The following is a 115,343-nucleotide window of genomic DNA, read 5'->3' as shown; positions in this document are numbered from 1 at the left end:
TGAGGAACGAAGCACCGATGATTACATCGGGACTGACGATCAGTACGTTATTCAGTGATAACAAGGTACTCTTTGTTCGTTTGCGGCGTACATGGTAGATGGCGAGCGCACCCGCCACACCCAGCATTGTAGAAATGGCCGAGGATAACAGCGCAATAACAAAGGTATTCAAAACGATAATAAGCAAGCGAGTATCCGCAAATACTTCCCTATACCACTCCAATGTAAATCCTTCAAAGCTTCGCATATGACCGCCACTATTAAAGGAATAGAAGATCAGGTAAGCGATCGGTGCGTATAGGATGGCAAATACAACAGCCAGATAGACATTAGACAGTTTTCCGTTTCTTCCCATGACGCACCTCCTTATTCCCTGATCCAGTTATAAACATAATGAGAGCCATCGCGATAATCAAAAAGACCGCAATGGTCGAGCCCATTCCCCAGTCTTGGGTAACGAGAAAATGTTGCTCAATCGCTGTCCCCAGCGTAATCACCCGGTTCCCCGCTATCAGACGGGTAATCATAAACAGGGACAATGCCGGGATAAATACAGCCTGGCAGCCCGATTTCACACCGCTAAGTGTCAACGGAAAGATGACCCTACGGAAGGTCAGCCATGAAGAAGCACCTAGATCCCGCGCTGCATAGATCAGCGACGGATTCATCTCTTCCAGTGCGTTGAAGATGGGCAAGATCATGAACGGAATGAAAATGTACACCGACACAAAGATAAAACTAAAATCGGTAAACAAGATCTGCTGTGACCCAATGCCGATAACCTCCAGCAAGGAATTGGTTAGACCATACGTACCAAACAAACCGATGAACGCATAGGCTTTTAACAGCAGGTTTATCCAGCTTGGCAAAATAATGAGCAGCAGCCAGAGCTGCTTATGCTTCGTCCGAGTTAGCAGATATGCCGTCGGATATGAGATCAATAGAGAGAATACGGTAATGAGCAGTGCGTACCAGAATGAACTGAGCGTCATCTGCATATATACCGGCGTGAAGAAGCGGGCATAATTGCCCAGCGTAAAGTTCCCCTCCACATCGAAGAAAGAGTAATAGACAACGAGCAATACCGGGGCTACAACGAACAACACCATCCATAGAACATATGGAATCAGATACGCATTGCGTGCACTCGCCTTAGTCTGCATGAACAGCCTCTTGATATGCTTCTAGTCGTTTATCGAACTCTTCTTCCGTCTCGTTGAAACGCATAACGTGGATCGCTTCTGGGTCAAAGTATAGACCGATTCGTGCACCTACGTCAGCTTTCTTCGTAGAATGCACTAACCATTCATTGCCCGCATCATCGTAGGTGGAGATCTCGTAATGTACCCCGCGGAATAGCTGGGAGTCTACGTTGACCTTCATTTTCCCTTGCGCCTCGGTCGTGATCTCCAGATCCTCTGGACGGATTACAATCTCAACAGGCTCATCTGGTTGTAACCCCTGATCCACACATTCATACTCTGCACCAGCAAACTCCACCACAAAATCCTGCTTCATTTTACCGGATACAATGTTAGATTCCCCGATGAAATCTGCGACAAAACGGTTGATCGGCTCATCATAGATGTCATTCGGTGTTCCGCTCTGCTGGATCACACCACCGTTCAGGACAAAGATCTCATCCGACATCGCGAGTGCTTCCTCCTGATCATGCGTGACAAAAATAAACGTAATCCCCAGCCGTTGCTGCAACTCACGCAGCTCATACTGCATTTCCGTACGAAGCTTCAGATCGAGTGCTGATAACGGCTCGTCCAGCAGCAAGATTTCGGGTTCGTTGACGATTGCACGAGCAATAGCAACACGTTGTCTCTGTCCACCAGACATCTCGCCTATTTCACGATTTTCATAACCGGATAGGTTAACGAACTTGAGTGCTTCCAATACTTTGCTGCGAATTTCAGCCGTTTTCATCTTTTTGATGCGCAAACCAAAAGCGACGTTCTCAAACACATTCAAATGTGGGAATAATGCGTAATCTTGAAATACCGTGTTCACTTGCCGCTGATGGGCAGGCACGCTGTTAATTACGGTACCGTTAAAATAAATACTGCCTTGTGTTGGCGTTGCAAAGCCAGCAATCAGTCGCAAAATGGTTGTTTTACCACAGCCTGATGGCCCTAATAATGTATAAAATTTACCTCGCTCGATCTCAAAGCTAACTTGCTTCAGTACAGCCTCATCTTGATCGTATTGCTGAGTTACCCGGTCGAACCGGATAATTGGTTGTTGATCTGACATGCCATTTCGCCCCCTTAAACTTGAGGTTTATCCTAAAGAACCTTATCCATTATACACAACTTTGATTCAGCCATGTTTCGAATAAGGTTAATGTAACTTATTTTTTTTCGTTTTAAAAGACATTCCGTTAAATACTATATAAATTGAACTAAAGAATATTTACACTTGCCACTCCAATGACAGAACAACCTTACGATCGCTGTTATCCCCAGATTTTTTTGATTCCCTCTATAAGGAGAAAATCCGGGGATAGCTTATGCTTCCGATGTAGCTTTCTTGCAGAAAGCTTTCAGGCGACCGCTCCGCTTCTTCAGGTTATTTCTGTCCTCTCCGTTTCCGTGTAAATGTTTAGTTCAATTTATATAGATCCAAGACGTTCCTCTTCATCTATAAGTGTCGACATTTCAGATATTTGGCAAACGTATGAAGGGCAAGAATGTAGAGAATTAAGTTCCTATTACAAATAAATATTGACCGCTGTAAAATTATAGTATTATATTTGATATAAATGGTTTTTAATACTAAATTATGGATTTATATATAAAGGCGGTGTCTTGCATGCAAACTAACACCATACGAACAGAAGTGTTGCAATACATACAAGATCATAATCTAACGCAAAGTGAGTTCTCGACACGGGCCAATATTAATTCAGGTTCGTTCAGTAGACTCATTAATCAAAATAAACCATTCTCCATGAGCCAACTTGACGGTATTACGAAAGCTATGGGGCTAGAAGAGGACTACTTCTATTCTCGATTTGTAGAGGAATGTTTTACACTAACCGCTCCGGACTGGAGAAGATTACGTCCCTTCCTAATCCGCTGTGCAGAAGTGGGACGTCCGGATTGTATTGAACTTATCCTGAGTAATCTATTAGATAACACGAATTATGGAAGTTTACTTTTTGAAGTTGCAGAGGAGTTATTCCATAGTCAGTACAAAGAAGCAGCTAAATTATTATATGAAAGTGTAAGTGTCATTGAGAAATATCAGCATTCTGAACGCCTAGCTCTATGCCAATATCGTTTGTTCTCTCTCTCACTAAGCGATAACCTGGCATTAAATCTGCGTGCCGCTACAAGATTTGAACCCTACACGAATCGCTTGGAGGAAACCGATCAATTAGAAGCAGTCAAACACTTGGCTCACGTCTACGTTTCACTGCATGAATGGCATAAGGTCGACACACTCTCCGAAGAAATGTATCGTCTTGCTTCTATTCAATATGAACTATCACTCCATCCCAAACGCAAAACTTCGGAGTATAAGAAGCCTGTTCGTCCTTTTTATTTCTATATGCTGTATGCGCGTTTACTACAGACCGCAGTATACGAGAACTATGAGGATTACGAGAAAGCAATGGAATATGCATGCCAGTATGCGCATGCCGATGAATGGATTCAAGATTCTTCTGATGAAGCCCATGTCATCATTAATCAATTCAAAGAATTTTCAACGGCTAACCAGTTTTTGCTTCAATTATTTATGGGGAACCTAGAATATCTACCTAAATACGTCGAATATATTTCTGCTCACCCTGATGAGGTTTTTCATGCCTTAACCAATATCGTTAAAGTTGCCAATAAATTCGATGTGAACATTGATGATATTCTTGAACGTTTTCAAGAGCATATTCCATACAAAACCTATAACAGTGCATTTGGTGAGTATAATAAACCAATCAAAGCGGAGGAATACGCCTCATTTTTGACCGAATTAGGGAAGTATTATTTACATCATAGACGTTCTCAAGGTATTGATACCTTGCTGGAAGGATTAGAGTTTGCGGAGAATATAAGTAGTGACTCCAATACAATCAAGTGTCTGAAGGTATTTAGTCAACACAGAGATTGGGAAGATGAGGACAAACGAAAGAGGTTTAATCGTATAAATTATTCTTAACTCAGATGCAATCATTACTGAACTCAAGAACAGTACATAAGGCGTCCCACCAGGACGTCTTTTTATTTTTTGATTTTTCTTCTCTCCTGAGCAGTTGGCACATACAATGTCGTGGATATGTCTATCTATACGTATACATGTCCCTCAGCTTTCTGCTGCATGATCCCTTGATCGAGAGAGGAGTCTTATTGGTGGATATCCGACGTAACCTCGTTTTGCTTATGCTCATTTGTTTTCTCAGTCAGATGGGCGGCTTCATGATCATCCCTCTGTTTCCTTTATTCATTGAAGAATTCGGGATGAGCGGATGGATGATGGGCATTATTTTTGCACTCTTTTATGTCGGGAAAGTACTGGGTGGTATCCCTGCCGCCGCTCTATATCGCAAACTGGGGGGCAAGAAGGCTCTGATTCTCATGCTTCTGATGCTCGCCGTCTGCATGGCAGGTTTTGCTGTCTCGTCCACTGCTCTACTCTTCGGTTCATTGCGGCTGCTTCAAGGAGTCGCCTCTACGGGTCTTACAGTAATAGTACGATCCATCGTTGGGGATGAAGGCGATGTAAGCAACCGTGGGTTATATAACGGCTACATCAGCAGCAGTGAAGGCGGCGGTATGGTTCTTGGCCCCGTCATTAGTGGCTGGTTAGCATTACACTGGCCTTTATCCGTCCCCTTTTGGCTGGTTACACTCTGCTGTCTTATGGCTATGGGTGCAGCGTGGGGCATGAAAGACAGGATCAGGATGAACCTTGATATACAAGCGATGCAAGATCTGAATACACTGAACTCTTCTCCTCCCACTACGAATGCCCCCCCTCTCCCCACCAATGCCGCTGCATTCGTAAACCCTGATCCTGATCAAAGTAACCTTCCTGACACAGATAACCCTGCGCTATCGCAGAGACAACAATTTATCGGTTATGCCACCGTTCACTTTCTTGAGATGAGTGCCTATGCTGTATTCTTGACCTACTTCGCTCTGTACGCGGCTCATATTATGCAGTGGAATCCACTCCAGACCAGTCTAGCCTTCACCGTTGCGGGTCTCTCCACACTGGCAGCAGCACCCGTTGCAGGTTATTTGTCCGACCGCATGGGCGATCGCTTGTTGTTATGTATGCTCGGTATGCTGATGATCGGTATTGAAGTGATTGTATTTCTAAGCACGGCATCTTATCTATGGGTGTATGTGGGCATGTTGATTGGAGGCGTGGGCGGCGCATGTTATATGGATTCGTTCTTCGCACACGTCGGTGACCATATCCCGGAAAAGAATCGAAGTAACGTCATTGGGAAGATTGTGTCTGCTGCGGAGATCGGCTCCATCGTATCTCCAATCATTGCTGCATTACTCGTTGAGTATAGCTCCCTATATGCCGTATTTGTATTCAATCTGCTGTTGATTGCCGCCGCTATTGGGGTTCAAGCTGTCATGCGCAGCCGTTACCGAGTGCATCAAAGGTAGTCCTTTCCTCTTGCTTTATTCATCGCTGAAAAAGACGATTGGAGCAGCATTACTGTGCTCCGATTATTTATTTGCATTTTGCAAATAAATGCAGTAGATTGAATTCAATCCAATGCATCGTAATAACTTAACGACTATGAAGCCAAGGTGGCGATCTCCATGACTCAGACAGTTCCTCAGCAACAAGTGAATGACGCTTTATTTTCATTTTTACAGAGTATTTATCTATTCGAACAGCGAGAGGTTGAACGATTCCACGTCGATTGGAATGAGGTGTACCTACTCCAGCTTCTGATCCGATACCCAGGTATGCGAATATCCGAGATTTCGAATCGCATGAGAGTGAAGGACTTTGTAACAAGCCGGATGGTGACCAAACTCGAAAAGGCAGGGCTCGCGAATCGAATCACCTCGAAGACCGATAAACGAGTCGTTGAAGTGTTTATCACCTCCGAAGGCAGAGCCAAGATTCAATCTATTGAGGATTTCAACTATTCAACGGTATCCTCCAGCCTTCACCACTACACTCCCGAGCAGATCCATATGCTGCTACACACCATTGGGCAGCTTGACACACTTCTGAACCTTAACCCCGAAGGAGAGGATCAGCATGACCACAACCACACTAAATCATAAGAAGGTCATTGTTACCGGAGCCTCCTCGGGAATAGGGCTAGAAGTTGTGAAGCTGCTCCTCCAGCAAAATTGCACCATCGTGGCCGCAGCCAAAGAGATCGGCGGTCTAACGCCGGATGATATTCAGTTATTCGCCTATGTCGGTGACCTGTCCACACAGGAAGGGATTGATCAGTTATTCGATTTTGCCCTTGACGTCATGGGCGGCATTGATATTTTTGTCGCTAATGCAGGCTTTGCTTATTATGAGCTGCTCGGCTCGCCAGACTGGCAACATATCTCCAACATCTTTAACATCAATACCTTCGGAGCGATCTACAGTGCACAGAAGATGAAGCAGCTCCAAGGGGATCTTCCGTATACCGTCATGTGCACAGCCAGTGGAATGGGGATTCTGCCACTACCCGGATATGCACTCTACAGTGCAACGAAGGCGGCGATTCGCGGGTTTGCCGAGGCATACCGATATGAGCTGAACTCAGGTCAACACTTCAAAGTCATATATCCCATCTCCACCCGTACCGATTTCTTCAAAAATGCAGGCAATAGCCCCATGCCGTGGCCTTCACAAACGGCAACAGCCGTCGCTTCTGCTCTGGTCAAAGGGTTAGGCTCAGGAAAAAGAGACATCTACCCTTCGTTCACTTTTCGTTTAATGAATACACTTAATCGCATTTTTCCATTTGCTTTACGTTTATACGCGAATCACGAGCATGCCAAATTACAACAGTGGGTTCAGCAGAAGCACAGAGAGGAGACATTCAAATGAATCATTATCCAGCTCCCTGGCAGCTCCAGGGCTCCGGTTATATATTGATCTATCGTTTCACCAAAGAATTTGTTGCGCAGCATGGGCGGGTGCCTGCTTTTCTAGAAGGTCAGTTCAGTGGGGGACTCGGAAGTGTTATGCTCGTGAATTATGAATCTTCTGACGCTGGACCATATGGAGAGCTGCTCTTCATCCCAGGAAAGTTCCAGCACCAAGGTCGCAAACTTAATACGATTAGCAAAATATATGTATCCACCTCGGATAGTGTAGATAACGGTTGGGAGAACTGGGGCATTCCGAAGGAGCTTGCTGCGTTCTCATTCCAGAAGCTGGCTTCAGGCAAAGAACACGTACAAGTTAGCCAATCCGGGGTATCCATTGCTGATCTGACTTTATCTGCGTTTGGCCCAAGCTTTCCCGTTAACACACGCCTACTACCGTTTCCACTCGTTCAGCAGCATCAACAGCAATTGTATTACACACAATTTTCCGGCAAAGGAAAAGGCAGACTCGCCAAGATTGACGAGATGTCCATCAACGCTGCATTGTTCCCTGATATCTCGCTCTGCAAGCCATGGGCGGTGCTTAAGGTTGATCCGTTTGCAATCACATTCCCTGTTGCTACTAAAAAAAAGAACCCGCTCGCACCATATTAATGGGCAAACGGGCACTTCGGGGATCGATCTGAATCTGACGGTAGCTGCTCTTCCTCAGTCGATGCAGCAGCTCTATCCTGATCATCTAACATAGTCTCAGAGTTCGCTCCAGCTAGATTTAGCACTGGATCTTGACGGAAAAAGTTCGGTTTCACAATCTCATTGCGGTATGAGCTGTGGAAAATGTGCGTTGTCGCGGGAGATACCAGCGGTATGAGCCATACCCAATCCCCCGTCAGCTTTCGTCCAGCTTTTTCTTCCCGTTGCTCAAATAAAGCAAACTGTGAGGCCGCTGTGTGGTGATCCACAATGCTTACGCCAGCTTTCTTAAACGAATGCAACACTGCAACATTCAGTTCAACGAGTGCCCGATCTTTCCACAGTGTCGTTTCACTGTTCGTGCTCAGGCCTAGCGCCTTCGCCACCACAGGTAGTTTGTTGTATCGGAACGTATCTGCTAAGTTACGCGCACCGATCTCCGTTCCCATATACCAACCGTTAAATGGTGCGGCCGGATAGGATATTCCCCCGATCTCCAGCCGCATGTCAGCAATCATCGGTACACCGTACCAACGCATTCCAAGCTCAGCGATTTCAGGACGTTCTGGATGCTCAATAGTGACTTCTACGATATCCTCTTCAGGTACCGGATACCACTCTGGTTGTCCACCCTGGGCTTGCATTATGATGGGGAGCACATCATACGCCGTCCCAGCTCCCTGCCACCCAAGCTCCATTGCGGCACGAGTCAGCTCCAGTGAAGCTGGGTCACCCACAATCCCTTCGGCAGTTTCATACCCTGCATAACGAATCAGCTGATGATTCCAGATACGTACAGGTGCTCCCTGTGGGCCAGCTGGAGGAAGAATCGTGATCGTAGGTATAATCTTACCGCCATTGGAAGCCACCCGGATATGATGTAACACGGCATCGGCAGCTGTTGCGACTGTATCTGCATGACGAGCGTCAATGACACGCAAGCTATCCCAAAATAATCGTCCAATACATCGATTGCTATTACGCCACGCCATTTTGCACCCTTGCTCCAGTTCTTTTAAAGTGTGCGCGTATGTGCCCGTTTCCTCGATTTCATGTTGGACAGCAATAAGCCGGGCCTCCGCATCTTCACGCGAATAGCCCAGCTCATCGTAACATCTATATATAAAGTGTTCTGCTTCTTCCTTCAGTTCTCCTAGGTCTGTCCGCATCGTTCATTCCACCATTCCATCCATCTTGAATGCCCTCATTATACGGTAAGCAAATTCAATTTGTAAGCGAACAGACACTTTGTTCACGGACTCTACACATCGCTGTCAGGCTATAGGATAACCTTGCACCGTTTAGCAGTTTATTGGAGGCAAGTTAGGATTTCGCTGTAGGGATTTGGTTGTAGGGATCACGACTTCAAAGAACCGTTATTTACCCAGAAAAGCATTCAGCATCCATACCTCTTTGTCCAGTCCGGCTGTGAAACCAATCAGCATGTCCTCAGTTGCTTTATCATCTGCTGCACTCGCTGCTTGGATACCTTCGTTAATCACGTTCAACATCAGGCGCAGATCCGCAACAACAGTTTCAACCATGCGTTCTGCAGTGAACTGCCCTTGAGCCTCTTCAATTGGAGACAAACGTAACTGTTCCGACATCGTTGCTACTGGGCGTCCACCAATCGTCAACAAACGCTCTGCTGCTTCATCCATATGAGCGGTTGCCAAGTTGTACAGTTCTTCGAATTTAGCGTGTAATGTGAAGAAGTGTGGTCCTTGAACATACCAGTGGAAATGATGCAATTTCGTATACAGTAGAGACCAGCCGGCGATCTGACGGTTAAGTACCTCGTGAAGTTCAGTCGTTTCAGTTACAAATGGGTTGGTTTTAGTTTGCATTGTGCTCATGGAATTAATCCCCTCTCGAATTCATTATTTTAAGTTCATGTGTAGTAAATATTGAGTTGCTTGCAGTTGTCATTATACTTATTTAATTTAGACTTAATCTAAATCTTGTTTTAATTATAACACCAGCTTGCTCACTTGGCTAGGCTTTCGACTATGTTAGGAAATGAAGATTCTATGAAGGGAACTTCATCTTCTGAGCATTAAAAAAGCAGCCCCTCGTATGCTAACGATTGGACTGCTGTATATTATTCAATTCATTTTTCAACTTCAGTAGATGGTATCTATAGATAAGGTACAGTGATATCTATCAGGAAATCTCAGACAAAAGGACTCGTTTGATGTCCTCATACGTTTGCGCAACATGATGTGGTTGGTGATGTGATTCAGGCATGGCTTCACGATGATTGAACCAGATAACGCTCCATCCGGCATCCACTGCACCTACGACATCGTTACGCCAAGAATCTCCTATGTAGTAGCTGTTAGAGGGCGTTGTGCCTGTTAGCTCGTTGACATGTTCGAATAGTCGCCGATCTGGTTTGGCGTAACCAATGGTGCCCGAGATGAAGATTCGCTCCTCTGGAATCAATCCGAATACGTCTAATGCTTCCAACTTGGTACGTTGGTGTGCTCCAGGGCCGTTCGTGATTAAGCCAACAACATGTCCCTCGGCTGACAGTCTTCGAATCAGATCGTACGCTCCTTCAAAAGGTAATATCCGAAACTGACAGCTTAGATATTGCTGTTGCAATGCTTCTGCTTGTCCTGCCTGTAGTGACACGCCGAACTCTTCCAACGTCAGCTCGAACCGGCGACGACGCATTCGTTCCATAGCTGCCGGTTCCGGTACAGCAGACAATCCCTCCTGCTCCGATAACCAATCGCTATAGTAGCGGAAGCGATGATATACCTCGCTGTAGGGAAAATCGTCTGGCAGGCCAGGAATATCCTGAAGCGCCCCGCGCAGTGGTTGGAGATGATCATATAACGTATCGTCTACGTCGAAAAATATAGCCTTCTTAGCATTAGGATTAGGATTAGGATTAGGTGGCATCATGTTTAAGACTCCCTCTCTCGTCTCTATATAATTGAGATAAACGTATGAAACAATATTCCTTCTATAATAAAGGCTAAAGAACAGCGAGCGGATGAATGAATTTATCCATATATTTAGAATAATGTGGGAATGCACTCCGTTGAATGTTATAATTAAGTTTCTATGAATACCTTATTTAACGACTCCAAGGAACCCTACAAGGAGGTATATTCATGAAATTTTTCTCATACCCGACTGAATATAAACGTATTGTGTACCATCTCATTCTAAACTGTAGCCTTCTGCTCTTTGCCGCAGTAGTGATGGTCTATGCTTTTTATCAATTTCCTTCTGCTTCAACATTCAACTATGTACTCATTGCAATACCTATGACAGGTAGCGCCGTAAGATCAGTATACTATGCAATAAAGCTCAGGAAAATGAGAACCGCTCAGAGTTCTACATCCGAATTATAGATATCATCTTATCATACATGGACGTCAAAAAAGGTAAGTACACGGTATGCTCTCTACCATGCACTTACCTTTTTGTATTCCTCAGAACCCAATTACTGAGCTTCAAGTGAGTTCCATATTCGTTGCTGATCATTTCATTCGGCTTTCTTTCTAATCAAAAGCGATCTTCGAACAATCGCTATTGCACGACCAGTGGGACAACCTTACCTGCATTTACATCAATCAGCCCGTGATCGGTAATTTTGAGTGCTGGGCTCACGGCAAGGGAATGGGTGCTAATCGACATAATCGGATTATAATGCACGTAACCGAGCGACAACATCGCAGCCCGCAATTCCTTCACTTGATGGGATACAACAGCCAGCGGTTCCTCGGTCAGAATGCCACCCACCGGAAGCTCCAGATGACTGAGCACTTTGCCATCCTCAACGACGCAGAATCCCCCTTGGCTCGAAATAACCTTGTTAGCTGCTATAATCATATCTTTACGGTTACGTCCAACGACGAGAAGGTTGTGATTGTCGTGGGAGTACGTTGTCGCGATGGCACCGCGTTTAATCGTATCTCCACCAATCAGACCATGTGCATGATTACCGTTCACCCCATAACGCTCAAAGGTAGCAATCTGTCCATACTCACTCTCTTCCCACAAGAGCTCATCTCCCGCTACCTGTATCTGAGCAATATGTTCTTCCACAAAGGTCGAGCCGTCCTTCACCATCATCACCCGGCAAGGGTACGAGGCTTCACCAGCAAGATCTGCACTCACCTTCGGCTTGTCTTCTGCCTGAACAGCGTCTACAACACTGCCCGTACCTTCTCCTGAACCACTAACTTTAGGGTCTGATAAACGAATCTCAAAATCCTCTTCACCAAGCTGCTGCAATTGCACACTATGGTAGAAATGAGCTGGGAACTGCCCAATTATCCGTTCTTGTGTATACGGTTCGTAGTCGTCGTAAGCCTTACGACCTTTTTTGTAGACCTGATCAATACGCAGCATTTCAAGGTCGGACAATAGGACGTAGTCTGCTACCTTACCTGGTGCGATACTGCCACGATCCGTCATTTTCATCCGAGCTGCAGGAGTAGATGTCGCCGCATAGATCGCATCTTCTGGGCGCATTCCCATACCAATCGCTTTACGTACAAGATGATCCAGATGTCCTCGCTCCACTAGACTGTCAGGCATAACATCATCTGTCACGAAACAGAAATGCTCCTTCACATCATGCTGAATCAGATATTCCATCACTTCTGGTGTCATGGATTTCTCTTGGATTTCAATAAACATCCCCGCAGCAATACGAGCCTGTAATCCCTCAATACTCTGGTGTGTATGATCCGAATCAACCCCAGCATAGATCAGTCGGTGTAGATCCAGACCTAGTAGCTTCGGTGTATGCCCCTCAATAACAAGCTCGGGATAGTTCTTCCGAATGTGGCGAAGAATCTGATTAGTTTTGCAGTCCGGGTCGCGAATAACGTCCACATAGTTCATAATCTCACCCAGACAGATGATCTCTCCCGTTGCCAATAATGTATCCATATCTTCGATCTCGATGGAACCACCTGTTGTTTCCATTGGAGTCGCCGGCACAGAGCTTGGGATCGCATAGAACATGTCGACCAACGTCTCCCGACTTGCTGCCATCATCTCCTGCACACCTTCCAGACCGAACACATTAGCCATCTCATGTGGCTCAGGCACAATGGAAGTCACCCCAGAGCGAATCAGTCCGTGTGAAAATGTAGCTGGCGTTACCATTGTACTCTCAATGTGCAGATGAATATCAATCAACCCTGGAATCATATAACGACCACGTGCGTCGATGACTTCATCCGCATGAATGAGCTCTGACCCACCTGAACCGATATATAGGAATCGACCGTCCAATACAGCGACGTTATTTTGTTCGAATCTTTTATAATAACTGTTATACACATTTACATTCACAATTAGTTGATCTGCACGCATCGGCATAATCTCCTTCTTCAAAGCATTTCAGCGTGATCCGGATGAGTAGTCCACCTGCAACGTGCTGCACTGCAATTTTATCTACAGTTCCGCACTACGATGCACCTTGCCCAACCGGATTCACTGCATAACATGCCTTCTTTGCTGCTTTACTTCCTGTTACTGTCAATTACATTCAATGACTACTCAACCAATACAAGTTTATCCTGTGGGAAAATAAGACTCACTCGCTGTCCGCTAAGATAAGGCGTCTCCATCTCTTGGTTGGCTGTGAAGTCGCCAAGTTCCGTCTCAATAACATACTGGTAACTACGACCGAGGTACGTACTCACCTTCACGATGCCTGGCAATGCATTTGCAAGACCCGCGGATGTGTCTCCACTCACGATCAGATCATCCGGGCGAATCGCCCCTTTGCGAGCACCGATACGAGCTGTACCCGGATGTGCGGTAGCATTAAACGTACGGCCTCCCGCATGTAGTGTAATTATGTCCCCTGCATCCGTGCGATCCGCAAATTCAATAAAGTTATGGAATCCGATAAATCGTGCTACAAACTCCGTTGCCGGATATTTAAAAATCGTCTCTGGGCGGTCGAGCTGCTCGACCACGCCTTTGTTCATGATCGCTACCTGATCCGAAATCGAGAAACACTCTTCCTGATCATGAGATACATAGAGTGTAGTGATGCCCAGCTCCTGCTGTATCCGGCGAATCTCGACCCGCATGTTGAGTCGCAGGTTAGCATCCAGATTACTGAGGGGTTCATCAAATAGAAGCAGATCCGGTTCAATCACCAGTGCGCGGGCAATCGCCACACGTTGACGCTGTCCACCGGACAGTTCCGTCGGGAAGCGTTTCTCGAATCCAATCAGGTTAACTACTTCAAGGATGCGCATCACACGTGAGGAGATATCCTTGTCCTTCACCTTGCGCATCCGCAAACCGAAGGCCACATTGTCGTAGACGGACAGATGCGGGAACAGCGCATAACTCTGAAATACAAATCCGAAGTTCCGCTTGTTCACCGGAACCTTCGTGTAATCCTTGCCGCCGAACATAAACTTGCCCTGTGATGCTTCCAGGAATCCGGCGATGAGGCGCAGCGTAGTTGTTTTGCCGCAACCGCTCGGTCCGAGCAGGGAGAGCAGCTTACCTTTTTCCAGCTCCAACTGAAAATCCTTCAGGATTGTCTGCTTATCGTATGCCACGGATACGTGGTCTAGTGTCAGCAATGCCATAGCGTTCTGCGCCTCCAATTAACGTTTAGTAAAGTATGAAAATCCGCCCATGATCCGTTCGATCACGAACATTAAGAGTCCTGTCAGTACCATCAGCAGCACGGAAATGGCTGCAATCGTTGGGTCAAAATAATTCTCCACGTACGTCAGCATCTGAATCGGCAATGTACTCACACCCGGGCCAGTCATGAACACGGAAATATCCACGTTGTTGAACGACTCCAGGAAGGCAATCAGCACCGCCGCGAGAATACCGGAGCGAATGTTAGGCAGCACCACCTGAAAGAACGTTCTTAAACGTCCCGCACCCAGACTCAATGCCGCTTCCTCCACTGCAAAATCAAAGCTCGACAGACTTGAAGCAATAACGCGAATGATAAACGGAAGCATAATAATCGTATGTCCAATCAACAATCCCAGATACATTGGAAGGTGATAGATAACGATCAGATACTTCATTAACGTGAAACCAAGCACGATTCCCGGAATCAATACCGGCGATAGGAATACGGCATTCAGCAATGATTTGCCTTTGAAATCGTAACGACTGAGTGCATACGCAGCCGGAATCCCTAGCACCAGTGCCAGCAAGTTCCCCAGCAGGGAGATAATGATGGATGTCTGGAAAGTGCGGAGGAAACCGCCTGTGTTAAAAATATTTTCGTACCATCGGAAGGAGAATCCCTCCGGTGGGAATTTGAGTACCGTTCCCGGTTCAAACGAAGTGACCGATATGATCAGAAGCGGGCCCAGCAGAAAGATAAAGACCAGCAGACTGAACAGGCCCAGCCCGATATGTTTCTCCCGCATATGTCTACCCCTTCGGATTTAAAGTTTTGGCCATTTTGTTCATGACACCGACCACGACAAATGTAATCACAATCATAATCGCGGCAACAACTGAGGCCAGATACCAGTCGTTAAGAGTCATGGCGTTCTGATACAGGAACGTGGCAATTACCCGCTGTTTGCCTCCAAGGAGGGCAGGCGTTGTATATGCTGTCAGACTGCCGACAAATACAAGCACGGCTCCGATGACAAGCCCTGGCACAGCCAGTGGGAAGACAACTCGGCGGAACGCAGTAAAGCGGGATGCACCTAAGCTTTGAGCTGCTTTGAGTAGGTCACCATCAATGTTCTCCAGCACGCCGACCAAGGAAATAATCATGAGCGGCAAGAACAGATGTGTCAGACCGATCATCATCGCTGCCGGCGTGTACAAAATATCCAGCGGCTTGTCCACGATCCCCAGGCCAACGAGTGCGTTGTTGATCAGCCCTTTACGTCCAAGGATAATCATCCAGCTGAACGAGCGCACAACTGGGCTCGTCAAGAGTGGGAAGATCGCTAGTGCCAGCAAAATGCCTTTGCGGCGCGGCGCTTTCCGTGAAATATAATAAGCTGTCGGGAATCCGAGCACCACGCAGACAATCGTGGTGACCACACTGACCTGCAGGGTGGTAAGCAATATTTTCAAAAAGTAAGGGTCTCTGAAAAAATGCATATATCCTTCAAACGTGAAGGAGTTTTCCTGAAAAAAGGTCGACCCGATCGTCAGGACAATCGGAATGATCATGAATGCCGCCAAAAATATGAATCCCGGCAGCAATAGCCAGTAGATTACTGATTTTTTCATCGTTCTACTCCTGACTTTTAAAATGGTTATATTCCCACGTTTCATTGGTGTACATTTCGTAAATAACGTTCTACGTTTGTCGCACCAGTCGTTCCGGATACGAATCGTTCTTCCGATCGCTGTTATCCCCAGATTTATTTTGATGTTTTGTTAAAGGGTATAATCCGGGGATAGCGTATGCTTCCGAAGCAGCTTTCTTACAGAAAGCTTTTAGGCGAGCGCTTCGCTTCTTCAGAATCGATTTCGTCTCCTCCACTACCAGCGACTACGTAAGGAAATATTTTCGAATGAACAGCAATGCCGTGAAGATCATACTTACGAATTTAATGCGTTGATAAACAGTTCAAGGAAGCTTTCCGCATCAACCGTTTCGCAGACGAGGGCGTTGGGTTGTTTTCCCAACCGGTTCTGGAAATCACACACCATCTGACCGTCGCACAGACGGCTCGCGGTTTCGACATCCACGTAATACGACTTGCGTCCAACCAGTTCCGGGGCAAGGGCTACGCCAACAGCCAGTGGATCATGCAGCGCACATGCTCGTACACCGTTCATTTCTTCGTATCGTTTAATATAAATCGCTGTGCTCTGTGCCACATAATCGCGTAGCTCTGGATCGGTTAACCGTGCAATCGCTTCTTCATTCAGCAACGTCTGGCGTGTAACATCCAGTCCTACCTGTGTTAGCTTCTTAATTCCTGCCTGCACGACGATACGTGCAGCCTCTGGATCGGCGTACGTATTGTACTCAGCTACTGGTGTCACATTTCCGTGACCTCGTACAACGCCACCCATGAAGATGACTTCCTTCAATAAAGAAGGCAGTTCCGGACATTTGATTAGCGCTAGCGCCAAATTCGTGAGTGGTGCCGTCATAATCAGGGTGAGTTCACCAGGGTATAATTTAGCCTGCTCCACGATAAAGTCTGGACCGAATCCTGGATCTGCCTGCTTGGACACTACCGGATCAGGCAGCGCACCGCCCAATCCATCCTGTCCATGCACGCGATGCTCATAATGAGACTTCCGAGTCAGCGGACCCGCTGCTCCAGCAATTACCGGAATGGCAGGCGCATCTGCCAGCTCCAGTATTTTGCACGTATTCTCCGTTGCCTGCGCTAGAGATACATTGCCACAGACGGTTGTAATGCCGAGAATATCTAGCTTCCGGCTTTTGACAGCCAGTAGAATCGCCAGCGCATCATCAATACCAGTATCTACATCCAAGATGATGGGATTAGACGTTTTACTCATCTATGCTCCACTCCTTGTCATTACGTTTGTTTTTATTGAGCAATCTCACGGTTCCAACGATCTGTCCAGCCTTTAGCTTGTTGGTTTACATACTCCATATCCAGCTTGTTCAGCTTCTCAACCACGTCTGCTCCGTATGTCACACCTTCAGCTTCTTCAGCATTCAGTTCTACTTTTGTGTTTACTGGAGAATCCACTTTAGCTTTAGCTGATTTCGCTTGAACATCCTGACTCAGTTGCCAGTTGATGAATTCTTCAGCAAGTTCTTTGTTTTTGCTGCCTTTAACTACGTTGATTGTATTCATAACGGCATAAGCACCCTCGCTAGGCGTTACAAACTTCGCATTAGGTACAGCTGCTTTCAAATCTTTGAAGTACATCTCCATAATCGGACCGCCTGCAATCTCTTCTTGGGAGAACATGTTCACATACTCCGAAGTTTGCGTATAGAATTTCACGACATTCCCACTAAGCTCTTTCAGCTTCGTAAATGCAGCATCTTCATTAAACGTATCATTACCTGCAACACGGGATGCTGCATCCAATACCATTGGGCCAGCGGTTGCTGTAATGTTCGGAATCGTTAGGTTATTTTCAAAAGCGGGATCCCACAGATCGCTCCAAGAAGTAACTTCTTTCGCAACCATGTCTGGGTTGTACGCAATCCCCAATTGTCCAACGGTGTAAGCAGGGCCGTATTCTTCACCAAGTGGAGCTTGGGCAATCTCATAGATATCATTGATGTTCGGGATTTTGGAGCGGTCAATTTTCTCAAACAGGCCTTCGTCAATGCCTTGCTGTGCATAGTAGTCAGACAGATAGATCACATCTACGCTCGATGTGCCCTGACGGATTTTGTTCAAGCGCTCAGCATTGTTGCCCACTTCCAGCACGATATCTACATTATGTTCTTTTTCAAATGGACCAAATACTTCTTGATTGAAGAAATCTTCCGAGAAACCCCATGTGGAGATAACCAGTTTCGTTGGAGCTGTTCCCCCATTGCTTGACCCGCCTGCTGCATCATCCGTGCTGCTGCCACAACCTGCAAGTAATACTGAAGTCATCGCTACTGTCGCCAAACCACTAATCCATTTTTTCATCATGATCCTAATCCCCCTGATATGTGTGTTTTTACAGCGCAATTTATGAAGTTGAACTAGCTTGATAACACAAGTAACGAAGAAATCAGAAAGAACCTGGAGAAACGAAGTGTTCGCCTAAAAGCTTTCTGTAAGAAAGCTGCTTCGGAAGCATAAGCTATCACAAGATTTCTCCCTTATATAAGGGAATAAAAGAAATCAGGGGATAACGACGATCGAAAGGTTTTCTGTTTTCGGAGCATTTGTGTTATGAATGGCTAATTCAACTTAAAAAACAAAAAGAAAAGCATTCTTGTGTGAACAAGAACACTTTTCTTCGTAAACAAAGGAAAGCGACACCCGTAGCCGGTACATCATCGGTTTCTGCTTCAGAATCAATCCAAAGACAGACGCCATCGTATGAAATTGTCAGAATCCATATGATTCTCAGGCGCAATGATCGTATGCATCAACAGGAATATCCCGGTAATCCATCTATGCTTGCTCCAAAATCACATTGGTAATGGCCCACTGCGTGGACGCATCATAATCCCTTAAAACAGCTTCAATTGGCAAACCCATGTGTTGCTCTAACTTCTCCCTGAATTTCTTCTTATATAAGACAGACATGCGGAAGTCCACTTCCAGCTTCAAGCCGGGGGCCTCCCCTTCCAGGGCGTCAGAGCGCGGCGAACGTCGGTGCTTCGCAAAGAAGGTAACAATATTCTGATCTACGGTCACTCTCAGGAGAGTTGTCCCGAAGCCGAACAGTTCCTTCGAAATTTCATTATAGTATTGGCACATCTTCTTCTTGCTCTCATTACTGTCCAGCAGTTCCATGAACTCACCTACATCATTTACTACCGTACATTAAACGTATTAACACGTCTGATTATACATAAATGTTCTGTATTGAGCAACCCAAAAGATGAACTTCACCTACAAATATCTCATAAAAGCGAACATTACATGGATTGAAACGTATTTATATCTGTACTTAACGCGGCTTAACAAAGGATTGAAGTGGTAAAAGTATACCCGCAGACTACGTTTTCTATCCATTACATTCGCTACAGAAAGAACCATCATACTTACGACGGACATAAACTGTGTAAGAGTTAAATATGATCATAAATACAAACTTCATTCTCATAAATTCCTTGTAGAATTCAATGGAAGTCATGGACAAACTTCTGCATTAACCCTTAAAATAAGACAAAATGTCTAAATAAATGAAATGGAGGCTTATATCATGAAATGCCCAGTATGTAATCATGAAAATGAAAATGCTAGCTTTTGCGAGAGGTGCGGATCGAACCTGACCGAGGTTGCTTCGACTTCTTCCCCTGCTAGCTCTGCTCCGAGTCAAGAATCGGCTGCTGCATCGGAGTCTGAATATACGCATTGGTCGAGTAAACAAGACTCTCCTAATCATGCACCTAAAGATTCGAACTCGAACCTGTCGGCACCCATTCCGATTCGACAACCGCAAGAACAGGCGCAGGCTACCGAAAATCAGGCGTCTGGTGATCCTCAGAACAATCAATGGAACAATATGATGCAAAATGAGAAAGTTCAGCAAGCCAAAGAAGTAAGTAAACAATATGCATCTTATTTCCTTAGCGTTCTTGTCCGTCCTTACCAAGCTATGAAAACCGTTGGTGAACAGCATTCATTAAATGGATGGTTAACCATGGCTTTAATTGCAGTTTTATCTTCTACATACTTCTTGATTTCTTTTAGCTCTATGGACATTCCTGGCATATTCGTAAGTGGATTCGTAAGACCACTATTGCTTACAGCCATCATGCTAATTATTGCGGTAGCTTTAATGTATATCATTTTGAAAGTAGAGAAACTTACGTTCCACCCCAAAATTCTAGTAGCCCAGTACGGAGCATTATTGGTTCCTGCGGTGGCTGCGCTCGTTCTGGCGAACGTATTTACGATTATCTCTCTCTCCTTCTCGATGTATTTTGTCGCGATTGCTTATATTATTGTGCTCGTAGGCATGAATGCAGTCGTGTTCCAATATCCATTGAACCGTTCCAAAGCCGTGATCGACAGCATTTATACGGTGCTCATCGCTAACATCGTGCTAGTCTATGTCGTATATCGTTTGCTCATTGAGACATTGCTTAGCATCTTGAGCTTGTTCTACTCTTCATTCTGGCGGTTGTAGTCGTCTACTAGAGGTAATCGATCATCAATACGATATTCCGAAAGGTTCTCTTGCTTAGGCAACGGGAGCCTTTTTGTTATAACTATAGAACAACTATAATGTGGAACAGAGCATATGTTAAACTTGAAACTTGAATTCAATTTGAAAAAATGTCGTGTATCTCGCACAAAGATTGCACGATCCACATGCTTACACTATAATGTGTAGTGTAAATTAGATATGGTTTTATTTACGTATTGGATATCTAAGGAGAATACCCATTTGTCTATCGTTTTCGCATCTAATCTGCGGTACATCCTAGTGTACTGATCGGAAATAGAGTGTGTAACGCCATTAACACTACATAATGTAGTGTAATGAATGATGATTTTATTTTAAACGAAGAAAGAAGAGGATAGTTATGGATCCACATATGGATCACATGCAGATGAATCACGAGGCGGGCACATCCTACCTGTGGCTCATCATCGGCGCAGTTATTCTGTTGTTATCTATCGTTGCCTACGTCTGGGCTTCACGCACGCAAGGCTCTATTGTCGCCCATATGAAAAAGGATGAGCGAGCCATCGTGAAAAAGAAAAGTCGAATTATCCGAACCACAGCACACGCTATGCTCGGAGTATCCATCGTTGTGATCGCTCTCTTCTTCATGCAGGGCGCATTCACCAAATACAATATTGCTGATCTGAACGCCAATGCCACCATTGATGTGACGGACGACCCGTATTATGGAGCTAGCCATACAGAAGACCCGATCAACTATGAGATGACCATTCCCACCTCAGGGCCTCATAATCCACATGATATCAAGTTTGGGTTCTATACCGACTTCCCTGGCTATCCCTATCTGGTACACAATCTGGAGCATGGGGATATCATTATTTATTATCGTGAAGATGCGACTGATCAGCTCAAAGATCACCTGAAATACCTAACTAAGTTCCGTGAAGCTGGCGCAGGGATCCTTGCCGTTCCTAACAAGGACATTCCCGAAGGTAGCGAGGTCGTTGTGACTGCCTGGACGAAGACGATGAAACTCGCCACGTTTGATGATGCGAAGGTAGGTGCTTTTATTCAAAAGTACATCAATCAAGGGCCAGAAAAGATCCCAGCTTCAATTCGCCAAGGCGGGGGAACGATGTAACATAATATAGCTTCAATCTAATCAGAGTAAACAAGCTCCTGGATGAACTGCATTCGGGGGCTAATTCTTTATCCCTGAAATGCCGATATTTGAAGGTGAACAGCTACTTCATGGCACCTACCTTTTTGACACGCATATGAAGCCAGCACGTTGAATACAGCAATACACATACATATTCGTTTTATCCATGTTCAACCCAGCACACTGCACGTCTGACCCATATCTAGAAAGTCGTATCAATATCGATCAATAGCTACAACCGTTTACTGCTAAAAAGGGGGAGTAATACAACTAATGAACAGTTTGTTTATGCGTATCTTTTTGTTTTTTTCATGCCTCATGCTAGCGGCTGGAGCCGTGCTTGGTGTGACGATGTACCGTTCATCTGCTGAACTTGTTGAACAATCCATGGGAATGCAGGCTCAGGCGGTTGCCGAACGAGCGGCACAATCCATAGACGTGACTCAATATGCACCACTCAGTACGGGACAGAATGAAACTGCCTATTACGGAACCTTGCGCGAACAGCTTAGCCAGCTGCGTGAAGCCAATGGATTGAAATATCTGTACACTCTTGGTAAACGAGAAGAGAACGGAACAGCCACATATTATTATGTAGTCGACGGTGCGGCTGCCGACGTGTCGGAGGATGATTTTTCGCCCTACGGATCAGCAGAGGATACTCATTATGAAGGTATGCTTCAGGCTTTTGCTAATAACGAGTCTGTACATGGAGAACTCACCCAAGACGAGTATGGGGCAACCATTACTGCCTATGTACCGATTCACGGTACCAACGGGGAAGTACTCGGCATTGTAAGTGCAGACCTAGACTCCACGGCTGTCTATGAGCTGATGGCACGTAATCGCATGACGATGATCTGGACGGCACTGGTCATTGTTTTGCTCAGCGTACTACTTGTATATGGATTCGCTCATTACCTGACACGCCCTCTCGTCAGACTTAAGAAGATCATCGCCCAAGTAGGAAAAGGCGATCTAACGGTCGATGTGGAGCTAGGACGTAAGGATGAGGTCGGTCAACTTGCTACCGAGTTCAAACATCTCGTCACCGATACCCGCAATGTGATGGCTGGTATTCGCAAAAGCTCCGATTCCTTGCTCAAAGCCGCCGAAGGTGTGTCTGTTCACTCTAGAGCAACGGTCGAAGCCAGCCAGCGGATCGCAAAGCACACAGACCATACGGCTCAGGGAGCCGCTGAACAGGTTGCCCGAGCAGGTGAAGTTACCACTGCCATGGAGGAAATCACACGTAGCATGCAGCATATCGCTCACTCCGCATCGCTCGTTGCGGGTGTATCTCAGGAAACAACCCATAATGCGGTACAAGGGCAAGCAAACATTAACACTGCGATTGATCGAATGGACAAAATTCATCAGGCCAATACGCAAATGTCCGTATCCACCTTACAGTTGGAGCAATACTCCAGCAAGATTGAATCTGTCGCTCATCTGATGAAGGGAATTGCGTCCCAGACCAGTTTGCTTGCACTCAATGCCAGCATTGAAGCTGCTCGTGCCGGGGAACATGGCAATGGATTCGCCGTGGTGGCTTCCGAAGTGCGTAAGCTCGCCACCGAATCCGAACAGTCTTCCCTGCATGTGTCAGAGCTAATTGCCGAAATCACGCGCCAAACTCAAGTCTTATCTGACCATATGAGCGCAAGTACAACCGAAGTCCAGTCAGGACTCGTCGTTGTACAGGAAGCGGGACGTTCGTTCACCTCCATTCACTCGGGAATCGATACGATCAACGAGCGTTTACATGAGGTGTCTGCCGCTTCAGAACAGCTCTCTGCCAGTGCAGAAGAAATCTCAGCCTCTGTCGAAAATATGGAGCACATCTCGCGTGAATCCTCATCCAGCATTCAAGAGGTGTCTGCCGCAACTGGCGGCCAATTGCAGTCGATGGGTGAGATCAGCGCGTCTGCCGAGAGTCTGCGTGTGTTGTCCAGTGAACTGAACGGACTGATTGCCCGCTTTAAAATATAGAGCGAGACAAACAACATTGCATGGGAGGCTGCGCCTCCATGCAAAATAAGCCGCTCAGCAGAGAAAGGAATTCCTTCCTCTCTGCTGAGCGGCTTATTAAATTTATTAGCTGGAGACTAGCCTATCGGCTGCCTGAATTAATAACGCTGCGGAGCAGCTTTTTTGCCGAGATCCGTCATATACGTAAAGAATGCTTCTGGATCCGTATCGTACACCAATTGTACCGGACGTCCATCTGCCTGTTCTACGGTACGACCTTGGCTTGGCCCATCCGGGATCACGATGCAATTCACCGTTTTCTTCTTCACGATATCCTCGCGACCTACGGAAGCTGTTGTCAGTACATCCCACAGATAATAAGTGGAGTTCGTTTCACTGTACACGAGTGGCGGACAACCTGCATAACAATTACCCAAGAAGTCCACACCCTCGAAGCGACGCTCTGCCGCCCAGCGGTTACGAACTGCTGGAGTGAGAGGCACTTTGTTCGTGCTTTCGAGTGCAACCAGATCAATCTGAATGCCGCTTTCCCATACACGATATGCCGCCTCTGGGTCCCAGAATACGTTCCATTCTGCTGTACCGTCATGTTCTGGTTCCTCGACGTTACCCTTTTCAAACGTACCGCCCATCCACACTAGTTTGTCGATTTTCTCTTCGATATCTGGTGCTTCATCCAGCGCACGTGCAAGATCAGTCAACGGTCCAGTGAACAGAAGCAATGTTTTGCCTTCTGTATTGCGAACCTTCTCAATCAAGTGCTTATGTGCAGGAAGAGTGGATAATGGAGCTTCCATTTTGCCAGACTCGTTCAATACTGGAAGTGCATCTACATAGAAGGAGTGCAATCTCCATGCTGCCGGAAATGGGTTTTTCCCTCTTGAATTCGACTTGGACACGTCTACGGAATATGTTCCGAAACGATCGATGATTTTGCGGCTGGCATCCGTTGCCGGCTCCAGATATCCATCTGCCGGAATAACAGATACCCCGGTTACATTTACATTGTCCATCTGCAGAAGCATGAACAGCGATACGAGGTCATCCACACCGCCGTCATGGTTAAAATACACATTAAGTTGATTCGTCATGCTAGCTTTCATCCTTCCCCTGGTTGTCTCATTGTTGTTCATTGCATTCGGCCCATTCTAGACCAACGTTCACTCTATTATGTCCCAAAACTTGTGTGTACGTAAACCTTCCTGACCAAAGAGAGCACTACTCGCCCTTAGATCTACCGCATATTTTACAGTTCCACCATTCCATCACAGATTCAGCGAAAGAGACTGGACAACGTACCTATATCATCATTCAAAAAAACATGGACAGCGGTTAGATCGTAACCGCCACCCATGCTATATAACCGAATCATAGGATAGAAATTAAACCTGCTTCTCTTCCTGTTTCTCCGGAATCGGAACATATTTACCTGGCCAGAATGCCCATTTACCTAGCAATGTCGTAATCGCCGGTACCATGAATGGACGCACCAGGAACGTATCCAGCATAACGCCTACAGCCGTAATAATCCCGAACTGCACTAACACCTGGATCGGCAATGTTGCTAATACCGCAAACGTTCCTGCCAAGATCAGACCCGCAGAGGTGATGACCGATCCGGTCTCGCCTACACCTTCCTTAATGGCTTGGCGAAGTGGCATTGTTTTGCGTTTCTGCCAGATGCTTGAGATCATGAAGATGTTGTAGTCTTCACCTAGTGCCACAAGGAACACGAAGGAATACAGCGGAATCGCTCCTTGAATCGCATCGGCTCCAAGTCCGTAATGGATAATGAGCCACCCCAGTCCCAGTGCTGAGAAAAAGGATAGAACGACAGTTGCAATCAGATATGCCGTTGCGACTACAGAACGCAGGTAGAGCAGCAATAACAATGTAATCATGCCGATGACCACTGGAATAATGATCTTAGCATCGCGCTCTCCAGTTACTTCAATGTCATATTGCTCAGCCGTCTGGCCATCAATCCATACGTGAGTATCGGCATTCGATATTCCCGCATCCGTCAATGCCTGCTCAGCAGTGGCACGCAAATCTGGAATGTGCTGCATTGCTTCCATTGAGTACGGATTCAGATTGAACTCTACATCATAGCCTGTAATGTTCGCATTCTCCGCACCCTGCTGTGCATCGCCAACTTTGCTTACATAATCGAGTGCTTCAAGTTTGGATTGGAGATCCGTCTCCTGACCCTCAGCATCAATGATAACTTTCACTGGAGCCAATTCCCCTTGGGAGAACTGTTCTCCAATAACGGTAAAGCCTTCACGAGAAGGGACATCTTCCGGGAAGGAAGATAACAGGTCATATGTGAATTTAATCTGTGTTGAGAACACCGCTAGTCCACCTAGGAGTACCAGAGTTACTGCCAGCACTGTCCATGGCTTCGTAACAACCGTGCGCCCGATCCAGCTTTCTTTCACTTTGCGTGGAGCTGGAGCTGGTTTGCCTTTTTTCTTAGCACGTTCTACTTCCATCTCATGTGTACGCGGTACGAACGGGTAGAACGACCCACGACCGAAGATAGCGAGTAAGGCTGGAACCAGCGTTAGACTTGCAATGAACATGATGAAGATGGACAAACTGAATGGTACGGCAAAACGGTGATATGCCCCATATTCAGCAAGTAACAATACAAGCAAGGCCGCAACGACAGTGAAACCACTCATGGCAATGGCACCGGATGAACCGGTGATCGCCTGGAAGAGAGCTTTCTTTTTGTCCGGCTCATGGTAGAGAATTTGGCGGAATCTAGAGATCATGAACAGGCAGTAATCCGTTCCCGCTCCGAATAGGAGTACCGTCATAATTGAAATAGACTGAGCATCAACGGTGATCCATCCCTGATCTGCCATGAATCCCAGAATCGGACTGGTCACCATATATGCGAACCCTACTGCGATAATTGGAATAATCGCAAGTACCGGGGAACGATATATCAGTAACAACAACACAAGCACGAGTATGACTGTTGCAATGAGCAGCGATACGTCAGCAGAAGAGAATAATCCGCTGGCATCAATCGATATACCGACTGGCCCTGTAACACGTGCGCTGAGTGAACTTGTATCATCAACGGCTACTTCAAACGGGTTCACTCCGAAGATCTCTGTCGTTTTCTCCTTCAGTGCATCGATGCCTTTCTCCAGCTGCTCCGCATCGGCTCCTTCGTTGAAGAAGAGCGGCATAACAAGCGTGCTACCATCTTCGGATAGTTGCCCTTGAATGGCCTGTGGTGGCAATTGATACAGCGGTACTACCGCTTGCTGCTCTTCCACAGGGTCTTGATCCAGTCGCTCCGTCAGCGCTTGAATCTGCTTAATATGTTCATCTGTGAGTCCACCAGCCTGATGCCATACAATCAATGCTGGCAAGCCTTCCCCACCAGGGAATTCTCTCTGAGCTACTACAGCAGCTTGAACAGATGGTTTGGAATCGCTCAGATCCTGAGCATTATTCGTTTCCCGATCATTCACAGCCGGCCAAACTAGACCGAGTACTACCGCTATGATGATCCATACCAGAAGTGTTACCCACTTACTTCGTTTGCCAGCAACCCAGCGGCCGTATCCCGAACCTTCTTGCATTGTCTTCTCATCTCCCTATCCTGATATATATATAGATTGATCTAAACTATTTACACTAGCCACTTCGACGACAGAATAATGTTCCGATCGCTGTTATCCCCAGATTTTTTTGATTCCCTTCTCAAAAGGGAAAAATCCCGTGATAAAGGCGAACGCTTCGCTTCTTCAATTATTTCTGTCCTCTCCGTTCTGGTGTAAATATTAGCTCAATCTATATAGAACTTATTATAGAAATGAACCGTGGGTCATTGTATAATCGAATTAATTATATATACCGGAAGGTTAATTATGCAATACTAAATTTATGAACAATTTTGAACAGTAACAATTTACGTAAAGAGGTATACAAAATGAACCCTAAACAACGTACTTCCCGTTCACCAGGCAGACCCAAAGCTGGCTCTGATCAAGCATCAACTCAGTCGAAAATTCTTATGACCGCATCCAAGCTATTTATGGAACATGGATATGAACCTGTATCTCTGCAACAGATCGCGTCCCAATGTCAGGTAACCAAAGCATCTATCTATTACCACTTCTCCAGTAAACCTGAGCTGTTCACGACGGCTATCACACGTATGATGGCTATGGCGATGCAGCAGACCGCACGTCGGCTAGATGAGCCCGGATCACTGCGGCAACGGCTTGAGAATGTAGCCGAGGTGAAGATGGAGCAATCTCATATTGATACAGAAACGATGATGCGCGAAGCCGAAACCTATCTGAACGAAGAGCAGCTCACCCAGATCCGTGCAGCGGAGATACAGATCTATGAGGTGCTGGCTGTACATTTTCAGCTAGAAATGGATCATGGATACCTCCGCCCTGCGAACCCCATGCTGCTCGCTCATGCATTTACGTCCCTTCTTATGCTTGCGAACCGGGAAGATGTGCGCAACATGCATGCAAGCATTGCGGAACTTGCACAACAACTTGTTGGCTTATTTCTGGATGGCGCTGTTCAAGAGAACTAAGATGAAGGAGAACAGCTCCATGCCTCCGCAAGTGCTTCGATCCCATAATCAATATGGGCTGCTTCTATACCCGCGAAACCAATGATAAATTCCTTTTTGCCATCCTTCGGACTGTCGGCATCTCCCCATAGATACGCTGTAGAACTCACTTGTACACCCTTTTCAGCCGCTGCACGTACCAACGCAGTGGCTGTCTGAGATGACGTTATACGCAATACCAGATGAAAGCCTGCATTCTGTCCGCTAATCTCAGCATGCTCGCCAAAATGTCTGCGGATGGAATGAACGAGAAGATCATGTTTCCGTTTGTAGAGGTTTCGCATTTTGCGGATATGCTTGCCAAGCTCCCCTTCACGCATGAATACTTCTAACGTTCGCTGGATGAACCGGGAAGCCGACTGTTCAAACAGGACGTCTCGGTACATCTCTCGGAAGCCATGCATTAATTCCATTGGAAGGACCATGTAGTGTACACACAAGGTCGGGGCAAGCACCTGGGAGAAACCGCCCATATAGATGACACGACTATCCTCGCGCAGTCCTTGCATCGATGGAATTGGACGTCCATGATATCGAAACTCGCCGTCATAATCATCCTCAATGATGTAGGCTTGTTCCCGCTCCGCCCAATCTAGCAACGCTAATCTTCGTGCAATAGGCATCGTCATGCCCATCGGGAATTGATGGGAGGGCGACACACCTACTAGCTTCACTTCCGCACGTTCCAATGCTGTGATATCCAGACCTTCGTCATCAAGTGCAATTGGCACAACCTGATAACCATAATGGCGGAATGTACCCGGCAACAAGCGATAACCAGGACGTTCAACTCCAATCGAATGTACACCCCCTAGCTTAAGTAGCGTCTGTACAAGCAACGTCATTAACAAATGCTGCTCCGCACCCACCACGACCTGTTCTGGCGAACATCTCACACCCCTGAACTGTCCAAGATAAGTGGCAATCTCACATCGTAACCCCCATTCTCCTTGGGGGTCACCATAAAACAACAACTCATCCGCCTCTTCGCGCCAGATTCGATTCGTATATTGCTGCCACTTGGCATACGGAAACAGACTAAAGTCATTGCGTGACATATGAAAGTCATACTCCATATTCTTGACTGGACGAATTGCAGCCTGATCCAAGTCTGGATACTGGCGTTGATCCGGCATGATCCCATGATGCAACTTATTATCCATCGGAAGCTGAATCGCCCCGTAACCATCCATCAAAGTACGTACACGAAAGCCTCTACGTGGCTGGCTGTACACATATCCTTCTGCAATCAATTGCTGATATGCCCATTCGACTGGAGTCGAACTGATCCCCAGCATTTCGGCCAGTTTACGAATGGAAGGCAGCTTGGTATTCTCGGCCAATTCACCACGCATAATCTCCCGTTTGATATGATCCGAGAGTTGCACGTAGACGGGTCTGCTCGTGTTCTCCTCCAATACCGGCATCTGCTTCATGATTCCATCCCCCTCATCTGTCCTGCTTGAATTTTAATAACTGCACATTTTGCAGTATACAGTACTGGGATATACTCAGGGGAGTCAGTTCACAAATAGGAGGAATAACCATGTCTCAAGCTACCCTATCATCAACACATATCCCACGTCTTCTAGAGGGTGAGCGTGTCTATCTACGTCCATTCGAGCAGAGCGATGTAGATACCTATTTTCCAGGGTTATTCAACAGCGAGACTCGCCGGCTTACGGGTACACAAAATAGTTTTACACGTGCACAAGTCGAACGTTATGTAGAGAATGCAGCCCAGGATGATTCCAGGCTCATGTTGTTGATCGCTTTACAAGAAACGGATCAAGTCATCGGTGACATCGTCCTGATGGACATGCATAGCAAAAATCGTAGCGCACATCTTCGCATTGCCATCGACAACGCGGAGCATCAAGGTAAAGGTTATGGTAGCGAAGCCATGCTGCTTCTGCTTGATTATGGTTATGGCATATGTAATCTGCATCGGATTGAGCTTGAGGTGTACGCCTTCAACGAACGTGCCATCCGGACGTATGAAAAGCTCGGGTTCCAGCGTGAAGGAATCAGCCGAGACGTGCTGTTCTATAACCATCAGTATCATGATGCAATACGCATGAGCATGCTGGAAGATGAATACCGAGAGAGATACTGCGTAGATCAAACTTAGATTAGCCCCCATGATGTGCAAAAAAAGAAACCGGGATATTAATACTCATCTCCGGTCAGAAAAGTCAGATGCCCCGCCGACACCGACAGTTCGGCGGGTGTCTTCATATATAATTCGCCATCGGTATCTGCCAGCATAGGCGTTGCAGTCTCCAGCTTCAAGCTGGCTGCTTTGAAATAACTGATGCTCTCATGCTGCGGCTGCCATTCTCCTTCTGGCTTATGGGTTAAAATCTCTCGTAGCAAAGGGATACCTGTATCATGGATAATGAGCACATCCAGTTTACGGTCTTGGAGAGAGTTGGCTGCAAAGGGCAACGCGTTGGTGCCCAGAAAACGCCCGTTCGCAATATAGATCATAACCGCTTCACCCTGCATTTTCTCCCCGTCCGCCTCCAATTGATAGTGGAATGGCTCTGCATGACTTATCGTTTGTAAGGTGCTGATGAAGTAACTAATCTTGCCGAGTGCACCTTTTAATTGATCATTTATATTTTGTGATGTATCACTGATTAATCCGATTCCATAAAAGTTCGTAAATACTCGGTCATTGGCTCGTCCAAGATCAATAGACACCTGCTGCCCGTTCAACATTTCCTGCGCAGCTGTTTCCACATCTGGAGAAATGCCTAGCGAACGCGCAAAATCATTACAGGTACCTCCTGGCAATATGCCAACAAGTGGAGGCTGTTTCAGGTCCGCCAATCCATTCACACATTCGTGAACCGTACCATCTCCGCCAAGAATAAACACAACGTCGAATTGCTCCCCACGCTCCCGGCATAGACGCTCACCCTCCCCAGGCTCGTCCGTTCGAACAATAACAAGTTCGCGAACTGCTGGCGCTAGTATGCCTGATACAATGCCTACTGGATCAACCCGATTAGCTTTTCCCGCGTGCTGATGATGAATTAACAAGGCTTTGTTAAACTCCATCGCTGTTTCCCCCATTCTAGGATATGTATCGACCTATTAACCCTTTACCCGTTGAGGTAAAAAATGTAACTTCAGCTATACACTGATTATCGTGTGCGTGCAAAATGGAGAACTCTTATATGCAATGGATAAGCACTTCTTTTTTTGCTATGCTCATGTATGAGAACAACACTTGTTCCGCAACTTATTGGAAATAAGCTCTATAATTGTAGTCCTATAATTTACAGTGATAGAAGTACCATTCAAACTCGTTCAAAACGGTTATATGTATACCATAAACGAATGGAGGGATTGCTATGATTCCAGCAACATTGGAACAATTGGAGCAAGTTCGCAAAGAATGCCGCACCATGGTTCGAAAAAGAGCCACTGCTTCCTTCGGCACCACACTCGTTCCGTTGCCTGGTACAGATGTGCTCGCCGATGTAGGAATGCTCATGCAGCTCTTGCCTGCCATTAACAATAAATTCGGATTATCACAAAAACAGCTCGAAGGCATGGATCCAGAGACCAAGTCCATGATCTACGGATTCGTGATGTCCATCGGCTCCAAAGTGATTGGACGAATGGTTACCAAAGAACTGGTAGTCCAAATCCTGAAGCGCATTGGCATACGTGTAGCTACCAAATCGGTCGCCAAATTTGTGCCGCTCGCCGGTCAAGGACTAGCTGCAACGCTTAGCTATACAGGAATGCGCTATGTTGGGAACAAACACGTCGATGACTGCTATGAGGTCGTTAAACGTATGATTGAACAACGCGAAGCCATTCCGGGAGAAATGCCTCCTTCTGCGCTGAGTACATCGGATAAGGATGAAGTCACGCTTCAATTGCATGACTCTCCAGAAGACACGGAAGAGAACAATGCTAAGAATAGCGCAGTTACGGGTAAAGCCAAGCAAGACTAGTATATCAATAGTCTAACCAACGAATTCATGCATGTATGTTGTATGTTTCAGGTTGAATGGAGCTTTAATGGAAACATTATAAGCTGAAGCTAAACAAGACTGAGCTCCCACTAGGGTTGCTCAGTCTTGTTTAGTTAGTATGTTTCTTTTGATATCAACGATCTAACTTAGCTATCTTAAATTGCCTGCGGCTGTTGCTCTGTGAACTGGCTATTATACAGATCCGCATAGAAGCCCTGTCGATCCATTAACTCCTCATGGTTACCCTGCTCGATGACGTTACCGTGATCCATCACGAGTATGAGATCAGCACCACGAATGGTGGACAATCGATGGGCAATAACGAAGCTGGTGCGATCCTGCATCAGATCATTCATCGCTTTCTGGATGAACACTTCTGTCCGTGTATCGACACTACTTGTTGCCTCATCCAGAATGAGAATAGCTGGGTTAGCCAGAATCGCTCTCGCAATTGTGAGCAATTGCTTCTGTCCTTGAGAGATGTTCGACGCTTCCTCGTTCAGCACCGTATCGTACCCGTCTGGCAGGGTGCGGATGAAATGATCAGCATGCGCGGCTCTTGCAGCCTCATATACTTCTTCTTTCGTTGCCCCTTCACGTCCATAAGCAATGTTGTCACGGATGGTTCCGTTGAACAACCATGTGTCTTGAAGCACCATTCCAAACATGCTGCGCAGCTTGCTGCGCTCCATATCTTGAATGTTCACACCATCAATCTTAATCTGCCCGTCCTGTATTTCATAGAAACGCATGAGCAGGTTGATCAATGTCGTTTTACCAGCACCCGTTGGCCCAACAATAGCGACCGTCTGACCTGGCTTCACATCAATGTTCATATTACGGATGAGTAGCTCATCGTCTTTGTACCCAAAATTCACACCTTGGAAAGCTACAGCACCTTGCGGTTGCTGTAATGCCACAGGTTTATTTGACTCAGGCACCTCTTCTTCTTCATCCAACAATTCGAATACCCGCTCTGCCGAAGCAATGGTGGATTGAATAATGTTCGAGATGTTCGCAATCTGGTTAATCGGTTGTGTGAATTGACGTGAATATTGAGTAAAGGCAAGAATATCCCCGATGGTAATTGCGCCTCGTGTAACAAAGATCCCGCCGACCACACAGATCAGAACATAACCTAAGTTACCGACAAACGACATCAGCGGCATAATAATCCCTGAGATAAACTGGGCTTTCCAGCCTGATTCATACAGCTCTTCATTGACCTTTTCGAACTGTTCGACGGATTGATTTTCACGACCAAATGCTTTGACGACCTTATGTCCTGTATACATTTCCTCTACATGCCCATTCAGCTCACCGAGTGATTTCTGCTGTCCAGCAAAATGCTTTTGTGAACGGGAAGCTACAGCAACCACCACAACTACACTCAGCGGCAGAGTTAAAAGTGTAATTAATGTCATCCATGGACTAATGGTGAGCATCATAATGATGACCCCAACAATCGTAACGACCGAGGTAATAAACTGCGCCAAGCTCTGTTGCAACGTATTACTTATGTTATCTACATCGTTCGTTGCCCGGCTTAATGTCTCCCCGTGAGTACGGGAATCAAAATATTTGAGAGGCAAGCGTCCGACCTTCGCACTGATCTGCTCACGCATGTCGTACACAACACGTTGTGCCACGCCAGCCATTAAGTACTGTTGGACATACATAAATGCAGCACTGAACAGATATAACCCAACAAGCAGATACAACACTTTGATTAATGCAGGAAAATCAACACCTGCGCCTTGTACGCCCTGATAAATGGCAATAGCGCCTTTACTTAATATATTCGTACCTTCTGCCATTATTTTTGGACTGATAATACTGAAGACGGTACTTAAAATGGCTGCGATAAGAACCCCTAGGAGCCGGAAACGGTGTGGATGCAGATAGCGAACCAACCGACGAAGTGTACCTTTGAAATCCTTCGCTTTCTCCACTGGGGGACGCATCCCCATGCCGCCACCAGGAGGACCGGGCACACCGGATTTGGGTGCCTTGCGTTCTGTACGTTCACTCATGCGATCTCCTCCTCTGTAAGCTGAGACGATACAATTTCACGATACACTTCGTTGTTCGCGAGCAGCTCTTGATGTGTTCCTGAACCAACAATTCTACCTTCATCCATGACAAGAATCCGATCAGCATCCATAACAGTGCTCACCCGTTGAGCAACGATCAGCACTGCCGCTTCCGTCGTCTCTGATTTCAGTGCGGCTCTAAGCTTAGCATCTGTCTTGAAATCGAGGGCAGAGAAGCTATCGTCGAAGATATATACTTCAGGGCGACGCACTAGTGCGCGTGCAATGGACAAACGTTGCTTTTGTCCACCCGAAACATTATTACCACCTTGTGCAATCAGGCTGTCATAGCCATCTTTCATCTCGGAAATGAAGTTCTCTGCCTGCGCCGTTTGAGCCGCATGCACAACTTCCTCCATTGTGGCATCGTCCTTACCATGGCGGATATTCTCTGCGATGGTTCCGGTAAACAGCACTGCCTTTTGCGGTACAAATCCAATAATCGCTCTTAAATTCTCCTGTTTCAGTTGACGGACATCCGTCCCATTCACTCGCACAGTACCTTCGGTAACATCATAGAATCGAGGAATAAGGCTCAATAATGTTGATTTACCTGAACCCGTACCTCCGATAATTGCCGTGGTCTCCCCAGGACGAGCCGTAAAAGAAATATTGGATAACGCAGCATTCTCCGCACCCGGATAACGGAATGTAACATTATCGAATTCAATCGTTCCTTGAAGTGCATTCATCTTACGCGGCTGCGTTGGATCACTAAGATCTGGCTGCATGTCGAGCACTTCATTAATCCGCTCTGCTGAAGCCGATGCTCTTGGAATCATGACAAAGATCATGGAGACCATAATGAGGGAGAACATAATCTGCATCGCATACTGGATAAATGCAATCAGTGAACCAATATTCATATTCCCGCTATCAATTCGCATACCACCAAAGTATAGAATGGCGATCATCGAGAAATTCATAACAAGCATCATGATAGGCATAAGTGTTGCCATAAGCACATTGACCTTAATGGAGACATCTCTTAGATCGGTATTGGCTCCATTAAAGCGAGCACGCTCATGTGCTCCACGATTGAAAGATCGAACAACCCGAATACCCGTTAATTGCTCACGTAACACCAGATTGAGTCGATCAAGCTTCTTCTGAATTTTTTTGAATAGTGGCAGCCCCTTCGAACCAATCAGTGCGATTGCACCACCCAACACAGGAAGCACAACGAGGAAAATGGTAGATAATTTAGCATCCTGGGATATCGCCATGACAATACCACCGATACACATCAATGGAGCCATAATCATCATACGCAGCATCATCGTTAACACATTCTGAACCTGTGTAATATCATTCGTAGTTCTGGTGATGAGCGAAGCCGTACCCATCTTATCGAACTCCTGCAGGGAGAAGTTCTCTACATGGCGGAACACTCTGCTACGAAGCTGTTTGGCAAACCCACCTGCCGTGCGTGAAGATAGGTAACTGGCAATAATGGAACAGGCGGTTCCGGCAATGGCGATGAGTAGCATAAAGCCACCGATTTTCCAGATATAAGGAATGTCTCCTCTAATGATCCCTTTATTCACGATGTCTCCCATCAGGGTAGGCAGGTATAGTTCAGCCAGAGACTGCAACAGTACCAGACCTAGAATGAAATAGACGGAGATTTGGTATGGCTTCAGCATACGAAACAATTTCATCATGGCGTATCGTCTCCTTGTTCATTTGCTTCTGATTCTTGGGGAACCTTGCTATCAAAGAAGGTGTACACCTTCGTAAGCAACGCAGCTAACTGAAGGCTCTCTTCCTCGCCTAGATGCTCGACAAGCTTGTTGAAAATTTCCATGCGCTCTTCGTGAGCAGCCCGAATGATTGCCCGGCCTGCCTCAGTAATCGTAATGCGTACTGCACGTCGATCCTCTGGATCCATCGTTCGTTCAACTAATCCTTCATCCTCAAGTCCCCGTATGACGGGTGTAATGGTTGGTGACTTCACACGTAGCAAAGCACTGATCTCCGAAACCTTCAGTCCCGGATGATTGGATTCGAAGGAGTGATTAAAATCAGGCGGATTGTCCTGCCAATTCAGGCGTTCTCCCGGATGCATACCGTGAAGTAAACAACCCAGCACCATAATTTCATTGTGATTGCGCCCATGCGGTTTATGCTGTCTCCATTTGCCCTTATTAAACTGCATGATGGAATATAAAAGCTTCTGAGCGACCGGATCTATGCCAGCCATATTGTCTTCCTCCTTATCAGGCGATCACGCCTGTTGAATTCAATTACCGTAGTATACCTATTATATAGGATTACAATTAAATAGATGACCAATTAATTAGGTAACCTAATTATATTTCCGGTATATATGAAAGTCAACTCTGTTCTATTTTGTTCCAAAACACCAAAAAACCACGGCATAAGATCGCCGTGGTTGGGAAATGTAATTTTGATTTGTGTACGTTAATCGTATGTGTTCTAATTAGCTCTGGGATGCCGAAGCCGTCTGCAGCGCAGGGGAGAACGGGAAGTACTCCTTGGCATTGTTGTAGGCAATCCCTTGTACGATCTCACCTAATAGTTCCATATCTTGTGGAGCCTCACCCTGCTCAGCCCACTCACCGACTAGATTACATACTAAGCGGCGGAAATATTCATGCCGAGTGTAGGATAAGAAGCTGCGTGAATCGGTCAGCATGCCGACAAAACGACTGATTAAGCCCACGTTCGCAAGTGCTCTCATCTGAGCTAACATGCCGTCCTTGGTATCATTGAACCACCAAGCTGCGCCAAGCTGGATTTTACCTGGAATGCCTCCACCTTGGAAGCTGCCCATAATTGCAGCGAGCACTTCATTATCACGTGGATTCAGAGAATACAGTATCGTTTTGGGCAGTGCCTGCTCTTGCTCAAGCGCATCCAGTAGACCGATCACCGCCGAAGAAAGTGGTGTATCGTTCACGGAATCATATCCGGTATCTGGCCCCAGCTTCGCAAACATCCGACTGTTATTGTTACGAGCGGCATTGATATGGAACTGCATTACCCAGCCCCGATCGGCATACAGCTTCCCTAGGAAGGTTAGCGTGACCGTCTTGTACTTATTCTCTTCTTCACGAGTGACTTTCTGACCCGCAAGGGCTTTGGCAAATATAGCGCCTGCTTCTTCACGTGTTGCTTCACCGAATGGAACATAATCGAGCGCATGGTCAGACACACGGCCGCCAACAGAATGGAAGAATTCCACCCGGGATTCTAGTGCGGCAAGGAAGGAATCATAGTCTTCAATTGTGGTGTCTGAAGCCTGAGATAGCTTGCCCACCCATTCGGTAAAGGTATCGCGATTTAACTCTAGCCCTTTGTCAGGACGGAAGGAAGGTAACACAGCCGTTTCGAACCCTTCGATCTCCTTAATCTTGAGATGGTATTCCAAGGAGTCACATGGATCATCCGTTGTGCACACCACTGTCACATTGGACTTCGTGATTAAGTCTCGTGCACCGAACCCTTCACTGTTTAGCTTCGCATTTACTTTCTCCCAGACGGATGGAGCGCTCTTCTCGTTCAACACCTCATAGACGCCGAAATAGCGCTGCAGCTCCAGATGAGACCAGGCGTACAGCGGGTTACCAATCATCATCGGTACAGTTTTGGCATAGGCCAGAAAACGATCGTAATCCGTAACACCTTCTCCGCCGGTAATGTATTGCTCTTCAATTCCGTTTGCGCGCATTAGACGCCATTTGTAATGATCTCCATATAACCAGGCTTCTGTGATGTTGCCAAAGGTCTTATTCTCATAAATCTCCTGAGGACTGAGGTGGCAGTGATAGTCAATAATCGGCATATCTTTGACGTAGTCCTCATATAACCTTACCGCCGTTTCGTTGTGCAGCAGAAATTGTTCATCAAGAAAAGATTTCATGTATCATGCACGCTCCCTTTAGGTGAGTTTACGTTCATATGGGTTCACTTCCCACCTTGTACGCTACACTGTTTGACACCAAAGTTCAATATAAAATGATAGCGTTATCAAAAAAGGTTGATTTAGGCATATCCAGTTGAACAAGGTATACTAATTTAAATCACAATTATGCTGATCTGAAGATCGCATGTAAGGAGATGAAGACATGAAAATTACATTTCTCGGTACAGGAGACATGTTCAGTGTAGACCAACACCATAACAGTGTATTGGCTGAATTCGGTGACACCCATCTGGTGATCGATTTTCCAGAATCGAACGCGAAGGCATTGAAGCAATATGGCTTCCCGATGACAGATATACATAACGTCTTCATTACGCATTTGCACGAAGACCATATTAACGGGGTACAGATGCTTGGATACTATGCTCAGATTGTGGGTGACCGGAAGCCACGTCTGTTTATCCATGAAGAGCTGGTCGATCCGCTGTGGAGCATTCTCTCTCCGGGTATGCGTTATACGACAGATGGGGAACGTACGATGAGTGATTATTACGATGTGGTTCCACTGCCCGATGGAGGAACGTTCGAGCTGGGCGGTGTTACGTTTGAAACTTTCCGTACGAAGCATGTACCGGGGATGGTCAGCAATGGGCTGATGGCTAAATCTTACTTCTATTACAGTGCAGATAGCACACTTGATCAGAAACGTGTAGAAGAGGTTGCCGAGGATGTGCAGCTTATATTCCATGAATGCCATATGCATGACCTCGTTATCAAGTCGCATACCTCATTGAAGAATCTGGAGCAATTGCCCGCTCACGTTAGAGCAAAGACTGTACTCATGCATTATCACGATGAATATGCAAATGCCGACAAACGAGCTGAATTCAATCAACAGCATGACCTACGAATGGCGGGTACACTGGAATCTTTCGAGCTTGATACGTAGATAAGTATAGACGATTGCATTGTTCCTCAAGCTTACCTTTCCTATCATCAACACGCCAGCCTGCTTATTAAAATACATGCTACATCGACACTTGTCCTGCTTCCAATGTTGTACTGGAGCGAGACAAGTGTCTCTTCTTATTCATTAGAGAGTGACTCCATGTATGCCTGAGCCTCGGTAGATGGTTCTGCTTGGATATAAAAATAATCTTCCGTTCGTTCGTCATCTGAGCCATACGAAATTTTAATGTACATATCCTGATAGTCAGTAAGGGCGCTCCGATTGATATCTGTCCTGAGCTTCAAAACATAACTCCGACCTAAGCTTAATCCGAGCGGTTCCTTATTCGGTTCTAAGTTGGTCTCATAATCATTCGATGTATTGGTGTTCAGCAGATCCGGTGCGTCGATCACCTTCATCATAGCGGATGCAAGCGTAAAGGATTGAATGACGTTGGCAAGTGGGATCTGCGCATCATTCACAAGAACATCATAGGTGATCCGATCTCCATCTGCCTCATGACTCACATTAACGGTCGCTGTCAGCGTGTATTTCTCAGGCATAGTCTGCTGAAAGGAATCTCGATTGTTCTTGATGCGCTCTTCGAGATCTCTCCTTTCACTATTTAGTGTATAAGAATCGGTGCGTTTCACCTGACCCATCGCCGAATCAGAGGTACATGCAGTTAAGCACAGTACGAGCAAGATCATGCATAATGCTGTCCATATTTGTCTACTCAATACCATTCCTCCCCGCGTCTTCATTGGTGTTCATTTATATTTAATCCGTTTATAGAATTTGGTTTATACTACCAATTAAGGATATCATAATTAGATGAGGACGGGTTACTTTTTATGCGTATGACTATGCGTATGACCCCTAACTACATCTGATCCTTTCCTGATCACCCATCACCTACTTCTCTTCTCTTCTCTTCTCTTTCCTCTCAAGGCTCACACTAACCAGCACAAAAAGGGCTTCACGCCAGCCATCCAGGCTAACGCGCAACCCCTTCTACACTTGAGCTATTGTCCTTGATGTAAGGCCATTACAGTACTAGCAATTAGGATGACGTTGAGGTGTGTTCCTCGTCTGGCAGAGCCCATACCGCTACACTTCCACCGTTAACGTGGAACGTCGCCCATCCATCTTCCTCAATCGTTACACGTTCCTCGCGGCTATGCGTAAGATCCGTCCAGACCTCGCCAGCCCGATGTTCACCAATGAACATGCGCTTCTCACCATCGTCTCCGTTGGAGATCACTACAGCACAGCCGGAGCCTTCGAATTCCTCTGCGCCACGCCGTACCCATCCAATCGTATTCGCATGGTCGAAGTAGTCTTCCTGCTCACCATACGCCTTATGACAGCGTGCATAGAGCAGAATGTCCAAGATCTCTTTTTTCCCCTCAACAGGTTCAGGGCCACCAATGCCGTAATAATCTCCGTAAAAGACTACGGGGTACCCATCACGACGCAGCAGCGTCAGTGCATATGCGCTTGGTTTGAACCAATCTCCAACCCAGGATTCAAGTGCCTCATGCGGCTGGGAATCATGGTTATCTACAAATGTCACAGCATGCGTAGGATGTGTGTGTACTAATGTATCTTCGAAAATTTTGGAGAGATCGAAATCTCTTCCCGCCAGAGACGCCTCATGCAATTTATAGTGTAGGGACACATCGAATAGATCGATCTGATAATCCACCGTATCCAAGAATTCCCGACAAGCATCCAGATTGGAGTTCCAGAACTCACCTACAATGTAGAAATCCTGACCCCGTTTCCGAATCATCTCGGCAGCGAACGCTTTGATGAACTCATGATTGATGTGTTTGATCGCATCCAGGCGAAACCCGCCACATTGCAACGTATCAATCAGCCATTTGCCCCACTCAATCATTTCCTCTTTTACTTCCGGATGATTATAGTCGATGTTGGCGAACATGAGGTAATCGTAGTTGCCAAACTCATCGTCGACATTTTCATTCCAATTCTTGCCCTCTTCGGCAATACGGAATACACCTGTGCGTTCTTGTCTTGCATCAAAGTCCGTTCCATTGAAATGCTTATAGTTCCATTTAAAGGAGGAGTACTGGTCTCCCCGCCCCGGAAAATCAAACTTGGTCCAACCCTCGATCTCAAAAGGCTTAGATATCTCCTTCAACCGGTCATTCGGATCGACCTCAACAACTGGGAATACTTCCGTCTCGTCCGCACCTGCTTTATGATTCATCACTAGATCGATGTAGACGGCAATGCCATTCTTCTGGCACTCGGCAATCGCCTCAACCAGTTCTTGTTTGGTGCCATACTTCGTGCGTACACTGCCCTTTTGATCAAATTCGCCCAGATCGTATAGATCGTAAACACCGTATCCGGTATCCTCGGCCGACACTGCTTTGGTTACAGGGGGTACCCACACCGAGTCAATTCCTATGGCCTTTAGCTCAGGAGCCATCTCGGCCAATCTCTTCCAGTGGTTTCCGTCTGCGCTAAGATGCCATTCAAAAAACTGCATCATCGTATGGTTTCTTTTCATTACAAACAGACCTCCTTTAGTGCTTACGAAGCGGACCTCGGAGTGTATACGTATCCCGTAGTTCGTTCGGTTGCTAACCAAGTAATAACCCGCTAGACCACCTATTCAATCATGCAAGCAGAAAAATATATACTTAAGCCATGCTATGACAGAGCGCATGTAAAGGTCCGTGTTGCCTCTTGATTTTGTTTCATCTCAGCTTACCTGGCCTTGTTCGGATGAATCAGCTTGTAGTCTCTCCACTCCTCCGGCAACAGCGAATGATACGGTTCCTGCGTGAACCGGTCGTCGATCAATACCAGTATGCCGTGGTCTTGCTCGGTACGAATGAGCCTGCCACCTGCTTGCAACACTTTGTTCATACCTGGGAAAATATAAGCATAGTTGAACCCTCTTCGCCCTGTGCGATCAAAATAATCCTTAAGCACATTGTTCTCTAGACCAATCTGCGGCAACCCTGCACCGACCACCACAACGCCGTTCAGTCGATCACCAGGTAAATCCACACCTTCGGCAAATACGCCGCCAAGAACAGCAAAGCCCAGTCGAGTTCGCTCCGGATTCGGCTGGAACGCGTTCAAGAACTGATCCCGCTCCGCTTCACTCATTCCTTGTTCCTGCATGACAGCATCCACCTGGCTCCCTGCAAACACTCGCATATACGTCTCATGCACTTCACGCATATACGGATAGGAAGGGAAAAAGACCAACAGATTATGACGTGGACGTTCAGCGACAAGTTGATCGAGTAATTGAGCGATGGCAAGCCGTGATGCTTCTCGATCCTTGTAACGGACAGATAATGGCATGAGACGCACGTCCAACTGTTCGCGAGAGAATGGGGAAGGCACCTGTAACGTATAGTCCTCTTCCCCTGCTCCGAGCATATCCCGGTAATAGCTCATCGGAGATAGCGTTGCTGAGAAATGGACGACACTGCGGAAACCTTTGGCCGTCTGACGAAGCAGGGCGGAAGGATCCAGACAGAACAGCTTAATTCGCACTTCACTTCGCTCACATTCCGCATAAGTCATGAATCGTTCATCATACAACTTGGCGATGCGCAGGAAATTCTGAGCGGTGAAATAGCCATCCAGCAGCAATTCATCTATCTCAGCATGCCCCGATCCTCCTTCCAGGAGACACTGCTCAGCAGCCATCACAAACGGTTCGAGCAATTCAATAAGCTCTTCCGGCATTTCTTGGTTATACAATTTATCCTCATCTCCGCCATTCTTGCGGATAGTTAGGAGGTACGTATCCACACCACCGGCACGATCAGAGATGGCCTTAGCCGAAGGCACACTGCTGCCTAACTCTTTGAATTCTCTTTTTAGTTCAAGAAAAACAGACTTCACTAACTCAGCCGAGAACATATTCCGGCCACGATCCACTAGATTGTGTGCCTCATCCACCAGAACGACGGTTCTACGCTTCTGTTCCTCCAGCATTCGTTTCAGCGAGATACGTGGGTCAAAAATATAATTGTAATCACAAATGACTGCATCAGCAGCATAGGCTGCGTCGAGCGAGAATTCAAACGGACAGACGCGATGCTTGCGAGCATACTGTTCAATGACAGGGCGCGTCATTAATGTCTCATGTTCCAGCATGTCCAGTACTGCTCCATTGATACGATCATAGTATCCTTCGCACATGCTGCACTGTCCTGCATCACAGGATTCCTCTTCTTTGAAGCAGATTTTGTCCTTGGCGGTTAGGCTAATCGCATGAATGTTTAATCCCTGAGCCTGCATTCGTGCGAAGGCTTCTTCAGCGGTAGCCCTTGTCGTCGTTCTTGCCGTCAGGTAGAACAGCCTTTCGGCCTCGCCCTCTCCAATGGCTTTGACCGCAGGAAAAAGCACCGACATCGTTTTGCCAATGCCCGTTGGTGCCTTCGCCATCAACCCCTTGCCCTCACGGATCGTCTGGTACACGGCTCCTGCTAACTTCCGTTGTCCTTCCCGGTATTTCTGAAAAGGGAACCCCAGCGCGCGTACACTAACATCACGCTTCTCTTCATACGCAGCAATCATCTCTGCATAAGGAGCGTATCCAGCGATAACCTCTGCAGCAAATTGCTCAAGCTCATGCCGTTCCATCATGCGCCGGAATCGTCTCTCTTCACTATTCACTGTGTGCACATATGTTAATTGCACCTGCATTCTCGGCTCATCATTCACCCTTGCATACATATAGGCGTACATGATCGCCTGTGCCCAATGCACCGGAAGACCTTCACCCAGCTCATCCAGAGGACCCGCAGTGGACTTGATCTCATCCACCGTTAGCTGCCCCTGAAGGCGGATGATGCCATCACAGCGTCCTTCAACAACATAGGTCAGGTCACCATGTTGAAGTTCTGCCTCTAGCACCACTTCCTTCTGGTCTTCCTCGTTATACCCCTTCTGAACTCGCTGGTGAATTCTTGTTCCTTCCTGCATGGATGCATTGGTGCGGAATCCTGGACGGATACTGCCGCTACGATACACATATTCCACCAAAGGACGTACCGATATTCGAATAGTATTTGTCATACGATCACCCGTTCTCATAGTATTCTCTATACTTTATCATAAATAGACACGTCCCCGTCTATCCCATAATTGGACTCGTCCTATTTCGTTGTGCTATGTTGTGGAAGATATGACTAGGGCATATTGAGAAATGTCCTATAATAAGGAGGCCGTTACGATGTACATTTATTTGGTTCCTTCCCCTACTCCAGATGCTCTTGCTGCATATCCACACCTCACATTGCGCAGTGAAGATGAGGTTCGGATCGCACTGGAGTCATCCGAACGATTGGTGAACATCGAATCCGATGATCACGTTGCTGCCTATGAAGCATTTGATTCTGCAGGAAGCTGGACAGGCGGTGGATTTGCTGTGCTGAATAATATTCCTGTGACAGAAGACGGACGCAGCAACTTCGAGGAACGATTCAAAAACCGTGCACGCAAAGTGGAAGAAGAGCCCGGGTTTGTCGGCATTCGTGTGCTTCGTCCACTTAAGGATGATACGTATGTTGTACTTACGCTCTGGCAATCCGAAGCGCATTTCAAAGGCTGGCAGGAGTCTCAAGCCTATAGCCATGCCCACCGTAACCGGAGCACAAGCGAAGGGCTTACTGCCCAGAAGCCTAACATGTTTCCGCGACCTTCCTTTGTGACCACATATACCATAACGTAACTAGAACATGATATACATCACGTGTTGTCCTGATGACCTCATCCTATTTGGATGGGGTCTGTTTGGGTTATGTAGGCTATAATCCTTTTTTTGACATAGCAACCCTCTAGATAGGATAATACTTGTTAAACGAAACTTCGGAAGGGAAGGCGGTACGTTTGTCACGCAGTTCACTCACCCGGTTTCTAAAAGGACCGTTTATATGGTTTACCCTGATTATGATCCTCAAAAGCTCGCTCGCCTGGATCGTCATCTTCGATGATATCCCGCTGTGGAAACCCTTGCTCACGGAACTACCCATGATCTGGGCTTGCTTCTGTCTGATTGAATGGTTTGCAGCCAAACGGCGAATGTGGTTATACCTCGGGCTTAATCTACTGCTGTCAGGCATCTTCTTCGCCGCTATTATGTATTACAAATATTACGGCGTCATCGTCAACTATCATGCCCTGGCACAGGTGAACCAAGTGACGTCTGTTAAGAGCAGCATGTTCTCTCTGCTTGATCCATATTATCTCTTTATTTTCACAGATATCGTTATTATTGGTGGCTTGTTAATCCGTCGTCGTATGAAATTCGGTAAACCGAATCACCCCGCTGAGAAGCTGGTGGAACGAAAGACGAGAAGGCGGATCGCGTCCGTTGTTCTAGTCATGTCACTCGTCATAGGCATGCTTAACATCTATCCTAACCGAGCGAGTATGAGTGAGATTACCCAAGCAGAACAGATGGGCATTCTCGGCTACGAAGCCTTTACCATTCTCGCAGATCGTCCAGATCAGCCTGTGCCCATCAACCAGATTACTCAAGATCGAATTGAGGAACTGAAGCAGACAACCGATTTGCCGGCGATCAATCTATCAGGAGCAGCCAAAGGTCGTAATGTGATCATGCTGCAGCTGGAATCGTTCCAGAATTTCCTGATTGGACTTCAAGTGGATGGACAAGAAATCACGCCTCATCTTAACCAGCTGGTAAGGGATAGCATGTATTTTCCGAATTTCTATCAACAGGTTGGACAAGGAAACACGTCGGATGCAGAATTCGTGGTGAACACGTCGTTCTATATCCCGCCCAATGGTGCAGCAGCTACCGTGTATGCAGACAAAGCACTCCCTAGCCTACCCAAACTCATGTCTGCCAATGGGTATCAAACGGCTACTTTTCACACCAACGACGTCCGTTTCTGGAATCGAGATCAGCTCTATCAGGCTCTAGGCTTCGACAACTATTATGATATCCATTACTTCGGTACGAATGACACGATCGCCTTCTCTGCGTCAGATGATGTGTTATATGACAAGACGCTGGACCAACTGGAGGCTATGCAGTCCGCTGGCTCACCCTATTACGCTCATATTATTTCAATGTCGGCGCACCATCCGTATCATCTGCCAGACAGCAAGATTAGTTTAGAATTGCCTGCTCGATATCAAGATACGCTGCCTGGCGATTATCTGATCTCCCAGCATTATGCGGACCAAGCGGTTGGGGAATTTATTAACGGGCTCAAGGAACGTGGACTGTGGGATAATAGTCTGCTCGTGGTATATGGAGACCACCTGGGACTTCCCATCTATTCCTTAGATCCAGAGGACGAAGTGTTAATGGAAGAAATCTACGGACGAGGTTATACTTCTGTGGACATGATTAATATTCCGCTCATCGTTAACGCACCTGGCATCACCCCCGCTATGCAGTTGGAACAGCTTGGGGGACATGTGGATATTTTGCCAACGATTGCGGGACTTACTGGAGTATCTCTGCAAGATCAGCTTCATTTTGGACAAGATCTGCTTCGAGAAGGAGGAAATCTGCTGCCAGAGCGATATTACCTGCCTTCGGGTTCTGTCCTGAATGATACTTCCTTATTCGTTCCTGCGACGGGGTATGGGGATGGGATGCACTATTCCCTTGCAAATGTGGGTAGACATGATGCACATAAATGGAATATTCTAGGCGAAGAAGAGTTCCATCGTCAAACGGATGAAGCTTCAACCACGCTAAGTGGCTCATCCAGCTCTAGTGAGTTATCCTCTGCATCTTCTGCCGGATATGTAACCAAGGATCAATATGACCGCGCACTACAGCTTATGCACTTATCCAATAGTTATCTGATTCAGTTACCCGAGCATCATGCAGCGCAATAGCTAAACAGTTTTGATACAGAGCTTATGTATAAGTGACCCTCCCTCCGTTCATGGGGGATGGGTTGCTTTTTTATTTTATAGAGCAAAGCCAGAGCTTCTTGGTATTCATTCATCCATTATTCTGACTTTATCGAGGGTTCCAGTGGAGAATAAATGATATTCATTTGAAAATGTAAAAAAAAACAAAAAATAACCCGAACCCTAAAGAGTCAGGGCTCAGGTTATTCAACTCAATGCAATTACAAAGGCAACAATGGAACGGTTGTACGTGCAGACAGTTTGTCCACCATTTCCAGCCATTCCTTCGGCTTATTCGGCAATACCGCATAGTAACGATTCAAGAAATCAGCCACTAAGCTCGCTGGCAGTTCACCCTGGTTCTCGTCACTTGGCATGAAACACAGATCGAGTCCGCCTACAGCTTCGCCATCTCCTTGCCAAGATGGATGAACGTAAGGGAAGTCCAAGCGTTGGTAACCGAGGTGTGACAACACTTCACGGCGAACATACGGATTCATCGGTTTAATGCCACCAAACTCATGATCCTGATCTAGATAAGGATTGTAAATCTCAGCAAACATACCGAATAGCTCCTTGCCATTCGCCGCTGCCAGACTCTTCAGATCACGCTCGCGATGGCGAGCAAGGAAACTACCGATGCCCAACCCTTCACGGCCGATAATCGTAAAATCAGTCATGGCAACGTTCCAATCCTCGTAGTAGCGGTATTCTGTAGCGCCAACTACACTACCTTCATGAACAGCAACGAACACCCGAATCCCCGGATCTTCCAGTGGCTCTTCCCAGAGCGGGAAATCCAATACTTCCTCCGCCGGGAAAATCTCTTGCATCAGCTTGTGCATCTGGGCGAACAAGGGGTCTTTGATCGATGTTATACGCGTAAATTCCATAAAATAATATTCCTCCTTAATATAGATGCCCTCAGGCATCCTTCGTAATCAAAAGCGGACTTTTTAATCTACCTCTATAAATGGGTTTCTCCACTCCATTAATGCGGCGTAATCACAAGACTCTTCATCATCCAGATAATGAGCAGTGACACCTACCGGCATACGCCCACAACGGAGCAGGAATGATATCACCGGATCATGCAGCTCTCCTGCAACGACTTGCTCCAAATATTGCTCAGCAGACACCTGCTCTGCCACGAGATGGTATCCCGGCATTCTGCCAGCACCGAGCAGTCGATCCATCCCTTGATGAATAACCAACTGATACATCGCCTGCATCATTAACTGGGCAAGCCCCCATTTGCGATACTTGGGACGAACGCAAAGGTCCACGATGTACAACGTATTACCATCGGGCTGATGATTACGGATATAACCATCATCTGTTACTTCAGTCCACGAATGATTGTCCGGTTGAGCCGGGTTCCATTGCATTCGAAGTGACGTCATGGACCCTGCAAGTTCCCCATCCACTTCAATACAGATGGCTCCGTCCGCATAATGCGCAACATGACTTGCCAGTTGTTCGTGGTTCCAGAGCAGCTCCTCCGGGTAGGGTGGGGGAAAGCTCTCTGCCTGAATACGGATCAATTCATCAAAGTCCGCTTCCGCATAAGTACGAATGACCGCTCTCACTGGCTTCCGCTGGCGATCCGGGCCGGTGATTCGTATTTCTTTGTTATACATGCTGACCGACTCCTCCTCTCAGGCAGTTCAATCTATTCCCAATCGGTATATAGATCTGTACGGCGGTCACGCCACGTGGTTACCGAGCCGCGCTCACGCACCTCATACAGCAAGTCAAGATCCAGATCAGCGGTTACGATCATATCGTTATTGATCTCACCTTCAGCCAGAATGCCGCGTGGTGGGAAAGGTACATCGTTCGGTGTAATGATTGCAGCTTGTCCATAGTTGGCACGCATGAAGTCTACCGTAGGCAGATTACCCACCGTTCCAGTCAGCACCACATAGACTTGGTTCTCTACCGCACGAGCATGACTTGTATAACGCACACGGTAGAATCCATGACGGTCGTCCGTGCAGGAAGGACAGAAAATCACATCGGTACCCTTCGCCTTAGCCATACGTACGATCTCTGGGAATTCGATATCGTAACAGGTTAGCATCGCAATGCGGCCTTTATCCGTGTCGAACACTTCAAGTCCATCCCCAGCAGCCATATTCCACTCTTCCACTTCTGTTGGCGTAATATGAATCTTCGCCTGGCGGGCGATACGCCCATCTGGATAGAACATGTGAGCCGTGTTATACAGCTTGCCTTCACGACGAATGACATGTGTCCCGCCGATCAGATGCATGCCATATTTGGCAGCAAGCGACGTGAACAGTTGCTCATATTGCTCTGTAAAGCTTGGTAGATCCTCAATCGTTAATGCATTTCCTTGTTCGTCCCCAATGGACATTAATTGGGTGGTGAAAAATTCGGGGAACAGCACAAATTCGGTTCCGAATTCGTCAGCTGTCCGTATGTAATGCTCTGCCTGTGCAGCGAACTGCTCAAACGAGCTAATGGTCTGTAACTGATACTGTACAGCGGATACCCGCAGTTTCATGTCGCCACCTCCAAAATTAGTTGAATCCATTTCATAACGTATCAACATGAGTGTGATGTAACTAGCTATAGACAAATTGAACCATTGTTATCTATATCTAGCCTGTATTGACGCTGCTGAGGGTATTATGAATTGGATTCTATTCTGCTCTCATTGTAACAACGAAAAGCCCTAATTTCTATTTTCATTTGTACGAGTGCCCTACTTATTCAGCATGGACTTCGTGAACCCGATCCACTCCCTCGTGGCAAAAGAAAGATAGCGATCCTTCCGCCAGATCATGCCAAGCTGCCATGGGATCACAGGCTCCGTCACGGGGATGATTCGAACACGCATATGATCGACCTCTCGGCAAATGGTCTCAGGCAGCAATGCTACGCCCAGGTTGGCCGCCACCATCGCACTGAGTAGATCCCACTGGGAGCTTTCATAGACAACCCGTGGCTGAAACCCCGCATCCTGACATGCCGCAATAATGCGATCATGTAACGCAAAATCCTCTCGGAACAACACAAATGCGTCCTGCTCCAGTTCACGAAGTGCAACCGATGGTTTGCCCGCAAGTGGGTGTGTAGGATGCACCAACAGATTCAGCTTCTCTTTTACAAACACAAAATGATCCAAAACCTCATCCATCGTAGGCAAAACAGCCACTCCGATATCAAGCGCACCACTAATGACCTCAGCCTCAACCTTTTTCGCCCCATCTTCGAACAATTGAATACTCACTTGCGGATATGCTTTGTGGAATTCACCAATAATCATCGGGAAAAAGCTGGATCCAACCATCGGCGGTAGTCCAATCCGCAAATGTCCTTTCTTCAGGTTCATCAGATCGTCCAATTCGGACGATAAACTGCGGAACGACTTTTCAATCTCCACAGCCTGACGAAAAAAAACATGTCCTGCATCTGTCAGTTGAACCTTTTTGCCATAACGATCCAGCAGGGTTACACCTAATTCATCTTCTAAGCTTTTGACCGTCTTACTAATCGTCGGTTGTGTAATGAACAAGACTTCAGCGGCTTTGGTGAAGCTCTGTTGCCGAGCAACCTCGAGAAAATATTGCAAATGGCGGATATCCATTGTCTGATTCCAGCCTCTCATAGATAAATGGAATAGAAAACATTCTTAATATGCATTTTACTCATGAAAGAATGCAATGTAAAATTTGTGATATCAAGTCATGTTTCATTTATTTTCATAAAAAACGAATGCACCCACGTTGATCATATAAGGAGGGATTCATGTGAAGAAATGGGGTCTCGGCATTCTCCAAGTTGCAATTTTGATGGCCTTCTCACTGCTCATGAACCAGCTTGCTGGTGCTCTCCATCTGCCTGTACCCGGCTCAATCCTTGGTATGGTTGTCCTCTTCCTACTGCTTCAGACCGGAGTTGTGAAACTGCGCTGGATTGAGGTCGGAGCCGCCTGGTTGCTGGGTGAGCTACTATTGTTCTTCATACCTTCCGCCGTCGGAATTATGAATTACATGCCTATGTTAGAGCATGATGGATTGCAAATTTTATTTATCGTACTGCTTAGTACATTTCTGGTTATGGTCTGCACAGGCCTCGTTGCCACTCAAATTGCCAAACGAAAGGAGCGTCACACCGGATGATTGGATTTCTCTGCTTGCTGTTAACCGTCGGAATTTACTGGATTGCCAAACGTATGTATCGCAGCCTGCCCAAGGTCTATCTGTCTCCGCTACTGATTACACCGCTTCTCGTCGTTGGTATACTGCTTGCAACCGGCACAGATTACGCTGCCTACAGCAGTGGCGGTAAGTGGCTTAGCCTATTATTACAACCTGCAACGGTTGCCTTTGCTGTTCCGCTTTATACCTTTTTCCATATTCTCAAAAAACATATTTCCGAAATTGTCTTCAGTGTCATGACAGGCTCTGTCGTTGCCGTTCTCTCTTCTGCTCTGCTCGCCAAATGGATGCGTCTTGATCCCGGGCTGGTGCACAGCCTTATCCCAAGATCCATCACCACACCGATTGCCATGAATGTCTCGGCTACGATTGGTGGAATTCCGGCAGTGACCGCCGTATTCGTGATTATCACAGGGCTACTTGGCGCGATTATGGGGCCTTCGATCGTTAAAATGCTTCGCATTGATGGAGAGATTGCTCGCGGAACACTCCTTGGAACCGGTGCCCATGGAACGGGAACCTCGAAGGCATTTGAGCTTAGTTCGTTGACGGGAACCATATCAAGTATCTCCATGGTGCTTGCCGCATTGTTCACTTTAGCCGTTGCTCCCATACTCTCCAGTCTTATTTTCCCATAATAGATGGAATTATCCCTATTTTTTGAAATATTATTGTTGTATTAAAGCCCTTTCTTCCTTACAATAAGGACAGGTTTTAATTGCTAATATTGCGGGGGAGATGCGATGAAAAGAACCGGAATGAAGAGATCTCTGGACCGCCTTGGACGAATTGTCCTTCCCAAAGAAATGCGGGATACGATGGAAATCCATATCGGCGATCCTCTCGAGTTTTTCATTGAAGGGAAAGAGTTGATTTTGAGAAAGTACAAATCAACATTGTGTATTTTTTGCGGTGACGTGGATACGGAAATGTATTTCAAAGAGCAATTCATCTGCCGGACTTGTGCAATTCAATTAAAACACCCAGATGACACTCCCGACTGGTTCGTACCTCAGAACAAACAGGCTCCTGCACCCGTGGAGCGTCCTGCTGGCAAACCTGCTACTAGCTCATCTTCGGAATGGGAAGAAGGCCAAGCAGCTACAGGAACCGAATACCCGGATCTTCGTCCGAAAACGGCACGTATGCTGCAACAAATGAAGGAAATCGTTGAACAGAATCCAGGTTTGGCCCAACAGCAAATTGCCGAGAAGTTAGGCATTAGCCAAGGACGCGTCTCTCAGCTCAAAAAACTACTATAAATATAATGCATATATTATTAATATTGTTTGGAGACCTTCCGATTCCGGAAGCCCGCTGCAAGAGAACCCGTTGATTACTGTGGGTTCTTTTTTTTGTGCATATTGGTTTACGAACTTACTATATACTTTGTCACGCACAAAAAAGAGGATCACCGTTGTAAGAACAGTGATCCTCTTAGCATATTGCATATACTTAGCATTCGCAGCGACCGAAGGTTAAGCCTGTACCGCTTCAATATCCGTATCTTCCATCTGACGCAAACTCACAATCAGAACAACAATATTAGCCACCAGCAGCACCGCTGGGAAAGGAATAGCCCCATATTGTCCATAGATCAAATGGCTTCCTACAGCTCCGATTAGGATAAACGTCAGTGCACCTGAAGCCAGAACCCGGCTACGTGGAATTAATAAACCAACCGCGCTCAGAAGCTCAACGCCACCGATCAGATACATGGTCCATTTTGGATAAGAGAAGCTATCAAAGGTCTGTACCATCATATCCGCACCCACAACCTTGTTATACCCTGTCATTACAAATACACCTGCAAGCACAACCAGTAAAATGTAACCTAAAATTCTCATATGTATGTTCCTCCATTTTTATATGTCATGTTGAATGTTGTACTAATCGTACTTCAATCTAAAGGTTTCTCCGTCTTTATTCTATGTAAAGGCTACCGAGGTAACTCTATCTTTCGCTTCAGCTAAAGGTGATACATCCCAGCATAATTTATATGTATACATACAATACAGACTAAAAATCATTAACTTACTTTTATAAAGTGAGTATATAATAATAAGATTATTTAATCAAGTAATTTTTTGATAAATAGTGTATAATACGTACAAAAGGTATGTTACAGTATTATTAGTAGTAACTTGCGTTGACTTGATTGTCCTTTATTTTTGTTAGAGTGGCAGAGAGCCAATTCTTTATATACATGAACTATGTTATCAATCTTCTTTGAATCGAGGTGAACACGTTGAAATTGAGAAAAGTGAAGTCGCCGAGTCCCTGTCTGATCACACAAGCCATGGATATTATCGGTAAGAAGTGGGTGCTGTTGATCATGTATCAACTCTTATCCGGGCCCAAACGGTTTACCGAGCTTGAAGCGGAGATGGCTATTAGCGGACGACTATTGTCCGAGCGTCTGAAAGAGATGGAGACGGAAGGCATTGTCACAAGGCATATGTATCCTGAAATTCCTCCTCGGGTTGAATACGAGTTGACACCTAAAGGCAGAGCCATTGAGCCCGTAATCAACCAGATTTATGGATGGTCGTCTGAATGGTTGAAACGATAACATCATCCAGTTGGTTAAGCCAGCTTCTCCGTTAAAGCAATTATCGTTATTGAGTTTGCTTAGTGATTGGCTGAATGAATATGTGTAACACAAAGACGCCTGACTGCGGCTAGATCCTCGGATCACTTCCGCTGTCAGGCGTCTTTCATTACTTTTATATTCAACAATGTAAGTTAATTAACACCTAGAAAATATGAGTTACACTTTACCGAGTTTTAATGCTCTTTAATGAGAAAGCTCCTTCAAGGGCTGCAATTTCACAGGCAATCCAGATTCAGCTGACGCTAAAGCTGCGGTCGTAATCTCTTGGGTTCGACATGCATCTGCATAATCGGAGAGAATGCGTGAACGATCCCCTGTGCGAAGAGCGTGGATGAATGCTTCATTTTCCCGTTCATAAGGATTATGCCCTGCTGGAATTTCTTGTCCAGCCATTGCATGACGAGCCGCACTCGGAAGCAGAAGACGTTCCGGTGTCCAATCCCACACACCTGCTTCTGTATAGAATTGTAGCCCTGCTCCGCCCTCACCATCGGGTAGTAAGCAAGTATTCGCAATACTGGCAATCGCACCACTCTGCAACTTGATGGATACATTAGCTACATCCGATACTGTTACATGGTCATGCTTCTCATGCATAATACGCTGCGCGGCAACAGCATACACCTCAGTCACTTCACCCGCGCAATACCGTAATAAATCCACAATATGTGTAGTCTGTTCTACGAATTGACCTCCAGAACCCTCTTGTCTACGCCACCAAGCCACGCCAGGCATACCGCCCATCCAGCGTCCAAGCGCCATACCAACTGTCTGCTCTTGGATCGCTTCCCGTAGTACCTGAGCTGCCTCCTGGTATCTGAAGTGATAACCTACAGAAGTTAATAACCCCGTATTTTGTACCTGTGACAACACCTGTTTGGGGATATCCATGCCGGTGCTGAGTGGTTTCTCCACTAGGAATGGGATGTTACGACGTATCAGTTCAGCTTCTATTGAACCATGAGACATTGGAGGCACACAGATGTAAACAGCATCTAGCTTTTCCCCATCCAACATATGCACTAGCTCACCATAACCAGCAGCATCATATACGGAAGCCATTGCCTCCGCTTTCTCTTGTGTTGTGCCAAGAACCGCAGCGACACGTACACCTTCCATTCTTGCCAGAATATCTGCATGAACTTTACTGAACCAGCCTGTTCCAATGATTCCGATCTGCAATGTCATGGATGTAGCCCCTTTCTAAATTACGCGCTTACATGTTCCATTCGACCCCCAGTGTCGAAATCCTGCCTTATTTTTTGCCAGATGCCTCCAGCAGCAAGCGATCCAGTTCCTGCCTATATGCTTCCGTCTGTTCATCTGTCCACAATAAACGTTCACTCATATAACGGATAACAGTGGTCTTCCACTCTCGGACTTCGTTAATACGGAAAAATAAATCTCCCGTTCTCCTTACGAAGAAATCGGCAGGAGTCACCGTCATCTCTTCTTCTATTGCATACTTGAGCATTAACAACAGCTCCGGTGGTAACCCATGCCACTCTGCTTTTGTCCGTGGAGCCGGCATCCGATCATAGAGAGCGTCCACATTCGAGCCATAGGTACGTGCCAGCCGTTCAGCCGCACGACGCTCTAAACCAAGTGCAACGCCATCCTTAATCTTACGTTCTGCATAGGACTCGAATCCAGCAGACCCGCCCACATCGCCTCCAGAGATCGGCATCTTTTTGGTCAAGCATGCCTTAACCGATTGACCTGTTTCCTTCTCCAACTGCCGGGCAGCCAAATCTACGACCATTTCAGCCATTTTACGATATCCCGTTAGTTTGCCTCCAGCAATCGTAATCAGCCCTGAAGCCGATACCCAAACCTCGTCTTTACGAGAAATTTCAGAGGGATCTTTACCTTCTTCATGGATAAGCGGGCGCACCCCTGCCCAGCCAGATTCTACATCCTCTGCACGAATGCTCATCTGAGGGAACATACCGTTGATCGCATCGATGACGTAATCTCGGTCAGATTTAGAAATCAATGGATGTGCCGGATCATCCGTATAAACGGTGTCTGTTGTGCCGACATAGGTTTTGCCATCTCGTGGAACCGCGAATACCATCCGTCCGTCAGGTGTATCAAAATAAACCGCCTGCCTTAACGGAAATCGTGAACTGTCGAACACTAAGTGAATGCCTTTGGTCATCTGCAATGTCTTGCCTTCACGTGAACCATCCGCCTTACGCAGCTCATCCACCCATGGACCAGAAGCATTGATGACCTTGCTTGCCCGAAGCTGATAGGTCTGGCCATGAATCTGATCCGTCGCTTGGATGCCGATGATCTGACCGTTTACTTTAATGAATCCGTCTGCCTTCACATAGTTCACAGCCTGCGCCCCATAACGTACCGCTTCCTTCATTACCTCGATGGTCAGCCTTGCATCATCTGTGCGATATTCAACGTAAAGTCCGCTGCCTAGCAGTCCCTCTTTACGCAATAAAGGCTCCATGTCTGCTGTTGCCCCGGCATTTAACATCTTGCGCCGTTCGCTATACTTCACCCCAGCTAATCGGTCATACACCATCAATCCGAGGGAGGTGCTGAACCGACCAAAAGTACCTGCCGTATAGATTGGCAACAACATCGGTTCCGGTGTGGTCACATGCGGTCCATTTTCATAAACGACGGCTCGCTCACGACCTACCTCAGCGACCATCTTCACTTCAAACTGCTTCAAATACCGTAGACCGCCATGAACCAGCTTGGTGGAGCGACTGGAGGTTCCCGCAGCAAAATCCTGCATTTCCACAACGGCTGTCTTCAATCCACGAGAAGCTGCATCTAGTGCAATACCCGCCCCCGTGATGCCACCTCCAATGACCAAGATGTCAAAATGTGCATTCGCCATGTCTTGCAAATATTCCGTACGATCTATCGCTGAGAAAGAAGCCGTCATCCGTTACACTCCCATTCATTCCCTATATTTTAGCCGCAAAAGAACAAAAAAAAGACCACGTCATTCGCTACAGCAATTGCTGAGCGGTACGTGGTCTCTCCCGATCTCCAGACATCATTTTTTAACTTGTAACCCAATCCTATCACACATTTTGAGTGGCGTGAAGTCCTGAAATGACACATTATTCAAAAAAATTTTAAATTTTTCATAATGACAAGGATGGATTTTCAATCTGATCCACTAAGGCTTATCTTTTCCTAATTGTGGGTATATGGTTTTAGTTACACAGGAAGATATCCCCTGTAATTTATGCATCATTTTCCACCATTAAATCTCAGCTTATCCATATGTTTAATTATAAAGTGCAAATACCCTTTTTGCTTATTGCCATTCATTTAAAAGCCATTGCTGCTGCAACCGCACGCTGCCAACCTGCATATAGCTCGTTTCGTTGCTCAGGTGCCATCACCGGTTGGAATTCTCGCTCCGTGTTCTCATGATCCTTCAATTCCTCCGTGCTATTCCAATAACCGACAGCAAGCCCTGCCAAATACGCTGCACCTAATGCGGTCGTTTCATTCACGGTAGGACGTTCGACAGGAATGCCCAGAATATCACTTTGGAACTGCATTAAGAAATCATTGGCTGCCGCTCCGCCATCTACTCGCAATTCATTTACTATAATTCCTGAATCGGTCTCCATTGCAGCAAGCACGTCTCTGGTCTGGTAGGCCAGTGCTTCAAGCGTAGCCCGGATAAAATGCTCTTTCGTCGTCCCACGTGTCAGACCAAATACGGCTCCCTTCACTTCACTATCCCAATAAGGACTACCTAACCCAACAAAGGCAGGCACCATGTATACACCATCCGTCGATGGAACACGCGCAGCATAATCCTCACTATCTCGAGATGAACGCAGCATTCTAAGGCCATCCCGCAACCATTGCACCGCTGAACCTGCAACAAATATGCTACCTTCTAAGGCATACTCTACCTTACCATCAATCCCCCAGGCGATCGTTGTAATAAGCCCATGGTCGGATTGCACAGGCTCCTCACCTGTATTCATCAACATGAAGCAGCCTGTGCCATAAGTGTTTTTCATACTGCCCTTGGTATAGCAACCCTGCCCGAATAACGCTGCCTGTTGGTCACCTGCTGCACCTGCAATGGGAATCTTATGACCGAAGAAATGATATTCTGTCGTGTATGCATACACTTCGGAGGATCCGCGTACTTCCGGCAACATAACCTTAGGGATATCTAGAATATCCAATATTTCTTCATCCCATTGTAATTCATAAATATTGTACATGAGTGTACGTGAAGCGTTGGATACATCGGTGATGTGTGTGCCCCCGCTAAGTTTCCAGATCAGCCAGCTATCAATCGTGCCAAACAGCAATTCTCCCCGTTCCGCACGCTCCCGTGCACCAGGCACATGATCCAGAATCCACTTCACTTTAGTTCCCGAGAAATATGGATTAATGAGCAGACCTGTTTTGCGTTGGAAGAGATCGCCTAGCCCCTTCGTTTTCAGCTCATCACAGATCTCAGCTGTCTGTATGGACTGCCACACAACTGCGTTATAGATCGGACGCCCCGTTTCTTTGTCCCATACAACGACCGTTTCGCGTTGATTCGTGATTCCAATTCCAGCAATCTGGGCTGGTTTGATTCCACTTTCCGCGAGGCATGATGCCATAACTGCTAGGATGGAACTCCAGATTTCATTCGCATTTTGCTCAACCCACCCGGGCTTAGGAAAATATTGCGGAAACTCCTGTTGAGCGCTATGCACAATCTCTCCGTTCTGGTTAAACAAAATGGCTCGGGAACTTGTTGTCCCCTGATCCAGCGCCATGATATATTTTTCCATCGAAACAACCTCCTGTTTAATGACTATGTAAGCGATTCCCCAAAATGACGGATCAAGTCCGTATTGGACGTCGTAACAGCTGTTGCTCCGGCTTGCAGTGCAAGCTCCACCTCGTTAGCCGAACGAATTAATCCACCCGCAATGATCGGTATGCCTGTTCGATCAGATACCTCCGTAATAATATGCGGAATAATGCCGGGCAGCACCTCTATAAAATCAGGCTGGGTCTTCGTCAGTAAGTGATAGCTCTTCTGCAGCGCATTGGTATCGAGCAAGAATATTCGCTGAATGGCCGTAATTCCTTTTTGCTTCGCTTTCTGTATAACACTTGCTCGTGTTGAGATCAGCCCGGCTGGGCGAATGTGCTGGCATAGATACTCCGCAGCGTACTCATCATTTTTGAGTCCCTGGATCAGATCAGCATGCAGCAATATTTGTTTGTCTCGCCGCCGTGCTTCATCCAGCAAGCTCTGAAGCTGCGCAATATGGGTATCTAACATTACCCCATATCGATATGGCCCTTCAATCATCGCTTCAAATTGCTTCATACTCTTGGCAGCTGGCAAAATACGCTGTCCCTGAAAAGGCATGCGGCTCCCCCTACGTAAATCAGATGCCTATATTGTATATTCCATGCTCTGTTAACGGCAAGCTATGCATGTTGTTCAGACCCAAAAAAGCTGCCGTCCCCCTCACGAAGAGGGAATGACAGCAGCAGTTATCCTAAACTCACTTTACTCTAACGATAAGCATTCCATCATTGGAACCCTTGCCGATCATTCCAAATACGGCACCAGCCGAAACGTAAACGTTAAGCTTGTGCGTGCGGAAGCAACGTATCTACATCAGCCAAGTGACCAGAACGGCTCACTTTAGTTTGCAAATACTTTTCGTTAAAGGCTGAACGATCGCCCCACAGCGGAACACGTCCACCCACGTTCAATCCTGCCTCTTGCAGTGCAGCAAGCTTACGAGGATTGTTCGTGATCAAGGTAACCGGTGTTGAACGAAGCGCACGCAATACAGCAATAGCATCATCATAATTACGTGAATCGTCAGTGAATCCAAGTTGCAAATTCGCATCGACCGTATCCAAGCCTTCTTCTTGTAACAGATAAGCCATAGCTTTGCTGAACAGACCAATGCCGCGACCTTCATGGTTAGCAAGGTAGAATAATGCACCCGCACCGTGAGCAGCGATCATCTTCATGGATTGCTCCAGTTGGAAGCCGCAGTCACAACGTTTGCTGCCAAAAATGTCGCCTGTATGACAGATGCTATGCATCCGAATCAAGGCTTCTTGTGCTTCAGCAAAATCACCGTATACCAATACGCTGGATTGTTGACGCTCTGCAAGCTCCGCCGAGGCGAGTGATTCAATCAGTTCGCCACTTTCCATCGCTTGGTCAGACTTCAACCAGCTATACCACTGGAATGTGCGTGTCTCTCCATCCAGGTTGACCGGAAGCTTAATCGGTCCTACGAGGTAAATGAAGTCTTTTCCACTCGGAAAAGTCTGAATTTTAGGGGCAAGTAGCTTTATAATATGTGAATTAATCATGATCGTTCCTCCTGTTAAGCCATCTCATCGTATTTAGTCATTCGTAACAGATCCCAAAATGGATCACTCGAAAATTATACAGTACGTATCTATATTTTTGTTATCATCATTAGTTACTTTATGTAAGTTAGTTTAGAATAAAAATTATCATGTGTCAAGTAACTTTTAAATTTAAAGTAACTGATAAAAATAAGTGCAATGAACTTTCCGAACAACTTCTTATATCGTCACAAATTATTGTTTCATTCGAGGAATATTGGGTATGAGTTTAGAAACTACTCATACACTTATGTTGTAGTCCAAAGTAACATCAAGCCTTGAACATATCGATGAGGGGGTTATGCACATGATCCGCCGGAAAAGAACATGCTGGTTAGCTGTCATCCTGGTCTGCGTCCTGCTGGTGAGCGGATGCTCCATCTGGTCGGAACCAAATGATTCAGCGAACAACAAAAAGGTAACGCTTACATTATGGTATTGGAATCGTTCCATCGACGACAAGCTGATTGCCAAGGCCAAAGAGAAGTTCCCTAATATCGAGCTGACTGCTCAGAAAATTGGCGGTGATTTCAAAGCCAAGCTGAAGACGACACTTGCTGCACGTTCAGGCGAGCCGGATATCGTAGCCCTAAACGATTGGATCATGGAGCTTTTCCCTAGTGAAGATCGCTTTTATAATTTGTATGACCTTGGCGCAGGTGAGATAGAAGATCAATATTTAGAGTGGAAATGGAAACAAGGCGTCACGCCAAGTGGACAGATGATTGGGTTCCCTATGGATACCGGACCGACCGCTCTATTTTATCGAGCCGATCTATTTAAGGAAGCCGGGCTTCCTTCAGAACCGGAAGAGGTTGCTCGTCAATTGGATAGCTGGGATGCTTACGCTGCAGCGGGAGAGAAGATTAAGGATGCATTCGGAGGCAAGGTTTTTCTGACCGATAATATTGGAAGCGTTTACAACCAAGTGTTGTCCCAAGGTACCGAACGTTACTTCCGACCTGACGGTTCATTTATCGGCATGGATTCCCCCCTCGTGCGCAAAAGCTGGGATACTGCGGTAACCTTCAAGCAAAAAGGTCTGCTCGCCAATGCAGATGGCTGGACTCCAACCTGGAATGCAGCGATGAATAATGGTGAGATTGCCTCATTTGTGGGTGCGGTGTGGATGAAGCAGGTGTTGCAGGAGGCTGCTCCTGATACAACGGGTCAATGGCGTGTAACGCGAGCACCTGGCGGTGATGGTAATAACGGCGGCTCATTTCTATCTATTTTGAAATCCAGTAAACACCCCCAAGAAGCATTTGAACTTATTCGCTGGCTGCAAAGCCCTGAAAATCAACTTGAGCAATATCAAACGTTAAACTTATTCCCATCGGCACCGGGGGTATTTGATCAACCGGCGATGAAGGAGGAGGAGCCTTTCTTCGGTGGGCAGGCGACAGGACCTGTATTTGCTGCCTCAGCACAGCAAGTTCCGGATGCTTTTTTCGGGGAGCGTTATCCATCAGTACACAATATCATTACTCGGCGGTTGAATGACATTGCGAAGCAAAATAGTGATCCTCAGCAAGTGTGGACAGATACGGTACAGCGCGTTGAACGAGAATTGCAGCGATAAATTGGCTCGGTTCCGTTGACCATGTTGATCAATGTTGAAGTAACATTAACGTCTTACCCAAGTCATTGTGACCCGCAAAGGAGGAATTGATATGGCCGCAACCGAAACGACGCGAATGAATCCAGACCCTGGAGCAGCACGTCCAGATCTGAATCTAGAGAAGTCACTCCTGTCACGCATCTGGCAGCATCGGGCACTATATATTGCCATCTCTCCATTCTACCTATTGTTTGCTGTCTTTGGCTTATTTCCGATTGGTTTCTCGCTATACCTAGCCTTCCATAAGTGGGATGGCATCGGAGTCATGACGTATAACGGGCTTAACAATTTTAAATACCTGCTGTCCGATGTGGAGTTCTGGCAAGCGGTGGGCAATACGTTCATGATCTGGATCTACTCGACAATTCCGATGCTCTTCTTTGCTTTAATCATAGCTTTCCTGCTACATGCACCGTTTGTGAAGTTCAAAACCCTCTTCCGGGTGGGCTACTTCCTCCCCAACGTAACGTCTATTGTTGCTGTCGCTATCATCTTTGGCGCGTTATTTGCCAACAACTATGGCTTCCTCAATTATTTGCTACAATCGGTCGGACTTCCAGTCGTCGAATGGCTTAATGCACCATGGGGCATTAAGGTAGCCATCTCATCCATGGTTGTCTGGCGCTGGACAGGATACAATGCCGTCATCTACCTGGCTGGACTACAGAGCATTCCCAACACTTTATATGAGGCTGCTAAGATCGATGGAGCTTCAGCAATTCAATCCTTTTTCCGAATCACCATTCCGATGCTACGACCTGTCATTCTGTTTACCGTGATCACCTCCACTATTGGGGGCATGCAGTTATTTACCGAACCGCAGATTCTCGTAGGCAACGATGGTGGTGCTGGCGCTGCTGGTATGACGATTGTCCTCTATCTCTACCGCGAATCGTTCATCAACAATTACTTTGGATATGGTGCTGCTGTAGGTTGGGGAATGTTCCTTATAATCGCTCTATTCTCGATCGTGAACTGGAAGCTCGTTCAAGGTAAATCATCCTGATGTGACCATGACAAGGGGGTAGTGCTCATGACGTCCAGATCTCTCAAATCGGTAGTGTTGTATATCGGACTCATCGGGGGCATGATCATTTCCATGTTCCCGTTCTATTGGCTAATCGTGATGTCTACACGGACAACGTCGGATATTTATAGCTTCCCACCCAAGCTGTGGTTCGGGGGCGAGATGTGGAACAATATTACGCGCGTATTGCAGCAGATTGACTTCTGGGGTGCTTTTCTTAATACGTTATTTGTAGCTGGAATGGTCACTATATTGGTACTGTTTTTTGATTCTTTGGCAGGGTTTGCGTTTGCGAAGTTTGAATTTCCGGGCAAAAAATGGCTTTTCGTGCTGCTCATCGCCACCATGATGGTACCTTCGCAGCTATCCCTGGTTCCATCCTTCGTGCTCATGGCGACGTTTGGCTGGGTTGGTTCCTTCAAAGCACTCATTATTCCGGGCATGGTGAATGCCTTCGGTATATTCTGGATTCGCCAGTATGCGACGGAGTCTATTCCGAACGACCTGCTGGATGCCGGTCGAATTGACGGCTGCAACTTCTTCCGCTTGTATTGGAATGTGGCTCTGCCCATTTTGCGACCTGCCTTTGCTTTCCTTGGCGCCTTCACCTTCATTGGGGTGTGGAATGATTATCTGTGGCCCTTGATCGTACTGACAGATGAGCGAAAATATACACTGCAGATCGCCCTTTCTCAATTGAATGGTCTGTATAACACGGATTATGCCATGGTCATTGCAGGTACACTGCTCGCTGTCATCCCTTTGATCATTATGTTTCTATTCATCAGCCGTCAGTTTATTTCGGATATTGCCGCAGGCGCGGTGAAGGACTAAGAATGATTATATTTTGATCCATCCCTCAACTCTGATATTCTTATCTGTAGATAAATACCGCAGAAAGAGGGATGACAAAATGGCTTCTTCACCCTATATGATCGGCGTAGATATCGGCACAACCTCTACCAAAGCGGTTCTGTTCGAGCAAAATGGAACCATTGTATCTCAAGGCAGTGCGAATTATCCGCTGCACACCCCAACACCTGCCATCGCAGAGCAGGATGCGGAGGATATTTTTCAAGCCGTCATCGCATCGGTTAAACAGGCTACCTCCAAGGCGAAGGTGAAGCCGGATGAGATCCTATTTGTATCGTTTAGTTCTGCCATGCACAGCATTCTGCCTGTGGATGCACACGGTAAACCATTGATGCGAGCCATGACGTGGGCGGATAATCGCAGCGCCGAATGGACGAAAGTGCTCCAGTCCGATATGAATGGTCATGACATTTATCTTCGAACAGGAACACCCATTCATCCGATGTCGCCTTTGACCAAAATCATGTGGCTCACTCGTGATCAACCGGAATTGTTCCAACAAACGCATAAATTGATCTCCATGAAAGAATATGTTTTCTATAAATTGTTCTCCCAATATGTGATTGATCATTCCATGGCTTCAGCTACCGGGCTTATGAATCTAGAGAAGCTGGATTGGGATGAGGAAGCACTGCAAGTGGCAGGCATTACGCCAAAACATCTATCCAATCTTGTCCCGACAACACATGTGCTACGTCAGGGACTGCACCCAGAGTATGCTAAGGAGATGGGTATTGCGGTGACCACACCGTTTGTCATTGGAGCTAGTGATGGGGTGCTTTCCAATCTAGGAGTAAATGCGATTGATCCCGGGGTTGTAGCTGTAACCATCGGTACGAGCGGGGCGATCCGTACCGTCGTGGATCAACCAGTGACGGATCCCAAGGGTCGGTTCTTCTGTTACGCACTGACGGAGAATCAATGGGTGATTGGTGGCCCTGTGAATAATGGCGGCGTGATCTTCCGCTGGATTCGAGACGAGTTAGCCGCCTCCGAAGTAGAGACAGCGAAACGACTGGGGATCGATCCTTATGAAGTGCTGACCCGTGTCGCGGAAAATGTACCTGCCGGTTCGGAAGGGTTATTATTCCATCCTTATATGACGGGTGAACGTGCACCGCTCTGGAATCCAAGTGCACGAGGCTCCTTCTTCGGGCTGACGCTGCATCACAAGAAGGAACATATGATTCGCGCTGCACTAGAAGGGGTTCTGTTCAACCTCTATACTGTCATGCTTGCGATTGAAGAGAAAATTGGTCGTCCCACCAAAATTCATGCCACTGGCGGATTCGCTCGTTCCGAGCTCTGGCGTCAGATGATGGCAGATATCTTCGATCAGGATGTGATCATTCCCGAGAGCATTGAGAGCTCTTGCCTTGGAGCTGCGGTGCTGGGACTGTATGCTCTTGGAGAGATCGATTCTCTCAGCGTAGTATCCAATATGATTGGCTCGACACATCGGCATAAGCCAGATCAGGAGCATGTTCGGGTGTATCGCGAGCTGTTGCCGATCTTCATCCGCATATCCCGCAAGTTCGAGGAAGAATACGCGGACATTGCTGCTTTTCAGAATAAAACGATGCATCCGTAGGGACTTTCGTTCAAGAAGGGATACCAACCATTGAACAACTGAACAACATAAATAACAGGCTTCCTGCGTATGAACAGTGGGGCCTGTTTGTTGTTGTGTTTGTTACGCAGATGGCGTCTTCTTCCTCACGGCTTCTTTGAATTCCTTTTCCCTGGTTTCGTGGGCATTTTATAAATAAAAAATAATAAGGCTAACCAAAATAACAAATTAGATATTTTCACGAACAGAGCAATGCCATCGCCCAATGCCTTGAGATCAAATACGATATGAAGTATAGCTACCAAGCCTGTAATAACAAGTGTTATAAACGCGATAAGATACATGTTAACCTCACTCTCTTGTTAACTTCTTCGCTTTGGGTACGTCTTGCGTATAGTGATTCTAATCATTATTTTATTGAACCTTTGGGATTCACGCCCAAGGCTCTGCTTATTTTCTCTTCCTAAAAACTAAAACGTAAATAAGAATAATCGTGATAATGACAGCTACATCGTATATGACATTTAACCATTCAAATGGAGTTAGTGATAGAAAAAAGCTACCTGCCGCCATCGCCAAAATCAATAAAACCCACTTCATGTTCTTCTCCAATTCAGACCTCCGCTGTATATATTTGGTCTATATTATATCATACAACTATGTCGATCTCTCCTATATCCGTTACGTTAAGACCGCCTCAATGACTCTCCAGTGGCTCTCTCTAGTTCTGCTGCTCGGCAGCAAGTAGAGTATGCAAAAAAAAACTGCCTATGCAGGCAGTCTTCTTATTTATAATTCAGCTGAGTCACATTCAATGAGAATCATGCCGTTAAATAGACTTCTTTTATCATCAGCACTGAATTTAGGGGAACAACCTCTAAGCGAGGCTAGTCCTACCATAGATATTTAACCCGCCTTACTGGTTATATTTACTGAAGGCATCCTTATCGTTCTGCACATTCTCCAGATATACAATCTGTCCTGCATCATTCAACCGAGCAATATCAATCCCTGTTTTGGCATATACAGTACCATCTGCAGACTGCCCGCATACCGCCCAATTGGTCTGATAGCTGCCATCCGGTTGGAGCTCCCATTTCTCCCACATATGTTTAACATCACTGTTGTACTCATAGAATGCCTTCATGAAACCTTCAAACCCTTTTCTACTCGTTCCGTTCAATACAATCTCTGCATCAGGCGTAAAGAGAGACAATAGATCTTGCATCGCACGCTCATCTGCTCGGGAAGCGTCGAATAAGCGAAAATAGTTGTTTAATAATGTGGTCATTGTAATCCTCCTAGTAGGTTAACTTTATATTTTAGTTCGATTTTTTTCGAAATGAACAAAAAGAAATGTAACACACTTTACAATCTATAACAATACTTAGTTCGAATTTTTTCGAACATTGAAAGAACACGCTGAATATGATAACGTCTTAACTATGAGAACTCCTACTATTCCTATGGCTTCGGAAATGAAGTTGACTACAGTGTGTAATGCACTCGGTGATCCGATTCGCATGAAAATTGCACATTGCTTAGCCAGCTCCGGCGAGAAGAACTGTTCTGCCTTCGAAGTAGACCATATATCGAAATCCACGTTGTCCCATCACATCAAAATTTTGCGTGAAGCTGGTGTAATTCAACCACGCATTGAAGGCAAACAGCACTTTTATTCCCTACGAAAGGACGATTTGAATACGCAGTTTCCTGGTCTTGTAGACATGATTCTGAATACAACAGAAGAATAATTAACCTAACCGATCCAAACTAACCTACTTAACTACTTAACAAGAAGCCGAGCTTCAATTACAGCTATAATAAGGAGGCATCCTGTATGGACAAGAAAGCAGCTAAGATACTGATGAGCACGTTCTGGGGCGGCGGAGGCTGGAAATCCGTGTCCACTCCCTTCTCGGGGGAAGACTTTGATTATGCCAAGAGCCAAGGCGTGATGTTCGACCCGCTGACGATTACGCATGACGAAATCGTGCGACGATTGCATGAAATTCATCAAGACGATACACTCCAAGAACGAGTGGTTACTGCATTTCTACATAGTTTGTCCACCAAAAATGTACATTTACGCAGTGCCCTGTCCAGTTGGGCATTGACTTCACAGCTTCCTCTGCACACCTATCTCGAGCGGCGAGCTGTACACGCCAATACTAGCGCCTGCGGAGATTGTAATTTCTTGCGACTTCAATCGGATCAAGAATACGTAAACGCAGATTTGAATGTACTGAATTTTGAACGGATCAAGTGGGGTGGCGTTCGCCACGGCTGGCTTCTCTACTGTCTGATGGATCTAGAGCTTCTATATAAGGACACTGATGCAATCTCCGAGGTTACCCCTGAAGATCAAGCTATCTTGGTGAGCCTTCTGGAAGCTGCACAGACTGGGGATCCGAAGGATAGCGCTCGTTCACTTGAGAAGCGGTGGAAAGGTCTCCTTCCTTCCAGCAAACAAGAGCGGGATGCGCTACTTGAGATTTGGGCCGCAGCCGGTCTGCTCGTTCCAACAGATAAGCCGAGAAGAGGCAAAGGCGGCTCCGGCGACTTTATATTTGTCGCAACCTGGCAAGGAGATGATGGCTACAATACAGATGCTGCTCTTCGTTATTTTGCACCGTATCTGCCTGAGATTCTCTAGGGCGTTTCTCAAAACTCGCTGAAGCGCATCTTTCACCGCCTTTTTGCACCCTGCTGCGTCATTTTCCCTTGAAGTGCCTCAGCACGCATTTAATCTAGTCTGGTTACAATAATGACATCGACAGATTTCCTGCCAAGCTCGTATAATAAGAGGAAATGTGAAGATAGGAGTGAACCAAGAGAAGTTATGATATATCTTGTGGCATTTATGTTGTCTTTTGCTGTCGTGCTGGTGCTTATTCCGCCGCTCAGTCGTTTGGCTCATCGCCTGGACTTTGTAGACAAGCCACGTGAAGACGTGGAGAGAAAATTACATAGACAGCCTATTCCACTAACAGCTAGTTACGCGATATTCGTCGGATTTTTCCTTACATATATTATGTTTACCAAAGAACTCTCATGGGAAACGGCGGCTCTCGTGGCCGGCGGTATACTTCTGTTAACGATTGGTACCATCGATGATTGGTACAAAACCAAAGGGAAAGACTTTCCTGCGCTACCTAAGATGATTATTCAGATCTCCGCAGCCGTGCTTGTGTTCCTTTCGGGAATTGCGTTTACTGGATTCGTTAACCCACTGAATTCCGAGTACATCATGCTCCCCATCTGGCTTCAGTTCATACTGACGATTCTGTGGATCTTCGGTGTAACTACTGTCATTAATTTCTCGGATGGTATGGATGGACTTGCGGGGGGATTATCGGCAATCTCGGCAGTTACATTGTTCATCGTTGCAGTCGTCAAAGGGCAGAGTGATTCTGCGCTCATGTCTATTATTCTAGTGGGTGTAACCTTGGCTTATCTTAAATACAATAAACCTCCGGCAAAAGTATTTATGGGGGATGCAGGGGCTACATTCCTTGGTTTTATTCTGGCTGTTATCGCTCTGGATGGAGCATTCAAGCAAGCCACTACACTATCGCTCTTTATCCCAATTCTAGCGCTTGGCGTGCCGATCTTTGACAATATCTTTGTTGTCATCAAACGGTTCATCCAAGGCAAAGCAATCTATCAAGCAGATGCAAGTCAGGCGCATTACCGACTTCTCCGTGCAGGCTTAAATCACAAACAGGTGGTAGCTGTCCTGTATCTGATCAGTACATGCCTCTGTCTATCGTCTATTATTCTACTGCTGGTAGAGACGTAAATTGGATCATCTACGTATGCAAAATTTAACGAATCTCAGTATCGCTATCCTGTCATAAAACGGTGTCTAAAACTCCAACATTAACTGATTCGACGAAATAACGACTCTATGATTCGTTAGCTCTCTGATTCGGGAAAATGATAGTTAATAGCATGTGTCAGTTTCATTACTTCAAAAGCAACTAAAGGGCTGTCCCCGTCTGATGTGCTCCCCATATCGTAAACAGGTAAAATAATAATAGCCTGTAATGATATGGGATGCACTTCATTATGGGACAGCCCTTTTTTTATCTATCACTTCATACATACCATCCCTACCAGATCACCTCCAGTAATCTTATCTGAAAGCTACAGGTGATAATGGGTTTTCCCGTTTCTGCCGGTCTGCCCATCCGGGTCGATCAAGTTCAATGAGCCGCCGGTAGCGCTCTTCCCTTGCCAGCAATTGTTCGTGAGAACCCTGCATGACGATCTTTCCTTTTTCCATAAAAATAAGTTCATCCATCTGCTCTGCACCCATCAGGTTATGGGTCACCCAGATCATCGTTTTGCCCTGCATACTGTCTAAGATCGTACGCATAAGTGCACGTTCCGTCATCGGATCAAGCCCTACGGTTGGTTCATCGAAAATCACGATGGGTGTCTCACGGAGCAGAACCCGTGCGAGTGCAATCCGTTGCCGCTCCCCACCCGAGAAACGTAAACCCGTCTCCAGCATCGGTGTATCATATGCCTGTGGCAATGACTCGATCAGCTCGGCTAGACCTACTTGTGCAGCCACTTGCCGAATCTCTTCATTCGTAGCATCCAAACGTCCAATTCGTAGGTTATTCGCTACCGTTGTATCAAATAGATGTGGACTTTGATTCAATACCGAAATGGCATCCGTCATGTCTTCACGAAGCGTTGGCACAGCTAAACCATTGATGAGCACCTGTCCACTCGTCGGTACGATTGCACCTTGAATTAGCTTTAAAAGTGTAGATTTGCCCCCACCGCTACGTCCTAGAATGGCTAATCGTTTCCCCTGGGGAAGATCGAGGGACACTTCCTGCACAGCATCGGCATCACTGGAAGTATAACGGTGACTGATACGGTTAATCTCAATGTCTGCTCTCAGATTAGGAGATATGCGCAAGCGAATACGTCGATTCGTCTCGTTCTCATTCTCCTGCTCTTGGCCATTCGTCGTCCTTTTCGAAAGGACTTGCTCCTCAGGAGCTTCAAGCCAATGCAGACGGTTCAGCGATTCACGATATTGCGGAATATGCTCCACAGCATCTGCCACAGGCAGTATAGCTTCTGTGAGTGGGAATAACACCAAGACAAAGGCTGCAATCATAACCGCAGGCAGTTGCATCGCCGCCACTTCACCGCCCGCCCATACCGTGACGGACACAACCATAAGCCCAATGACAAGCTGGGCGACGAGATCACGCCATCTTCTCCACTGTCGCAACCTGCGACGAATGGCATCTGCTCGCCCTTCTTCTTCATCATGTTGTTGCACAAATTCCACAGCGCGACCACTTGCCATCCAATCTCCTAGACCAAGAACGCCATCCGTAAGGCGAGTGTACAACTTACTATTTTCCCGTTTCAGCCTCACGTTTAACTTCCAGGTGACTTGGAGCGATATGGCAGGCCATACACCGATTAGAAACAACATATATAGTCCCATCCAGCATGCAAACCCAACATCTATCGTACCAAAAGTAATCACTGCAGCACCGTAGATCACAAGCGCCGTAATCGCTGGAAATATGGTTCGTAGATAGATATCCTGAAGACGCTCGACATCCTCTGCAAGCGCCCCTAGTACATCTCCTGTCTGCATGCGGGAACGAAGAAATAGCGCCTGTGGTTCCAAAATCCGATACAGCTTCACGCGTTGATCCGCAAGCACGCGCAGTACTGCATCATGCCCAGCCAATCGCTCGACGTACCGGAACACCGCTCGGAAAATCCCGAAGGCACGTACGCCTACAATCGGTACATAAACCATCAGAATATTCTCAGGACGAAGAGCAGATGCAGAGATGAGGTATCCTGAAGTGAAGAGCAATAATACGGCACACAGCATCGCAGCCGTGCCCAGCGCTATGACCCCTACGAACCTCCAACGATACTGCTTCACATAAGGCGTGATCCAATCCCATTTTCTCTCCGAGCGGAGGTCACGTTCCTTCTCTATTGATTGATATCCAGCTCTCATCCTTACACCGCCTCCATCTGAGCCTGAATCATCTGATAATACACGCCTTGACGCGCCATCAATTGTGCATGCGTGCCTGTCTCCGCCACGGTTCCAGCTTCCATGACAATAATCCAGTCCATATGTGGCATCCAGTGTAGACGGTGGGTAGCGAGGAAGACTAGCTTGTCTTCGAATAGCGGCAACATCGTCTGCTTCAGCTCATACTCTGTCTCGACATCCAGGTGTGCCGTCGGTTCATCTAACAGCAGCATGGGTCTTGCACCTAACAAAGCTCTCGCCAGAGCCACACGCTGCTCCTGTCCACCGCTGAGCTGTCGACCACTAGAACCAATCCTTTCATCCATTCCGTGAGGCAATGACGACACTAGTGAACTTAATCCTGCTGCACGAATCGCTGCAGCCAGCTCTACGTTCGATGCCTCAGGTCGATAGAGACGAATGTTATCCGCTAAACTACCGCTAAAAATATAGGGATGCTGCGGGATGACCGCAGTCTGACTTCTCCACGACTTCAACATATCTGGGGATATCGGTCGCCCATCCACGACCATACGACCAGAGGTGGGCAACTGAAAGCCAGCTAATACATCAATCAAGGTGGATTTGCCCGCTCCACTGGCTCCGATAATGCCAACTTTGCTCGTGCCCGAAACCTGAAACGTTACGTCCGTAAGCGAAGGAGGAGCACCCTCTTCATGACGAACCTGTAGATCCGTTAACGCCAATCGGCTGGTCTTGCTCCATAACCCATCATAGGTTGGAGGCTTATCCTCTTGTGTTAATTGCTTCTGCTGAACTGCCGATCGCTGAGAATCTGCAAGATGAATCTTCATCGTTGCTGACGGCTTGTTCTCCCTTTCGGTATGCAAGATCACCTGATCGTAGGCTTGTTTCTGCTCACGTGCAGCTTGCTTACCTCGTTCAATCATCCGGTGAATCGCTTCTCCTGCTTCCTTACCATCCAATGTTGCATGATAATCCGCACCGACCATCCGTACTGGCAAAAAATATTCCGGCGCCAGAATAAGCACCGTTAACGCAGGGCCAAGCAGCATATGTCCTTCCGTTAGCCGCAGTCCCAGACCAACCGCCACCGAAGCCACCGATAACATCGTGAAGAAATCGAGTGCAAACGATGAGAGAAACGCCATTCGTAGCGTAGACATTGTAGCTTTGCGGTAACGCTGACTAACTTGAATAATCGTCTGTGCATGCCGCTCGCTCTGTCCCAAGGTTTTTAATGTTTCTAACCCACGCAGGGTATCGACAAAATGATTGGCTAGTGCTTTATACGATTTGAACTGACCATCTATTTTGCGTTGCGTAGCCAGACCAACCAGAATGAGGAACGTGATCAGAATGGGAAGGGTTAGCATGAGAATCACCCCGGACATCACGTCCAGTTTGAACACATATAACAGCAGCACAATTGGTATACATCCCATCCCTAACATTCGGGGAATGAATAGTTCCAAATACGTTATATATTGAGCTATTCCCTCTCGTGCCAAAGTCACCAGATGCCCTGTGCCTTCCGTCTTGGCAAAGCGTGGCTCTAACCGAAACCATTGCTCCACCAACTGCCTTCGTAGATCGGTTCCCGTTCGCTCAGCATACTGTGAGGTTACAAGCTGCAACCAATAAGATATAGCATAGCGGGCAGCAAAAGCAGCCAGGAACAGCAGCAGTACCGGGTACTGCTCTGTTACGGATGAACCTTCAAACAAAGCTGTGATGGCCTGTGCCAGCCATTTGGCCTGCATAATGATCGTCATCGCCTGCAGCATTACTAGCGCTGAAGCCAGCGCCAGTACTGGCCGGATGCCCGGCAGCTTCATCAGCCCGCGTCCCATATCAGTACTCCAGGTGGTGCTGCTCGTTCAGGCGTTTGCGGAACACATAATAACTCCAGATCTGATAGCCAAGGACAAACGGCAGTAAGGTGCACGCTACAATTGTCATCACTTTCAAGGAGTACCCACCCGAGGAAGCATTATATACGGTCAGGTCAAATGCAGAGCCTAACGAACTGATCATCACTCTTGGGAACAGACCGATAAATACCGAAGCAAAAGAAATCGCGATTACAGCTCCCGTCATACCAAACGCCCAGCCTTCCCGTTTCTGACGAACGAAATAATTCGCTAAAGCCAGTGCTCCTGCCCCAAGGATCACCATGATCCAGAGTGCCCAACCCCGTACAGTGAAAATATCGGTCATGAGATAGGTCATCACTGCGTAAATGACAAGCATAGCCGCAAGCGGAAGCATCAATTGGCGCGCTGTATGGAGAGCACGCTCTCTTAGGTCGCCAACCGTGCGCAGTGAGACAAATAATAGTCCATGAACTAGACACAGTAAGGTCACACTTAAACCGCCTACGACCGTATATGGATTAACGATGTCTAGAAAACCTGCACGAAGCTGCATCTCTCCATCAATCGGCAGACCCTTCATCAGCGTAGCGAACACAACGCCGAACAGGAAGGGCAGCAAAGCACTGGACACAACGATGATGATATCCCACGTTTTGCGCCACTGTTGCTGCTTTACTTTACTGCGGAATTCAAATGCCACCCCGCGTCCGATCAGAGCTAACAGCACCACAACTAGCGGCAGGTAAAAACCACTGAACAACGTGGCGTACCAGTGCGGGAAGGCCGCAAACATGGCACCCCCTGCCGTAATCAGCCACACCTCATTCCCATCCCAGAACGGACCTATCGAATTAATGAGTGTACGACGCTCCCGGTCTGTCTTGGCGATGATACCTGATGACATGCCTACACCAAAATCGAAGCCTTCAAGGAAAAAGAACCCCACAAATAATACGGCGATCAACAAAAACCACAGCTCACTTAGTGACAACGGAATACCCCCCATCCACGCCGAACGGATCGGCTGATTCGTCCTGATCTTCTGGCTGATCTACAGCATATGGCCCTGCTTTGATCTCACGCACAAATAAATAAACCATCACGATACCCAGAACGGTGTACGCAGCCGTGAATGCAATCGTAGAGAATAAGATCATACCTGCCGATACATTCGGTGAAACACCCGCCTCCGTCGTCATGTAGCCAAATACCGTCCAAGGCTGCCGACCAACCTCGGTCATGATCCATCCAGAAGTGTTCGCAATAAACGGCAGAGAGATGGCAAATACCATGAGACGCATAAACCACGGCTTTGCCACTTCCAGCTTCTTGCGCATAGCCAGGTAAGTACCATATAGAGCAAGTGCAATCATCAAACCACCCGCCGCAATCATAATACGGAAGCTCCAGAAGGTCGTACGTACCGGTGGGATGTAATCTCCAGGACCGTAAGTCTGCTGGTATTCTGCATTCAATTCTTTCATACCCTTGACGCTGCCCGAAAATGTACTGTAGGAAAGGTAACTCAGCAATCCTGGGATTTTGATCTCCCCTGAATTCTCCTGCTTCTCCGGATCGATGAAAGCAACTACCGTCCATGGTGCAGGGTCTTCTGTTGTTGTCCACGTTCCTTCACTGGCTGCCATTTTCATCGGTTGGGTCTCAACCAGGTATTGTGCCTGGAAGTGCCCAGAGAAGGCTACACCGAAGGAGGATACAAGACCAATGATGATCGCAATATTGAACGATTTGCGGAAAATCTCAACGTCCTGCTTTTTCATTAATTTATAGGCACTGATTCCTGTTACAACAAACGCTCCTGTCATTAAAGCTCCAAAGATCGTATGCGGAAACTCAACGAGCAGCTGACCATTGGTAATCAGTGCGAAGAAATCATTCATCTCGGCTCGGCCGTTGTTGATCTCGAAGCCCACTGGATGCTGCATGAATGAATTCGCTGCTAATATCCACAGTGCCGATAAGAAGGTACCGACAAACACTAGCCAGATGCAGGCCAAATGGACTTTTTTGGACAAACGATCCCAGCCAAATATCCATAGCCCTATAAAGGTAGACTCCATAAAAAACGCCAGCAAGGCCTCAACAGCCAGGGGCGCACCAAATACATCCCCAACAAAGCGGGAGTACTCCGACCAGTTCATACCGAACTGAAACTCTTGCAGGATACCTGTAACGACGCCAACCGCAAAGTTAATCAGGAACAATTTGCCCCAGAACTTGGCCATCGTTTTGTAAATTTCTTTCCCCTTCATGACGTACAACGTCTCCATGATCGCTACCAGCAGCACTAAACCGATGGACAGCGGCACAAAAAAGAAATGGAAAATCGTTGTGAGCGCATATTGGATTCGCGATAGCATGATCGGATCCATACCGTTCCCCCTTCTTTCTCTTCTATTCGCATTATTATGTATGTACTTGGGATTGAAGCTGCACCTTCGCTGTCTGTCCACCAAATACATTGATGAACGTATTGTGCCAGATTACCTATTTTATACATGTGATAATAATCACAAACTTAGTCAAAAAATCCACAAAAATGTGACGACGGTCACACATTAGTACGAATTCAAAGTACGGTTCTCTGTTATTTGGGACGCTTGTCAACTTCGTCTATTCACGGAAGTTGCTCATGTTTGAGACGGAATGCCCATATGTTAATGTCAGGCAACCTATTCCTTGTGCGACAAAGGCTTTTACATATGGAGTGAGTTCAACGAATTATATCCGTGTTATCCGAGTATAAATGCAAACAAAGTGAGGTGATCCAGCCCGTGGAAGAACCTGTACAATCCAGCGAGAGTCAGATTCATCCGAACGAGACAGCTCAACAATATAAAGAGACGTCCCTCTCTCCAATTCACTACGTTCTATTTCCCCGTAAAGGGGGATGGTCGACATTTCCTTATCCAGACATTGCTGCACTACTGGCTGCTGAAGGAGCAGTCTACTATGTTAGCCATCTGGAACGGTCAGACGATCTACCTGCAGCGATTACGTTAATATCCTTACTGGAGGCGGAAGCACTGCTACAACAGCCTCGTACTGTTGCAGTCGTTGCGCATCCGTACTGGCTTACCGCAGTAGCCTCCATTCAGCCTGATCTGTTGATAACGCTCCTGCCAGAACCTGTCCAAGAGGAAGCTGACTCGCCGCTCTGGGAGAGCTGTATTAGCAAGCTGGTCGGCATTTCTAATCTGGTATGTACGTCCTCAGAGACACGTTATATGAAGCTGGTATTTCAAGGTGTCCGCACCGTCTGGCTAGGCGGGGAAGACCCTACACCTACTGGCATGATGCAAAAAGATGAGCTTGAAATTCCACTGCGGGATTACGAAATGCTGTTTCTGCACGCACTCAAACAGATCCATAGCAGTGCCACAGATACGGTTACCCAGCTTCAATGTAAGCTAAGAGCAGATTATTATCGGAAGCTCCGTTCCAAAACAGGCGCACATGAGACGATTTCCTTTTTGCTCGCTGCTTATGAATATATATTGGAAGACTCGCGGGCGGCCGCAACAGTTCAAGAAGCGTTTGCCCATGCGATCACATGTGGACGCTCTGACTGTCTTCAATCACACTACCGCTTCCTCTCCGCCATTCAGGCAAGAGCCGGGGAAGTGGAGAATGCTCTGCAAGTGTATGGAACGACTGCCGCCACGGATCAGGAACGGCATCATTACGAGCAGCTATGTCGCTGGTTGGAGGCTGGAGAGCATCAGCTCGTTCAGGCAGAATTACTACGTCTAAATGATGATTATGGAACGGCTTTAAAAGTACTCGATAAGCTCGGCGGAGAAACGGCCCGGCACTGGAAGTTTCGCATTTTCCAGGAAACTGGACGTGTAGAGGAAGCACTTAAACTGGTTCATGCCGCAGATATTGTGGATCAAGCCAGCCAGCAAGATTACCGCCAATTGTCCGGTACCGCTCTAGCCCTGCGGGGAGAACGCCATGGAGCAGTTACATTATTTCTAGAATCAGCTCTTGATGATGAGCATGCTCTTGAACGAATTGTCGAAATGGAACTGCTGGATCAAGCGATACAACAGCTACTTGGGGAGGTGCCCTAATGTTTGATCCGAAGAAACGCAGACAGCATATGCGGGAGCCAATCCTCGAGACAGAGCCAGCCTCCATCCGGCGAATCCGCAAAAGCCAAAACAACAAACTGACTGCAATACTTCAGGTTCGAAACGAACGTGGGCGATACCTGGAGGAAGTGCTGCACAATCTGAGTGATTTTGTAGATGAGATCGTGATTGTGGATGATGCCAGTACAGATGGAACGCCAGACATCTGCCGATCTTATCCCAAGGTTGTCCGCTTAGAGGTGCTTGAACAACCGTTATTTGCTCAGGAATGGCGTCTACGTAACGTCTTATGGCAAGCAGCTGTGAGCACCTCACCAGACTGGCTGCTATCTGTCGATGCTGATGAGCTGTACGGTACAAAAGCCAAACAAGCCATGCGGGAGCTCATTAACCAAGAGCATGCGGACTGGGTAGCATTTCGTTTCTACGATATGTGGGGTGGGCGTACTCACTATCGGGAGGATGAGCTATGGAAGCTACACCAGAGGCACACAGCCTCACTTGTACGATATATACCTGAATATCCCTATTTCTATCCACAGCAAAATCATCATGTTCCCCGTCTCCCCCTGTCCTGCATGGTCTTACCTGGCATGAATACCGAATTAAAAGTACAGCACCTCGGCTGGGCAGGTAGTCTGGAAGATCGGGTGCGTAAATATCTGCGTTACAAGCGCATTGATCCAGATGGACAATGGGGCAGTCTCGAACACTATGAGTCTATTCTTGATCCGGAACCCCGGCTGGTTCCTTGGAAGGAGGAGCAGTGACATGGGGGTAGTCAGCATTCTAACGCACAGCTTCACAGACGGGTACAACCGGGAGTTTGCACGGGTGTTCGGGGGTGGACTGGAACGATATATTTTGGATCTATGCAGTGTCATACATGAGATGGGACATATCCCTGAAGTGCATCAACTATCCTATTTCGAAGCTTTTCAGACACGTACAGAACAGATTGACGTCTTCGGTTACCCATACGATATGAACGATGTGCCTGAAGCCTTCGCCCGAATGGCCCATGCTGCACGCGGCCCTATCATTTATGCTAGCTGCATCTGGCAACCGATTGCTTATAAACCCGGCAGTCTCGGTATCTGCCACGGCATTAACTGGGATCGTCCCGGCCTACCGCTTGAAACAAAACAACAGGTTGCCGAACATATTCAGCAGGCCGTTGATGGACTGCTGAATATCGTATCTGTGGATTCTCATTTTCAGACTTATTGTCGTGCTTCATGCACGTTCAGTGACCCTGCACAGCTCATTTTGATTCCGAATGCAGTCGACACCTCATACTTCACCCCTGCTCCTCCTCGGCGTCAGATGCAGCAAGAACAGGAAGCACAGTGGCTATCCCAGTGGAAGGAAGACTTGGAGCAGCATGAAGATCGTTTAGATCGTATCTTCATCTCTAGCACGTCTGATGCCTCACCTCCCGGTCTAGAGCAAGATCATCATACAGATGGGGATACACCTGAGAACATGCTTAAACAGAAGCCTGAGGTTCAGAACGAAGAGAATGAAGAAAGTGCAGAGAGTGAGGAGCAGCATGATGGATTTGCAGTAGTTAATAAGGTAAACGAACAAGATGCCGTATCCCGCCCTGTGCGTATCCTCTATCCACGTCGTGTCAGCTTGGAACGTGGCATCATTCCGATGATGCTGGCGGCAGATCAGTTGCTTGGAGCCTTTCCAGATCTGGAGATCGAGTTTGCCGGAGAACTGGTGGAAGGCAGTACTGTAGGCCGTTCCTTCCGTTACTGGCATCGCACACACCCGCATGCCAATCGGATATTTCACCGTACGTATGATTTCAGGGATATCCGAGAGGCATACCATCACGCGGATATCGCGGTCATTCCTACGATTTTCTCGGAAGGTACCTCCTATGCCTGTCTGGAAGCGATGAGCTGCGGGTTACCTGTGGTCGCCTCTAATGTGGGTGGACTAAATGATCTAATTCAGGATGGATTCAACGGATTGCTCGTTCCACCAAACCAAGAAGCGCTAACTGCTGCTCTCGTCCGACTTGTCCAAGACAGAGCCGAGCGGGAACGTCTTGGCATCTATGCACGCGAAACAGCACTCGCCTATGACCTATCCCGATGGAAACGCAAATGGAGTGAGGTACTCCGTACATTTCTTGCTGACGCAGATATGAAGGAAGGGGTTCGATGATGATGGATGCAGCGGATCAGACAGAATTAATGGAATCTAGATATGTTCGACGTAACGATCCTAAGACCGATACACTGATATTCCCCTTACATCCGGCATGGTGGAGCAGACCTTATGAATACGAATGGGCTCGTCAATTCGCTCGTCCCAGTGACGTTGTTCTAGACGCTGCCTGTGGCATCTCACACCCCTTCAAATTTTGGCTCGCAGAGCAATGCCAGGAAGTTCATGCCTGCGATTGGGATGATCGCATATTATCGGAGGAAGCCATCCGGCTGGACATCATCTCAGACTTTGGCGAAGAAGCCGCACGTGAATTTCCTGAGTTCTATCTAACCAAACTGCACCGTGCACAGGCTAATCTCGCTCAGTTACCCTATCAAGCAAGCACATTCGACCGCGTCTTCTGTATCTCTGTATTGGAGCATCTAGATACAGGCACGATGCTACGTGCGTTTCGAGAGTTCGCCCGAGTCATGAAGCCAGATGGAAGGTTAATCGCAACGTTTGACGTACCAGAGATGCGCCCAGACCTGCTGGAAACCATCATGGCTGTTACTGGATTAACGATTGATGGGAAGCTGAGCGTGGAAGAGCCTGAGGATGCCATCTGGTCTGACATGTATGGCACCCCCATTCGTTGTTTTCGGGCAGTCATTCGTAAAAGTTAACCGATTGAACGCCGGGATCTATAAGTGCGTGTTCAAACAGATCGGTTTTCGGTACCGAGAAGATGGGATGAATATTGAAATGGAGTAGCGGACTTTGGGAACACCCTCTATAAGTGTACCCACAGCAGCTGGCATTGCGCTGCATAGCTGTCAGCAGTGGTTGCGCCAGGAGCTGTCAGGCGCAACAATGCACGTACGCCCGGCGTAACGGTCGTCGCCGGGCGGCCTGCGGCGGTGGCTTGCAGCGAGCTGCGCTGGGCCAGTTCGGCCCATGCACGCGCGGCATGCCGCCGCCCTGCGAGCAACGCGAGCGTGCCCGCCACAAGTGCCTCCGCTGTGCGGATGGCGGCGGGCACTTCGTCCGCGAAGGGCTGCCCTGCGGCTGGAGGCTCGCCGCCGCAGATCTGAAGCAGCCCTTCGCGGACGCTCGCGGGTGCGCGCAGCACCCCGCAGCGTGCCGCAGGCGCAAGCGCCGCGAGCAGCGCCGGTGCAGCGCCGGGCGGCATCGCCGCCAGCAGGCGCAGCCACGCTGGCCAGGCGCCCGTGCGCGCAAGCGCATCGGCGGCGGCGTGCACGGCGGCCTGCGGCGCTTGCGCCGGGCTCGCGCAGGCTGCCGCAGGCCACTGCGCTGCAGCCCCATGGCGGTGAGCGAGGCCAGCGGCACGCGCACCACCTGTTGCCTCGCCTGCTAATGCGCCTACATCACCTGCTGCATCGCCTGCCTCGCCTGACGCTGCGGCAGGCAAACCACGCCGCTTGCAGGCGAGCGCCCACAGCGCCAGCGTTGCTGCTGGCCCGTGCTGCGCATGCGACGCCCAAGGGCGCAGCGCCACCTCGGCGGCAGCATCTTCGCCGAGCTGAGCCAGTGCAAGCCCCGATGCCAGCGGCTGTGCCTGCATCACACCGGCGAGCGAGCCTGCATGGCGCAACAGCCATTCTGGCCGGTGTGCATCCAGCGCAGTCTGGAGCATCACCTGCCATGCCACTAATGGCAGGTGATGCCTTGCAACAACGCGTGCCACCGCGTTAGGCCGCTCCGTAACCGCAGCTAACCACAGTAGCCGTTGCCATGCGGCCACGCTGTCTGACTTGGTCGCAATTGCGGCAGTGTAGGCTTCTTCTGCCTGCTGCCACTGACCTAGCTGTTCATACGCCATGCCTTCTAAGATCAAGCTGCGATATGATCCAGCTCCCGAAACGGACGTGTACTTTGAGCCTGATCCAGCAACGGACTTGGCATGTCGCAACCAATCCAGCGCATCTTCTTCATGTCCCAGATCCAGCTGGAGCACAGCTCCAAGCTCCAACAGATCAGGAAAGTCCTCATACACCGGTGCCCAGGCTTGCACAATAGCTAGCGCCCGTTCGGGATGTCCGTATTCTCGCCAGGCATACGCCGTCTTGAGCACCAGATCAGAGTGGTAGCCACACCCTGGTTCTAGTTCTGCTAGTAGAGGAACTAATAACCGCAATGCTTCCTCATAATTTCCTTGTTGAAACCACTCGGCAGCGAGTGCATACAACAATTCAGGTTGGTCTGGGGTTTGATTCAGAGCGGAGCGGATTAACCGCATATTCCGCTCTATTTTATTTTTGCTCATAATGACCCTATCTAGATATCCATCATGTAGAATCTCTAGCTCACACGCTGCAATCCCCTGTGGTGCGAAGGCATAGATAGAAGAAGCGACCTCTTCATGAATCGTCCCTTTAAAGGCAATCCGAGGATCGTTCCGAAATAGACGACACACCATATCTGTTACTCGTTCTTCACCGGAGTGACCGAGCAGGCTCGTCACTTGTATCCAATATCCCCATATCTCATCCTGATCCCTTGATACTAGACGCCCCATCTCAGTATGCATTGACTCGGTTGGCAGCCATACTTCATCTGCATCCAGCACTAAAATCCACGGATTTGTCGCTAAGGCGAGGGATTGGTTGCGTGCTCTAGCGAAATCCCCCGACCAGGTGGCATGCATTACGATTGCACCGTAGCGACGGGCAATATCAGGCGTATCATCGGTTGATCCTGTGTCCACAACGATGATCTCATCGACCACATCACGGACTGCGTCCAGACACCGCTCAAGATGCTGCGCTTCATCCTTAACGATCATGCATAAGCTGATTCCCATCCGCATGTTTATCCCCGCCCTTATCCACCTCTACTCTACTTATGACCCGAAACCATCCGGCCCCGGCAATTCCAATCGAAGCCGTTGCACCAGCGGCCAACACTGCTGCCGTTGTCCATTTATTCCTTCACTCCACTCACGGAGCTGTTCATCTGCAGCACTCACGAGCCCACGAACCAGCCAACTCGTACCCGCTACCGTATTAGCTACCCCGGCAAAAGGCTCCTCTGCTTGCTCCTGACGCGTCTCTCCCCCCGGTGAGACCCCAGTCGCGAGCTGTTGCCGACCCATCTGAATGAGTGTATGAAGCTCCTGCCATTGACCTGATTGCACACATCCTTCCATCAGCAACCCAAATGCCTGCCATCCGTCATACCCGCCGTTAGCTGATTCCCCTTTGGTCACAGGTGTGTTACTGTCCTCAGCCTTGCCTTCATGCCTTTCTCCTCCTAGTCCATCCGGCTGGGAATGACGATACAGCCAATTGCATAGTTCATCCTTACCTTCTATGGATCTTCCTTGAGCCCAATGTAATCGATCGAGCCAGCTGGATGCTTGCTCTGCGTACAGACCTTTTTTACGCTGAATTGGCTCCAGTTTGAGTCTGGCAGCCTTCCATTTCCCACGTTGAATCTGAAGCAGAGCCTCTGCCATGGATAGTCGTTCTCGCTTCTCAACTGGATCTGCCGATGATGAAAGTTCCGCTATCCACTCGACTGCTGCCTCATAACAGCGACTTTGCTCCATCACACCCAGCACTTTGTATATCGCTTCTTCCGATTCCAGTGCAAAGCGTTCTCTAATCAGCTCGGGGATCTGCTGCTCTTGTCCCGATACCCGCATGATACGGAATATTCGGTATAGCGGGGGCAACAGGCTCGATTGGGCACGAACAGCCTCTACGTAGGCATCTACTGCACCCTCCAGATCTGCCTTCCCCTCCAGCAATCTGCCCAGCGTGTACCACGTCTGATATGTTCCGAGACCTTCTTCGGTATGGTACATCGGCGGCGGCGCTCCCAACCGAATAGCTTCACGTAGCCAGAACTCTGCCTTCTCTACATGTCCAAGCGCATCTTCACATACCCCGCGATGATGGAGTAAGTCCGTATAATCCGGGAATAGCTCCAGCGCTGCATCAATATGCTCCAATGCCTCCTGCCAGCGATTCAGATACTCCAGACATCGAATCTCATACTTGCATAGCAGATGTGCATAGCTAGTTACCGTTGGATCAATGCCCGCCTTAGCCACACCAAATGTCTTTAGCGCCCGCTCCGCTTCACCTAGACGCAAATATTCGACACCCAGATTATAATGATGAAACGGCTGATCCGGCTCTTCCTTGACCGCTTGTTCTAACAGACGTAAATTGCGATTCACTTTGTCTTTGTGCTCCACCACAGCTGTCTGGTAGCCATAATGATGGATGACCATATCGGTTAGGTGAAACGCAGCCTCTGGATTCTTCCGGCAGATAGATGCCGCGATCTGTTCGTGTATCCGCCCTTCGAACCGATGTTCCGGCGCATTTCTAAATAGTCTCAACACCGGATTAACGGTAGCCCCTTGCTGACCCGAACCTGTATAGTTATGGATATTTAAAAACAATCCGTCACATCCGCTGACTGCCGTCCAGCTCCTGATCTGCTCCTGAGCAACCTGATCCAGTGCTTCATCCGCATCCAGAAAGAGAATCCAATCGCCGGAAGCTCGCGCGAGTCCAGCATTACGTGCCGCGGCAAAATCATCGCTCCACGCCAAATGCACAACCATTGCTCCATACGACTCCACAATCGCTACACTGCGATCTGAGGAACCTGTGTCTACAATAATGATTTCATCGACCGCTGCTTGCACACTGTCCAAGCATTGAGGCAGCCATTGTTCCTCATCCTTAACGATCATGCATAGCGAAATGAGATTGTTCGGCAACATGATTCCTCCTTTCCTTTGCATGGAAGACCGTACGCCAAGGAAGCCCCTCAGCAAGTCGCAATTTTTGCTCCAGCACCGTCAATTGAGCTTTCAGTTCAGCAACGGAAGGAGAACGTGTTACCTCCTGCTCTATGACCTCCTTAGCCAATTGTAAATAACAGAGAGATGCACCTGCTCTGGCTCGCTGTAATCCTGGTTCTTGCTCCAGCGCTTGTTGAAACAGAACTAGAGCTTGATCGTAATGCCCTCTGGTATATACCGTTTCCCCCAGAATAAATAGACTCTGCGCCTGTAGCTCCCCTTCTGCCATACACTGAATTAACATCTCGGCTGCTGCCATCGTATATCCGGTGCGATACAGCACCTCGGCGATCCATTGCTTGTGCAATGAACGTTCATGAGGTTCCACATACAGCTCTGCGATCTTCATATGCAACCGTTTCGCAAGGGATAACTGTCCTGTCTGTACAGCCCGTTCTATGATTGTTTTTGCTAATGTTCGTACGCCTGCTGCAACTTGCGATGTAATTATCTTTTGGCTATCTCCGTCTTGCTGAATAATGTACTTATCCTGATCGCAAAGTAGACTGTCCAATGCTCTCCATGTAGAGCTTTCCTCTGGGTCAATTACAGCTAGAAATGAGGATGATAACACTGAGCCATGAGCCCAGCACGCTACTGCCCAGTCCATTTTCAGCTCAGACGCTTTAAATACAAGATGATCTTCCCCATCCCTATACTGCCTTTCCGCCCATTCTTGCACTGCGGACACCCTGTTCACACACAACATCCAGTGCACGAGGTCAGCTTCCGGTATGCCATGGTTGCGATCCTGTTCTTGCAGAAGGTGAAGTGCCTGTTCGTATGCTCCGCAGGAGGCAAGCGCTTGAACAACCTCCGTTATGCGATGATTAACTTCAACGTCCTCTCGTTGCAGTCCCTCTTTCCATTGCATCTGCAATTGTTCAGCAATCCGTTTATCTGGCTCACCAGACTGTTGCAGCACATCAGCCAAACCTCTCCACGCTGGTGTATAGGTTGGCATTTTAGCTAACGCAAGCTTATACAATTGAGCTGCTTCTTGCAGGAATCCTTTTTTCTGTGCTAACCGCCCCATCGCTGTATAGGGTTTATAGGTAGTCGAACCTTGCTCTGTAACATAAGCTGGCTCGGATTGAACCCCATGTCCTTTATCGCTAGTGCTCTGCAATTCAATCTTCGCTATGTTCTCTGATGTTCCATTGTCTGTATGATGCTCAACTGCTTCTGCGTAAACCTGATATGCGCGTTCTTCCAAACCCTGCTGCTGCAACGTCTCCCCGAACAATAGATGCAGATCCGCATAGCCCCAATAATGCTGTCTCTCCGCAGCCAGAAGTCCATGTGCTTCATCATAACGTTCCAGCACGATAAGCACCTTCCCATAGTCTCGAACTAAGGTTGGACGATAAGGGGCTTCCAGCGGAGTAGATTGAAGAGATTGCGCGAATGCTTCTGTCGCCCTCTCCACATGTCCAAGCTGGCAGTACGTCACACCGAGATTATAGAGGTGAAAAGGATGCTCTGGTTGTTCTGCAAGCTGCTTCTGTAACAGCTTGAGATTGCGACGTGGTTTGTGTCCGGTCGCCATAGTAGACGGCAAGTAACCGTCATGCATGATAACTAATGGAGCGAGAGGTTCCTGCTCCACGAATACACCTTTTGCTATTTCAGTAGGCAGCTCGCTTTCTACACTTGCACCCGCAGTTATCGCCCTATCCTTATCTCCTGTGGTGCCACGAAAGAGCTGTTCATGGATCCGTCCGTTGTACCGGTATCCTCGACCTGCTCGGAAGAGACGGACAGGCTGAAACAACACGTTCGCTTGCTCCTGTTCGCCGATTCGATTGATTATGGTGACTCGTAATTTGGTGATGCTAGGCTCAACCGTTGGAAGGAACGCAAGTAGCTCATCAATCCCTTCTACGGCATATTCATCCGCATCCACACACAGAATCCAGTCCGTACTCGCCAGCGGCAGACTGATATTACGGGCAGAAGCAAAATCCTCATCCCACTTCGCATGCAGCACCGTTGCCTGATGTTGTCCAGCAATCTCAACCGTGCGATCTATGGAGCCGGTATCTGTAACAAAGCATTCACTTGCAAGTGATTGGAAGCTGCCCAGACAACGGGGCAGGTAATGTTCTTCATTTTGCACAATCATGTGGATTCCGACTAACCCTTGCTTCACAGCACCATCACCTCCTATGCCAAAAAAAATACATGAAGCCCACAAAAGCGGACTCCATGTACCTATATGATGATCGATCGGGTTATGTGCCTTGTCCATTGAAGATGACATCAATTGTCGTGGGTGATCCGACGAGACTGGAACGATAGGATAGGCGTGTATATTTGAGAAATCGCTGTGGCACCAATACATCCACCGATCCAGATAATATGCCTGTGACGGTTGTTACATCGGTGTACCAGTTCGTTCCGTTAGCACTGATCTCAACGCGGGCATCGACCCGATTGACTCCTGGGCCTCGATTATATACGAAGAAGGAATACGTTCCGAATACACTGGTGGTCACTGCTGGAAGGGCTGTAAAAGCATTCGCGGTAGGTGTACCAATAAGCTGTGATTCCTGAAAGCTCTTCTGTGATATAGAAGTTACGCTGCTCAGCGTTCCCGCTGTAATGGTTGCGCCAAGCACACTGGTAATGGTTCCATTGAGCAGATTGGTCAATGTTCCTGCCGTGATGGTTGCTCCCAGAACACTTGTGATCGTACCGTTCAGTAAGTTCGTTAACGTTCCGGCAGTCACGGTTGCTCCGAGTACGCTAGTAATGGTGCCGTTCAGCAAGTTAGTTAACGTTCCTGCGGTAATCGTTGCTCCTAATACACTTGTAATCGTACCATTCAGCAAGTTGTTTAACGTCCCTGCCGTGATGGTCGCTCCCAGAACGCTTGTGATCGTACCATTAAGCAAATTGCTCAGTGTTCCCGCGGTAATCGTTGCTCCAAGCACACTGCTAATCGTACCCGCTGTGATGGTTGCACCAAGCACACTCGTGATCGTACCGTTCAACAGGTTCGTCAGCGTCCCTGCCGTTACCGTCGCACCGAGGACACTCGTAATCGTTCCCGCTGTGATGGTCGCACCAAGCACACTTGTGATCGTACCATTCAACAGGTTCGTCAACGTCCCTGCCGTTACCGTCGCACCGAGTACACTCGTAATCGTTCCCGCTGTGATGGTCGCACCAAGCACACTCGTGATTGTACCATTCAACAGGTTCGTCAACGTTCCTGCCGTTACCGTCGCGCCGAGTACACTGGTGATCGTTCCGGCTGTAATCGTTGCTCCAAGGACACTCGTGATCGTACCGTTCAACAGGTTGGTCAGCGTTCCTGCTGTGACGGTCGCACCGAGCACACTCGTAATCGTTCCCGCTGTAATGGTTGCCCCAAGTACACTCGTGATCGTACCATCCAACAGGTTCGATAGCGTTCCTGCCGTGATCGTTGCTCCTAGCACGCTGGTGATTGTACCATTCAATAAATTGGTCAGTGTTCCCGCCGTCACTGTAGCTCCCAGCACACTATTGATGGTACCAGCTGTAATCGTTGCTCCAAGGACACTTGTAATGGTTCCGTTGAGAATGTTCGTAATCGTTCCTGCATTAATCGTAACGGTAGTCAAACCTGAGATGTTACTGATTGTCCCGTCCAAAATAATACCGACCACATTGCCGCTTGTATCGGTTCTGACAGGTTGAGCTGTCCCCGTGCTATCCTGACCGAAGATCAAGGTTCGCAAGTTATCGGGATTGGTATTAAACGTTGTAAAGTTAGGCATGCGCCTCGTCCTCCTCCCTGGTCATATCTGTCTTGATATACCCCTTTACCGCACACGTTGTGCCTGAAAATAAACATCGAGCCTTGTTGGTTGATCTGGCTGAACCGATTGAATAACCAGCCGGGTATAGTGTAAAAATCGCTGTGGCACCAAAGCCTTCGTCTGACCTCCCGCGATCACCTCCTGGCTGTCCACGGCATAATCCACGGCATTGGGGCTGACTTGAATCTGCACAAGGGCCGGATGTTCACCCCGGTTCACGATGCCATATGTGTACATGCTGAGCGATGAGGTATCCTGTGCCGGCAGAGGTTGGGTCGTATTTTGGGTCACGGCTCCGACATACGTATGCTCGGTAAAACAGTGAGTAGCACCAGGGAGTTTGATATGTGAGGAAGTACCCTGCTTGCACCGAGGACGCGTAATCCGGGAACAAGGGGGTTTCAGCAATTTAGCGCGGCAGGAACGACGAGGTTGGCGGCGGTTTGCATATTTAGTTGATGGATGCGTTTTTTTCTTGCATCGCTTCGCTGTTCGACTCATCTCAATTTCCCCTTAAAAAATGTGCTTCCGCATCGTATGCCTTTATTCAAAATACGGGCACGGCATCTGCCGCTATTTCGAGTTTTCCTCATTTTGTCCCAAACCCTTCATCCATTTCCCTCATACAATGCAAGTACAATGAAGCATACGAGAGAAGGCTTGTTCTAGAGCTTGTTGATTCTGATTTTTGGAGCAATCTCTATAGCTATAGGGTTATCTATTGGTCGTAAGGGAGGTGGAAGAGATAACGAACTATAATGTGTTCAATCAGTCGAACGGCCCTTTATTCACACAGTTGACGAATACGTTCTCCGCTCCTGGCATTGAGGCTTCGGCAGAAAGCGGAGCAGCGGCGGCTGGTAGTTTTTTTACACTGACTACGAATAACTCCTCCATTCCCGCGGGCCAAAACCTGCTGCTACAGATCATTAATGCGGCTGGCAGTGGCAGAACGATACGGATATCAAGCATACTTGGAGGCACCACAGCGGCGGCAACCTTGGTTATATATTCGGGAGGGACAGTGACCGCAGGAAGCACCCCCGTTCCAGTCAACACCTTACTTGGTAATGCTAACGCCAGTGTAGTCACCACAAGGCAAAATACAGGTACACTCGGCGGCGCATTCACAAGTCTCATCAGTATTCCGCTAACGGCTGGCATGTATATGCTGGATTTTAATGGTGCGCTCGTTGTTCCTCCGGGACAAACATTATCGATTAGTCTTGGTACGGGGAATCAGACCGCAGCAATCAATCTATCGTGGTGGGAATTCTAATCTACTTATAGTACGTGTTCAAAAAGGACGGTTTTCAGTACCGAGAAGATGGGATGAAGATAGAAATGGAATAGCGGAGCGTAGGCAAAACTACGTGAGCAATTACATTGTTTCCGAAGAAACACCTTCGTAAGCATCCACTTATTTCGGCTGAATCCCAACTTCGATGCTGAGATGCCTTAGGGCATCCTTCGTAATCAAAAGCGGACTTTTTGAACAACTTCTTATAAAGGTGGTGTATACTGTGCCGAATAATAATGTATTCAACCCTTTAAGTCAGCCCGTCTATACCTCCAATACAAACACCTTTACTTCCCCCGGCATTGTTGCTCCACCTGAGACGGATGCCGGTAACACAGGTAATCTATATAACGCGGGTTCAACCAACTCAACAACGCTTGGATTGTTAGGAGGCAGCGTTATTGCGACGGTACAACTAACTAATCCTGTGGGTAGCGGTAGAACCCTGTATGTATCACGACTCTCTGGCGGGATTACGGTAGGACTCAACCTTCTGTCTTCATTTAGTGGTTCGATGATACTAAGCGCTAATGGTACACTAACCTCACCAACCACCATAGCCGCAGTGAACAGCAATCTATCCAGCACGAATACCAGCGTTGCAACAGTACGTACCTCTGCTTCCGCTCCCACTGGAGCGACTACAATCATGACGATGCCTCTACAGGCTGGGCCATTTGCATCGAGTGTATGGGGGCAATATGTTGTTCCCGCAGGTCAGTCGATCAACCTGACTGTTAGTGGCTCCCTTTCCGTTGCCGGCTTATTAGCCTCAACTGCTTACTTTGCTTGGTGGGAAGTGTAACATGGTAAAACACTTCTTCTTGCTACTCTGCTGCATGCTACGCTACGCATGCCAAAGAACAGCCGCTTCTGGTGAAAACCAACTAGCGGCTGTTCATGTTTTAATTTACAGCATCCCATCGTGATCAAGTTGGTCGCAAACGATAGCGGGTCAAACTTATTCTTGTAAGGTAGCTACGGGAGATTTCCCCTCTGCCCATAAGACACGTTGCAGTACGATGCCTATGATCCCAATCATAAATGTGGCGATACCGATGTATTGGAACGCTGGGCTCGCCCCGGCCGACCGAATCAAAATCCCCCCTACAAGAGGAGCAACAACCAGCACCACACTGGATAAAGAATTTTGAATACCGAACACTCGGCCTGTGAAGGCAGGAGGGGTTTCCTTTTGCAACAGATAATTCAGTGTAACCATAAAGAGTCCATTGCCTACCCCAATGCATAGTCCCCATACGATGATCCAGAATAGAGCAGTCTCTGAACCGATCCAGCCCAAGGCAGCAATGCCGGCACCGATGAGCAGATAACCTCCTCCAAGTCCCCATCCATAACCGATTCGTGGCAACCGATTCATGAGCAAAATGATGGCTACCGCACCCGCACCTGCGGATGAACCAAGCCAACCAACCATAGCTTCATGACCTGGTTTGATCTCACGAAACAGTGTGGTGAACTGATAATCGATCATCAGGATCGCCATCAGACCCATACAGCCAAACACCATCGTACTCATAATTCTGCGGCTGTCTCGGATAAACCTCCAACCCTCCCGCCATTGTGCACGAAACGACTCTGGCTGAGTTTCATTTCGAAGTTCATATTGAGCTTTAGTTTCCGTTGTCTCCGCGTTACCATTGAGAGCACTTGATGACTCAGTGTTCTCGGACAACTGTCGTAACGGCCATAAGATTGCACCAGATATCAGGCGGGTGACCGCGTTAACGACAATACACACTTGAGGTGAAAATAACGTAAGTATCACGGCGCCAAGCAGCGGCCCTGCAACTTTGGAGCACTGTGCGATGAATCCGTTCATGGCAGATGCCTGGAATAGATGCTCCTCGGCCACAACCTGGCGCGTCAATGCCTGTTGGGCTGGAACATGCAGTACACCCATCGTAGCTCGAAGCGCCAGAAGCGGGAGCAGCCATAATGCACTTGGGGCAAATAAAATGGCCATGGTCAGCACCACCGTAATCGCATCGCATAGTAACATGATCCTCACCTTCTGTACACGATCGGCCAGTGTACCTGCGAGTGAGCCGAGTAATATCCCCGGAACCGCCATGCATACCGGAATAAGTGCGATGATGAATGGATCGACTCCCCAGCGATAGGCAACCATCACCTGAATAGCAAGTGTATCGAACCAGTCCCCAAATGTCGCCAGTGCATAGGCGACAAACATCCGCATAAATGTAGCATTTGATTTTAATGTGGTGGGTGGTGTCTTAGGTACAGCGGAACCATCTAAAGATTCATTTGATAGATTAGAAATAGTCGTCATTGTAGTAGCTCCTCCTCTGATTACAACCGTGCACTCGCGATGAGTAGAACACGTGGTACTTGGTTGTAATCATAGTGGAGTTATATCAGAGGAAGATCAGAGGAATTGCGATTAGGGGACTAACGGGACAGAAATTGTTGAACTTCATCTACAATGAGCGAGCCGTATCGCGGTACCCCATACATTTTGGCGATGTCCTCATAGAGCTGACTATATTTCTTGAACAAACGTCCTTCGATCCGATGATGCGCCATAAACAATAGCACCTGTTTGGACGAATTCAGGCATAACGGTGCATTCAAGGTCATTTTGAGTACGTCTAGGCCATCATCCAATCTCGGTTCTGCCTCTCGATCTCGTCCTTGTCTAAGCAGCCATAGCCCTTCCATGATCTGAAATCGTCCGATCTCACGTAGGTATGGAGCATCCTTCAATCCGGAACGAAGCATAGCGATCTGGGCTTCCACCGCTTCGGCACTCCCGCCCCACAACTCTACATACAGCTCAGCAAGCCCTACAGGTAATTGGAAGTTAACCATCTCATCCGTTTCAATGACGCGATACGTTTCTTGTAATTGCTTCTTAGCTCGGGCATACTGTCCTACCTCTGCATAAACTTCGATGATATTAAGAATACGAAGCTCCTCTTGCTGTTCCGGTGATAATGCGGATGAATGTAGAGCCATTTCGTATAATCGTAATGCTTCAGCAGGCTCAACAAGTGCATGTACAAAGACCAGCAGCCAGTATAGACGCTCCTCAAATGTGATCTCTCCCGTTGTTATTAGCCATTCCAGATCACCTTGGATAAAATGAATATAGATGCGGTAGTACGCATCCATCTGAATGCCTAATACCTCCTGCTGATTCATTAAGGTAAGTAGCGACTTTCCTTGCCCAAATAAATGATATTTGCGAAACAATCCTTGTATAACTTCCCGCATACCCTGGTCGTACATAGAGGGATTATCAGGTATGGCGGATCGGTTCTCTTGAAGAGTGAGTCGGTAACCATACCCGCGTACTGTATCCAGCCTAACTTCATCCCAGGGCTTTAACTTTTTCCGAAGACGATAGACATGATCATCCACAGTGCGCTCGACAGGATATTCTAACGGCCACACGCGATCTAGAAGCTGACTGCGAGTGAATGCTTTCCCCCTGTTTTCATAGAGAAAATGAAGCAAAGCAAACTCCTTCGCGAGCAAAAGCACCGAGTCGGTGCGCCGGGAGACCGTATATGTACTTTCCTCAAACTGCAATGACATGCGTCTTCCTCCTACCTGTAATTCCTATGAGATTAAGATCTTATAAACTCCATCATCTTAACACACAAAAACCTTTTGCGTTCTCGCAAAAGGTTCTCATCATCTATCCCAGTACTACGCGGTCGTCTGCCATTTTCTTACCACTAATGCGTTCGAACTCGCCAAGCAGCTCAGAGACGGTCAGTGTGCGCTTGCGTTCTTCGCTAACATCCAGAATAATTCGGCCTTTGTCCATCATGATCAGACGGTTCCCCAGGCGAATCGCCTGCTCCATGTTATGCGTGACCATAAGCGTAGTCAGTCTCATCTCACGAACCAGCGTCTCGGTTAGCTCCGTAATCAGTTCCGCCCGTGAAGGATCAAGCGCTGCCGTGTGCTCATCGAGCAGCAGAATCTGCGGCTGCGTGAATGTGGCCATGAGCAGACTAAGTGCTTGACGCTCCCCGCCAGACAACAGACCTACCTTGGCATTCGGCCGTTTCTCGAGTCCAATACCCAGCTTCTCTAGCTGAGCATTGAAAATTTCCCGTCTTGCACGGGTAACCCCAAAGCCAAGTCCACGTCCCTTGCCACGCTTATAGGCCATCGCCATATTTTCTTCAATGGACATATGCGGTGCGGTACCTGCCATCGGATCCTGGAACACCCTACCGATCCAACTGCTACGCTTATGCTCTGGCAGGTTTTTGATCGAACGGTCATGGATCAGCACATCGCCCATATCCGGTTTCATCACGCCTGATATGATGTTCATCAGCGTGGACTTTCCTGCTCCATTACTACCAATTACGGTGACGAAGTCTCCCGGGTTCATCGTTAGATTCACACCAACCAGTGCCGTCTTCTCATCCGTTGTGCCTGGATTGAACAGCTTGGTGACTTGTGTAATGTCCAGCATGATCACATGCCTCCCTTCGTCGTCGTCTGATGACCTGTCGATTGCATCAGCTCTTGCATTCTTCTGCGTGCCAGCTTCTTTTGTTTCATCGAGCGGCGCAGGGAAGGGAACACGAGAGCAATAATAACAATAATAGCAGTAATCAATTTCATGTCAGACGTATCGAACCAAGGCACTTCAAGTGCGATTGCCACAACAATCCGATATATGATTGAACCGACCACAGCCGCCAGGGTTGCCCAGAATACAGTTCTTGCCCCTAGAATCGCTTCTCCGATAATAACTGAGGCAAGTCCGATAACGATCATACCAATCCCCATCGTAATATCTGCAAAGCCAGCTTGCTGCGCAATAAATGCTCCAGACAAAGCAACCAATCCATTGGACAGGCTGACACCAACAATTGTCGTTACATCGGTATTGGCTCCAAAGCTTCGGATCATACGTTTGTTATCCCCTGTTGCACGAAGCGCAAGTCCGATATCTGTTTTCATAAACAGATCCAGCATGATCTTGAATAGCAGTACAACGATGATAATGATGACCATGACATGCTCACCCGAGAACGGACTGTCCATACCCATAATGGACTTATTCGGCGCCCCGCCTAGAATACGCAGGTTGATAGAGTACAGGGCAATCATCATCAGGATACCGGATAACAAGCCATTAATCTTACCCTTCGTATGAAGTAATCCCGTACATATACCAGCCAACATGCCACCACCCATTGCTGCAAGACAGGCGAGCCAAGGAGAGAAATCGTTCGAGATCATCACCGCCGCAATGGCTCCTCCTGTTGTGAAACTTCCGTCAACGGTGAGATCGGGGAAGTCGAGGATTCGGAACGTAATATATACGCCGAGTGCCATTAATGCATATAACAGACCGAGCTCTATCGCTCCTTCAATTGAACTCCAGCTTATACTCACGTTGCTTCCTCCCTATTTATTGAAAAGAATAAGGCGAACCGACCTGCATGTTCGCCTCGTTCCACTCACCCGGTTATGCCCCGGTTCAATTATTGAATAATGTTATTGTCCTGATCCTTCACTTCTGCCTTCATCTCATCGGTAACTGTGATACCTTGAGCTTCAGCTACTTTCAGGTTCAGAATTAGATCCAGCTTATCTGGAACGGTTACTTTCATATCTCCTGGGTTTGTGCCGTTCTTCAGAATATCCGCAGCCATTTCTCCCACTTGATATCCGTGATCATAATATTTGAAGCCAACGGTTGCAAAAGCACCCTTTTCAACAGTATCCCGGTCACTAGAGAAGAACGGAATTTGGTTTTTGTTTGCCGTCTGAATGATCGTATCTACCGCGCTAACGACAGAGTTGTCGAGTGTGATATAGAAAGCATCGACTTTACCCACCAGGGAATCCGTCGCTTGTTTAACTTCAGATGTATTGGTCACAGGGGCTTTAACTAGCGTAATGCCATGCTTCGCAAGAGCCTCTTCCGCATTTTTCGCCATAACCACTGCATTCGGTTCACCTTCGTTAATGACAAGACCTACCGTTTTGATATCCGTTAGATGTTTAGCAATAAAATCAGCCAGCTGCACAATGGCTGCTGGGTTGGTGTCGGATGCCCCCGTTATGTTGCCACCCGGCTTGTCCATGTCACTCACCAGTTTAGCCCCCAGTGGATCGGTTACCGCTGCGAAGAGTAATGGCTTCTCCTTCACTTGCTGAGCCAAGGCTAATGCAGATGGTGTAGCGATCCCAAGTACAAGATCATTTTTGGAATCTCCTGAAATTTTCTGAGCAATGGATAGATTATTCGTTGAATCGCCTTGCGCATTATTATAGTCAATGCTGAGGTTCTTGTTCTCTTCGATCCCTGCATCCTTCAGCGCTGCAATGAATCCTTCACGTGTAGCATCAAGTGAAGGATGTTCTACGATTTGTGAGATAGCGATGCGATATGATTTCTCTGCGCTTCCTTCGCCTGCACTGCCGCCAGTGCCCTCAGATTCAGTAGCTGTACCGCCATTATTACCGCAACCAGCTGCTACGATCATCGATGCAACCATCATTAGAGACAACCAAAATTTCTTTTTCATGTGAGAACCCCTCTCCATCGAATAAAATGTTGTTGCCCTCATCACTCTGTTGACACGATAGGGCGGGACATAGCGAACGCATCAACGCATTGTTGCTTTTATCGACAAAAGCAGACAAATGCAGACGATCCTCCATGTGACTGATGACCATGACCGATGTTTGTCTTTTATTGTGTGTTCAAAAAGTCGGTTTTCAGTACCGAGAAGATGGGATGAAGCTAGAAATGGAGTAGCGAGCGTAGATCAAGCTACGTGAGCAACTACATTGTTTCCGAAGGAAAGACCTTCGTAAGCATCCACTTATTTCGGCTGAATTCCATATTCGATGCTGATCATGCCATTAGGCATACTTCGTAATCAAAAGCGGACTTTTGAACAACCTCTTATATTGTTTCCCTAATATTAAGGGGCGTCTTCCTTCCCGTCAATGGTTGAACCGCTTCCAATTTGGATTAATTGATTATCGGTGATAGAAAACATTACACAAACCAAAAAGACAACCCATAAGTTACATGGGCTGTCTAGGACGTGACTAGAAAGGTTCTTAAAAAAGCAGGTTTGATGAATGTCTGGTTCAAGCAAGGACGTTTACCGCGGGCATGCTGGAGTACATCAAGGGAAAGTGATGCACTAGGGTTGAGAAGGCGACGAACGATAAAAGGTAGACAGTGCACTTAAGTTAGCGTCAGATGTGAGAATCACGGCTTTCGATCATGCTCCACCTCTAACGAACTCAGTCGGCCTTATTCGCGGTAAAATTGCATTCAGGAAATTCTAACGAATCGTTGACACGCTAATACGACTTTTTAGGGCTAGGATTAGATCCATTACGCTGTATTTCGTCATATAACGTTTCTCAGATTCGTTACCATTTCCATTGGTCGTTATATGGCTGAATAAGGTCTCTCAGATTCGTTAACATCGACGGTGTAGGGAGAAAGGCTCGTTGATGAATATACTTTATCCCCTCGTTACCTTACTCGTTTTATTCAGATTATTTATTAGTTTTCAGACACTTTCTAGTTTCATATAATATTTTCAGTATCACTTGAGATCGTGCACCAAAGGACACCGATCATGCAATTCGATTCCTCTATATAGTAGTGTGTTTAGTTCTGCTCTTCCTGTATCACTTTTAATTCAGCAGAGGTTAGTCCTGTGGCTTTCATAATGGTACCTTGGTCAAGACCCATGGAAAGCATATTTTGTGCGATCTTGCGTTTACTCTCTGCTTCTCCTTCTTTCATGCCTTTCTTCAATCCTTCTTCACGTGCACCTTCAATCATTGATGCCTCATCGCGCAAAAACTTTTGCCGTGCCTCGTATTGTTGACGCGCCTGCTCATCTTGACTTAGAAACTCCAACACACTCATGGCCTTCTTCAATGCAGGTTCCAATTCATGCATCATTAACGCCTCCCAGCTAGATTTTGTTATTCCTTTAAGAAATAATAACCAGCGCACTAATCCGTCTTCCATCTTGATGTTGGTATCGTTTAACTTAGGAATCTCCATAAAGTGAATTTCTAAATCATCTGTCAACGGTATATGTGTAGTATCTTCTCTCAAATGAAATACGTTGTGGTACTGGTCATTTGGAAGCATGCAAAAATTTATAATATTGATTGTCACACATTTTTTGAGCTGACTATAACGCTGACCCTCAAGTAATTGTCCAGAGAATTGTTTTCCCCAATAAAACAAAGTTCTTTTCTCTAAATCATACTGGTTAAACAACTGCATTTCCACATTAATTAGTTTGCCTTTATCTGTTTTTGCGTGAATATCCAGTATGGACTGCTTTTCTCTCGGTGTGTTCTTGTCCGTATATGGATTAAGTAAAACAATTTCTGTTAGCAGGGACTCCCCTGCATTCTTGAACGTCTGATTAAGGAAGGCCAGAAGTACATCCTTATTATCCTCACTTCCAAAGATTCGTTTGAATACGTAATCATTCTTGGGATCAAGCAGTTCATTCATCATTGTTCACTCCTATGTGCAAAATTAACAGAATATATAAGTTGAGTTTCCAACAAATATATAGATGTAGAAAAGCACCGGATGCTTGTTTCATTATAACACGTAACCAAGTCTTCAAAAAGCGTAATTACGTATTCCCCAAACAAAAAAAGACTGTTTCGACAGATCGAAACAATCTTATATTTAACCTATTCATGTTAACTCAGCATCATTAATTTCCCGATGCTTCACGAATCTGATATGTGCATTTCTTGCCACCATCGGCATAACATTCTGTGCGCTCCACATCAGCCTTCAGCAACGAACGGAACAACTCTAATTCACAGCGACACGCCTGTTTATAGACACTTGCCACCTGCACAATTGGACAGTTCAGTTCCGTAATGACATAAGTACCGTCATCCTCTTGCGAAGCATCTGCCATATATCCGTTGTTATTTTGAATACGCGCCAGTTCCTCTACACGTCCAGCCAGATCCTGACCCTCCATCTGAGGCAAACCATTACGCAACAGTTTATCCCTGCGGCTCTCAAACAACGTATCTACAATGCCACTTCCCGCAGATTCCGATAGTTCCTCTAACAACTCCAGTGTAAGCGAAGGATAGGACTTCGGGAAAAAATTATCTCCCAGCCCCGTCAGATGATACACCGATGACGGGCGTCCTGCTGTAGCACGGGCTTCGTGAACCTCAATTAGCCCTTCTTGCTCCAGTGACGTAAGGTGACGGCGAATAGCCATACCTGTCAGCCCCAGTTCAGCCGTTATCTCCCTCGCGGTCAACGTGCCTTGTCGCTTCAGCATGAACAAGATCCGTTCACGCGTCGTCATTTCATCTTCACGTTTCACGTGCAGCACCTGCTCTCCCTGCTTATGCGTGTACTGGTGCTGCCTCCCGGCAAGCATCCGAGCAAAAGCGGTTATGCGTCTCTTCACAATCCTCACAGCTTACATGCTGTAGGTTGCAGGTTGGACAATTAATATATCGGTCATGCGTTGTTCCGCAGTGATAGCAGCTACCAATCACAATATCTTCGTCTGTACGATTGATTGGTACGGAAATACGTTCATCAAATACATAACATTTACCGTCAAACAAACGACCTTGTACTTCTGGATCTTGACCATACGTTACAATGCCGCCCTCAAGTTGAGCTACATCCTGGAACCCTTCATTAATCATGAATCCAGTCAGTTTCTCACAACGAATACCGCCCGTGCAGTAGGTAATGATCTTTTTGTCCTTCATGTCGCCGAGATTCTCTCGAATCCACTCTGGAAACTCACGGAACGACTCGACGTCCGGACGGATCGCTCCGCGGAAGTGACCAATTTCGTATTCATAGTCATTACGCCCATCGATCACGATAACGTCATCACGTTGCAAATGCTCGTGGAACTCCTTCGGTGAGAGGCGTTTGCCGCTAACCACATTGGGGTCAAGCTCTTCGTCCACACGGAAGGTGACCAACTCTGCTTTGTGACGAACAAATATTTTTTTGAATGCATGCTCTTCTACATCATCAATCTTAAACACCATATCGCTGAACAACGGATTCGCATGCATGTCCTTCATGTATTGCTCGGTCTGTTCTGGTGTTCCCGACACCGTTCCGTTGATGCCTTCAGCAGCAATGAGAATACGACCTTTTACACCTAGATCCTTACAATATTGCAAATGCTCTTGCGTAAATGCTTCTGGGTCTTCAATCTTCACGAACTTATAATATAAAAGCACGCGGTACGCGCTGTTACACATGTATATCACCTGTTCCTATTCCATGTTGATATTGGCCGGATTCCCGGCATGCCGACAACGGTGTGCCCTTGCTTCGTAACCTAATCGTCCCAATCGACTATGCATATGCATACTTGTCAAAAAGAAAAAGAAACAGCCGCCCGAAACAAATGTCTCGAACTGCTGCACAACATTCGACTTTAATTCCTGCATTCTAGTTTATCGGAAGCGCAAGGACTTAGTCAATATAAATGTATAGAAAGGCAAGCAAGTTATGGAATTATGCTGGACCTTTCCCTTCCATTGATCGATTCAACTCACTCTGAGATGGTAATTATAGAGGTCTCAAAGTGATAACCTGCACTGTCCAGCACAGACTGTGACAGCAATATTTTACTGCCTTCTGGGCTCCAAGCAAGCGGATCAGACACGTTATCCATGTCCGCAGAGATCTGGAATTGTTCGGCCGACTCGGTGTTAGACACAAACAATCCTTTTTCGTTATCACTCTCGGAATTGATTGTATAGGCAATTTTGGAATCATCTTGCGACCAGCTTGTGCCAAATATTTGCGTGCCGCGCGCAAGCGTAGCTTTCTCATTGCCTTCTAGATCAGTAATCACTAGCGCACGCTTCGTATCGGCTGTTTTCTTCACAATAGCTAGTCTCGTACCATCGTTGGACGGAATAACCCACTCCACACTTTTCAGAACCTGTTTCACTTCGCCTGTCTCCGCATCGTAAGCGTTCAGTTGACCGTCCTCACCCGTAATGTAGTATACTGTGCTGCCGGTAACCTCTACACTACGAATGTTGAAGCTACCTACCTCGACTAATACTTTGGTGTTGCCTTCGACATCGGCCGAGACCAGATTGCCATCCATATTCGGATACGCAACATGTGTATTATCCAGCCACGCACCCTCACCTACAAATCCCATATCTTTACCCGTCAGTACAGACTCGCCATTATTCAGATTCAGAATGAAGCCTTTGCCTACACTCTCCTCAGGCTCACGATAGAAAACATATTGCCCATCCGGTGAAGCCATTGGCGCCGCAAGACTTACATCGCTCTCTTTTATCAACGTATCTGTTCCTTTTGCAAGGTCATGCATATATATATTGTGCGGATACCGCTCTTCTCCCTCAACCGTGACTGGCTTAAGATCTTGATTTGGCTTATCTAGCAAAATTAAATCTGACGATAACCAATCCACACCGCGAATATTTGCGATTTTATCGATTTTCTCAAGCTTGAAGCTCTGGTATACGGATGGATTCGTATTATCTTTAACGACGATATCTGTCCCTCCTGCGCCACTCCCCATGCTACCGTTCGTTCCTGTATTTCCCCCACATGCCACTAAAGACAAGAGTGTTATCGCCCCAACCGCACCTAAAGCCATCTGTTTCCAATTCATCATGTTCCCCCCTGAATGCTGTCTATAGATCAATCATACCGATGGGTTACATCCAAAGTTATTCAAAATTGTTTCCAACTTGTAAACTTGGATTCACAAGTGGAAAAGTCAATTCAAACGTTGTTCCTTCTTCTTCGTCCTTATGCAGCGGTACTAGCCGAATGGTTCCGCCCTGTTTTTCTACAAATTGCTTCACGAGTGACAGCCCCAGGCCTGTGCCCCCGGTCTTTCTGGCTCGATCTTTGTTAACGGTGTAAAAAGGTTCAAATATCTTCTCACGTGACTCTTCTGGAATCGGTGTGCCCGAGTTGAAGATACGAATAATCGCCTTCTGTTCTTCCACACGTGGTTCACTGTAGACACGAATCACACCGGCTGGTTCGTTATACTTAATAGCGTTGTCCAACAGATTGATGAAGATGTGCATTAGATTCTCCCGGTCACTGTGAATGGTTGCAGACTCTAGATTCAGTTCCATCGCAAGCCCGAATTTCTCCGCTTTGCCGCGCATCCGTCCACAAGCATCCTCCAATAATGCCCGAACTTCGACATCCTCAGCCTGATTCTCAAAATCATACTTCTCCAGTGCCGAGATGTGCAGCACCTTCTCTACCATCTCATACAATCGCTCTGTTTCTTTGCCAATGTTATTGGTCGCATCCTCCAATAACTGAGGATCGTCCTTGTACATATTCAGTAATTCAACATAGGCCTTGATCGAGGTGAGCGGTGTCTTGAACTCATGACTAATGTTCCCGATATATTGTTTCTGCTGTTGTTCGAGCGCTTGAAGCTTCTCGATGGCTAGCTTCAGTTTCTGCTGCTCATCATGCATCGCTGTAATATTCTGACGAATGGAGTTGCTCATATAATAAATGCCCTGACCTAGCTCCCCCAGCTCATCCTTCCGTTTCACAGGCGATGCTTCGATATAATCCCCTTCGCGAATGGAATCCGCCGACTTCTTCAAGCGTGTGATCGCCACAGCAAATCGATTATAGAAAAGATAACCGAGAATAAAGCTCAACCCTACCACGGCAATTCCTGCCCACATAAATAAATTCAAGATTCGAGCGTAGAATTCGTGATAACTCTGGATGGAATACTGCATTCGCACAGCACCCATCTGTCCATCTGGCCCATCAAGTGGAGCAACATAGAGAAGCGTCTCCCCCTGCTCCCGATACACGATCTTATTTTGAAGCACATAATTCAGCGTCTCCGTCATATCTTCTGTACGTTCTCCGGTTGTGATGGATGAGCCCACCTGTTGCCCCTTCATATCATATAGAGCGATAGGAAGCCCTGTGGAGTTAGCAAGTTCCTGGGCAAGCCGGCGACCGCTCTGTTGTAAAAATGCATCGGGCTCCAGGTGGATCGACTCCGTATAGTAGGACTGTCGTACGTTCAGATTCACTAGACGGGTCTGTTGTGACAGAATGTCCTCGATCTGCGTTTGCTGGTTGCGCTCGATACCGCGTAATACGAGGTAGCTGAGCACGACAACCGTGAGAATCAGCAAGGCTGCGAGGAAAACACTGAATTTCAGTTTGATGCTCACTCTCATATCCGTCCACTCGCTTCGGGAGCAGATGCCTTATATCCGATCCCGTAGACGGTCTGTAGCTTCTCCTGATCCGTATCACCAATTTTTTTGCGAAGACGCTGAATATGGATATCCACCGTACGGGTACCCCCTGCATACTCCATCCCCCATACTCGATCCAGCAGATCATCGCGGGTGTATACGCGTTCTGGATTGGACATCAGAATCGTAAGTAGGTCGAACTCCTTTGGCGTAAGCTCCAGCTTCTCATCATTTACAGTGACGGTGCGATGAGCAACATGAATACGCAGAGCTCCATTAATAATCGCTTGGCTCTTCTGATCCTCAGGTGGTGGACTGCTCTTCTCCACACGGCGCATCAGGGCTTTCACTCTGGCCAGCAGTTCGCGAATCTCGAACGGCTTCGTCATATAATCATCGGCGCCCATTTCCAGGCCCACGATTTTGTCTACAATATCATTTTTAACCGTTAATAAAATAATGCCAATATCCTCCCGATCCTCAAGTCTACGACATACACCGTAGCCATCGAGCTTCGGCATCATCACGTCTAGAATCATAACCTGCGGATGGAACGTTGCCACCTTCTCCAGTGCTTCTTCCCCATCATTGGCCGTCTCCACTTCATAGCCTTCCCGGCGCAAAGCATAGGCGATGGCACTGACAATACTTGTTTCGTCATCCACAACCAGCACTTTTTTATTCATCGGATTCATCCTCTTCCGTTATTTCATCAGTTACTTCTGTGTTTATTGAACAAAAGAACATTTACACTTGCCACTACGATGATGGAACAACCTTCCGATCACTGTTATCCCCAGATTTTTTTGATTCCCTTGTTCAAAGGTGAAATCCGGGGATAGCATATGCTTCCGATGCAGCTTTCTTACAGAAAGCTTTCAGCCGACCGCTCTGCTTCTTCAGGTTATTTCCATCCTCTTCGCTCTCGTGTAAATTTCTGTTGATTGATATCACATCAAAACGATTCATAGATATATGGTACCAAGGGTTTGGCAAATTGGCTATGCAGCCTGATTCACATCTGCACACCTAAGTACCCACCTTCGCCTGACATCCATATTCCCCAGCTTGAGCTTTGTTTCCCTTGTTTTATACCCCACGAACGACAAAAAGAGCCACCCCGTGTATCAGGTTGGCTATACTATGCACAAAGTATAGTACACATCTTCTATTCTTCGAATGACAGATTCACCGGTTCATCCATCATCTCATATTCGGTATCCATGTGGGTAACTGGCGTATTACGATCCACTTCTTCAAAACGGAAGCTATCCACCCACACTTTTCCTTTCCCGTATAAAATAACCCCAAATGATATAACTGCACTGCCCTCTGGCACATCGAGTACAATATGGTATTGATTCCAAGGCTGTGTGCCAGAAATCGGCCGATCATGCATGTTATCAAACTGGAGAACATCCTGAACGTTATTATCCACCCGCATCCATAGGCTACAGAAGTGCTCAACCTTTTCGGTCATGACGAATCCAGAGAACTTCATCCGTTTGCCTACATACTTATCTGCTTTGAATTGTTGCATCATCGTAGCAAACTCATTCATCTCCATCGGTGTGATGGATTTCAAATACCCTGAGGATTTACCTTGATGTACCATTGTAGGATCTATGCCCATTTCATAATTTTGTGGGTGGCCTCCTGTTAAGATCCATCCTTGAACAGTTGATGTTTCATTCATCCTTAATTCTCCTCCTCTAGATTTAGCTTTAAATAGCTTCAGGTTAAACAATTTGCGAAATCGACCTGGTGGCAGTCCGTACACCTTTTTAAATGCACGCGTGAATGCTTCCTGGCTTTCAAACCCACACCCAAGGGAAATGTCCAAGATTCCTATATTGGTAGATCTAAGTATGGTGGAAGTCTCACTCAAACGGCGGTTGCGAATATATTCTACAACGGTCATACCTACCTCTTTCCGAAATACCCGGTGATAGTGATAGGGCGATAATCCAGCTTCTGAAGCCACTTCTTCAAGCCCTATATCTTCGTACAGACGAGTCTCAATAAAATACAGACTTTGCTGAACCATTTCACTGTATAGATTCAAATTGAAGTGCAGCCCCCTTCTATATCTGTACTATACGGAAATGAGACGTAATCGTTTTGATCATTTTTGCTACATTTATGTTTAGCGACAGCAAACCATAGAAAAAAGCCGACTATAGGAACATTACTCCCTATAATCGGCTCTACTATCGAACTGGACGACATCAGTCATCCTATTTCGGCGAATAGTTAATATTAGCTTCTACCTTATACCGCTGGAACGGGCTGCGCTCCGATCGAATCATCCTCGTCATGATCCACAAGGGCGTGTTTCTCCCAAGCGCGGCTCTTCCAGCGGAAGTACATAATGAAGGCTCGTGTCCACTCATCGGCTGCAATGGCTAGCCAGATTCCTGCCAGACCCATGTTCAGTTGGAATACAAACAGGTATCCTAGCGGCAAGCTTAGGCAGACCATCGAGATCAGTCCCATGTATACGGGGAACTTAGCATCTCCTGCCGCACGAAGGGAGTTAATGATAACGATGTTGGTCGTGCGTCCTGTTTCGAGCACGATACTGAGCAGGATCACCTGTGCAGCAATACGAATCACTTCCGGGTTATCCGTGAACAAGCCTACAAGTGGCACACGGAATGCAATCACCACGAGATCGACGGCGATGGTCACAATCATGGCCCACTTTACACTTTTCCAAACACGCTGGTAAGCTGTCTCTTGCTGCTTGGCACCCACCAGTCGTCCCACCATAATCGCTGTACCCATACCAATCGCCATACTGAATAGATAGATATAAGACGAGATATTATGCGCATATTGGCGAGAAGCCAGTGCTTCTGCACCCAGGAACGTAGCATAGAAGAAAAAGACAAGCTGACAAGAGTGGTACATAATCTGCTCTACTGCGGATGGAATACCAATCTTCAGAATCTTCGCTACATAGTTTTTCGTAAATTGCAGGTAGAACTTGATCTCCACCCGTACTTCGGTCACACGATACATCAACCAGAAGAAGATCAACAGACAGGCAAAACGGCTCACAATCGTTGAGATCGCCGCACCCTCTACCCCAAGTGCTGGCATGCCAAAGTGACCAAAGATGAGAACGTAGTTCAAACCAACGTGAAGCACGTTCATAAATACGGAGACATACATCGTCTCTTTGGTAAATCCATACGTACGAATAATCGCAGCCAAGGAATTAATCAACGCTTGAAGGAAGATAGCGCCTCCGACAATGTGCATGTACGCTTTGGCATAGACTAGAATCTCACCCTGCACGTTCATTCTCTCTAGCAACATTCCGCCGAACACAAGGAAAGCCCCGCTAAGCAATAGACCCACGATGAGGTTCAGCGTAATCGCCATACCTGTAATTTTGGCTGCTTCATACAGCTTCTTCGATCCGATATATTGAGCAACAACAATCGCAGCTCCGTTACCGACAACCTCCAAGAGCAAAATAGCTATCGTAATGATCTGATTCGAAGCTCCGATTCCAGCTACTGCATTGTCTGACACGGAACTAATCATCAACGTATCGACCGTACCCATTAACATAAACAAAAATAATTCCAGAAAAATCGGCCAGGTTAATGCGAACAGATTAAGCGATTTGCCCTGTTGCTGTGTCCCTGTTTCCGTAACGGCTGCACTCATGATGTCACCTCTTTAATCTCCATAAAATAAATAATTGCACTTAAACTTCCGACATTGAATCTTGATGTTTCAACATGTAAACAAGGGGTATAGTAGCATAGACTTTCTGAAAAAGCATCCGCTTTTACGAAAATAATTTTATTTTTTTCAAAAATTTTGAAAATGAATGGAAAAAGATGCTTTTTCATAATATTTACATGCAACAAAAAAGCCTGAACCCGTTGGTTCAGACTTGAAGAATAGAGCTGTTTATTTAATAGAACCTTGTGTCACCCCGTTAATAATCCACTTCTGCGCGAATAGATAAATGATAATCATCGGCAACAATGCGAGCAGATAGGAGGCAAACGCTAGGTTGAAATCTGTATTGAACTGACCCTGGAACACATACTGCACCAGTGGCAGTGTATATTGAGACGGATCGCTGATAATGACGAGTGGCAGCAAGAAGTCGTTGTACGTCGACAGACATGTCAGAATACCGACGGTGGCACTGATCGGTGCCATTAACGGGAAAATGATCCGCCAGAACGTGCCCCAAGTCGTCGCACCATCCACAAATGCCGCCTCCTCCAGCGTCACCGGAATCGAACGGATATACCCCACATACACAAATACGTTAAAGGCAAGTCCATAGACCGTATGCAACAAAGTAAGACCGAGTAAGTTAGTCATCTCAAGCGAAGACGTCAACTTAACAATCGGCAGCATGATGATGGGAAACGGAATGAACATTGCACTGACGAAGTAGTAGTATAGCCCTTTGAAAAACTTTCGTTTCTCCATATTACGTGATATCGCATAAGCGACCATAGAGTTACTCAGAAGTGTGAGCACAACCGTCGATGCGGTCACCATAGCACTATTGCGGAACGACTGGAAGAAGTTCGTCATATCAATCGCACTCGCGAAGTTCTCCCAGTGGAGTGTTGTCGGAATGGCGAATACCGACTGTGCCATCTGCTCTGGATTTTTTAGAGCAATCGTAACGGTCATATACAGTGGGAACAAGATAAACAATGTGCCTAGCACAACAAGTAACATCACGAGCCAGTTCGTACCTAGACGGCTTTTCATTACAGATCCATCTCCCTTCTTTGCAGGAACCGGATTTGTAGAATGGAAATCACCGCAATAACGATGAAGTAAATAACCGAGTTCGCAGACTGATATGCATATTCGCCGCCTTCGAATCCTCCTGTGTAGATTAGATGGGAGATTGACTGCGTTGCCCGTCCGGGGCCACCGTTAGTTAACGCTACGATTTGGTCGAAGACCATGAGCGAGTTCTTCATCGCGAGCACCATATTAATCGTGAAGAATGGTGCAATAAGCGGGAAGGTAATACTCCAGAACTCACGCCATTTTCCTGCACCGTCAATACTTGATGCCTCATACAGTGTTGGTGATATCGTTTGCAAACCGGCCAAATACAGAATGGTGTTTAACGCCACCGACTGCCACACCGCCACAATGACGATTCCGATCCAGGCTAAGCTTTCGCTACCCAGAATGTTCGTTGATAGTGCGTTGATGCCGAGGTTCTGTCCCCAGATCGGAAATACGTTGGAGAACAGGTAGTTAAATATGTAACCTACAATCAATACACTTAGAATATTGGGCAAAAAGTAGATACCACGGAAAAAGTTACGGAACTTAATCTTGGCATTGAGCCCAAGGGCAATAAGCAGGCTAAGGATATTCGTTAAGATCGTGACCACGATCGCGAATTTAAAGGTAAACCAGTAGGCATTACCCACATTGTCATCCCGAAATAGATTGAAGTAGTTTTTGAATCCGACAAAATCATATTGTTTACCGAAACCATTGTAGTTCGTGAATGAATAATAGATCCCTTGGATCGCCGGCAGCGTCATAAATACGAAGAACAATACGACCGCCGGAACGGTCATCCAATAATAAGGTGCCATGCGTTTGTTCATATGCCATCCTCCTACGGACAAGGGTTAACGCCGGTTCGCTACCTTGTCCCATTCTTTGTCGAGTGTATCTAGATAGTTATCGATATTTTGATTTTGCAAAAAGGACTGCACGATGGAATTTAGTTGCACAGCGGCTGGAATATAGTGATCGGCGAAGTCGATGACCTTGCCCTGCTCAATATATGGCATCAATTCCTGCACGGCAGGATCATCCTGCTTGACGCCCTCTACCGCAGAGAACAATGTCTGTTCGTCGATATATCTTCCGATATTCTCAGGCTCTAGCAAAAAGGCAATGAACTCCTCGGCCTGTGCACGGTTTGGTGTATCCGCCGCAATGGTAAACAACGAATCGATACCGTTTACAAGCTTGATCTGACTTGCATCATTACCGGTTGGGAACGGGAAGAAGCCAATGTCCACATTCGGATTCGCCTTACGAATCTCTGGGATAGCCCAGGTTCCTTGGATGTACATGAAAGCTTCACCATTAGCAAACGCCCGGTTACCATCCGAATAAGCTTTACCGAAGTTATCGCTATGACCATACTTCATCAGTTCAAGCTGTTTCTCCGCAACCTCACGGTACTTCTCCTTGAAGGTCACCTTATTCTCGCGACGTTCCAGATAGAAATCGATGCCAACGAGGTTAGGCCCCAGTGCATTGAACGGAAGATTGGTCTGCCAGTCATCTTTGTATGTGAAGTAAAAGGGAATTTTGCCTGCATCCTTAATTTGCTGGGCTGTAGCGATGAGCTCATCCCATGTCTTGGGCACGTCCAGTCCCATTTCGTTAAACAACGTTTTGTTGTACATGATGCCGTTTGCATTTGTTGCGTAAGGAATACCTGTCACTTCATCCATTCCCGTAACGTCCTTTAGCATCTGTATGTAATTGGGGTCAATCGTTTGGACTAGGGAGCTGTCTGTCAGATCGGTGAAAATATCGCTTTGAGCCAGCGTGGAATAGGTATCGGTCGCACCCATCGCCATAATATCGGGTATGTCATTCTTAACAACCCTCGTCTTCAAAACCGTCTCGGCATCTGGAGGATTGACCTGAGTGACCTGGATATCAGCATGCGCTGCGTTGAAGGTTTGGATCAGATCGTCAAATGTTGCCTTCGCCTCAGGCTTGTTCTGAAAAAATTCAATCTGCACTTTGCCATTCGCGCTATCTCTGCTCGTACAGGAAGATAGAAGTACAGCCATCATTCCACACAGCAATAGCGCCCCGAGAGCCTTAGTAATTGATGTTCTCATGTTGTACCTCCTTTGCGTAATATGTAAATACATACCCATAGAGTGCTTGGAGGAACCATGTGCAATTCTTCCATTCGCTCTACACACTTCTGTACTTACATCAATCGACATAAAATGCCCTTTCTTATTTCTAAAACGATTTCGGTTAAAATGAATCAAGCGATCTATTCTACTCAAGGGATGGAAAACAACCAAAAAAGAGACATCGGAATTCATCCAATGTCTCTCATTTAGTAGCTTTACGGCCTATAACAACCTGCTGTTATTCTATACGTTACGGACGTTCAATTTTTGGGCAAAGCATTACGTAATCGTTTAGCGCGATAACCCTGAAATGCACGGATTAACATGCCGATAAGAATCATCACTACACCGATGTTGATCGCAACATCTGCGAGATTCAAGATGCCGCGTCCAGAAGGGAACACCAGGAAATCCGTTACCCGGGCGTAAATGAATCGGTCGAGCGCATTACCGAGCGCTCCACCTACCATGAAGCCTGCGCCAGCCTGCATCCAGAAACCACGAATCTCCCCTTTTCTGCGGTAATATAAAATGCCTGCAATGAACAGGACAGCAATCACGCCGAATAAGCGTGCATTTCCCTGAAATAAACTGCCGGCCATGCCGGTGTTCTCGTAATGTTGGAGCTGCATGCCAGAGTCGCCGAGTCTCATCACATCTCCAACTTCCATATACATCCTCACTGCGATCTTGGTTCCTTGATCCACTAATGTCACCAGCAGTGCCACAAAATAAAACAGCATCGTGCCCTCTCCTCCTGTCTACTGCGCAACTCTAAGTGATAACTACTTTAGGATTATTAGGACCTGCCCTAAAATGAGTTCTAATATTTAAAATGTTGTCTATTACGTTCCCCTTACTTTACCACAGTGGATACACGGTCTCCAAATGACTGCCCTGAGGTGCAACACAGTTCACGACCTTTGATGTGCTTGTCTCGTCCATCTGCACTCAGCAGGTACCGACCCGAGCCATGTCGAATGTAGACAACAATCATACTGAAGAGGAGCTACCTTAATTTGAATCTACCACTGACAGAAAAATTAAAGGGAATGCAGAAGGAAGAAAAGGACTTGATCTTCCATACGTTTAATTCAGAAACAGCACTCCAGCTAGGCCTACATCTCGTCGCAGAAGCCAAACGCCGTGCACAAGCCGTAACCATCGACATCACATTGAAGGGACACCGTCTATTTTTGCATGCGATGGAGGGGACACATCCTGATAACGAAAACTGGATTAGACGTAAAAATAATGTGGTGAACCACTTCTCCTCCAGCTCTTGGCATACCGCCCTGCGGCTGAGAAACGAGAACCAATCCCTTGAGCAAAATTATAACCTGGCTGACGCAGACTATGTACTAGCCGGTGGTGCTTTCCCACTGATCTTTGAAGATGAGGGACAAGTGGGTACAATCACCGTTTCGGGCTTGCCCGATGAGGAAGACCATGATTTGGTCACCACTGGCATTCGCTCATTTTTGTTGCAAGAAGGCTAGAAGAACTCTGTACTCACAATACCGTGAATCGTAAAAAAGACATAAAAAAACCGTACCTGTTATAGGTACGGTTGATGTTGTTCTTTCGTTTATTGAATAGCTGATAGCACATCCAGCAGCATGGACTTGAACTGAGGACGGTTAATCGCCTCACATACACGTACATTTGGCGCTTTACCGAAACGTCCGTTGATATCCACCACACTGTATCCACGCGTCAGTTCTCCCGCAGCTTCCACATCCACATAATACTGACCAGATTTCGTCATAAGTGATTCATCTGCGGCTACAGCCATCAACAATGTATCCGGATGTGTAGTGCCGTTCAGTTTATGTACTGACTTGTTGAACTGCATGACGACTTTGTTAATCGCCGTGAAGAAATTGGCACCAGATGTGCCAAGCGCCGCGATCTCTGCATGATCGTCATCATCCATGACAGAATATTGGGTACACATCTCCCAGCCTACCATGGTGATTGGAATGCCTGCATGCAGTACGATCTTGGCCGCTTCCGGATCGACGTAAAAATTATATTCTGCCGCCGGTGTGATATTGCCTAATGCATTATTCGTTCCGCCCATGATATACAAGTGCGCAATCTCTGGAATAATGGTGGGGTCCTTCTGGATCGCCATCGCGATATTTGTCAACGGGGCAATTGCCAGAAGCTCAATCTCACCTGGATTAGCATGAACCTTCTCAATGATAAAATCAACCGCATGCCCCTGCTCGGGACGTTGATCTGCCTTCGGAAAATGTGCGCCGCCCATACCGTCGTCACCATGCACATCTTCCACCGTACGGTGCTGTGCTTGCCCGTATGCCATTAGGGGACGCTCACACCCTTTGTATACAGGCACCTTGCCGCCATGTCCAGCAACCTGTACCGTGTACAGGGCATTTTCAACCTCTTGGTCGAACTGCACGTTTCCACCTGTAATCGTAATGCCTTCCACCTGAAAATGATGCAATGCGGTCAGGATGGCAATCGTATCGTCTCCTGCTGTATCTGTATCGATGATGACTCTTCTCATGATGCAATGCTCCTTCTTCCGTATAAGATTCGTTCTACATTAACGTTTACGTCAGGATTTATTTTACATCAAAAAAGTACCGATGACGATGGAAACACCAATGATCACCGAACGCAGCAGCTGCGCCACCGCCATATTGCCTCGTGCGATTTCGTCACATACCCGCATTTTGGGAATCAGGAAATCAAATATAATATATACCAGGCATAGAATAATGATACCCAGCACCGACCATAGGAGCATATCCAGCCACGCATGTGTAGAGAAGGATACCATACCCACAATGATACACAGTCCTAACAATTTGCTACCCATGTACATGCCTGCCGCTTCATTACCTTTAGCGATTTCTTCGCTATCGTTATAGCGGGTCAATTTGCTAAATGCAAAATATCCACATACCAGTACGACGAGCAGAATACCTATACCCACCGCAACATTCACCAGGTTCAACCCTAAGTTCTCCATTCCTTCTCCTCCTCATCGTTCATCCGTTCACGTACCACAGCAGCGCAATAATAGGCCATATCTCCGGTTACCTTCTCTCCAACCCGAGGTAGCATACCCGCAAAACGCCCACCAATGACAAACACTCCTGTGAGCAAATATCCACTGTACACCCCATCCTCAGTCTGAATCACGGCCTGCTCCATCGGAACCATCTGCTGATAAATTTTGGGCTGGTTGTCATAATAGGCCGCAATCTCTTCCTCTTCACTCGCTTCGTTCTCATCGGTTGTAATAGTGGTTAAGTCTGCGGTCTCCAATACAGTGTCCAGCGGTTGAAACACATCCTGTAGTTGGCTAAGTTGATTCGTATCTCCATCCAGCAAAAGCGTTCCTCGGCCTTCGCGTCCCCAATAGCTCTTGGCTACATAAGGCTGTGCACTCTGCTCGAAAGGTTCAGCTGCGAAATAGGTTGGTAACAGGTAACGGGAGATGACCTCCATCTCTGCATCGTTAAAGAGCGTGAACCCGCAATATTCCGGGGTCTGCTCGTTCCGTTCATAAAGTGACCAGATGGCTGCCATGAAGCCTTTGCTCTGCATCAGCACATGCTGTACGGGATTCATCAAGCCCAGCTGGCCTTCGCGTACAAGCTCAAGCAGTGCCGCCCCGACTTCCACACCCGTGCGCTCATCCCGATCATCGATCAAATATTCCAGAGGATAGAGACGGTACAAAAGACGAATCTCCCTGCCCTGATGATATAGTGCCTCACCTGGCATAATCTCCAATTCCTCCAGCGGCGCATAATACGTCTCGTATCCTGCTTCCCGGCAGCGCTCCATCAGATAGGCTGTATTGGTGCGATCCTCCACATGATCTCCGTAAGAGGTGAATGTCACCGGCCCCTGCAATCCTTGCTCTGCATAGAAGGACAGCCATGACTGGAAGCATTCCCGAATGCGGGCAGCCATCTCGGCAGATGGCGAAGTCCACGCAGAATCCTCAGCCAGCCCGATCAAAATACCTTCAAGCGAAGCAGCCTCCGGTATGCCCGTAGGGGTGTCGGTATTATTTTCAATACACTTCAGTCCAGCTTCGCCAATGATCCAGTCCTGACGGGTGATCCCGCCAGTGACCGCCTCCATCCGTGCTGCCGGAATAAGTCCAGGGTGGATGCCCAGCGGATTTTCTAGAAATGAATCAGGCATATAACGCTGGATAAATCGCATCACCTTGCAATAGATCGCGTCCACTGCTTCAGCCGCAGAACGAAGCTCCTCTACTTCGGATGGTTTGTAGACCGTCAGTGCAGGAACACAATATTGCTTCCCATACATGCGATGATAGGGAATCTGCTGTCCTGCTTCACCACCAAAGACCTCGTCATGACTGAACGGCAACGAATACACTTGCCTCATTGAGTTATCCTCCCGAACTGCGGAAGAAGCTGCCAAACCCGCTTGATTTGGATTTGGATGTGGATGAGCTATATGAGCTACTGCCGTCCTTGTTGCTGCGATAAGAGGAGCCACCGCCATAATAATAATGTCCACTACTCGAATCATACTCACATCCGGTATCGTACTCCGGATCACATTCATCATTGTTGCTGCCACATCCAGCCAGTACAGCAGGAACAGCCAGCATTAGGGAGAATGCCACCAGCTTCGCTTTGGAACCTGGCTTCGCCCTGTCGTTACGCTCTTCTTCGTTCATCACAGATCCACCTCCTTCATGAAAAACAACACTTTCCTGCGATCTGCATCCAGCACCGAATACAAGAACTCATACGTCTTGCCACTGCGAACCATATAGTGATCCAGGAGCTGTTCGGCAATCTCCATCGTGTAAACAGAGGACTCTGTGAGCGTTAGCTCCTCAAAGGAATGTCCATTCCACAGCATGTACTCTGGGCTGTACATAGAGGACATTTTGCACATGGCCAGCGCTGTATCCGCAATTGCCCCACCGTATCCCTCCGGCATCTGTGTATCATAAGCTGTCACATAAACGGCATGCTCCCGCTGATCCTGACACTCGTTGGACAGATGTGCCCACAGTTTGTTTTTGACTAGTGTAGCATCCACCAACTTACGCATGAACAGCTCATCTCGCGTCACTGAAGCCTGCTCCAGCACACCGGTTTCTGCTTGTTTTTCATCCGACCAGCTGCGATACGTCAATGAGTAATACATCCCGATAACCTCCCTCTCTGCAAGCTCTTAGGTGAGCCGTTTCATTACATACAAACGTATTTAACGCATCGGAAGAGAAAAAGTTACACAATTCACCATGACATGTAAAAAAGAACATGTTAGCTGTCCTCTTTCCACTCATATAAGTGCAGTAATCCGAAACAAACGTATGGATGGGACAGCGCGCCCGTCTTAACCTGAAAAAGGGTTGCGATTGTCTCAAAAGGAATTCCCCCTCTTCACTCACTCTAAGCGCTAACGAACCTACTGGAGCTAGAATAAAAAGTGGACACCCAATAACGGACAGAAGGATAATAAGGCTAACGGAGGTGTGTCCACATGGGAGAACAGCGGCAACGATACAATGAAGAATTTAAGAAACAAACGGTAAAATTTATCCAAGAACAGACCAAGACACTCGGAGACTTGGCAGAAGAACTCAACATTCCAAAAAGTACATTACACCAGTGGAT

The 115,343-nt window shown here is 47.2% G+C and carries 101 protein-coding genes (1 of these 101 running past the window's edge); 34 read left to right on the top strand and 67 right to left on the bottom strand.

Features of this window, described 5'->3' with window-relative positions; translation table 11 throughout:
• The 3 genes in view from ASD24_RS25485 to ASD24_RS25475 are tightly spaced (each overlapping or abutting the next) and all read right to left on the bottom strand, a layout consistent with a single transcriptional unit that may run on beyond the window.
• On the bottom strand, window positions 1-355 hold the 5' end (the start) of the coding sequence (locus ASD24_RS25485; RefSeq protein ID WP_056701927.1) for an ABC transporter permease. 452 nt of this gene lie to the left of the window's left edge; only the first 355 of its 807 coding nucleotides appear in the window; its start codon is at window positions 353-355; the stop codon falls past the left edge of the window.
• Window positions 330-1,163: an ABC transporter permease gene (locus ASD24_RS25480; protein ID WP_056701926.1), complete on the bottom strand. Its 834-nt coding sequence runs from the start codon at window positions 1,161-1,163 to the stop codon at window positions 330-332. Before ASD24_RS25480 ends, ASD24_RS25485 begins: the two co-directional genes overlap by 26 nt.
• Entirely contained in the window at window positions 1,153-2,262 is a 1,110-nt protein-coding gene (locus ASD24_RS25475) for an ABC transporter ATP-binding protein (protein ID WP_056701924.1), read from the bottom strand. Before ASD24_RS25475 ends, ASD24_RS25480 begins: the two co-directional genes overlap by 11 nt.
• 558 nt (window positions 2,263-2,820) lie before the next feature.
• On the opposite strand from ASD24_RS25475, the gene ASD24_RS25470 reads away from it, so the two are divergent.
• The 5 genes from ASD24_RS25470 (at window position 2,821) to ASD24_RS25450 (ending at window position 7,694) form a co-directional block, all read left to right on the top strand.
• Complete coding sequence (locus ASD24_RS25470; protein ID WP_056701922.1) at window positions 2,821-4,167, top strand: helix-turn-helix domain-containing protein; 1,347 nt, start codon at window positions 2,821-2,823, stop codon at window positions 4,165-4,167.
• A 191-nt stretch (window positions 4,168-4,358) separates the two neighbouring features.
• Window positions 4,359-5,633 (top strand): MFS transporter, encoded by a 1,275-nt coding sequence (locus ASD24_RS25465; protein WP_162248975.1) that lies wholly within the window; start codon window positions 4,359-4,361, stop codon window positions 5,631-5,633.
• Window positions 5,634-5,792: 159 nt separating this feature from the next.
• Window positions 5,793-6,269, top strand: a complete 477-nt coding sequence (locus ASD24_RS25460; RefSeq protein WP_056701918.1) for a MarR family winged helix-turn-helix transcriptional regulator — start codon at window positions 5,793-5,795, stop codon at window positions 6,267-6,269.
• A complete protein-coding gene (locus ASD24_RS25455) occupies window positions 6,244-7,038 on the top strand; it encodes an SDR family NAD(P)-dependent oxidoreductase (RefSeq protein WP_056701916.1) in 795 nt (264 codons plus the stop codon). The genes ASD24_RS25460 and ASD24_RS25455 overlap by 26 nt, the downstream gene beginning before the upstream one ends.
• Window positions 7,035-7,694 carry an acetoacetate decarboxylase family protein gene (locus ASD24_RS25450; protein WP_056701913.1) on the top strand — a complete coding sequence of 220 codons (660 nt, stop codon included), beginning with the start codon at window positions 7,035-7,037 and terminating at the stop codon, window positions 7,692-7,694. The genes ASD24_RS25455 and ASD24_RS25450 overlap by 4 nt, the downstream gene beginning before the upstream one ends.
• On the opposite strand, the gene ASD24_RS25445 is transcribed toward ASD24_RS25450, so the two are convergent.
• From ASD24_RS25445 to ASD24_RS25435, 3 genes are all read right to left on the bottom strand, one after another.
• A complete protein-coding gene (locus tag ASD24_RS25445) occupies window positions 7,691-8,902 on the bottom strand; it encodes a nitric oxide synthase oxygenase (protein ID WP_082560554.1) in 1,212 nt (403 codons plus the stop codon). The genes ASD24_RS25450 and ASD24_RS25445 overlap by 4 nt on opposite strands.
• Before the next feature lie 207 nt (window positions 8,903-9,109).
• Complete coding sequence (locus ASD24_RS25440; protein ID WP_056701912.1) at window positions 9,110-9,589, bottom strand: Dps family protein; 480 nt, start codon at window positions 9,587-9,589, stop codon at window positions 9,110-9,112.
• A gap of 307 nt (window positions 9,590-9,896) precedes the next feature.
• A complete protein-coding gene (locus ASD24_RS25435; protein ID WP_235540845.1) occupies window positions 9,897-10,646 on the bottom strand; it encodes an HAD family hydrolase in 750 nt (249 codons plus the stop codon).
• A 212-nt stretch (window positions 10,647-10,858) separates the two neighbouring features.
• Between ASD24_RS25435 and ASD24_RS25430 the strand changes: the two genes are divergently transcribed.
• Window positions 10,859-11,101, top strand: coding sequence for a hypothetical protein (locus ASD24_RS25430; protein WP_056701910.1), 243 nt, complete (start codon window positions 10,859-10,861; stop codon window positions 11,099-11,101).
• Window positions 11,102-11,279: 178 nt separating this feature from the next.
• On the opposite strand, the gene ASD24_RS25425 is transcribed toward ASD24_RS25430, so the two are convergent.
• The 7 genes from ASD24_RS25425 to ASD24_RS25395 form a co-directional block, all read right to left on the bottom strand.
• Window positions 11,280-13,079 (bottom strand): adenine deaminase C-terminal domain-containing protein, encoded by a 1,800-nt coding sequence (locus ASD24_RS25425; protein ID WP_056701908.1) that lies wholly within the window; start codon window positions 13,077-13,079, stop codon window positions 11,280-11,282.
• Window positions 13,080-13,261: 182 nt separating this feature from the next.
• The gene (locus ASD24_RS25420; RefSeq protein WP_056701906.1) at window positions 13,262-14,320 is read right to left on the bottom strand and encodes an ABC transporter ATP-binding protein; all 1,059 of its coding nucleotides are present in this window, start codon (window positions 14,318-14,320) and stop codon (window positions 13,262-13,264) included.
• 18 nt (window positions 14,321-14,338) lie between these two features.
• Entirely contained in the window at window positions 14,339-15,130 is a 792-nt protein-coding gene (locus tag ASD24_RS25415; protein WP_056701904.1) for an ABC transporter permease, read from the bottom strand.
• A gap of 4 nt (window positions 15,131-15,134) precedes the next feature.
• Window positions 15,135-15,956: an ABC transporter permease gene (locus ASD24_RS25410; protein WP_056701902.1), complete on the bottom strand. Its 822-nt coding sequence runs from the start codon at window positions 15,954-15,956 to the stop codon at window positions 15,135-15,137.
• A gap of 315 nt (window positions 15,957-16,271) precedes the next feature.
• Window positions 16,272-17,210 carry a nucleoside hydrolase gene (locus ASD24_RS25405; protein ID WP_056701899.1) on the bottom strand — a complete coding sequence of 313 codons (939 nt, stop codon included), beginning with the start codon at window positions 17,208-17,210 and terminating at the stop codon, window positions 16,272-16,274.
• A gap of 32 nt (window positions 17,211-17,242) precedes the next feature.
• Complete coding sequence (locus ASD24_RS25400) at window positions 17,243-18,313, bottom strand: ABC transporter substrate-binding protein (protein ID WP_056702212.1); 1,071 nt, start codon at window positions 18,311-18,313, stop codon at window positions 17,243-17,245.
• A 474-nt stretch (window positions 18,314-18,787) separates the two neighbouring features.
• A complete protein-coding gene (locus ASD24_RS25395) occupies window positions 18,788-19,132 on the bottom strand; it encodes a Na-translocating system protein MpsC family protein (protein WP_056701897.1) in 345 nt (114 codons plus the stop codon).
• A gap of 412 nt (window positions 19,133-19,544) precedes the next feature.
• Between ASD24_RS25395 and ASD24_RS25390 the strand changes: the two genes are divergently transcribed.
• From ASD24_RS25390 to ASD24_RS25380, 3 genes are all read left to right on the top strand, one after another.
• A complete protein-coding gene (locus ASD24_RS25390; RefSeq protein ID WP_056701895.1) occupies window positions 19,545-20,474 on the top strand; it encodes a zinc ribbon domain-containing protein in 930 nt (309 codons plus the stop codon).
• Window positions 20,475-20,874: 400 nt separating this feature from the next.
• Window positions 20,875-21,618: a DUF3105 domain-containing protein gene (locus tag ASD24_RS25385; RefSeq protein ID WP_056701893.1), complete on the top strand. Its 744-nt coding sequence runs from the start codon at window positions 20,875-20,877 to the stop codon at window positions 21,616-21,618.
• 294 nt (window positions 21,619-21,912) lie between these two features.
• Window positions 21,913-23,631: a methyl-accepting chemotaxis protein gene (locus ASD24_RS25380; RefSeq protein ID WP_056701891.1), complete on the top strand. Its 1,719-nt coding sequence runs from the start codon at window positions 21,913-21,915 to the stop codon at window positions 23,629-23,631.
• Between the two features lie 137 nt (window positions 23,632-23,768).
• Here the strand turns inward: ASD24_RS25380 and ASD24_RS25375 are convergent, their stop codons facing one another.
• Both ASD24_RS25375 and ASD24_RS25370 read right to left on the bottom strand, forming a co-directional pair.
• A complete protein-coding gene (locus ASD24_RS25375; RefSeq protein WP_056701889.1) occupies window positions 23,769-24,722 on the bottom strand; it encodes a nucleoside hydrolase in 954 nt (317 codons plus the stop codon).
• Window positions 24,723-25,013: 291 nt separating this feature from the next.
• Complete coding sequence (locus tag ASD24_RS25370; RefSeq protein ID WP_056701887.1) at window positions 25,014-27,236, bottom strand: MMPL family transporter; 2,223 nt, start codon at window positions 27,234-27,236, stop codon at window positions 25,014-25,016.
• Between the two features lie 350 nt (window positions 27,237-27,586).
• Here ASD24_RS25370 and ASD24_RS25365 point away from each other — a divergent pair, with 350 nt between their 5' ends.
• On the top strand, window positions 27,587-28,210 hold the full coding sequence (locus tag ASD24_RS25365) for a TetR/AcrR family transcriptional regulator (protein ID WP_056701885.1): 624 nt from the start codon (window positions 27,587-27,589) through the stop codon (window positions 28,208-28,210).
• On the opposite strand, the gene pdxR is transcribed toward ASD24_RS25365, so the two are convergent.
• Window positions 28,207-29,685 (bottom strand): MocR-like pyridoxine biosynthesis transcription factor PdxR, encoded by a 1,479-nt coding sequence (gene pdxR / locus ASD24_RS25360; protein WP_056701883.1) that lies wholly within the window; start codon window positions 29,683-29,685, stop codon window positions 28,207-28,209. The two genes, ASD24_RS25365 and pdxR, sit on opposite strands and share 4 nt — an antisense overlap.
• A gap of 110 nt (window positions 29,686-29,795) precedes the next feature.
• Here pdxR and ASD24_RS25355 point away from each other — a divergent pair, with 110 nt between their 5' ends.
• On the top strand, window positions 29,796-30,380 hold the full coding sequence (locus tag ASD24_RS25355) for a GNAT family N-acetyltransferase (protein WP_056701881.1): 585 nt from the start codon (window positions 29,796-29,798) through the stop codon (window positions 30,378-30,380).
• A 38-nt stretch (window positions 30,381-30,418) separates the two neighbouring features.
• Here the strand turns inward: ASD24_RS25355 and ASD24_RS25350 are convergent, their stop codons facing one another.
• Entirely contained in the window at window positions 30,419-31,315 is an 897-nt protein-coding gene (locus ASD24_RS25350) for a diacylglycerol/lipid kinase family protein (protein WP_056701879.1), read from the bottom strand.
• A gap of 296 nt (window positions 31,316-31,611) precedes the next feature.
• Here ASD24_RS25350 and ASD24_RS25345 point away from each other — a divergent pair, with 296 nt between their 5' ends.
• On the top strand, window positions 31,612-32,223 hold the full coding sequence (locus ASD24_RS25345; RefSeq protein WP_056701877.1) for a hypothetical protein: 612 nt from the start codon (window positions 31,612-31,614) through the stop codon (window positions 32,221-32,223).
• Window positions 32,224-32,399: 176 nt separating this feature from the next.
• Here the strand turns inward: ASD24_RS25345 and ASD24_RS25340 are convergent, their stop codons facing one another.
• From ASD24_RS25340 to uxaC, 4 genes are all read right to left on the bottom strand, one after another.
• Window positions 32,400-34,277 carry an ABC transporter ATP-binding protein gene (locus ASD24_RS25340; protein WP_056701876.1) on the bottom strand — a complete coding sequence of 626 codons (1,878 nt, stop codon included), beginning with the start codon at window positions 34,275-34,277 and terminating at the stop codon, window positions 32,400-32,402.
• Complete coding sequence (locus tag ASD24_RS25335) at window positions 34,274-36,001, bottom strand: ABC transporter ATP-binding protein (RefSeq protein ID WP_056701874.1); 1,728 nt, start codon at window positions 35,999-36,001, stop codon at window positions 34,274-34,276. The genes ASD24_RS25340 and ASD24_RS25335 overlap by 4 nt, the downstream gene beginning before the upstream one ends.
• Window positions 35,998-36,540, bottom strand: a complete 543-nt coding sequence (locus ASD24_RS25330; RefSeq protein WP_056701872.1) for a MarR family winged helix-turn-helix transcriptional regulator — start codon at window positions 36,538-36,540, stop codon at window positions 35,998-36,000. The genes ASD24_RS25335 and ASD24_RS25330 overlap by 4 nt, the downstream gene beginning before the upstream one ends.
• Window positions 36,541-36,780: 240 nt before the next feature.
• Complete coding sequence (gene uxaC, locus ASD24_RS25325; protein ID WP_056701870.1) at window positions 36,781-38,223, bottom strand: glucuronate isomerase; 1,443 nt, start codon at window positions 38,221-38,223, stop codon at window positions 36,781-36,783.
• Window positions 38,224-38,428: 205 nt separating this feature from the next.
• Between uxaC and ASD24_RS25320 the strand changes: the two genes are divergently transcribed.
• On the top strand, window positions 38,429-39,175 hold the full coding sequence (locus ASD24_RS25320; protein WP_056701868.1) for an MBL fold metallo-hydrolase: 747 nt from the start codon (window positions 38,429-38,431) through the stop codon (window positions 39,173-39,175).
• Window positions 39,176-39,312: 137 nt separating this feature from the next.
• Here the strand turns inward: ASD24_RS25320 and ASD24_RS25315 are convergent, their stop codons facing one another.
• The 3 genes from ASD24_RS25315 to ASD24_RS25305 all read right to left on the bottom strand — a co-directional run bounded on the left by ASD24_RS25315 (window position 39,313) and on the right by ASD24_RS25305 (window position 44,254).
• A complete protein-coding gene (locus ASD24_RS25315) occupies window positions 39,313-39,915 on the bottom strand; it encodes a hypothetical protein (protein WP_056701866.1) in 603 nt (200 codons plus the stop codon).
• Window positions 39,916-40,238: 323 nt separating this feature from the next.
• A complete protein-coding gene (locus ASD24_RS25310) occupies window positions 40,239-41,717 on the bottom strand; it encodes an alpha-amylase (protein WP_056701865.1) in 1,479 nt (492 codons plus the stop codon).
• A gap of 200 nt (window positions 41,718-41,917) precedes the next feature.
• Window positions 41,918-44,254, bottom strand: a complete 2,337-nt coding sequence (locus ASD24_RS25305; RefSeq protein WP_056702210.1) for an ATP-dependent DNA helicase — start codon at window positions 44,252-44,254, stop codon at window positions 41,918-41,920.
• Window positions 44,255-44,411: 157 nt separating this feature from the next.
• On the opposite strand from ASD24_RS25305, the gene ASD24_RS31450 reads away from it, so the two are divergent.
• Complete coding sequence (locus ASD24_RS31450; RefSeq protein WP_056701863.1) at window positions 44,412-44,909, top strand: antibiotic biosynthesis monooxygenase family protein; 498 nt, start codon at window positions 44,412-44,414, stop codon at window positions 44,907-44,909.
• 122 nt (window positions 44,910-45,031) lie between these two features.
• The gene (locus ASD24_RS25295) at window positions 45,032-47,059 is read left to right on the top strand and encodes an LTA synthase family protein (protein ID WP_235540843.1); all 2,028 of its coding nucleotides are present in this window, start codon (window positions 45,032-45,034) and stop codon (window positions 47,057-47,059) included.
• 239 nt (window positions 47,060-47,298) lie between these two features.
• Here the strand turns inward: ASD24_RS25295 and ASD24_RS25290 are convergent, their stop codons facing one another.
• The 4 genes from ASD24_RS25290 to cidR all read right to left on the bottom strand — a co-directional run bounded on the left by ASD24_RS25290 (window position 47,299) and on the right by cidR (window position 50,693).
• Complete coding sequence (locus tag ASD24_RS25290) at window positions 47,299-47,970, bottom strand: hypothetical protein (RefSeq protein WP_056701859.1); 672 nt, start codon at window positions 47,968-47,970, stop codon at window positions 47,299-47,301.
• 63 nt (window positions 47,971-48,033) lie between these two features.
• Entirely contained in the window at window positions 48,034-48,717 is a 684-nt protein-coding gene (locus ASD24_RS25285; protein ID WP_056701857.1) for a GNAT family N-acetyltransferase, read from the bottom strand.
• A gap of 32 nt (window positions 48,718-48,749) precedes the next feature.
• On the bottom strand, window positions 48,750-49,607 hold the full coding sequence (locus ASD24_RS25280) for a carbon-nitrogen hydrolase family protein (protein WP_056701856.1): 858 nt from the start codon (window positions 49,605-49,607) through the stop codon (window positions 48,750-48,752).
• A 201-nt stretch (window positions 49,608-49,808) separates the two neighbouring features.
• Entirely contained in the window at window positions 49,809-50,693 is an 885-nt protein-coding gene (cidR, locus tag ASD24_RS25275) for a cidABC operon transcriptional activator CidR (RefSeq protein ID WP_056701854.1), read from the bottom strand.
• Window positions 50,694-50,856: 163 nt separating this feature from the next.
• On the opposite strand from cidR, the gene ASD24_RS25270 reads away from it, so the two are divergent.
• The 3 genes from ASD24_RS25270 (at window position 50,857) to ASD24_RS25260 (ending at window position 52,529) form a co-directional block, all read left to right on the top strand.
• Entirely contained in the window at window positions 50,857-51,228 is a 372-nt protein-coding gene (locus tag ASD24_RS25270; protein ID WP_056701852.1) for a CidA/LrgA family protein, read from the top strand.
• Entirely contained in the window at window positions 51,225-51,905 is a 681-nt protein-coding gene (locus ASD24_RS25265) for a CidB/LrgB family autolysis modulator (RefSeq protein ID WP_056701850.1), read from the top strand. The genes ASD24_RS25270 and ASD24_RS25265 overlap by 4 nt, the downstream gene beginning before the upstream one ends.
• Window positions 51,906-52,010: 105 nt before the next feature.
• Window positions 52,011-52,529: an AbrB/MazE/SpoVT family DNA-binding domain-containing protein gene (locus ASD24_RS25260; protein WP_056701848.1), complete on the top strand. Its 519-nt coding sequence runs from the start codon at window positions 52,011-52,013 to the stop codon at window positions 52,527-52,529.
• A gap of 216 nt (window positions 52,530-52,745) precedes the next feature.
• Here the strand turns inward: ASD24_RS25260 and ASD24_RS25255 are convergent, their stop codons facing one another.
• A complete protein-coding gene (locus tag ASD24_RS25255) occupies window positions 52,746-53,114 on the bottom strand; it encodes a DoxX family protein (protein ID WP_056701845.1) in 369 nt (122 codons plus the stop codon).
• Window positions 53,115-53,566: 452 nt separating this feature from the next.
• Here ASD24_RS25255 and ASD24_RS25250 point away from each other — a divergent pair, with 452 nt between their 5' ends.
• A complete protein-coding gene (locus ASD24_RS25250; RefSeq protein ID WP_056702208.1) occupies window positions 53,567-53,839 on the top strand; it encodes a winged helix-turn-helix transcriptional regulator in 273 nt (90 codons plus the stop codon).
• Window positions 53,840-54,064: 225 nt separating this feature from the next.
• On the opposite strand, the gene ASD24_RS25245 is transcribed toward ASD24_RS25250, so the two are convergent.
• The 5 genes from ASD24_RS25245 to ASD24_RS25225 all read right to left on the bottom strand — a co-directional run bounded on the left by ASD24_RS25245 (window position 54,065) and on the right by ASD24_RS25225 (window position 60,235).
• Complete coding sequence (locus ASD24_RS25245) at window positions 54,065-55,069, bottom strand: Gfo/Idh/MocA family protein (RefSeq protein ID WP_056701843.1); 1,005 nt, start codon at window positions 55,067-55,069, stop codon at window positions 54,065-54,067.
• A 67-nt stretch (window positions 55,070-55,136) separates the two neighbouring features.
• Window positions 55,137-56,795: a glycerol-3-phosphate dehydrogenase/oxidase gene (locus ASD24_RS25240; RefSeq protein ID WP_056701841.1), complete on the bottom strand. Its 1,659-nt coding sequence runs from the start codon at window positions 56,793-56,795 to the stop codon at window positions 55,137-55,139.
• A gap of 391 nt (window positions 56,796-57,186) precedes the next feature.
• Window positions 57,187-58,674, bottom strand: coding sequence for a glycerol kinase GlpK (gene glpK / locus ASD24_RS25235; protein ID WP_056701839.1), 1,488 nt, complete (start codon window positions 58,672-58,674; stop codon window positions 57,187-57,189).
• Between the two features lie 23 nt (window positions 58,675-58,697).
• The gene (locus ASD24_RS25230) at window positions 58,698-59,264 is read right to left on the bottom strand and encodes a glycerol-3-phosphate responsive antiterminator (protein ID WP_056701837.1); all 567 of its coding nucleotides are present in this window, start codon (window positions 59,262-59,264) and stop codon (window positions 58,698-58,700) included.
• Between the two features lie 221 nt (window positions 59,265-59,485).
• Window positions 59,486-60,235: a GTP cyclohydrolase II gene (locus ASD24_RS25225; protein ID WP_056701834.1), complete on the bottom strand. Its 750-nt coding sequence runs from the start codon at window positions 60,233-60,235 to the stop codon at window positions 59,486-59,488.
• A gap of 346 nt (window positions 60,236-60,581) precedes the next feature.
• Between ASD24_RS25225 and ASD24_RS25220 the strand changes: the two genes are divergently transcribed.
• From ASD24_RS25220 to gntK, 4 genes are all read left to right on the top strand, one after another.
• The gene (locus ASD24_RS25220) at window positions 60,582-61,856 is read left to right on the top strand and encodes an ABC transporter substrate-binding protein (RefSeq protein ID WP_056701832.1); all 1,275 of its coding nucleotides are present in this window, start codon (window positions 60,582-60,584) and stop codon (window positions 61,854-61,856) included.
• Window positions 61,857-61,971: 115 nt separating this feature from the next.
• On the top strand, window positions 61,972-62,901 hold the full coding sequence (locus ASD24_RS25215; RefSeq protein ID WP_056702206.1) for a carbohydrate ABC transporter permease: 930 nt from the start codon (window positions 61,972-61,974) through the stop codon (window positions 62,899-62,901).
• 27 nt (window positions 62,902-62,928) lie between these two features.
• Window positions 62,929-63,756 carry a carbohydrate ABC transporter permease gene (locus tag ASD24_RS25210; RefSeq protein WP_056701830.1) on the top strand — a complete coding sequence of 276 codons (828 nt, stop codon included), beginning with the start codon at window positions 62,929-62,931 and terminating at the stop codon, window positions 63,754-63,756.
• A 79-nt stretch (window positions 63,757-63,835) separates the two neighbouring features.
• On the top strand, window positions 63,836-65,386 hold the full coding sequence (gene gntK / locus ASD24_RS25205; protein WP_056701829.1) for a gluconokinase: 1,551 nt from the start codon (window positions 63,836-63,838) through the stop codon (window positions 65,384-65,386).
• Window positions 65,387-66,281: 895 nt separating this feature from the next.
• Here the strand turns inward: gntK and ASD24_RS25195 are convergent.
• The gene (locus tag ASD24_RS25195; protein ID WP_056701823.1) at window positions 66,282-66,656 is read right to left on the bottom strand and encodes a nuclear transport factor 2 family protein; all 375 of its coding nucleotides are present in this window, start codon (window positions 66,654-66,656) and stop codon (window positions 66,282-66,284) included.
• 187 nt (window positions 66,657-66,843) lie between these two features.
• Here ASD24_RS25195 and ASD24_RS25190 point away from each other — a divergent pair, with 187 nt between their 5' ends.
• The 3 genes from ASD24_RS25190 to ASD24_RS25180 all read left to right on the top strand — a co-directional run bounded on the left by ASD24_RS25190 (window position 66,844) and on the right by ASD24_RS25180 (window position 69,167).
• Entirely contained in the window at window positions 66,844-67,119 is a 276-nt protein-coding gene (locus tag ASD24_RS25190) for an ArsR/SmtB family transcription factor (RefSeq protein ID WP_442952610.1), read from the top strand.
• Between the two features lie 86 nt (window positions 67,120-67,205).
• The gene (locus tag ASD24_RS25185; protein ID WP_056701817.1) at window positions 67,206-68,021 is read left to right on the top strand and encodes a hypothetical protein; all 816 of its coding nucleotides are present in this window, start codon (window positions 67,206-67,208) and stop codon (window positions 68,019-68,021) included.
• Window positions 68,022-68,207: 186 nt separating this feature from the next.
• Window positions 68,208-69,167, top strand: coding sequence for an MraY family glycosyltransferase (locus ASD24_RS25180; RefSeq protein ID WP_056701816.1), 960 nt, complete (start codon window positions 68,208-68,210; stop codon window positions 69,165-69,167).
• A gap of 336 nt (window positions 69,168-69,503) precedes the next feature.
• Here ASD24_RS25180 and cydC read toward each other — a convergent pair whose 3' ends face one another.
• Genes cydC through ASD24_RS25160 form a run of 4 tightly spaced genes read right to left on the bottom strand, consistent with a single transcriptional unit; the run spans window position 69,504 to window position 75,654 of the window.
• Window positions 69,504-71,381 carry a thiol reductant ABC exporter subunit CydC gene (gene cydC, locus ASD24_RS25175; protein WP_082560553.1) on the bottom strand — a complete coding sequence of 626 codons (1,878 nt, stop codon included), beginning with the start codon at window positions 71,379-71,381 and terminating at the stop codon, window positions 69,504-69,506.
• 2 nt (window positions 71,382-71,383) lie between these two features.
• On the bottom strand, window positions 71,384-73,237 hold the full coding sequence (gene cydD, locus ASD24_RS25170) for a thiol reductant ABC exporter subunit CydD (protein WP_056701813.1): 1,854 nt from the start codon (window positions 73,235-73,237) through the stop codon (window positions 71,384-71,386).
• Between the two features lies 1 nt (window position 73,238).
• Complete coding sequence (gene cydB, locus ASD24_RS25165) at window positions 73,239-74,267, bottom strand: cytochrome d ubiquinol oxidase subunit II (protein WP_056701811.1); 1,029 nt, start codon at window positions 74,265-74,267, stop codon at window positions 73,239-73,241.
• Window positions 74,239-75,654, bottom strand: a complete 1,416-nt coding sequence (locus tag ASD24_RS25160) for a cytochrome ubiquinol oxidase subunit I (protein ID WP_056701810.1) — start codon at window positions 75,652-75,654, stop codon at window positions 74,239-74,241. The genes cydB and ASD24_RS25160 overlap by 29 nt, the downstream gene beginning before the upstream one ends.
• Before the next feature lie 402 nt (window positions 75,655-76,056).
• Here ASD24_RS25160 and ASD24_RS25155 point away from each other — a divergent pair, with 402 nt between their 5' ends.
• The 4 genes from ASD24_RS25155 to ASD24_RS25140 are packed head-to-tail and all read left to right on the top strand — an operon-like array spanning window position 76,057 to window position 80,231.
• Entirely contained in the window at window positions 76,057-77,358 is a 1,302-nt protein-coding gene (locus ASD24_RS25155; RefSeq protein WP_056701808.1) for a hypothetical protein, read from the top strand.
• Entirely contained in the window at window positions 77,358-78,149 is a 792-nt protein-coding gene (locus tag ASD24_RS25150) for a glycosyltransferase (protein ID WP_082560552.1), read from the top strand. The genes ASD24_RS25155 and ASD24_RS25150 overlap by 1 nt, the downstream gene beginning before the upstream one ends.
• A 1-nt stretch (window position 78,150) precedes the next feature.
• Complete coding sequence (locus tag ASD24_RS31155) at window positions 78,151-79,560, top strand: glycosyltransferase family 4 protein (protein ID WP_056701806.1); 1,410 nt, start codon at window positions 78,151-78,153, stop codon at window positions 79,558-79,560.
• Complete coding sequence (locus tag ASD24_RS25140; protein WP_235540841.1) at window positions 79,557-80,231, top strand: class I SAM-dependent methyltransferase; 675 nt, start codon at window positions 79,557-79,559, stop codon at window positions 80,229-80,231. Before ASD24_RS31155 ends, ASD24_RS25140 begins: the two co-directional genes overlap by 4 nt.
• Before the next feature lie 107 nt (window positions 80,232-80,338).
• Here ASD24_RS25140 and ASD24_RS30815 read toward each other — a convergent pair whose 3' ends face one another.
• The 5 genes from ASD24_RS30815 to ASD24_RS30620 all read right to left on the bottom strand — a co-directional run bounded on the left by ASD24_RS30815 (window position 80,339) and on the right by ASD24_RS30620 (window position 88,605).
• A complete protein-coding gene (locus ASD24_RS30815) occupies window positions 80,339-82,375 on the bottom strand; it encodes a glycosyltransferase (RefSeq protein WP_056701804.1) in 2,037 nt (678 codons plus the stop codon).
• Between the two features lie 33 nt (window positions 82,376-82,408).
• The gene (locus tag ASD24_RS25130) at window positions 82,409-84,307 is read right to left on the bottom strand and encodes a glycosyltransferase (protein ID WP_162248974.1); all 1,899 of its coding nucleotides are present in this window, start codon (window positions 84,305-84,307) and stop codon (window positions 82,409-82,411) included.
• Entirely contained in the window at window positions 84,267-86,540 is a 2,274-nt protein-coding gene (locus tag ASD24_RS25125; RefSeq protein ID WP_056701799.1) for a glycosyltransferase, read from the bottom strand. The genes ASD24_RS25130 and ASD24_RS25125 overlap by 41 nt, the downstream gene beginning before the upstream one ends.
• A gap of 82 nt (window positions 86,541-86,622) precedes the next feature.
• Entirely contained in the window at window positions 86,623-88,155 is a 1,533-nt protein-coding gene (locus ASD24_RS31150) for a DUF6385 domain-containing protein (RefSeq protein WP_235540839.1), read from the bottom strand.
• Between the two features lie 45 nt (window positions 88,156-88,200).
• Window positions 88,201-88,605, bottom strand: coding sequence for a DUF6385 domain-containing protein (locus ASD24_RS30620; RefSeq protein ID WP_235540837.1), 405 nt, complete (start codon window positions 88,603-88,605; stop codon window positions 88,201-88,203).
• A gap of 328 nt (window positions 88,606-88,933) precedes the next feature.
• Between ASD24_RS30620 and ASD24_RS25110 the strand changes: the two genes are divergently transcribed.
• Both ASD24_RS25110 and ASD24_RS25105 read left to right on the top strand, forming a co-directional pair.
• The gene (locus ASD24_RS25110; protein WP_235540835.1) at window positions 88,934-89,476 is read left to right on the top strand and encodes a hypothetical protein; all 543 of its coding nucleotides are present in this window, start codon (window positions 88,934-88,936) and stop codon (window positions 89,474-89,476) included.
• A gap of 244 nt (window positions 89,477-89,720) precedes the next feature.
• Window positions 89,721-90,302, top strand: coding sequence for a hypothetical protein (locus tag ASD24_RS25105; RefSeq protein WP_056701796.1), 582 nt, complete (start codon window positions 89,721-89,723; stop codon window positions 90,300-90,302).
• A gap of 156 nt (window positions 90,303-90,458) precedes the next feature.
• Here the strand turns inward: ASD24_RS25105 and ASD24_RS25100 are convergent, their stop codons facing one another.
• The 18 genes from ASD24_RS25100 to ASD24_RS30465 all read right to left on the bottom strand — a co-directional run bounded on the left by ASD24_RS25100 (window position 90,459) and on the right by ASD24_RS30465 (window position 110,686).
• The gene (locus tag ASD24_RS25100) at window positions 90,459-91,811 is read right to left on the bottom strand and encodes an MFS transporter (protein ID WP_056701794.1); all 1,353 of its coding nucleotides are present in this window, start codon (window positions 91,809-91,811) and stop codon (window positions 90,459-90,461) included.
• 119 nt (window positions 91,812-91,930) lie between these two features.
• Window positions 91,931-93,079: a winged helix-turn-helix domain-containing protein gene (locus tag ASD24_RS25095; RefSeq protein WP_056701791.1), complete on the bottom strand. Its 1,149-nt coding sequence runs from the start codon at window positions 93,077-93,079 to the stop codon at window positions 91,931-91,933.
• A 103-nt stretch (window positions 93,080-93,182) separates the two neighbouring features.
• On the bottom strand, window positions 93,183-93,977 hold the full coding sequence (locus ASD24_RS25090) for an ABC transporter ATP-binding protein (RefSeq protein WP_056701790.1): 795 nt from the start codon (window positions 93,975-93,977) through the stop codon (window positions 93,183-93,185).
• A gap of 2 nt (window positions 93,978-93,979) precedes the next feature.
• A complete protein-coding gene (locus tag ASD24_RS25085) occupies window positions 93,980-94,909 on the bottom strand; it encodes an ABC transporter permease (RefSeq protein WP_082560549.1) in 930 nt (309 codons plus the stop codon).
• An 89-nt stretch (window positions 94,910-94,998) separates the two neighbouring features.
• A complete protein-coding gene (locus tag ASD24_RS25080) occupies window positions 94,999-96,048 on the bottom strand; it encodes an ABC transporter substrate-binding protein (protein WP_056701787.1) in 1,050 nt (349 codons plus the stop codon).
• Between the two features lie 1,109 nt (window positions 96,049-97,157).
• Entirely contained in the window at window positions 97,158-98,027 is an 870-nt protein-coding gene (locus ASD24_RS25075) for an Rpn family recombination-promoting nuclease/putative transposase (protein ID WP_056701785.1), read from the bottom strand.
• A 211-nt stretch (window positions 98,028-98,238) separates the two neighbouring features.
• Window positions 98,239-98,877, bottom strand: a complete 639-nt coding sequence (locus tag ASD24_RS25070; RefSeq protein ID WP_056702190.1) for a helix-turn-helix transcriptional regulator — start codon at window positions 98,875-98,877, stop codon at window positions 98,239-98,241.
• Between the two features lie 22 nt (window positions 98,878-98,899).
• Window positions 98,900-99,787: an oxygen-dependent tRNA uridine(34) hydroxylase TrhO gene (gene trhO / locus ASD24_RS25065; protein ID WP_056701784.1), complete on the bottom strand. Its 888-nt coding sequence runs from the start codon at window positions 99,785-99,787 to the stop codon at window positions 98,900-98,902.
• Window positions 99,788-100,083: 296 nt separating this feature from the next.
• The gene (locus ASD24_RS25060; protein WP_162248973.1) at window positions 100,084-101,193 is read right to left on the bottom strand and encodes a hypothetical protein; all 1,110 of its coding nucleotides are present in this window, start codon (window positions 101,191-101,193) and stop codon (window positions 100,084-100,086) included.
• Window positions 101,194-101,248: 55 nt separating this feature from the next.
• On the bottom strand, window positions 101,249-102,757 hold the full coding sequence (locus tag ASD24_RS25055; RefSeq protein WP_056701781.1) for a sensor histidine kinase: 1,509 nt from the start codon (window positions 102,755-102,757) through the stop codon (window positions 101,249-101,251).
• Entirely contained in the window at window positions 102,754-103,464 is a 711-nt protein-coding gene (locus ASD24_RS25050; RefSeq protein ID WP_056701778.1) for a response regulator transcription factor, read from the bottom strand. The genes ASD24_RS25055 and ASD24_RS25050 overlap by 4 nt, the downstream gene beginning before the upstream one ends.
• A gap of 482 nt (window positions 103,465-103,946) precedes the next feature.
• Complete coding sequence (locus ASD24_RS25040; RefSeq protein WP_056702189.1) at window positions 103,947-104,825, bottom strand: helix-turn-helix domain-containing protein; 879 nt, start codon at window positions 104,823-104,825, stop codon at window positions 103,947-103,949.
• A gap of 224 nt (window positions 104,826-105,049) precedes the next feature.
• Window positions 105,050-106,459, bottom strand: a complete 1,410-nt coding sequence (locus ASD24_RS25035; protein WP_056701775.1) for an MATE family efflux transporter — start codon at window positions 106,457-106,459, stop codon at window positions 105,050-105,052.
• Window positions 106,460-106,708: 249 nt separating this feature from the next.
• Window positions 106,709-107,536: a carbohydrate ABC transporter permease gene (locus tag ASD24_RS25030; RefSeq protein WP_056701772.1), complete on the bottom strand. Its 828-nt coding sequence runs from the start codon at window positions 107,534-107,536 to the stop codon at window positions 106,709-106,711.
• Window positions 107,536-108,402 carry a carbohydrate ABC transporter permease gene (locus ASD24_RS25025; protein ID WP_056701770.1) on the bottom strand — a complete coding sequence of 289 codons (867 nt, stop codon included), beginning with the start codon at window positions 108,400-108,402 and terminating at the stop codon, window positions 107,536-107,538. The genes ASD24_RS25030 and ASD24_RS25025 overlap by 1 nt, the downstream gene beginning before the upstream one ends.
• A 24-nt stretch (window positions 108,403-108,426) precedes the next feature.
• Window positions 108,427-109,617 (bottom strand): ABC transporter substrate-binding protein, encoded by a 1,191-nt coding sequence (locus tag ASD24_RS25020; RefSeq protein ID WP_397349475.1) that lies wholly within the window; start codon window positions 109,615-109,617, stop codon window positions 108,427-108,429.
• Window positions 109,618-109,949: 332 nt separating this feature from the next.
• Entirely contained in the window at window positions 109,950-110,432 is a 483-nt protein-coding gene (gene lspA, locus ASD24_RS25015) for a signal peptidase II (RefSeq protein ID WP_056701767.1), read from the bottom strand.
• Window positions 110,433-110,545: 113 nt separating this feature from the next.
• Window positions 110,546-110,686, bottom strand: coding sequence for a hypothetical protein (locus tag ASD24_RS30465; protein ID WP_156395550.1), 141 nt, complete (start codon window positions 110,684-110,686; stop codon window positions 110,546-110,548).
• A gap of 22 nt (window positions 110,687-110,708) precedes the next feature.
• Between ASD24_RS30465 and ASD24_RS25010 the strand changes: the two genes are divergently transcribed.
• A complete protein-coding gene (locus ASD24_RS25010) occupies window positions 110,709-111,188 on the top strand; it encodes a heme-degrading domain-containing protein (RefSeq protein ID WP_082560548.1) in 480 nt (159 codons plus the stop codon).
• An 89-nt stretch (window positions 111,189-111,277) separates the two neighbouring features.
• Here ASD24_RS25010 and ASD24_RS25005 read toward each other — a convergent pair whose 3' ends face one another.
• From ASD24_RS25005 to ASD24_RS30810, 5 genes are all read right to left on the bottom strand, one after another.
• Window positions 111,278-112,225: a nucleoside hydrolase gene (locus ASD24_RS25005; protein ID WP_056701765.1), complete on the bottom strand. Its 948-nt coding sequence runs from the start codon at window positions 112,223-112,225 to the stop codon at window positions 111,278-111,280.
• A gap of 63 nt (window positions 112,226-112,288) precedes the next feature.
• Window positions 112,289-112,693 (bottom strand): DUF350 domain-containing protein, encoded by a 405-nt coding sequence (locus tag ASD24_RS25000; RefSeq protein WP_056701763.1) that lies wholly within the window; start codon window positions 112,691-112,693, stop codon window positions 112,289-112,291.
• On the bottom strand, window positions 112,681-114,093 hold the full coding sequence (locus ASD24_RS24995) for a glutathionylspermidine synthase family protein (RefSeq protein WP_056701761.1): 1,413 nt from the start codon (window positions 114,091-114,093) through the stop codon (window positions 112,681-112,683). Before ASD24_RS24995 ends, ASD24_RS25000 begins: the two co-directional genes overlap by 13 nt.
• 4 nt (window positions 114,094-114,097) lie before the next feature.
• Window positions 114,098-114,391 (bottom strand): hypothetical protein, encoded by a 294-nt coding sequence (locus tag ASD24_RS24990; protein WP_056701759.1) that lies wholly within the window; start codon window positions 114,389-114,391, stop codon window positions 114,098-114,100.
• Complete coding sequence (locus tag ASD24_RS30810) at window positions 114,391-114,870, bottom strand: hypothetical protein (protein WP_235540832.1); 480 nt, start codon at window positions 114,868-114,870, stop codon at window positions 114,391-114,393. Before ASD24_RS30810 ends, ASD24_RS24990 begins: the two co-directional genes overlap by 1 nt.
• A 339-nt stretch (window positions 114,871-115,209) precedes the next feature.
• Between ASD24_RS30810 and ASD24_RS24980 the strand changes: the two genes are divergently transcribed.
• A partial coding sequence (locus tag ASD24_RS24980; protein WP_156395549.1) for a transposase occupies window positions 115,210-115,343 on the top strand: 134 nt, incomplete at its 3' end.

Source organism: Paenibacillus sp. Root52, from assembly GCF_001426865.1.
GTDB lineage: Bacteria > Bacillota > Bacilli > Paenibacillales > Paenibacillaceae > Paenibacillus.
This window is presented reverse-complemented; position numbering and strand designations above follow the sequence as displayed.

Excerpts from the sequence above, each read along its gene's own strand:
- ASD24_RS25480 (WP_056701926.1), bottom strand. The coding sequence starts at position 1,163 with ATGCAGACTAAGGCGAGTGCACGCAATGCGTATCTGATTCCATATGTT.
- ASD24_RS25475 (WP_056701924.1), bottom strand. The coding sequence starts at position 2,262 with ATGTCAGATCAACAACCAATTATCCGGTTCGACCGGGTAACTCAGCAA.
- ASD24_RS25470 (WP_056701922.1), top strand. The coding sequence starts at position 2,821 with ATGCAAACTAACACCATACGAACAGAAGTGTTGCAATACATACAAGAT.
- ASD24_RS25460 (WP_056701918.1), top strand. The coding sequence starts at position 5,793 with ATGACTCAGACAGTTCCTCAGCAACAAGTGAATGACGCTTTATTTTCA.
- ASD24_RS25455 (WP_056701916.1), top strand. The coding sequence starts at position 6,244 with ATGACCACAACCACACTAAATCATAAGAAGGTCATTGTTACCGGAGCC.
- ASD24_RS25450 (WP_056701913.1), top strand. The coding sequence starts at position 7,035 with ATGAATCATTATCCAGCTCCCTGGCAGCTCCAGGGCTCCGGTTATATA.
- ASD24_RS25445 (WP_082560554.1), bottom strand. The coding sequence starts at position 8,902 with ATGCGGACAGACCTAGGAGAACTGAAGGAAGAAGCAGAACACTTTATA.
- ASD24_RS25440 (WP_056701912.1), bottom strand. The coding sequence starts at position 9,589 with ATGAGCACAATGCAAACTAAAACCAACCCATTTGTAACTGAAACGACT.
- ASD24_RS25435 (WP_235540845.1), bottom strand. The coding sequence starts at position 10,646 with ATGATGCCACCTAATCCTAATCCTAATCCTAATGCTAAGAAGGCTATA.
- ASD24_RS25430 (WP_056701910.1), top strand. The coding sequence starts at position 10,859 with ATGAAATTTTTCTCATACCCGACTGAATATAAACGTATTGTGTACCAT.
- ASD24_RS25425 (WP_056701908.1), bottom strand. The coding sequence starts at position 13,079 with ATGCGTGCAGATCAACTAATTGTGAATGTAAATGTGTATAACAGTTAT.
- ASD24_RS25420 (WP_056701906.1), bottom strand. The coding sequence starts at position 14,320 with ATGGCATTGCTGACACTAGACCACGTATCCGTGGCATACGATAAGCAG.
- ASD24_RS25415 (WP_056701904.1), bottom strand. The coding sequence starts at position 15,130 with ATGCGGGAGAAACATATCGGGCTGGGCCTGTTCAGTCTGCTGGTCTTT.
- ASD24_RS25410 (WP_056701902.1), bottom strand. The coding sequence starts at position 15,956 with ATGAAAAAATCAGTAATCTACTGGCTATTGCTGCCGGGATTCATATTT.
- ASD24_RS25405 (WP_056701899.1), bottom strand. The coding sequence starts at position 17,210 with ATGAGTAAAACGTCTAATCCCATCATCTTGGATGTAGATACTGGTATT.
- ASD24_RS25400 (WP_056702212.1), bottom strand. The coding sequence starts at position 18,313 with ATGAAAAAATGGATTAGTGGTTTGGCGACAGTAGCGATGACTTCAGTA.
- ASD24_RS25395 (WP_056701897.1), bottom strand. The coding sequence starts at position 19,132 with ATGGAACTGCTGGACAGTAATGAGAGCAAGAAGAAGATGTGCCAATAC.
- ASD24_RS25390 (WP_056701895.1), top strand. The coding sequence starts at position 19,545 with ATGAAATGCCCAGTATGTAATCATGAAAATGAAAATGCTAGCTTTTGC.
- ASD24_RS25385 (WP_056701893.1), top strand. The coding sequence starts at position 20,875 with ATGGATCCACATATGGATCACATGCAGATGAATCACGAGGCGGGCACA.
- ASD24_RS25380 (WP_056701891.1), top strand. The coding sequence starts at position 21,913 with ATGAACAGTTTGTTTATGCGTATCTTTTTGTTTTTTTCATGCCTCATG.
- ASD24_RS25375 (WP_056701889.1), bottom strand. The coding sequence starts at position 24,722 with ATGACGAATCAACTTAATGTGTATTTTAACCATGACGGCGGTGTGGAT.
- ASD24_RS25370 (WP_056701887.1), bottom strand. The coding sequence starts at position 27,236 with ATGCAAGAAGGTTCGGGATACGGCCGCTGGGTTGCTGGCAAACGAAGT.
- ASD24_RS25365 (WP_056701885.1), top strand. The coding sequence starts at position 27,587 with ATGAACCCTAAACAACGTACTTCCCGTTCACCAGGCAGACCCAAAGCT.
- pdxR (WP_056701883.1), bottom strand. The coding sequence starts at position 29,685 with ATGAAGCAGATGCCGGTATTGGAGGAGAACACGAGCAGACCCGTCTAC.
- ASD24_RS25355 (WP_056701881.1), top strand. The coding sequence starts at position 29,796 with ATGTCTCAAGCTACCCTATCATCAACACATATCCCACGTCTTCTAGAG.
- ASD24_RS25350 (WP_056701879.1), bottom strand. The coding sequence starts at position 31,315 with ATGGAGTTTAACAAAGCCTTGTTAATTCATCATCAGCACGCGGGAAAA.
- ASD24_RS25345 (WP_056701877.1), top strand. The coding sequence starts at position 31,612 with ATGATTCCAGCAACATTGGAACAATTGGAGCAAGTTCGCAAAGAATGC.
- ASD24_RS25340 (WP_056701876.1), bottom strand. The coding sequence starts at position 34,277 with ATGAGTGAACGTACAGAACGCAAGGCACCCAAATCCGGTGTGCCCGGT.
- ASD24_RS25335 (WP_056701874.1), bottom strand. The coding sequence starts at position 36,001 with ATGATGAAATTGTTTCGTATGCTGAAGCCATACCAAATCTCCGTCTAT.
- ASD24_RS25330 (WP_056701872.1), bottom strand. The coding sequence starts at position 36,540 with ATGGCTGGCATAGATCCGGTCGCTCAGAAGCTTTTATATTCCATCATG.
- uxaC (WP_056701870.1), bottom strand. The coding sequence starts at position 38,223 with ATGAAATCTTTTCTTGATGAACAATTTCTGCTGCACAACGAAACGGCG.
- ASD24_RS25320 (WP_056701868.1), top strand. The coding sequence starts at position 38,429 with ATGAAAATTACATTTCTCGGTACAGGAGACATGTTCAGTGTAGACCAA.
- ASD24_RS25310 (WP_056701865.1), bottom strand. The coding sequence starts at position 41,717 with ATGAAAAGAAACCATACGATGATGCAGTTTTTTGAATGGCATCTTAGC.
- ASD24_RS25305 (WP_056702210.1), bottom strand. The coding sequence starts at position 44,254 with ATGACAAATACTATTCGAATATCGGTACGTCCTTTGGTGGAATATGTG.
- ASD24_RS31450 (WP_056701863.1), top strand. The coding sequence starts at position 44,412 with ATGTACATTTATTTGGTTCCTTCCCCTACTCCAGATGCTCTTGCTGCA.
- ASD24_RS25290 (WP_056701859.1), bottom strand. The coding sequence starts at position 47,970 with ATGGAATTTACGCGTATAACATCGATCAAAGACCCCTTGTTCGCCCAG.
- ASD24_RS25285 (WP_056701857.1), bottom strand. The coding sequence starts at position 48,717 with ATGTATAACAAAGAAATACGAATCACCGGCCCGGATCGCCAGCGGAAG.
- ASD24_RS25280 (WP_056701856.1), bottom strand. The coding sequence starts at position 49,607 with ATGAAACTGCGGGTATCCGCTGTACAGTATCAGTTACAGACCATTAGC.
- cidR (WP_056701854.1), bottom strand. The coding sequence starts at position 50,693 with ATGGATATCCGCCATTTGCAATATTTTCTCGAGGTTGCTCGGCAACAG.
- ASD24_RS25265 (WP_056701850.1), top strand. The coding sequence starts at position 51,225 with ATGATTGGATTTCTCTGCTTGCTGTTAACCGTCGGAATTTACTGGATT.
- ASD24_RS25260 (WP_056701848.1), top strand. The coding sequence starts at position 52,011 with ATGAAAAGAACCGGAATGAAGAGATCTCTGGACCGCCTTGGACGAATT.
- ASD24_RS25255 (WP_056701845.1), bottom strand. The coding sequence starts at position 53,114 with ATGAGAATTTTAGGTTACATTTTACTGGTTGTGCTTGCAGGTGTATTT.
- ASD24_RS25250 (WP_056702208.1), top strand. The coding sequence starts at position 53,567 with ATGGATATTATCGGTAAGAAGTGGGTGCTGTTGATCATGTATCAACTC.
- ASD24_RS25245 (WP_056701843.1), bottom strand. The coding sequence starts at position 55,069 with ATGACATTGCAGATCGGAATCATTGGAACAGGCTGGTTCAGTAAAGTT.
- ASD24_RS25240 (WP_056701841.1), bottom strand. The coding sequence starts at position 56,795 with ATGACGGCTTCTTTCTCAGCGATAGATCGTACGGAATATTTGCAAGAC.
- glpK (WP_056701839.1), bottom strand. The coding sequence starts at position 58,674 with ATGGAAAAATATATCATGGCGCTGGATCAGGGGACAACAAGTTCCCGA.
- ASD24_RS25230 (WP_056701837.1), bottom strand. The coding sequence starts at position 59,264 with ATGCCTTTTCAGGGACAGCGTATTTTGCCAGCTGCCAAGAGTATGAAG.
- ASD24_RS25225 (WP_056701834.1), bottom strand. The coding sequence starts at position 60,235 with ATGATTAATTCACATATTATAAAGCTACTTGCCCCTAAAATTCAGACT.
- ASD24_RS25220 (WP_056701832.1), top strand. The coding sequence starts at position 60,582 with ATGATCCGCCGGAAAAGAACATGCTGGTTAGCTGTCATCCTGGTCTGC.
- ASD24_RS25215 (WP_056702206.1), top strand. The coding sequence starts at position 61,972 with ATGAATCCAGACCCTGGAGCAGCACGTCCAGATCTGAATCTAGAGAAG.
- ASD24_RS25210 (WP_056701830.1), top strand. The coding sequence starts at position 62,929 with ATGACGTCCAGATCTCTCAAATCGGTAGTGTTGTATATCGGACTCATC.
- gntK (WP_056701829.1), top strand. The coding sequence starts at position 63,836 with ATGGCTTCTTCACCCTATATGATCGGCGTAGATATCGGCACAACCTCT.
- ASD24_RS25195 (WP_056701823.1), bottom strand. The coding sequence starts at position 66,656 with ATGACCACATTATTAAACAACTATTTTCGCTTATTCGACGCTTCCCGA.
- ASD24_RS25190 (WP_442952610.1), top strand. The coding sequence starts at position 66,844 with ATGAAGTTGACTACAGTGTGTAATGCACTCGGTGATCCGATTCGCATG.
- ASD24_RS25185 (WP_056701817.1), top strand. The coding sequence starts at position 67,206 with ATGGACAAGAAAGCAGCTAAGATACTGATGAGCACGTTCTGGGGCGGC.
- ASD24_RS25180 (WP_056701816.1), top strand. The coding sequence starts at position 68,208 with ATGATATATCTTGTGGCATTTATGTTGTCTTTTGCTGTCGTGCTGGTG.
- cydC (WP_082560553.1), bottom strand. The coding sequence starts at position 71,381 with ATGAGAGCTGGATATCAATCAATAGAGAAGGAACGTGACCTCCGCTCG.
- cydD (WP_056701813.1), bottom strand. The coding sequence starts at position 73,237 with ATGGGACGCGGGCTGATGAAGCTGCCGGGCATCCGGCCAGTACTGGCG.
- cydB (WP_056701811.1), bottom strand. The coding sequence starts at position 74,267 with ATGGGGGGTATTCCGTTGTCACTAAGTGAGCTGTGGTTTTTGTTGATC.
- ASD24_RS25160 (WP_056701810.1), bottom strand. The coding sequence starts at position 75,654 with ATGGATCCGATCATGCTATCGCGAATCCAATATGCGCTCACAACGATT.
- ASD24_RS25150 (WP_082560552.1), top strand. The coding sequence starts at position 77,358 with ATGTTTGATCCGAAGAAACGCAGACAGCATATGCGGGAGCCAATCCTC.
- ASD24_RS31155 (WP_056701806.1), top strand. The coding sequence starts at position 78,151 with ATGGGGGTAGTCAGCATTCTAACGCACAGCTTCACAGACGGGTACAAC.
- ASD24_RS25140 (WP_235540841.1), top strand. The coding sequence starts at position 79,557 with ATGATGATGGATGCAGCGGATCAGACAGAATTAATGGAATCTAGATAT.
- ASD24_RS30815 (WP_056701804.1), bottom strand. The coding sequence starts at position 82,375 with ATGCGGATGGGAATCAGCTTATGCATGATCGTTAAGGATGAAGCGCAG.
- ASD24_RS25130 (WP_162248974.1), bottom strand. The coding sequence starts at position 84,307 with ATGTTGCCGAACAATCTCATTTCGCTATGCATGATCGTTAAGGATGAG.
- ASD24_RS31150 (WP_235540839.1), bottom strand. The coding sequence starts at position 88,155 with ATGCCTAACTTTACAACGTTTAATACCAATCCCGATAACTTGCGAACC.
- ASD24_RS25100 (WP_056701794.1), bottom strand. The coding sequence starts at position 91,811 with ATGACGACTATTTCTAATCTATCAAATGAATCTTTAGATGGTTCCGCT.
- ASD24_RS25095 (WP_056701791.1), bottom strand. The coding sequence starts at position 93,079 with ATGTCATTGCAGTTTGAGGAAAGTACATATACGGTCTCCCGGCGCACC.
- ASD24_RS25090 (WP_056701790.1), bottom strand. The coding sequence starts at position 93,977 with ATGCTGGACATTACACAAGTCACCAAGCTGTTCAATCCAGGCACAACG.
- ASD24_RS25080 (WP_056701787.1), bottom strand. The coding sequence starts at position 96,048 with ATGAAAAAGAAATTTTGGTTGTCTCTAATGATGGTTGCATCGATGATC.
- ASD24_RS25075 (WP_056701785.1), bottom strand. The coding sequence starts at position 98,027 with ATGAATGAACTGCTTGATCCCAAGAATGATTACGTATTCAAACGAATC.
- trhO (WP_056701784.1), bottom strand. The coding sequence starts at position 99,787 with ATGTGTAACAGCGCGTACCGCGTGCTTTTATATTATAAGTTCGTGAAG.
- ASD24_RS25060 (WP_162248973.1), bottom strand. The coding sequence starts at position 101,193 with ATGATGAATTGGAAACAGATGGCTTTAGGTGCGGTTGGGGCGATAACA.
- ASD24_RS25055 (WP_056701781.1), bottom strand. The coding sequence starts at position 102,757 with ATGAGAGTGAGCATCAAACTGAAATTCAGTGTTTTCCTCGCAGCCTTG.
- ASD24_RS25050 (WP_056701778.1), bottom strand. The coding sequence starts at position 103,464 with ATGAATAAAAAAGTGCTGGTTGTGGATGACGAAACAAGTATTGTCAGT.
- ASD24_RS25040 (WP_056702189.1), bottom strand. The coding sequence starts at position 104,825 with ATGGTTCAGCAAAGTCTGTATTTTATTGAGACTCGTCTGTACGAAGAT.
- ASD24_RS25035 (WP_056701775.1), bottom strand. The coding sequence starts at position 106,459 with ATGAGTGCAGCCGTTACGGAAACAGGGACACAGCAACAGGGCAAATCG.
- ASD24_RS25030 (WP_056701772.1), bottom strand. The coding sequence starts at position 107,536 with ATGAAAAGCCGTCTAGGTACGAACTGGCTCGTGATGTTACTTGTTGTG.
- ASD24_RS25025 (WP_056701770.1), bottom strand. The coding sequence starts at position 108,402 with ATGAACAAACGCATGGCACCTTATTATTGGATGACCGTTCCGGCGGTC.
- ASD24_RS25020 (WP_397349475.1), bottom strand. The coding sequence starts at position 109,617 with ATGATGGCTGTACTTCTATCTTCCTGTACGAGCAGAGATAGCGCGAAT.
- lspA (WP_056701767.1), bottom strand. The coding sequence starts at position 110,432 with ATGCTGTTTTATTTTGTGGCACTGCTGGTGACATTAGTGGATCAAGGA.
- ASD24_RS30465 (WP_156395550.1), bottom strand. The coding sequence starts at position 110,686 with ATGATTGTTGTCTACATTCGACATGGCTCGGGTCGGTACCTGCTGAGT.
- ASD24_RS25005 (WP_056701765.1), bottom strand. The coding sequence starts at position 112,225 with ATGAGAAGAGTCATCATCGATACAGATACAGCAGGAGACGATACGATT.
- ASD24_RS25000 (WP_056701763.1), bottom strand. The coding sequence starts at position 112,693 with ATGGAGAACTTAGGGTTGAACCTGGTGAATGTTGCGGTGGGTATAGGT.
- ASD24_RS24995 (WP_056701761.1), bottom strand. The coding sequence starts at position 114,093 with ATGAGGCAAGTGTATTCGTTGCCGTTCAGTCATGACGAGGTCTTTGGT.
- ASD24_RS24990 (WP_056701759.1), bottom strand. The coding sequence starts at position 114,391 with ATGAACGAAGAAGAGCGTAACGACAGGGCGAAGCCAGGTTCCAAAGCG.
- ASD24_RS30810 (WP_235540832.1), bottom strand. The coding sequence starts at position 114,870 with ATGTATTACTCATTGACGTATCGCAGCTGGTCGGATGAAAAACAAGCA.